General features: G+C 70.1%; 85 protein-coding genes and 1 pseudogene (1 of these 86 running past the window's edge). 42 read left to right on the top strand and 44 right to left on the bottom strand.

The window, feature by feature from the left end:
* Positions 1-290: 290 nt before the first annotated feature.
* From TsocGM_RS10305 to TsocGM_RS10315, 3 genes are all read right to left on the bottom strand, one after another.
* Entirely contained in the window at positions 291-1,244 is a 954-nt protein-coding gene (locus TsocGM_RS10305) for an SCO family protein (RefSeq protein ID WP_126725235.1), read from the bottom strand.
* A 260-nt stretch (positions 1,245-1,504) separates the two neighbouring features.
* On the bottom strand, positions 1,505-2,272 hold the full coding sequence (locus TsocGM_RS10310) for a creatininase family protein (RefSeq protein WP_126725236.1): 768 nt from the start codon (positions 2,270-2,272) through the stop codon (positions 1,505-1,507).
* 278 nt (positions 2,273-2,550) lie between these two features.
* Entirely contained in the window at positions 2,551-4,194 is a 1,644-nt protein-coding gene (locus tag TsocGM_RS10315) for a hypothetical protein (protein ID WP_126725237.1), read from the bottom strand.
* 199 nt (positions 4,195-4,393) lie between these two features.
* On the opposite strand from TsocGM_RS10315, the gene TsocGM_RS10320 reads away from it, so the two are divergent.
* The 4 genes from TsocGM_RS10320 (at position 4,394) to TsocGM_RS10335 (ending at position 10,488) form a co-directional block, all read left to right on the top strand.
* Positions 4,394-5,800: a cytochrome P450 gene (locus TsocGM_RS10320; protein ID WP_126725238.1), complete on the top strand. Its 1,407-nt coding sequence runs from the start codon at positions 4,394-4,396 to the stop codon at positions 5,798-5,800.
* A 1,134-nt stretch (positions 5,801-6,934) separates the two neighbouring features.
* Positions 6,935-7,771: a thymidylate synthase gene (locus tag TsocGM_RS10325; RefSeq protein ID WP_126725239.1), complete on the top strand. Its 837-nt coding sequence runs from the start codon at positions 6,935-6,937 to the stop codon at positions 7,769-7,771.
* A gap of 34 nt (positions 7,772-7,805) precedes the next feature.
* Complete coding sequence (locus TsocGM_RS10330; protein ID WP_126725240.1) at positions 7,806-8,312, top strand: dihydrofolate reductase; 507 nt, start codon at positions 7,806-7,808, stop codon at positions 8,310-8,312.
* A 148-nt stretch (positions 8,313-8,460) separates the two neighbouring features.
* Positions 8,461-10,488 (top strand): ATP-dependent helicase, encoded by a 2,028-nt coding sequence (locus TsocGM_RS10335; protein ID WP_126725241.1) that lies wholly within the window; start codon positions 8,461-8,463, stop codon positions 10,486-10,488.
* A gap of 182 nt (positions 10,489-10,670) precedes the next feature.
* Here the strand turns inward: TsocGM_RS10335 and TsocGM_RS10340 are convergent, their stop codons facing one another.
* Positions 10,671-11,558: a ferredoxin reductase domain-containing protein gene (locus TsocGM_RS10340; protein WP_126725242.1), complete on the bottom strand. Its 888-nt coding sequence runs from the start codon at positions 11,556-11,558 to the stop codon at positions 10,671-10,673.
* 615 nt (positions 11,559-12,173) lie between these two features.
* Between TsocGM_RS10340 and TsocGM_RS10345 the strand changes: the two genes are divergently transcribed.
* From TsocGM_RS10345 to TsocGM_RS10365, 5 genes are all read left to right on the top strand, one after another.
* On the top strand, positions 12,174-13,187 hold the full coding sequence (locus TsocGM_RS10345; protein ID WP_126725243.1) for a DUF3500 domain-containing protein: 1,014 nt from the start codon (positions 12,174-12,176) through the stop codon (positions 13,185-13,187).
* Positions 13,188-13,417: 230 nt separating this feature from the next.
* A complete protein-coding gene (locus TsocGM_RS10350) occupies positions 13,418-14,080 on the top strand; it encodes a TVP38/TMEM64 family protein (RefSeq protein ID WP_233578720.1) in 663 nt (220 codons plus the stop codon).
* A gap of 82 nt (positions 14,081-14,162) precedes the next feature.
* Positions 14,163-14,522 (top strand): rhodanese-like domain-containing protein, encoded by a 360-nt coding sequence (locus tag TsocGM_RS10355; RefSeq protein WP_126725245.1) that lies wholly within the window; start codon positions 14,163-14,165, stop codon positions 14,520-14,522.
* Between the two features lie 177 nt (positions 14,523-14,699).
* The gene (locus tag TsocGM_RS10360) at positions 14,700-16,154 is read left to right on the top strand and encodes a hypothetical protein (RefSeq protein ID WP_126725246.1); all 1,455 of its coding nucleotides are present in this window, start codon (positions 14,700-14,702) and stop codon (positions 16,152-16,154) included.
* Positions 16,155-16,302: 148 nt separating this feature from the next.
* Positions 16,303-18,012, top strand: coding sequence for a M20/M25/M40 family metallo-hydrolase (locus tag TsocGM_RS10365; RefSeq protein ID WP_126725247.1), 1,710 nt, complete (start codon positions 16,303-16,305; stop codon positions 18,010-18,012).
* A 225-nt stretch (positions 18,013-18,237) separates the two neighbouring features.
* On the opposite strand, the gene TsocGM_RS10370 is transcribed toward TsocGM_RS10365, so the two are convergent.
* The 4 genes from TsocGM_RS10370 to TsocGM_RS10385 form a co-directional block, all read right to left on the bottom strand.
* On the bottom strand, positions 18,238-19,251 hold the full coding sequence (locus tag TsocGM_RS10370) for a hypothetical protein (protein WP_126725248.1): 1,014 nt from the start codon (positions 19,249-19,251) through the stop codon (positions 18,238-18,240).
* Positions 19,252-19,611: 360 nt separating this feature from the next.
* Entirely contained in the window at positions 19,612-22,203 is a 2,592-nt protein-coding gene (locus TsocGM_RS10375) for a bifunctional YncE family protein/alkaline phosphatase family protein (protein WP_233578722.1), read from the bottom strand.
* Positions 22,204-22,361: 158 nt separating this feature from the next.
* On the bottom strand, positions 22,362-23,381 hold the full coding sequence (locus tag TsocGM_RS10380; protein ID WP_233578723.1) for a cation diffusion facilitator family transporter: 1,020 nt from the start codon (positions 23,379-23,381) through the stop codon (positions 22,362-22,364).
* 275 nt (positions 23,382-23,656) lie between these two features.
* Positions 23,657-24,280, bottom strand: a complete 624-nt coding sequence (locus TsocGM_RS10385; RefSeq protein ID WP_126725253.1) for a BON domain-containing protein — start codon at positions 24,278-24,280, stop codon at positions 23,657-23,659.
* Positions 24,281-24,828: 548 nt separating this feature from the next.
* On the opposite strand from TsocGM_RS10385, the gene TsocGM_RS10390 reads away from it, so the two are divergent.
* Complete coding sequence (locus TsocGM_RS10390) at positions 24,829-25,305, top strand: sirohydrochlorin chelatase (RefSeq protein WP_126725254.1); 477 nt, start codon at positions 24,829-24,831, stop codon at positions 25,303-25,305.
* Between the two features lie 153 nt (positions 25,306-25,458).
* Here the strand turns inward: TsocGM_RS10390 and TsocGM_RS10395 are convergent, their stop codons facing one another.
* From TsocGM_RS10395 to TsocGM_RS10405, 3 genes are all read right to left on the bottom strand, one after another.
* Entirely contained in the window at positions 25,459-26,820 is a 1,362-nt protein-coding gene (locus TsocGM_RS10395; RefSeq protein WP_126725256.1) for a Gfo/Idh/MocA family protein, read from the bottom strand.
* Between the two features lie 150 nt (positions 26,821-26,970).
* Complete coding sequence (locus tag TsocGM_RS10400; protein WP_126725258.1) at positions 26,971-27,306, bottom strand: hypothetical protein; 336 nt, start codon at positions 27,304-27,306, stop codon at positions 26,971-26,973.
* Between the two features lie 40 nt (positions 27,307-27,346).
* Positions 27,347-28,429 (bottom strand): DUF1559 domain-containing protein, encoded by a 1,083-nt coding sequence (locus TsocGM_RS10405; protein ID WP_126725259.1) that lies wholly within the window; start codon positions 28,427-28,429, stop codon positions 27,347-27,349.
* 264 nt (positions 28,430-28,693) lie between these two features.
* Between TsocGM_RS10405 and fdhD the strand changes: the two genes are divergently transcribed.
* From fdhD to thiO, 6 genes are all read left to right on the top strand, one after another.
* Positions 28,694-29,587: a formate dehydrogenase accessory sulfurtransferase FdhD gene (fdhD, locus tag TsocGM_RS10410; RefSeq protein WP_126725260.1), complete on the top strand. Its 894-nt coding sequence runs from the start codon at positions 28,694-28,696 to the stop codon at positions 29,585-29,587.
* Positions 29,588-29,631: 44 nt separating this feature from the next.
* Positions 29,632-32,046, top strand: a complete 2,415-nt coding sequence (locus TsocGM_RS10415) for an FdhF/YdeP family oxidoreductase (protein WP_126725261.1) — start codon at positions 29,632-29,634, stop codon at positions 32,044-32,046.
* 407 nt (positions 32,047-32,453) lie between these two features.
* A complete protein-coding gene (locus TsocGM_RS10420) occupies positions 32,454-33,563 on the top strand; it encodes a glycosyltransferase family 4 protein (protein ID WP_126725263.1) in 1,110 nt (369 codons plus the stop codon).
* Between the two features lie 254 nt (positions 33,564-33,817).
* Positions 33,818-36,073, top strand: a complete 2,256-nt coding sequence (locus tag TsocGM_RS10425; protein ID WP_126725265.1) for an amylo-alpha-1,6-glucosidase — start codon at positions 33,818-33,820, stop codon at positions 36,071-36,073.
* A 118-nt stretch (positions 36,074-36,191) separates the two neighbouring features.
* Positions 36,192-38,144: a glycoside hydrolase family 32 protein gene (locus tag TsocGM_RS10430; RefSeq protein WP_126725267.1), complete on the top strand. Its 1,953-nt coding sequence runs from the start codon at positions 36,192-36,194 to the stop codon at positions 38,142-38,144.
* A complete protein-coding gene (thiO, locus tag TsocGM_RS10435; RefSeq protein ID WP_391732114.1) occupies positions 38,131-39,384 on the top strand; it encodes a glycine oxidase ThiO in 1,254 nt (417 codons plus the stop codon). The genes TsocGM_RS10430 and thiO overlap by 14 nt, the downstream gene beginning before the upstream one ends.
* A gap of 318 nt (positions 39,385-39,702) precedes the next feature.
* Here thiO and TsocGM_RS27910 read toward each other — a convergent pair whose 3' ends face one another.
* The 5 genes from TsocGM_RS27910 to TsocGM_RS10460 form a co-directional block, all read right to left on the bottom strand.
* Positions 39,703-40,743 (bottom strand): DUF1559 family PulG-like putative transporter, encoded by a 1,041-nt coding sequence (locus tag TsocGM_RS27910; protein ID WP_126725270.1) that lies wholly within the window; start codon positions 40,741-40,743, stop codon positions 39,703-39,705.
* A 90-nt stretch (positions 40,744-40,833) separates the two neighbouring features.
* Positions 40,834-41,835: a DUF1573 domain-containing protein gene (locus TsocGM_RS10445; RefSeq protein WP_233578724.1), complete on the bottom strand. Its 1,002-nt coding sequence runs from the start codon at positions 41,833-41,835 to the stop codon at positions 40,834-40,836.
* 22 nt (positions 41,836-41,857) lie between these two features.
* Positions 41,858-42,448, bottom strand: a complete 591-nt coding sequence (locus TsocGM_RS27915) for a cysteine peptidase family C39 domain-containing protein (protein ID WP_126725274.1) — start codon at positions 42,446-42,448, stop codon at positions 41,858-41,860.
* Between the two features lie 13 nt (positions 42,449-42,461).
* Positions 42,462-43,472, bottom strand: coding sequence for an IS630 family transposase (locus TsocGM_RS10455; RefSeq protein WP_126725275.1), 1,011 nt, complete (start codon positions 43,470-43,472; stop codon positions 42,462-42,464).
* Between the two features lie 43 nt (positions 43,473-43,515).
* Positions 43,516-44,487 carry a hypothetical protein gene (locus TsocGM_RS10460; RefSeq protein WP_126725277.1) on the bottom strand — a complete coding sequence of 324 codons (972 nt, stop codon included), beginning with the start codon at positions 44,485-44,487 and terminating at the stop codon, positions 43,516-43,518.
* Positions 44,488-45,643: 1,156 nt separating this feature from the next.
* Between TsocGM_RS10460 and TsocGM_RS25975 the strand changes: the two genes are divergently transcribed.
* A complete protein-coding gene (locus TsocGM_RS25975; RefSeq protein WP_158633480.1) occupies positions 45,644-45,805 on the top strand; it encodes a hypothetical protein in 162 nt (53 codons plus the stop codon).
* 41 nt (positions 45,806-45,846) lie between these two features.
* Here TsocGM_RS25975 and TsocGM_RS10465 read toward each other — a convergent pair whose 3' ends face one another.
* The 4 genes from TsocGM_RS10465 to TsocGM_RS10480 form a co-directional block, all read right to left on the bottom strand.
* Positions 45,847-46,077, bottom strand: a complete 231-nt coding sequence (locus TsocGM_RS10465; protein WP_126725279.1) for a hypothetical protein — start codon at positions 46,075-46,077, stop codon at positions 45,847-45,849.
* Between the two features lie 102 nt (positions 46,078-46,179).
* Complete coding sequence (locus TsocGM_RS10470; RefSeq protein WP_126725281.1) at positions 46,180-46,641, bottom strand: RidA family protein; 462 nt, start codon at positions 46,639-46,641, stop codon at positions 46,180-46,182.
* Positions 46,642-46,946: 305 nt separating this feature from the next.
* Positions 46,947-48,230 carry an MFS transporter gene (locus TsocGM_RS10475; RefSeq protein WP_126725283.1) on the bottom strand — a complete coding sequence of 428 codons (1,284 nt, stop codon included), beginning with the start codon at positions 48,228-48,230 and terminating at the stop codon, positions 46,947-46,949.
* 153 nt (positions 48,231-48,383) lie between these two features.
* A complete protein-coding gene (locus tag TsocGM_RS10480) occupies positions 48,384-48,887 on the bottom strand; it encodes a hypothetical protein (protein ID WP_126725285.1) in 504 nt (167 codons plus the stop codon).
* Positions 48,888-49,122: 235 nt separating this feature from the next.
* Between TsocGM_RS10480 and TsocGM_RS10485 the strand changes: the two genes are divergently transcribed.
* Positions 49,123-49,329, top strand: a complete 207-nt coding sequence (locus tag TsocGM_RS10485) for a histidine kinase dimerization/phospho-acceptor domain-containing protein (protein ID WP_126725286.1) — start codon at positions 49,123-49,125, stop codon at positions 49,327-49,329.
* A 109-nt stretch (positions 49,330-49,438) separates the two neighbouring features.
* On the opposite strand, the gene TsocGM_RS10490 is transcribed toward TsocGM_RS10485, so the two are convergent.
* The 3 genes from TsocGM_RS10490 to TsocGM_RS10500 form a co-directional block, all read right to left on the bottom strand.
* Positions 49,439-50,575 carry an SWIM zinc finger family protein gene (locus tag TsocGM_RS10490; RefSeq protein WP_126725288.1) on the bottom strand — a complete coding sequence of 379 codons (1,137 nt, stop codon included), beginning with the start codon at positions 50,573-50,575 and terminating at the stop codon, positions 49,439-49,441.
* A 112-nt stretch (positions 50,576-50,687) separates the two neighbouring features.
* Positions 50,688-51,278, bottom strand: coding sequence for a hypothetical protein (locus tag TsocGM_RS10495; RefSeq protein ID WP_126725291.1), 591 nt, complete (start codon positions 51,276-51,278; stop codon positions 50,688-50,690).
* Between the two features lie 255 nt (positions 51,279-51,533).
* On the bottom strand, positions 51,534-53,132 hold the full coding sequence (locus TsocGM_RS10500) for an extracellular solute-binding protein (RefSeq protein WP_261341635.1): 1,599 nt from the start codon (positions 53,130-53,132) through the stop codon (positions 51,534-51,536).
* Between the two features lie 347 nt (positions 53,133-53,479).
* Here TsocGM_RS10500 and TsocGM_RS10505 point away from each other — a divergent pair, with 347 nt between their 5' ends.
* The 3 genes from TsocGM_RS10505 (at position 53,480) to TsocGM_RS10515 (ending at position 60,206) form a co-directional block, all read left to right on the top strand.
* Positions 53,480-55,264, top strand: a complete 1,785-nt coding sequence (locus TsocGM_RS10505) for a trypsin-like peptidase domain-containing protein (protein WP_126725292.1) — start codon at positions 53,480-53,482, stop codon at positions 55,262-55,264.
* Positions 55,265-55,644: 380 nt separating this feature from the next.
* The gene (locus tag TsocGM_RS10510; protein WP_126725294.1) at positions 55,645-57,837 is read left to right on the top strand and encodes a PPC domain-containing protein; all 2,193 of its coding nucleotides are present in this window, start codon (positions 55,645-55,647) and stop codon (positions 57,835-57,837) included.
* 29 nt (positions 57,838-57,866) lie between these two features.
* Positions 57,867-60,206 (top strand): WD40 domain-containing protein, encoded by a 2,340-nt coding sequence (locus tag TsocGM_RS10515; protein ID WP_158633482.1) that lies wholly within the window; start codon positions 57,867-57,869, stop codon positions 60,204-60,206.
* A 190-nt stretch (positions 60,207-60,396) separates the two neighbouring features.
* Here TsocGM_RS10515 and TsocGM_RS10520 read toward each other — a convergent pair whose 3' ends face one another.
* Positions 60,397-61,287 carry a ThuA domain-containing protein gene (locus TsocGM_RS10520; RefSeq protein WP_126725297.1) on the bottom strand — a complete coding sequence of 297 codons (891 nt, stop codon included), beginning with the start codon at positions 61,285-61,287 and terminating at the stop codon, positions 60,397-60,399.
* 333 nt (positions 61,288-61,620) lie between these two features.
* Here TsocGM_RS10520 and TsocGM_RS10525 point away from each other — a divergent pair, with 333 nt between their 5' ends.
* Together TsocGM_RS10525 and TsocGM_RS10530 are read left to right on the top strand one after the other, a co-directional pair.
* Positions 61,621-61,941 carry a hypothetical protein gene (locus TsocGM_RS10525; protein ID WP_126725299.1) on the top strand — a complete coding sequence of 107 codons (321 nt, stop codon included), beginning with the start codon at positions 61,621-61,623 and terminating at the stop codon, positions 61,939-61,941.
* The gene (locus TsocGM_RS10530; protein ID WP_126725301.1) at positions 61,938-62,318 is read left to right on the top strand and encodes a hypothetical protein; all 381 of its coding nucleotides are present in this window, start codon (positions 61,938-61,940) and stop codon (positions 62,316-62,318) included. The genes TsocGM_RS10525 and TsocGM_RS10530 overlap by 4 nt, the downstream gene beginning before the upstream one ends.
* A gap of 510 nt (positions 62,319-62,828) precedes the next feature.
* Here TsocGM_RS10530 and TsocGM_RS10535 read toward each other — a convergent pair.
* The 6 genes from TsocGM_RS10535 to TsocGM_RS10560 form a co-directional block, all read right to left on the bottom strand.
* A complete protein-coding gene (locus TsocGM_RS10535; protein ID WP_126725302.1) occupies positions 62,829-64,679 on the bottom strand; it encodes a hypothetical protein in 1,851 nt (616 codons plus the stop codon).
* A 298-nt stretch (positions 64,680-64,977) separates the two neighbouring features.
* Entirely contained in the window at positions 64,978-65,865 is an 888-nt protein-coding gene (locus TsocGM_RS10540; protein ID WP_233578730.1) for a polyprenol monophosphomannose synthase, read from the bottom strand.
* Positions 65,866-66,284: 419 nt separating this feature from the next.
* Positions 66,285-67,619, bottom strand: coding sequence for an ATP-binding protein (locus TsocGM_RS10545; protein ID WP_126725304.1), 1,335 nt, complete (start codon positions 67,617-67,619; stop codon positions 66,285-66,287).
* A 466-nt stretch (positions 67,620-68,085) separates the two neighbouring features.
* Positions 68,086-71,613 carry an efflux RND transporter permease subunit gene (locus TsocGM_RS10550; RefSeq protein ID WP_126725306.1) on the bottom strand — a complete coding sequence of 1,176 codons (3,528 nt, stop codon included), beginning with the start codon at positions 71,611-71,613 and terminating at the stop codon, positions 68,086-68,088.
* Between the two features lie 203 nt (positions 71,614-71,816).
* Positions 71,817-73,187, bottom strand: a complete 1,371-nt coding sequence (locus TsocGM_RS10555; protein ID WP_126725307.1) for an efflux RND transporter periplasmic adaptor subunit — start codon at positions 73,185-73,187, stop codon at positions 71,817-71,819.
* Positions 73,184-73,747: a MarR family winged helix-turn-helix transcriptional regulator gene (locus tag TsocGM_RS10560; RefSeq protein ID WP_158633483.1), complete on the bottom strand. Its 564-nt coding sequence runs from the start codon at positions 73,745-73,747 to the stop codon at positions 73,184-73,186. Before TsocGM_RS10560 ends, TsocGM_RS10555 begins: the two co-directional genes overlap by 4 nt.
* A 448-nt stretch (positions 73,748-74,195) precedes the next feature.
* On the opposite strand from TsocGM_RS10560, the gene TsocGM_RS10565 reads away from it, so the two are divergent.
* Positions 74,196-74,993, top strand: a complete 798-nt coding sequence (locus tag TsocGM_RS10565) for a 6-phosphogluconolactonase (protein ID WP_126725311.1) — start codon at positions 74,196-74,198, stop codon at positions 74,991-74,993.
* 127 nt (positions 74,994-75,120) lie between these two features.
* Positions 75,121-76,464, top strand: coding sequence for a VanZ family protein (locus TsocGM_RS10570; protein WP_158633484.1), 1,344 nt, complete (start codon positions 75,121-75,123; stop codon positions 76,462-76,464).
* 183 nt (positions 76,465-76,647) lie between these two features.
* Here TsocGM_RS10570 and TsocGM_RS10575 read toward each other — a convergent pair whose 3' ends face one another.
* From TsocGM_RS10575 to TsocGM_RS10600, 5 genes are all read right to left on the bottom strand, one after another.
* Positions 76,648-77,172: an RDD family protein gene (locus tag TsocGM_RS10575; RefSeq protein ID WP_126725314.1), complete on the bottom strand. Its 525-nt coding sequence runs from the start codon at positions 77,170-77,172 to the stop codon at positions 76,648-76,650.
* 114 nt (positions 77,173-77,286) lie between these two features.
* The gene (locus TsocGM_RS26970) at positions 77,287-78,906 is read right to left on the bottom strand and encodes an MFS transporter (RefSeq protein WP_391732145.1); all 1,620 of its coding nucleotides are present in this window, start codon (positions 78,904-78,906) and stop codon (positions 77,287-77,289) included.
* Positions 78,907-79,363: 457 nt separating this feature from the next.
* Complete coding sequence (locus tag TsocGM_RS10590; RefSeq protein WP_158633485.1) at positions 79,364-81,097, bottom strand: porin; 1,734 nt, start codon at positions 81,095-81,097, stop codon at positions 79,364-79,366.
* Between the two features lie 185 nt (positions 81,098-81,282).
* Positions 81,283-81,588 carry a hypothetical protein gene (locus TsocGM_RS10595; protein ID WP_126725319.1) on the bottom strand — a complete coding sequence of 102 codons (306 nt, stop codon included), beginning with the start codon at positions 81,586-81,588 and terminating at the stop codon, positions 81,283-81,285.
* Positions 81,589-81,699: 111 nt separating this feature from the next.
* Positions 81,700-81,912 (bottom strand): hypothetical protein, encoded by a 213-nt coding sequence (locus TsocGM_RS10600; protein WP_126725321.1) that lies wholly within the window; start codon positions 81,910-81,912, stop codon positions 81,700-81,702.
* A gap of 325 nt (positions 81,913-82,237) precedes the next feature.
* On the opposite strand from TsocGM_RS10600, the gene TsocGM_RS10605 reads away from it, so the two are divergent.
* Entirely contained in the window at positions 82,238-83,011 is a 774-nt protein-coding gene (locus TsocGM_RS10605) for a cytidylate kinase-like family protein (protein WP_126725322.1), read from the top strand.
* Positions 83,012-83,071: 60 nt separating this feature from the next.
* Here the strand turns inward: TsocGM_RS10605 and TsocGM_RS10610 are convergent, their stop codons facing one another.
* From TsocGM_RS10610 to TsocGM_RS10630, 5 genes are all read right to left on the bottom strand, one after another.
* Positions 83,072-83,800, bottom strand: coding sequence for a PepSY-associated TM helix domain-containing protein (locus TsocGM_RS10610; protein ID WP_126725324.1), 729 nt, complete (start codon positions 83,798-83,800; stop codon positions 83,072-83,074).
* Positions 83,748-85,334 carry a DUF2271 domain-containing protein gene (locus tag TsocGM_RS10615; protein WP_126725326.1) on the bottom strand — a complete coding sequence of 529 codons (1,587 nt, stop codon included), beginning with the start codon at positions 85,332-85,334 and terminating at the stop codon, positions 83,748-83,750. Before TsocGM_RS10615 ends, TsocGM_RS10610 begins: the two co-directional genes overlap by 53 nt.
* A 355-nt stretch (positions 85,335-85,689) precedes the next feature.
* Positions 85,690-85,848 (bottom strand): YqaE/Pmp3 family membrane protein, encoded by a 159-nt coding sequence (locus TsocGM_RS10620; RefSeq protein WP_126725327.1) that lies wholly within the window; start codon positions 85,846-85,848, stop codon positions 85,690-85,692.
* Positions 85,849-85,893: 45 nt separating this feature from the next.
* Complete coding sequence (locus tag TsocGM_RS10625) at positions 85,894-86,835, bottom strand: DUF2188 domain-containing protein (RefSeq protein WP_126725329.1); 942 nt, start codon at positions 86,833-86,835, stop codon at positions 85,894-85,896.
* Positions 86,836-86,961: 126 nt separating this feature from the next.
* Positions 86,962-87,132 carry a DUF1328 domain-containing protein gene (locus tag TsocGM_RS10630; RefSeq protein ID WP_126725330.1) on the bottom strand — a complete coding sequence of 57 codons (171 nt, stop codon included), beginning with the start codon at positions 87,130-87,132 and terminating at the stop codon, positions 86,962-86,964.
* Between the two features lie 455 nt (positions 87,133-87,587).
* On the opposite strand from TsocGM_RS10630, the gene TsocGM_RS10635 reads away from it, so the two are divergent.
* The 4 genes from TsocGM_RS10635 to TsocGM_RS10650 all read left to right on the top strand — a co-directional run bounded on the left by TsocGM_RS10635 (position 87,588) and on the right by TsocGM_RS10650 (position 93,497).
* Complete coding sequence (locus TsocGM_RS10635) at positions 87,588-88,247, top strand: PH domain-containing protein (RefSeq protein WP_126725332.1); 660 nt, start codon at positions 87,588-87,590, stop codon at positions 88,245-88,247.
* Between the two features lie 50 nt (positions 88,248-88,297).
* The gene (locus TsocGM_RS10640) at positions 88,298-89,809 is read left to right on the top strand and encodes a DUF2254 domain-containing protein (RefSeq protein ID WP_126725333.1); all 1,512 of its coding nucleotides are present in this window, start codon (positions 88,298-88,300) and stop codon (positions 89,807-89,809) included.
* Between the two features lie 71 nt (positions 89,810-89,880).
* The gene (locus TsocGM_RS10645) at positions 89,881-92,736 is read left to right on the top strand and encodes a response regulator (protein WP_158633486.1); all 2,856 of its coding nucleotides are present in this window, start codon (positions 89,881-89,883) and stop codon (positions 92,734-92,736) included.
* 56 nt (positions 92,737-92,792) lie between these two features.
* Positions 92,793-93,497, top strand: a complete 705-nt coding sequence (locus tag TsocGM_RS10650) for an SDR family oxidoreductase (RefSeq protein ID WP_233578733.1) — start codon at positions 92,793-92,795, stop codon at positions 93,495-93,497.
* 113 nt (positions 93,498-93,610) lie between these two features.
* Here TsocGM_RS10650 and TsocGM_RS10655 read toward each other — a convergent pair whose 3' ends face one another.
* Positions 93,611-94,288 (bottom strand): fused DSP-PTPase phosphatase/NAD kinase-like protein, encoded by a 678-nt coding sequence (locus TsocGM_RS10655; RefSeq protein ID WP_126725337.1) that lies wholly within the window; start codon positions 94,286-94,288, stop codon positions 93,611-93,613.
* A gap of 479 nt (positions 94,289-94,767) precedes the next feature.
* Here TsocGM_RS10655 and TsocGM_RS10660 point away from each other — a divergent pair, with 479 nt between their 5' ends.
* From TsocGM_RS10660 to TsocGM_RS10675, 4 genes are all read left to right on the top strand, one after another.
* A complete protein-coding gene (locus TsocGM_RS10660; protein ID WP_233578735.1) occupies positions 94,768-96,315 on the top strand; it encodes an ArnT family glycosyltransferase in 1,548 nt (515 codons plus the stop codon).
* Between the two features lie 117 nt (positions 96,316-96,432).
* Positions 96,433-97,404, top strand: coding sequence for a hypothetical protein (locus tag TsocGM_RS10665; RefSeq protein ID WP_126725340.1), 972 nt, complete (start codon positions 96,433-96,435; stop codon positions 97,402-97,404).
* A complete protein-coding gene (locus tag TsocGM_RS10670) occupies positions 97,401-98,705 on the top strand; it encodes a FliM/FliN family flagellar motor switch protein (RefSeq protein WP_126725342.1) in 1,305 nt (434 codons plus the stop codon). Before TsocGM_RS10665 ends, TsocGM_RS10670 begins: the two co-directional genes overlap by 4 nt.
* Before the next feature lie 339 nt (positions 98,706-99,044).
* Positions 99,045-100,673, top strand: a complete 1,629-nt coding sequence (locus tag TsocGM_RS10675) for an arylsulfatase (RefSeq protein WP_126725344.1) — start codon at positions 99,045-99,047, stop codon at positions 100,671-100,673.
* Between the two features lie 72 nt (positions 100,674-100,745).
* On the opposite strand, the gene TsocGM_RS10680 is transcribed toward TsocGM_RS10675, so the two are convergent.
* Positions 100,746-101,108 carry a hypothetical protein gene (locus TsocGM_RS10680; RefSeq protein WP_126725346.1) on the bottom strand — a complete coding sequence of 121 codons (363 nt, stop codon included), beginning with the start codon at positions 101,106-101,108 and terminating at the stop codon, positions 100,746-100,748.
* Between the two features lie 748 nt (positions 101,109-101,856).
* Positions 101,857-104,712 (bottom strand): 2-oxoglutarate dehydrogenase E1 component, encoded by a 2,856-nt coding sequence (locus TsocGM_RS10690; RefSeq protein WP_126725347.1) that lies wholly within the window; start codon positions 104,710-104,712, stop codon positions 101,857-101,859.
* A gap of 527 nt (positions 104,713-105,239) precedes the next feature.
* On the opposite strand from TsocGM_RS10690, the gene rplU reads away from it, so the two are divergent.
* From rplU to TsocGM_RS26980, 4 genes and pseudogenes are all read left to right on the top strand, one after another.
* Positions 105,240-105,557 (top strand): 50S ribosomal protein L21, encoded by a 318-nt coding sequence (gene rplU, locus TsocGM_RS10695; protein WP_126725349.1) that lies wholly within the window; start codon positions 105,240-105,242, stop codon positions 105,555-105,557.
* Positions 105,558-106,088: 531 nt separating this feature from the next.
* Positions 106,089-109,100: pseudogene (locus TsocGM_RS10700) on the top strand (vitamin B12-dependent ribonucleotide reductase); the annotation flags it as partial.
* A gap of 300 nt (positions 109,101-109,400) precedes the next feature.
* Positions 109,401-110,009, top strand: coding sequence for a hypothetical protein (locus tag TsocGM_RS26975; RefSeq protein WP_126725353.1), 609 nt, complete (start codon positions 109,401-109,403; stop codon positions 110,007-110,009).
* A 119-nt stretch (positions 110,010-110,128) separates the two neighbouring features.
* Positions 110,129-110,458 (top strand): hypothetical protein, encoded by a 330-nt coding sequence (locus TsocGM_RS26980; protein WP_126725355.1) that lies wholly within the window; start codon positions 110,129-110,131, stop codon positions 110,456-110,458.
* Positions 110,459-110,705: 247 nt separating this feature from the next.
* Here the strand turns inward: TsocGM_RS26980 and TsocGM_RS25985 are convergent, their stop codons facing one another.
* Complete coding sequence (locus TsocGM_RS25985) at positions 110,706-110,843, bottom strand: hypothetical protein (protein WP_158633489.1); 138 nt, start codon at positions 110,841-110,843, stop codon at positions 110,706-110,708.
* Positions 110,844-111,507: 664 nt separating this feature from the next.
* Between TsocGM_RS25985 and TsocGM_RS10715 the strand changes: the two genes are divergently transcribed.
* From TsocGM_RS10715 to TsocGM_RS10730, 4 genes are all read left to right on the top strand, one after another.
* Positions 111,508-112,479 carry a sugar phosphate isomerase/epimerase family protein gene (locus TsocGM_RS10715; RefSeq protein ID WP_126725356.1) on the top strand — a complete coding sequence of 324 codons (972 nt, stop codon included), beginning with the start codon at positions 111,508-111,510 and terminating at the stop codon, positions 112,477-112,479.
* A gap of 10 nt (positions 112,480-112,489) precedes the next feature.
* On the top strand, positions 112,490-113,353 hold the full coding sequence (locus TsocGM_RS10720; RefSeq protein ID WP_126725358.1) for a polysaccharide deacetylase family protein: 864 nt from the start codon (positions 112,490-112,492) through the stop codon (positions 113,351-113,353).
* 177 nt (positions 113,354-113,530) lie between these two features.
* Positions 113,531-114,190 carry a (2Fe-2S)-binding protein gene (locus TsocGM_RS10725; RefSeq protein WP_126725359.1) on the top strand — a complete coding sequence of 220 codons (660 nt, stop codon included), beginning with the start codon at positions 113,531-113,533 and terminating at the stop codon, positions 114,188-114,190.
* Positions 114,191-114,193: 3 nt separating this feature from the next.
* Positions 114,194-115,343: the 5' portion of a xanthine dehydrogenase family protein molybdopterin-binding subunit gene (locus tag TsocGM_RS10730; protein ID WP_126725360.1), read on the top strand. 1,007 nt of this gene lie beyond the right edge of the window; 1,150 of the gene's 2,157 nt are visible here — the first part of the coding sequence; its start codon is at positions 114,194-114,196; its stop codon lies off the right edge, out of view.

A 115,343-nucleotide genomic window follows, 5' to 3' on the forward strand; every position in this document is an offset into this window, starting at 1 on the left:
GGGGGGCCAGTGGGGTTGGTCGCCGCCGCGGGCGGAGCGGACGGCGCACGTACATGATCGATTATATCACGGGCCAGTCAAGAAACAACATCAGAGCACGCTTCGGGCGCCTCCGGGCCCGGAATCGTGACGCCGGACCGCCGCCCGCCGGGTCCGGCACGGCCCTCGCGGCGGCCATCGCCGCGATCCAGCACCGGAAGCATATCGAATCGTACTTGTTTTGCAAGTCATTATTCGCTCGGATTTGTGAACGCGCCGGGGCGGCCGAGGCCCGCCCCGGCCGCCGCCGGTCAGCGGTCGAGCAGGCGTCGGATCTCACCGTCGAGATCCGCGGGGGTCCAGGAGTTCCCCTCCTCCAGCCGGGCGAGCGTCCCGTCCGGGGCGATGACGGCGGTGCTCAGCGTGTGTCGGATGGCGGCGCCGTCGGGCCCGTAGGACAGCCCAAGCGGCCAGGAAACCTTCGCCAGTTCCTCGTGCGAGGCGACCGCGTAGGTCCACAGGGGAGGGTCGGCGCCGACCCGGCGGGCGTGGCTGGCGAGCACTTCGGGAGTGTCGTGCTCGGGATCGAAGCTGACCGACAGCAGCCGCACCCGCTCGGTCCGTTCCGGAGAGCGGGCGACCCGATCCGCCAGCTGGGCGAACTTGGCGTCCATCAGTGGGCAGAAGTTCGGGTCCGGGCAGCGGGTGAACACGAAGGTCAGGACGACGACCTTGCCCCGCAGGTCGGACAGCCGGAGCGGTTCCCCCTGTTGCGTGGTCACCTCGAAGTCGGGGACAAGCTGGCCGGGTTCGAGCCTCGGCGGCAGCCCGGGGGGTGAGACTGAGCCCGGTTCGGCCCCCGGGGGCCGGGGAGGGGCGGGGCGGGAGACGACCAGGTCGACCAGGTCGAGCGCCGTCACCTCGCCGCGATCCCCATACTCGACGCGAAGCGTGCCGACCACCTCGTCATCGACAACCGTGTCCTCGAGCAGGGCCCGGTCCTCGGGGTGGAAGTCCATAAGCATCGCCGGCATGAGGCCGGGGATGTCCTCGTGGTCGATGGAGACGACTCCCGAGTCGGGGTCGACGTGGCGGACAACGCCCTCGAACGAGAAGGTGGCAACCTCCCCGGGCTCGGGTGTTTCCGGGGTCGGGGAGGCCGCCTCGGGCGGCCGGGGAGCCGTCGCGTCGCAGCCCGTCGCGAGAGGAAGGGCCGCCAGGGCGAGGCGAGTCAGCGTTCGGATCGAGCCATTCGGGGAGGGCATATCAGCTGCGGGTCGCGGGGGGGAAGGCAGTCGGGGAGGATTTCTTATGGTTATTCTATAATCTCAATGCGCGAAATCGAGATTCCACCGCCTCGATTCGTTCCGCTTCGGGGCCCCCAGACCGGCCTTGGGCGCCGGACTGGGGATGGTCGCTTGCATTACATCCTGATCATTCGTCTACGGGCCCGAGCCAGCCAGCCGGCCGACCGCCCCGGCAAGGTCTGCCGGTGATCGCGGTCGATCGGGCCCGACGGGTGAGATCAGTAGGGGAAGCGATCGTCGACGGGGCTCTCGGACAGTTCGGTGAGGAACGAGGCGAGGCGGTCGACGACGATCTCGGTGACGGCCCGGCCCTTCTCGGCCGAGGCGGGGTGGGGGTTGCCAGCCCCGGAGTTCGTGGTCAGCAGGTGCCAGGGGCGGGTGATCCCGACCCAGCCGCGGTTGACCGCCTCGAATCGTGTCTTGGCCATCGAGCCGTCGTCGGCCCGCTCCATCCGGACCAGTTGGGGAAAGTAGGCCAGTCCCATGCTCGTTTCCAGTTCCCCGGCGTGGTCGCCGGCGTCCTCGAAGAGTTCACCGAAGCGATCCTTCGCCACGTTATACCAGTCGCAGAGGAAGAGGTGAACCTTCGTCTTGCCGAATGATTCGCGCATATACCACTTCAGGGAGTTCCCGCCGTGGCCATTGAGCAACACGCACTTGAGGATCCCGTGGGTTTCCAGCGATGAGACGAGGTCGGTCAGGACCCGGGCGACGGTGCTCGGGTTGAGGTTCATCGCCAGGGGAAAGCGCATCTGGTTGGTTTCGGTGCCGTAGGGTAGGGCGGGCAGCAGGACCACCCGGGCTCCGCGCTCGGCGGCCCGAGCGCAGGCGAGCCGGCCGATCACCTCGACCTGGATCGTATCGGTGCCGTAGGGCAGGTGCAGGTTATGCGGCTCGGTCGCGCCGAGGGGAATCACGGCCACCTCGAAGGGGGGCATCGAGCGGACGTCGTCGTAGGTCAGCTCGGCGAGGTTCCAGCGTTCCATGGTCGTGGTGGTCTCCCAGGAGGGCGGCCCGGATGCCTCCCGTCGCATCGGCCGAACCGACCCGAAGCCCATTCTAGCGCCCGGGCCCGCGTGATGCGCGGGTTCCTCGCTCCCCCATGATGCCCGAAGCCGGGGGCCGGCGAGGCGGTCGGGCGAAGGGCGGGGCAGAGCGGCGCCCAGAGGGCATCAAGACGATCGCCGTCCCGTCTGGCCCCGCGCCACCGACGGCTGGCCTCCGGCTCCGTCATGCTCCTCCATCCTCGACGCGACGAGGCCGATCAGCCGGGCAGGTCCCCGGCCTCCATCCGGGCTCGGGCGGCGGGGTCGCGCAGGTCGAGGCCAAGGCGGAGGCCGTTCTGGGCAGCGAGGAGGCTGCGGGTGGCCAGCGCGGAGGCGAAGGGGTGGGAGGGGACGACGTGCTGGGGGTCGGACAGTTGCTCGGCCAGGGCCAGCGACGACCGGGCCAGCTCGGGGGCGCCGGCGGCTTGCCAGAGCCATCCCATCCAGAAGAGCATGCGTCGATAGAGTTCCAACTGATCTCGGAGGCGATGCTCAAACAGGAAGCGATAGGCTCCGGCGTCGCGACGGGGGTCGGGCGGGGCGCCTCCCCAGCGGAGCAGCAGCTCCTCGGCCAGCTCGAAGGTGAGGTCGGAGTCGTCGATCCAGCCGGGGCAGGCGTCGAGCACGTCGTCGACCCGGGAGGCCATCTCCTCGAACGGGGGGGGATCGAGCAGCGGGGACCGTTCGGCCGGGTCGAGGGCCAGGCCGGAGAACGGGCGGGGGCCGAGGGCCGGCCCGGCGGTGCGCTCGAGCCAGAAGCGGAGGGCGGGGGTCGTGCCGGGGCCGCAGAGCAGCAGCGCGCCGGCCAGCAGGCCGAGGGCCAGCTCGGGGGCCCCCTCGACCTCGTCTCGGCCGGGATGGCCGCGCAGCTCGGCCAGCAGGGCCGCTCCGGGCTCGGGGTCGGCGATCGGGGCGATCCGGCCGACGACCGCGACCACGCCGGCCATCACGTCGCAGCCGAATGCCGAGCAGACCCGGAGGCCGGCCCCGGGATCGTCGGCCACCAGGGCGACCTGGCCTCGTCCCCGGCCGTCGAGCCCGGTGACCAGGCTCGCGACGATCCTCGGCGCCGGCCGAGCCGCCGGCAGGCCCGGGCCCGAGGGGCCCCGGTTCCCGAGCCGCCTGCTCGCCCGGGAAGAGACGTTGGGATCGGGGTGGTGGGCCGCCAGGTCGAGCCAGGCCCGCGACACCGGGTCGTCCCCGGCCGGGCCGCCCGGCTCGGCGGGGCTGGCGGCCTCCAGGGCGTCGAGGGCCGATCGGCGAAGGGCCGGGTCGTGGGCGTAGCAGAGCAGCCGGAGCAGCTCGGCGGTGCCCGGGCCGATCGGGCCGCCGGCTCCCAGCTCGGCGACGATCTCGGCGCGAACGTCGGGCTCGATCTCGGCCAGCCCTTGCAGCGGGATCCAAACGTCTTCCGGCTCCTCCTCGATCTGCTCGATCAGCCCGTCGAGGGTGGCGTCGTCGCCGTCGAGGGCCTCGATCAGCTCCTCCCGAAGTGCGAACAGCTCGGGCCGGGCCTCGATGCGGCCCGAGCCCTCCAGGACCTGGAGGGCCCGGTAGAGGAGGTCGACCGGCAGGTCCGGCTGGTCGAGCAGGGCGTCGGCCAGGGCGTCGAAGAGGTCGGGGTCCCCCATCGCCTCGACGACTCGGACGGCGGCCAGGCCTCGGGGACCGCCGAGGTCGGCCAGAGCGGAGCGGACGGAGGCCGAGAGGAGGTCGGGGTCGATGGAGTCCAGCGCCGGGTGATCGAGGGGCTCCCCCTCGGTGTCGGGGAGCAGGGCCGCCTCGTCGAGCAGCAGATCGGCCTCGTTGGGCCGGGAGTCGTCGCCGGGGTCGGACTCCGGGGCGATCGGGTGCCGGGGCATCGGGGGCGGCTCCTCGGTCCGGGGGACGCATCGGGATCCTTCCCCGCGATCTCGGGCGTCCCGGTCGCGGGCATTCTACGCACCGGCCCCGCGGGCGGTCCATCGGGCCGGCGGCTCGACGAGGGGAGGGGTTGCCGGTAAGGTCGAGGGGCGATCATGCGAGCCGACGACGCCGACGACCTCCCCGAGGGCCCTCGCCATGACCGTCGCCCCCCCGCCCTCGTTCCCGCCGCCGACCCCCGCCCGGGGAAACCGCCCCCCGGGACCGAAGGGGCACTGGCTCAAGGGGCACCTCCGGGAGTTCCGGCAGGATCGCCTGCGGTTTTTGACCGACTGCTCCCGATCCTTCGGCGACGTGGTGGCGATCCGGCTGGGGCCGAGGCGAATCTGGGCCCTGAACCACCCGGAGCTGGTCGAAGAGGTGCTCGTCCACCAGAACCGGAAGTTCACTAAGCACTTCGCCCTGAAGTCGGCCAAGCCGACACTCGGCGAGGGGCTCCTGACCAGCGAGCACGACTTTTGGCGTCGCCAGCGCCGGCTCTCGCAGCCGGCCTTCCACCGCGACCGGATCGCCGGGTACGGCGCCGTCATGGTCGAGGCCGCCGAGCGGATGCTCCGGGGCTGGGCCGACGGCCAGCGTCGCGACGCCCAGGCCGACATGATGCGGCTGACCCTGGAGATCGTCACCAAGACGCTCTTCGACGCCGAGATCGCTCGGGGAGCCGACCGGGTGGCCGACGCGATGGAGATCCTCATGGTGAACTTCACCCGGAGGGTCAACCGAATCGTTCCTCTACCCCGTTGGCTGCCGGTGCCGGAGAACGTCCGGTTCCGGAAGGCGATGGCCGTCGTCGACCGCACGATCGAGGAGATCATCGCCGGCCGACGCCGGGAGAAGGCCGACCGGGGAGACCTGCTCTCGATGCTCCTGCTGGCCACCGACTCCGAGGGGGACGGCGGGGGGATGTCCGACCGGCAGCTCCGAGACGAGGTCGTCACCCTGTTCCTGGCCGGGCACGAGACGACGGCGAACACGATGGCCTGGATCTGGCTGCTGCTGTCCCGGCATCCCGAGGTCGAGGCCCGGCTGCACGACGAGCTGGACGAGGTGCTCGACGGCGGCCGACGGCCCCCCGAGGCGGCCGACCTGCCCCGGCTGCGCTACACCGACGCGGTCGTGACCGAGGCGCTCCGCGTCCTGCCGACGGTCTGGCTGCTGGGCCGGGAGGCGATCGAGCCGGTCGAGATCGGCGGCTACCGGGCCCCGGCGGGCACGACCATGTGGATGAGCCAGTGGGTCATCCATCGCGACCCCCGCTGGTTCGACGCCCCGGAGTCGTTCGTCCCTGATCGCTGGCTCGACGGCCTGGCCCACCGCCTCCCCCGCTACGCCTACTTCCCGTTCGGCGGCGGGCCGAGGGTCTGCATCGGCAACCACTTCGCCCAGATGGAAGCCGTGCTCCTGCTGGCCGCCATCGCCCGTCGCTTCCGGCCCCTGGTCCCTGAAGGCGTCTCCCCCCGGCCGATCCCGACGATGACCCTCCGCCCCGAGGGGGGCCTCCCGGTCATCCTCCAGGAACGCCGGCCGGCGGCCCGAGGGACGTGATCGCCAGAGCCGGTGCGCGGATCGGTGCGCTCCGGCCCGCCGGGCCGACTGGCGGGAGCGAGGGGAGAGAAAAGAACACAAAACATTTCAGAACAAGACTTTACGACAATCACTCCGGCATCGTGATGGCCCCCCTGACCGCGATTCGTTGGGTTCGTTCCGCCAGTCGTCGGCGCTCCGACCGCCTGAGCGTCGACGACCACGCCGCCTGGTGATCCGATGGGTTCGCTCCGCCAGGAGCCGCGGCCCCCGGGCGCTTCTCCCGACCGGGCTCCGGAGCGGCCGGAGCCCCAGGCCCGGCCCCCCATCAAGCCCTCCCTCCGGAGGAGCCGAGCCCCGCCTCGCCAGCGAGCCGGAGCCCAGGCCGCCGAGCCGCCATCACCCCCCCGATGGGGAGTCGGTGCGCTCCGGTGCGCCGATCGGTGCGCTTCGGTACGCCAACCGGCCTCGCCAACAGAATCGCGAGCACAACCAACGTTAACCGTTTCAATCATTCGACTTACAACACACGCTGCGACGCGGTCCCGGGCGATCGGACGGCGTTGCTTGGGTTCGTTCCGTCACGGGCGCGCCGCGGATGGGAGGGGTTGGGAACGGTCGATCGGAGGACGTCCGGATTGTCAACGAGCGCGGTCCGGCCGGGATCGAGCGCACGGCCTCACACCGGAGATCATCTGGAATGAATGGCCTGGGAGTGATCCGAACGGAATGACGGCGTTTCTCCCCCGGCTCTCGTAAAGCGCAACAGGCGGCAGCGGGAACAGCTTGCTGTAATCGCCACAAAGCGAGTGGCCTTCAGATCACGGAGCGGACCTCGTCCCACCTCGCTATCATTCCTCCACGGAGAAGATCGACAACCTCTCGTCGAGCGTGCGGCGGATAACACATAATCGTGCACGTCGCGAGATCGACTCCGAGTCTGGTTAAAACCCCCGAGCGCAACGACTCGATCAAAAAGATGGCTACCAAGTGCTAGGTCGTTCGGATGGATGGAATCTCCCCTCGGACAGGGAACGAACGAAGCGAGGCGGAGTCGGGGCCCAAGGAGGGGACGATGATCTCGGAGCATTCTCCAACCGGAGGGGTCCGATTCGAGGTCGGCCGGAGGCTTCGCGATCAGCCATGGAGGCCGGCATGGAACAGGGGTATCTGAATTTATTACGCAAGGTCCGGCAGAATGGGGTCCGGAAGCCGACCCGCGCTTTGCTTCGATCAACCGGAGAAAAAATCGACGCCCTCAGCCTCTTCGGCGCACAGGTCCGCTACGACTTGAGTTGTGGTTTCCCCGCGATCACGACAAAGCGACTGGCTTTTGGTGCGGTCGTTCACGAACTGATCTGGTTTCTGAAGGGCTCGCCTGACATCTCCTACCTCCATGAACACGGGGTCAGAATCTGGGACGCTTGGGCCGACGAGCAGGGGAACCTCGGGCCGGTTTACGGTAAGCAGTGGCGGTCCTGGGCCGCACCGGACGGGAGGACGATCGACCAGATCGCGGCCGTGGTGCGGGGGATCGAGCGGCTGAAGGAGGACCCGACCGACCCGGTTGGACGGCGGCTGATCGTCTCGGCGTGGAACCCGGCGGACATCGAGGCGATGGCGTTACCGCCGTGCCACACGATGTTCCAGTTCTCCCTGACCGAGGGGAGGCTGTCGTGCCAACTCTACCAGCGGTCGGGGGATCTGTTCCTCGGGGTGCCCTTCAACATCGCCAGCTACGCGCTGCTGACGCACCTGGTGGCCCATGTGACCGGGGTTCAGGTCGGCGAGTTCATCCACACGATCGGCGACGCCCACATCTACTCGAACCACCTGGAGCAGGTGGACGAACAGCTCTCCCGATCGCCCTTCCCGCCGCCCACCCTGCGGATCGATCCGGCGGTGTCGAGCCTGGATGAGGTCCGGAGGGAGCAGATCGTGCTGGAGAACTACCGGCACCATCCGACCCTCAAGGGCGAGGTGGCAGTCTGAGCGTCGGGGCGGTCGGGGACACTGAGGTTTACCGATGAGGGTGGCGCTGGTGGTGGCGACGAGCCCGGACGGGATCATCGGAAAACACGGGGAGATCCCCTGGCACCTGCCGAGGGACCTGAAGCGGTTCCGGGCGATCACGATGGGACACCCGATCGTGATGGGTCGGCGCACCCACGAATCGATCGGGAGGGCGTTGCCCGGACGGCTGAACATCGTCGTCTCGTCGCGAACCGGCTGGAAGCCCGAGGGATGCGTCGTGGCTCACTCTCCGGACGAGGCGTTGCGGATCGCGGCCGAGTCCGGCGCCGAGGAGGCGATGGTGGTCGGCGGGGAACAGCTCTACCGGTATGTCCTGCCGATCTGCGACACAATCCACCTGACCGTGGTCGAGGGCCGGTTCGACGGCGACGCGAGGTTCCCGATCGAGGCCATCCGGCCGGAGCAATGGGCGGTCGAGCGATCGGAGCAGTGGCCGAGCGACGATCGGAACCCCGATCCGCACCGTTACGAAGTGCTGCGCCGCCTCGCTCCGGGATGAGCAACGACGGGCTGGCCCGGAGACTGGCGGGCGATCAGAATGGGTGGAAACGCCTCCGGCCCCGGATCCGTTCTCCTCGCCCTCAGACGCCCCGATCGATCGACCGATCGGTTGATTGATTGATTGATCGGCCGACCGAGCCCGCCCCATGACCCGCAAGATCCGACTGCAGAAGCCCGGCAACGACCGCCTGCGCGATCGCTTCGAGCGCGAGCTGAACCCGGCCCAGCTCGCGGCGGCCACGGCGCCGGACGGGTTCAACCTGATCCTGGCCGGGCCGGGGTCGGGCAAGACCCGGGTGATCACGTACCGGGTCGCCTACCTGATCGCCCGGGGGGTGAAACCCGAGGCGATCATGCTCGTGACCTTCACCCGGAGGGCGGCCCGGGAGATGGTGTCTCGGCTGGAGGGGCTGATCGGGCCGAAGGCGGTGAAGGTTTGGGCGGGGACGTTCCACCACATCGGCAACCGGATCCTGAGGAAGTCGGCGAAGGCGGTGGGGTACGACCCGAACTTCACGATCCTCGACGGGGAGGACCAGCGCGACCTGGTGAGGCTGGCGATGGAGGACGCCGGCCTGGTGGGCACCGGCCGCTTCGCGCCGAAACCAGCGGCGGTGCAGCACCTGATCAGCTTCGCCTTCAACGTGAAGCGCCCCCTGGCCGAGCTGGTCGCCGAGCGCCACCCCGACTGGTTCGACTGGACCGAGCAGGTTGTGGCCGCCGCGGCCTGCTACGCGAGGCGCAAGCGGGCCAGCAATTGCATGGACTATGACGATTTGCTCGGGCTGTGGAAGACGCTGGTGGAGGAGCACCCCGAGCATCGGTCGGCGATGGGGAGGATGTTCCGGCACCTGCTCGTCGACGAGATGCAGGACACGAACATCGTGCAGGTGGAGCTGGTCGAGGCGATCGCCCGGGCCGGCGCGGGGAACCTGACCGCGGTGGGGGACGACGCGCAGTCGATCTACCGGTTCCGGGGAGCCCATTACGACAACATCCTGAGGTTCCCCGACCGGAACCCGGGAGCCCGGGTCTTCCGCCTGGAGACGAACTACCGATCGACGCCGGAGATCGTGGCGTTCACGAACGCGTCGATCGCGAGGAATTCGGCCGGGTTCCCCAAGACGCTCGTCTCGGCCCGGGAGGGAGGCCCGAGGCCGGTGGTCGTCGCCACGGCCGACGCCTTCGAGGAAGCGGACCTGATCTGCCAGCAGGTGCTGGAGTGGCGGGAAGCGGGGATCGGCCTGTCCCGGATGGCGGTGCTGTACCGGAACCACCACGACTCGATCCTGCTGCAAGGGGAGCTGACCCAGCGGGGGATCCCCTACACGGTGCGCAGCGGGGTGCGGTTCTTCGAGCAGGCCCACATCAAGGATGTGCTCGCCTACCTGCGCGTGCAGGCGAACCCGAGAGACGAGCCGGCGTGGGCCCGGCTGCTGCCGCTGCTGCCGGGGATCGGCCCGGCGAAGTCGGCGAGCCTCCGGGCGTTCTTGCTGGCGTCGGACAGCCCGATGGCGGCGTTGGAGACGTCCGAGGCGATGAAGCTCGTGCCGGCCAAGAGCCGGGGGGAGTTCGCGGCGTTGGTGGCCGACCTGCGGTCGATTCGAGCGGCGGATCCGGAGTCGAACCCGTCGGAGGCGATCCTGGCGGTGCTTCGGGGGGGCTACCCGGCCATCGCCAAGGCGAAGTACGAGAACCCGGACCAGCGGCTGGCCGACGTGGAGCAACTCTCGGTGCTGGCGGCGCGGTACGACAGCCTGGACAAGTTCGTGGCCGACCTGCTGCTGGCCGGAGACGTGTACGGGATGGACTCGCTCGGCGAGGAGGCGGAGCCGGACGGTGAGCAACTGGTGCTGAGCACGATCCACCAGGCGAAGGGGCTGGAGTGGTCCCGGGTGATCGTCCCCCGGCTGGTCGAGCACGGCTTCCCGGGGGACCGGGCCCTGGCCGAGCCGGGGGGAGAGGACGAGGAGCGCCGGGTCTTCTACGTGGCCGTCACCCGGGCGATGGACGAACTGTGGCTGACGTATCCGCTGATGGTTTCCCGGCCAGGCCAGGGGAGCATCCTGACGACGCCGAGCCGGTTCATCACCGAGGTCGACCCGGACCTGTACGAGGTGGCGGACATCGAGAGCGAAAACGACCTGGCCTGGACCGAGGGGCCCAGGCCCTGAGCCGGCTCCCCGGCCGGCTCGGCCGTCCCGCCGAGCCGGGGTCGCAATCGCGGGAGGGAGACCCGCCGCTCGGCCCGGTTTCGGGAGGAAACCTCCGGGAGCGCTGCCGGATCGACCGGATCGCGGGGCCCGAGGCCGGCTGATCGGGGCCCGGCCCGAGTCGCGTCGGCCCGGACGGACGGTCAGTAGGTCTCGATCAGCAGGCGGCCGGAGTCCAGGAGCACTCGGCGGAAGGCGGGCCAGGAGATTCCGTCGCGGTCGGCCCGACGGCGCAGGACCGCCTCGATCTGGTCTTCCATCCCCTTCTTGCCGCAGATGAACAGCAGGGTTTCCTCGCGATCGAGGAGGTCCCAGAGCTCCTCGATCCGCTCTTCCATCCGATGGTGGACGTGCATGCGTTGGCCGTCGGCCGTCTGCTGCTCGCCGCTGAGGGCGTAGGAGACCCGGAAATTCGGACGGTCCCGGTACGAGGCGAACTCGTCGGCATACAGGCACTCGGCGGCCGATCGGGCGCCGAAGAAGAGGCGGACCTGGCCGGTCCAGCCGGGGTGCTCGACAAAGACCCGCCTCAGGAAGCCGCGGAAGGGGGAGACGCCGGTCCCGGTGGCGGCGAGGATGAGGTTGGATCGGGGGTCGTCGGGCAGCAGGAAGGACGTCCCGACGGGCCCGGTGACGAGGATCTCGTCGCCGGGCCGGGCGTCGCAGAGGAAATTGGAGGCGGCGCCGGGCAGGATGGCGCCGGTCTGGGGATCGCGGCGGACGACTCGCTTGACGCAAATGGCGGCCAGCCGGCCGGATCCGTCCTCCCCCTGTCGTCCGGAGGCGATCGAGTAGAGACGAAGTCGGCTGGCGTGGCCTCGGTCGTCGACGCCGGGGGTGAGGACGCCGAGGCTCTGGCCTTCGAGGAAGGGGTAGTCCAGGCCGCCGAGGTCGAGGACGACGTGGCGCACCTCGGGGGCGTGATCCGGGGTCAGCCGGGTGCTGGAGACAACCCGGGCGAGGCCGGGGGCCTCGGGCTTGTAGCGGCTCTGGGGGACGGGGCGGTCGGCATCGGGGGGCGATGGGGGCATGATGGATCCGGTCGCGAGGAGGCGTCGAGATCGAGGGGCGTGCCCCCGAGGGAATGGTCGGCGGTCGCCCCCCGTTATCTTGGGCCCGGGAGCGGGGGGGGTCAACGCGGGGGGACGGATCGTCCGGCGCCCGAGGCCGGAGCGACGGGGCTCGCCCCCCCCTCGACGCCCCCCGGGGGCTCATCCTCCTCCCGCCTCGGCCTCCTCGGGGTTGGGGGAAGGGCCAGCGCCAGAAGGAGGAAGCGGGGCACAGGAGAACAGAGACACAAGAGAACAGGAGAACAGGGGCACAAGAGAATCGAGAGAATCGAGAACACAGGAGCACAGAGGAACAGAAACACAGAGGCACAGAGGAACAGAAACACAGAGGCACAGAGGAACAGAAACACAGAGGCACAGAGGCACAAAGAAACAGAGGCACAGAAGTCAATCGTCCGGTTGAGCAAGTGGGAGATCGGCGGCGGTGCTGGGTGGCAGTCGGTTGAACAATCGGTAGGATGGCGGGGCGGGTCGGGGCGGGCGGCCGCTCCGACCAGGGGGAGGCGACAGCGGGGCGCTGGGATCGCGTCTCGGTCGGGTCGAGCCGGCCCCCGCAGCCAAACGGGAGCACGCCCCATGCGCGGATTGAAGCCGAGCCTGGCCCTGGGCACGATCGGGATCATCAGCCTCGCCCTCTGGGCCGGCGCCGCGGCGGATCGGCCCGGTGCCGCCATGGCCACCGCGGCCGGACGCTTCCTCGACGCCCTGGACGACCAGAAACGCGAGACGGCCACCTTCGCCTTCGACGACCCCGAGCGGCTGAACTGGCACTTCATCCCCCGAGAGCGCGAGGGGCTGCCGATCAAGCGGATGACCCCCGAGGAACGAAGCCTGGCCCTGGGCCTGCTGGCCACCGGCCTCAGCGCCGAGGGGACGGTCAAGGCCACGACCATCATGAGCCTGGAGCAGATCCTCCACGAGCTGGAGAACAACGCCCCGCACCGGGATCCCGAGCTGTATTACTTCAGCGTCTTCGGCGAGCCCTCGAACCGGGGCCGCTGGGGATGGCGGGTGGAGGGGCACCACCTGAGCCTGAACTTCACGATCGAGGACGGCGAGGTCGTCTCGGCCACCCCCGCCTTCTTCGGGGCCAACCCGGCGGAGGTCCGACAGGGAGACCGCGAGGGGTTGCGAACGCTGGCGGAGATCGAGGACCGGGCCCTGCGGCTGGTGCAGGCGCTGGACGAGAACCAGCGGCGGAAGGCCGTGGTCGCCGAGGAGGCCCCGAGCGACGTCCGGGCGGCCAACGCCCCCCAGCCGCCGACCGAGGAGGCCGTCGGCCTGACCTTCGACGACATGACCGACGCCCAGCGCACCATGCTCCGGGCCCTGATCGAGGCCTACGCGATGGACATGCCGGCCCGAGTGGCCGAGGCCTGGCTGACCGAGATCCGGGACGCCGGGCCGGAGACGATCGCCTTCGCCTGGTTCGGGCCGGCCGACCGGAACCAGCCGCACGCCTACCGGGTGCAGGGGCCGACCTTCCTGATCGAGTTCAACAACACGCAGAACAACGCCAACCACATCCACAGCGTCTGGCGGAGCATGCTCGGCGACTTCGGCCAGCCGATCGCCGCCGAGGCCGAGTGATCTCGGGGCCGGGGCGAGGCGAGGCGAGGTGAGGTGAGGCGTGCCTTGCCTCGCCCGGCGATGGCGCCACGCCTCCATCGCCGCCGTCACGGATCAACGCACGTTGATTCTCAGGAACACCCGTCCCGCCGGCCTCCTGGAGGCGTAAGTCGACTGCCATGAGCGCGGAAGACGCGTCCGGGGGCGCCGGCCGTGGGATCGGCCGCCCGGCGATCCGGGGGATCGCGGCGATGCTCGCCCTGCTGGGCCTGGCCCTGCTGTGGCGGGCGCTGCCGGCCTCGGAGTGGGCCGACGCGGTGCTGTTCCCCCGGATCGAACGCGCCGGTGCCTGGGGCTATCTTGGCTTCGCGGCCGTTTACGCGGTGGCGGTGGTGCTGATGGCCCCGGGGTCGGTTCTGACCGCGGCGAGCGGCTACCTGTTCGGCCCGGTCGCCGGCGCGGCGCTGGCGGCGGGGTCGGCCACGGTCGGCGCGTCGGCCGCCTTCCTGATCGCACGTCGGCTGGCCCGAGAGGCGATCCGGCGTCGGGTGGCGGGAGATCGCCGATTCCAGGCGATCGACCGGGCCCTGGCCGAGCGGGGAGGGTGGGTCGTCTTGCTGCTGCGGCTGACTCCGGCGGTGCCGTTCAACGTGGCCAACTACGCGCTGGGGCTGACGGGGATCCGGTTCAGGAGCTACGCGGTCGCGAGTTTCGTGGGAATGCTGCCGGGATCGGCCGCCTACGCCCTGCTCGGCGCCTCGGCCGGAGGCCGACAGCCCGAGGGGATCGGCCCGGTCGGGTGGATCGCCCTGGTCTGCTCGACGCTGGTGGCCGTGGTCGTGCTCTCCCGGATCGCCCGCCGCGCCCTGGCCGAAGCCGGGGCGGAACTCGACGCCGAGCCCGCACCGCGATGACCGCCGCCCCCCGGGTGCGACTCCCCCCCGACCGCCCTCCCCCGATCACCGCAACTCCGATCCGATCCGAGAGGACCCCTCGATGATCCCGACCACCGACGTCCGCCGCTGGCCGCCTGAAGAGCTGCGACGGCGGCTCGACGCCAGCGAGCCGCTGGTCGTGCTGGACGTTCGAGAGCCCGAGGAGCGGCTGCTCTCCGCCATCCCCCTGCCGCCCTCCGTGCTCGACCTGCACGTGCCGATCGGCCATGTCCCCGAGCGCCTCGACGCGCTGCGGGAGGTCGTCGCCGGCCGACCGCTGGTGATCTACTGCCACCACGGCGTCCGGTCGCTCGCCACGGCTCGGTGGCTGGCCGATCGGGGAATGGCGGACGTGGTGAACCTGGAGGGGGGAATCGATGCGTGGTCGACCGCCGTGGATCCGGGGGTGCCGCGGTACTGATCGGAGCGGGAAGGCTGCTGGCCGATGATGATGGCCGGATGCGAGAGCCGGCTTCCCATCGGTGACGTTCCCGATCAGAGTGATCTCGGAGGAGGCCGAGCGATGCCCCCGGGCGATCGGGCGATCGGCCGACCCGCCTCCGGCCTCCGGCCTCCGACCTCCCCCGGACTCCCATCGATGCGACCCAGGACCGCACCGATCCTCGTGCTGATCGCCTCGGCAGGGCTGGTGGCGGGCCTGGCGGGGATGCTCCGGAACCGGGAGATCCCGCTCGGGGTGCCGGGGGAGTGGACGTGGTCGAGGCTGGGGCCGGGGATCCGGCCGGTGGCGGCCGACGTGGGCCTGGCGCTGGCGGGCCTGGCGCTGTACGCCGGGTTCGCCGCGATCGGCCGCCGCGACCTGGGCCGGGAGCGGCCGGGACGGGGCAGGGAAGCGGCCTGGGTGGCGGCCCTGGTGGGCCTCGGAGCCGCCGCTCAGGTGGCGGCCATGGGGGCGGCGCCGCCGGGATACGGGATCGCCAAGGCGGTCACGCTGGCCATGAGCGGCTCAAGCGGCTATTTCCACGTCGCCCGGGAGGAGATGGCGGACCCGTCGGCGTTCCTGGCCTCGTATCCGGAGTGGATCCAGGAGCAGGATGTCTATCATATCGGCACCCATCCGCCGGGATTGTTCGTCCTCTCCCGGGCGGCGCTGGGGCTGATGGACTCGTCGCCGGGGCTGGCAAGGGCGGTCGACGACGCGATGCCCGACCAACTGGACAACGCCTTCCGGCAGATCATCGGCCCGATGCCGAGGGCGGACCGCTCGGCGCTGGTGCTCGTGGCGGTGCTGACGCTACTGGCCAGCGCGTCGGCCTCGGCGCCGCTCTACCTGATGCTGAGAGGGTCGGGGGCGAGCCCGGCGGTCTCGTGGTCGTCGGCGGCGCTCTGGCCGCTGGTCCCGTCGGCGGTGCTGTTCCAGCCGACGGCGGATGCGGCCTTCCCGCTGCTGTCGGCCTCGGCCGTGGCGCTGGCGACCCGGAGGGGGCCGGCGGCGTCGGTGCTGGCGGGAGCGGTGCTGGCGGCGGGCATGGCCTGCTCGCTCGTCTTCCTCGCCGTCGGGCTGATTGTCGGCCTGACGATGGCGACGTCCCCCGGCGAGCCGGCCCGTCGGCGAGTCTCCCGCTTCGTGCTGACGGGAGTGGGGTTCCTGGTGCCGACGCTGCTGGGCTGGGCGGCCACCGGGGCGAACCCGTTCGCGATCTGGTGGTGGAACCAGCGGAACCATGCCGGGTTCTACGTGGAGCATCCCAGGAGCTACCTGGCGTGGCTGGCGGCCAATCCGGTCGAGCTGGCGGTCGGGCTCGGCCTGCCGGCGACGGCGTGGGGACTGGTGGCGATGGCCGGAGGACGGGCTCCGAGGGTGTCGTGGCTGTCGCTGGCGGTGCTGGCGGTGCTGACGCTCTCGGGAAGGAACCTGAGCGAGGTCGGCCGGCTCTGGCTCCCCTTCTTCCCGATGCTGCTGGCCGCCGCCGGGCCGGGACAGGACCGGATGGGGGGAGGAGCGGCGACCCTGGGAGGGACGGCGGCCCTGATGGCCGTTCAGGTCGTGGCGATGGAGCTGACGATCCAGGTCGTCTACCCGGTGTCATAGCGATCCGGATGGGACGGTGACGCGGCGATCGTCGCCGATTCGACTCGGGGCGCCGCCGCCGCGTCATCGCGGCGCTCTCCTCGCCCAAGTCCGGCGACCGGACGCTCACATCGATCATCCGAACGACCACCGAGGAGGCTTCGACCCGATGCTCGACCACGCGCGCCGACTCGTTCCGCTGGCGGGGCTCGCCCTGGCGATCACCCTGCCGACGATGCCGGGCTTCTCCCCGGCGCTGCTTGCCCAGGAGCGTCCCGAGGAGCGGGACGGAGGGCCGGAGGCGGCGATCGCCGAGGCGATCGAGAAGCTCAAGGACGAGGGGCTGAATCGTTCGCAGGTGATGGAGACGCTCAGCTACCTGACCGACGTCATCGGCCCTCGCCTGACGAACTCGCCGGGAATGAGGCACGCGAACGCCTGGACGAGGGACACGCTCGCCTCGTGGGGCCTGGAGAACGCGGCGGTCGAGCCGTGGGGAACGTTCGGCCGGGGCTGGTCGCTGGACCGGTTCTCGATGCAGGTGGTCGAGCCGCAGTGCATCCCGATCATCGCCATGCCCAAGGCGTGGTCCCCGGGAACGGGGGGGCCGATCACCGGGAAGGTGGTCCTCCTGGAACTCGAATCGGAGGAGGACTATGCGACGTATGAGGGCAAGCTCCAGGGGGCGATCGTCCTGGTGAGCGACGAGCGCGAGGTCGAGGCCCACTTCGAGCCGGAGGCGACCCGGCTCGGCGACGACCGCCTGCTCTCCCTGGCCAACGCCCCCGACCCGGCCGATCGCCGCCGGCAGGGCCCGCCCTCGGGAGAGCGGCGACGGCCGACCGAGGAGCAGATGGCCGCCTTCCGCGCCCGGGCCGCCGTGCTGGCGAAGCGGGACAAATTCCTGATGGATGAAGGGGCCGCCCTGGTCGTCGATTGCAGCCCGAGAGGAGACGGCGGCACGATCTTCGTCCAGTCGGCCTCCGTCCCCCGCGACCCCGACGCCGAGCCCCAGGGCGGCGGCAGCCCCTTCGGCGGCAACCGCGTCCGCCCCTGGGACCCCGAGGCCCCGGCGATGCTCCCCCAGGTGACGATGGCCGTGGAACACTACAACCGGCTCGTCCGGATGATCAAGCAGGGCGTCGAGCCGACGATCGAGGTCGACCTGCGCGTGACCTTCCACGACGAGGACCTGACCGCCGCGAACACGGTGGCCGAGATCCCGGGGTCGGACCCGGAGCTGGCCGAGCAGGTGGTGATGGTGGGCGGGCACCTCGACTCCTGGCACGGCGCCGGCTGCGCCACCGACAACGCCGCCGGCTGCGCCGTGGCGATGGAGGCCGTCCGCCTGATCAAGACCCTCGACCTGAAGCCAAGGAGGACCATCCGGATCGCCCTCTGGTCGGGCGAGGAGCAAGGGCTCCACGGCTCCCGGAACTACGTCTCGCAGCACTTCGGGGCTCGGAACGACGACGGCGAGCTGAAGACGACCGAGGAGTACGACCGCTTCGCCGCCTACTACAACTTCGACAACGGCACCGGCAAGATCCGGGGCGTCTACCTCCAGGGGAACGAGGCCGTGCGGCCGATCTTCCGGCGCTGGCTCCAGCCGTTCGACGACCTGGGCGCCTCGACCCTCTCCTCCTCGAACACCGGGGGGACCGACCACCTGCCGTTCGACGCGATCGGCCTGCCCGGATTCCAGTTCATCCAGGACCCGATCGAGTACAACACAAGGACGCACCACTCGACGATGGATAGCTTCGAGCGGGCCCAGGCCGACGACCTGAAGCAGGCCGCCGTGATCATGGCCGCCTTCGCGTACCGGACCGCGATGATGGACGAGCTACTGCCCCGCAAGCCCGCCCCGGGGCGCTGATCCCGCCTCCCCGTCGTCATCGGCCGCTTCCCCCGCCTCGGGAACCGGATCCTCCCGGGGCGAAGCCGATCGATCGTCCAGCTCCAAGTCGGTACCGTTCCACTGGCGAGGCGAGTGGGACTTCGGCCCCGGGGGTGCTTGGCAACGGGATCGGCGGAAGGCTGGGGTCGGGTCGGCCCCGGCCTCCCTCGATCGTCGATCCTCTGTCTTCGGTGAGCCTCGGGATCACTCGGGCAGGATGCCCCCCGGACCGCCGAGACCGGGGACGATCGGCGGGGGAGGAGCGGAGTCGGGCGTGCTGGCCGACGGGAGGGAGGGGAACGGCGAGGCGGCGGCACCTCCCCCGGCACCGGTCTCGCCGACGGGGCCGGCACCGAGCATGGAGCGGCGGCCGGCGACCCCTTCCGGCCGGGCGGAGACGAGCACGAGACGCTCGACCACGACCGGGCGGCCCCACTTCTCGGCGGTGGTCCGGGCGCCGAGGCTGACCAGCAGCAACTCTCCGGGCTTCAGGGGCCAGGCCCCCTCGACGTGGGACCGGACGACCTCGGGGACCTGGAAGGACGCCTGGAGCTTCATGGCGCCGGCTCGGGAGACGTTGGGGTCCTCCTCTGCTCGGCGGCGGAAGAGGCCGAGGATCGGGCGGTCCTCGGCGGGAGAGGGGCCGTCAACGGCGTCCTCGAACGATCCGGTGTGGATCCCCTGGATGGTCGACTCGTCGAGGTTCAGGCCGACGACGAGGCCATCGGCGTCGGGGGTGGCCGAGAGGCTCAGATCGACGCCGTTGTGCATCTGCTCCAGGATCGGCAGGTAGGCGATTCCCGATTCCTGCCCGGGGGGGCCGTCGGCCCGGCGCTCGAGGTCGACGACAAGCTGAACGGTCGAGCCGGTCAAGGTCCGGGCGGCCTGGCCGGCCTCGGCGACGGCGGGGGGAGCCTGCAGGACGACGGTGCGGGGGGACTTCTGGACGTGCTCGATCAGGGAGCGGGCGGTGCGCTCGTCGATCGCCCAGATCGAGACGCCGGCCTGCCAGCCGAGCCGGCGGGTCTTCCCCTTGAGGACCCCTCGCCAGTCGAGCCCCTCGACCTGGATGTCGCGTACCTCGAACGCGAAGCGAGGGCCGCCCGCCGCGCCTCCGGACTCCGGCGCCGAGGCCGAGGCCGGGGCGGTGGGATCGACGGCCGGCGGCGGAGGCAACTGCGTCGGGATCGAGGCCGCCAGAATGATGGCGCCGAGCATCGGGAGTCCCTCCCCTTCCGATCGGTTCCGATCGAGCGGGCGTCGCGTTCGTTCCTTCGTACGGTCTCCCCCGGCCGGCTCAGGCCGACCCGGGGCGGGTTGGATCATAGGCCCTCCCGCCTGGCCGGTCAACCGCGGCCGGCTCACGCCGGCCCCGATCCGATCGAGGCACGAGGCGAGTCGCCGAGCGGCCTGACCTCGGCGAGCCAGGCCGCTCGGATCGAGTGGACGTCGGCGCCGGTCGCCTTCGCCTCGGCCCTGTCGAGGAGTGCGAGCCATCGACCCTCTTTCGCCCGGCGCCTGGTCGTGACGCGATCGATTCGCCGGGAGGGAAGCGATCGACCTGCCGGCGGTGGCGGGTCACTCGTCGTCGTCGGCTGCCGCGTCGTCCTCATCCTCCTCGACCTGGAGGACGAAGGCGGAGCGGACGGGGGCGGGCATGGGGGAGTCGGCTCCCTTGACGGATCGCCAGATGATCTCGTTGAAGAGGAGGTCGTCGGCGGCGTCCTCCCGGGAGAGGTCGAGGCGGTTGGACAGCTCGGCGCCCCAGGCGGTGGCGAGGTTCGTCTCTTCGAGGTCGATCCGGGCGGGGCGAAGCTCGTAGGGGGTGGCGTCGGGCTCGGCATGGAAGCAGTGGTACATGGGCCGGGCGGCGGCGTCGAACTGGCTCATGGGCTCCAGGCCGAGGATCAGCTCCATGGTGCGGAGCATCGACGAGGTGGAATACATTGTCGAGTCCGTGCCCGATCCCCGGGTGTAGGGGCTGACGCAGAGGGCGACGGTGCGGTGGGCGTCGACGTGGTCGGGGCCGTTCTGGGCGTCGTCCTCGACGACGAAGATCGCTGTCTGGGGCCAGAATCGGGACTTGCTCAGGCCCTCGACGATCATCCCCAAGGCCAGGTCATTGTCGGCGACCATCGCTCGGGGGGTGAGGGCGCCGGGGCGGGTGCCGGAGGTGTGGTCGTTGCCGATCCGGACGATCTGCAACCGCGGCATCTCTCCCTCGCGCTCGAATCGGGAGAGTGCTTCGAGGAACCGCTCGGCGCGCTTGACGTCGGGATAGTTAAGGTCGTAGCCGCGGTAGAAGGGATCGATATGCCCTTCGAGGGCCTCGGCCCGAGCGACGCCGGGGTCGCCGGGGTTGGGGCCGTTCTGGACCCACTCGCCGTAGGATCGGTAGCTGATACCGGCGGCCTTCGCGCGGTCCCAGAGGTAGCCTCCGGCGGGGGTGGCGATGGCGAACGCCCCCTCGGCCGGGTACGGAACGCGGCGGTCGCCGCGGTAGCCGAGCGGCCAGGTGCGCTCGACGAAGTCGGTGGCGTAGGCGGCCATGGTCCACTCGTGGCCGTCGGCGGAAACCTCGCTCTCGACGTAGAAGTTGTCGAGCAGGACGTACTCGCGCGCCAGGGCGTGATGGTTCGGCGTCACCTCCTCGGGAAAGAGGCAGAGGGCGGGCTCGCCGTTCCCCTCGGGCATGTCGCCGAAGACCTGGTCATAAGTACGATTTTCTTTGATGACATAGATGCAGTAGCGGATCGGAGAGGGGTCGCCGACCTTGGCCGGAATCGGGTTCCCCTCGGGGCGGGCGGCGGTCACGGCGGCCGGGTCGTCTCGTCGGAGGGGGCTGCACTGGTAGACGGTCTGGGTGAGGGTGCCCATGCCCTGGGGGTCGGGCATGGGGATGACCGAGAGGGTGCCCTCGAACAGGCCGGCGATGTACTCGACCGTGGGCGGCCGGCCGCCGGGGGTGGGCTGGGGACCGTTGCGGTTGGCCCGGGACATCGCTCCCTTGCCGTTGGTCACGTAGATGGTCTTGCCGTCGTCGGAGAGGCGGACGCAGGTGGGATACCAGCCAACGGGGATGAAGCCCATCGCCTTGCTGCGGCCGGGCTCCTCGACGTTGACCACGGCGAGGTTGTTCGTGTTGGCGTTGGAGACGAACAGGACCGTCTCGTCGGGGGAGAGGGCCAGGGCGTTGGGGGTCGAGCCGCTGGGGGCGTCGGGGGCGATGGCGGTGCCGATCGTCTCCAGGGCGCGGCCGGCGTCGGTGTCGAAGAGGGTGACCGTGTTGCGGTTGGCGTTGGCGACGTAGAGCAAGGCGCCGTCTCGGGCCAGGAGCAGCTCGTTGGGGTGCTCCTCGGTGGGCCAGCGGCCGACGACCTCGGCGGTCTTCAGGTCGATCAGCGAGACGCTCATCGCTCCCCAGAGGCTCGCATAGACGCGGCCCCGGGCCTCGTCGATGGCCAGGCCGTACGGATAGGAGCCGGCTCCGGTGTCGGTCTCGCCGAGGAACGCGCCGGTCTCGGCGTCGAACCGGGAGACGGTGTGCCCCCAGGTGTTGGCGACCCAGAGGGTCGAGCCGTCTCCCGAGAGGGCCAGGCCGCCGGGAACGCGCTGGGTGGTGCGGCGGACGTCCTGCTCGTCATCGGGAGGCGGAGCGGCGGGGACGAGGGGACCGGGGTAGCGGAAGGTGGTTCGGTTGGAGAGCAGCCCGGCGCGGTGGTCGAAGCGGTAGATCACGTCGTCGAAGCCGCCGCCGGCGAAGAGGCGGGAGCCGTCGGCCGACCAGAGCAGGCCGGAGAAGCTGGCCGGCAGCGAAACGCGGCTGAGGATCTGGTTCGACTCGGCGTCGAGCGTCACGACCTCGTGAGAGCGGTAGCCGGCGAACAGCAGGGCGAGGATCGGCTCGCTCGGGTGCCGGGCGATGAGCACGGGGAAGTCTCCCGCCAGCGCGATCTGCCGACCGGCCGGCCGGAGGGTCCAGCCGTTGGGCAGCAGCACACCGCCGTCCGGTTCGATGCCCGGCCAGATCGTCTTCACGGCCTCCGGGACCTCGGCGGCCGGCTCCTGCGCCGGCACGGTTGCCGGGATCATCGCCAGCATCGCGACCACGGCGATCGTCGCCGCGACGAACCCTCGGCGTCGGTGTGGGAATCGGGGGAGGACGGACATGGGAAGGGGGTCCTTGCGGGGAGGAATCCAGGGGGCACGCCGGCCCCTACCCTAACCCGGGTCCGGGCCTCCGGCCAGGATCTCGGCCGAAGCCGGGCGATTCTTCTCGGACCCGTCACCGGCCCTTTTCGGGGCCTTCCGCCACCCGTCCTGAGCCCTCAGTCCTCAGGGATCGGACACCCGCCCGGCTCCTCATGCCCATGCCCATGAGGGCACGGCTCGAGGTGCACGAGCACGTCGCGGAGGGTGGGGAAGGCGAGGAGGAGGCGGTCCTTCACGCGGTGGCCGATGCGGTGCCCCTCGGCGATGGTGAGGGAGGGGTCGAGCTCGAGGTGGATGTCGGCGAAGTATTCCAGGCCGGACTTGCGCACCCAGAGCGTCTCGACGCCGAGCACCTGGGGGTCGGCCAGGGCCTCGGCCTCGATCAGGGAGACGAAAGCGCCTTCGGCCTGGGCGTCCATCAGCTCCTGGGCGCTCTCCCAGACGAGCGAGGCGGCCGATCGGACGATGATGGCCACGACGACCAGCGCCGCCAGCTCGTCGGCGAAGAGGTAGCTCGGGCCTCCCCAGCGGACCATCCCCAGGCCGATCAGGACGGCCAGGGCGCTGAAGGCGTCGGCGCGGTGGTCCCAGGCGTTGGCGACCAGGGCGCTGGAGCCGGTCCGCCGCCCGATCCGGATCTTGTACCGGAAGAGGACCTCCTTGATGACGACGTTCGCCCCGGCGATCGCAAGCGTCCAGCCGGGAGGCACCTCGTGAGCCAGCGGCAGGCGACGGAAGGCCTCGACCCCGACCAGCAGCGCCGAGCCGAGCACCAGCAGCGACACCGCCAGGCCGGCGATCGCTTCGGCCCGGGTGTGGCCGTAAGGGTGCTCCCGGTCGGGAGGCCGCTGAGCGAGGCGGAGGGCGAACAGGACGGCCAGCGACGTGACCACGTCGCCGAGCGAGTTCACCGCGTCGGAGACCAGCGCGAACGAGTGGCCGATCAGCCCTCCCGCGAGCTTGGCGGCCCCCAGCCCGGCATTCACCGCCAGGCCAAGCAGCGCCGCGGCGACCACCTCGCGGTACAGCGCCGCCCTCGACTGCTCCCGGCCCCGAGTCGCGTCCCGAGTCATCCGCCCCCCGCCGATCAGCTCGCCCCGGCCCCGATCCGCCACCACCTTCGCCCGAGGGCGCATTGTCTCGCGTCCCTCCCCGGCGGGGAATGGCGATTCCGAGCCGAAGCGGGCCCGAATGTCGAGACAGGCCCGGCCCGAGTTGGCCGGCCCCTGGACGTCTCGCCCCAAGCAGCGAGCGACGGGGAAGACCGGCGAGCGTCGAGGAGCCTCGGGGCAGGAGACCGGATCGACGCCGACGCAGGGGCAGGAAGGCGAGCATTCGCGCCGGGGCGGCTCGCCTTCCCGCACTTGCCAGGTCCCGCCCCTGGTCGGAGCGTTTCGAGGCGGAGTCGGAATCAGGGGAGAGGAGGCTGGACGGAGAGGGAGGGCTCGGGAGAGGAATCAGGAGCCGGAGTCGATTGGAGGCCCGGCGGAGGAGCGGGGCGAGGGAGCGGAGCCGGCAGGGGAGCGGGCCGCTCAATCTCGGCGCCGGGGCCAACTTCGGGTAAGGGCTCGGGCCCGGGGACCGCGCTGGAGGACCGAGGCGGGCCAACCGCCGGCTCGGGAGCCACCAGCTCGCTGATGACTCGGGAGACGCCCACGGTCGAGGCCGCCAGCTCCACGGCCCGGTCGGCTTGCGCTTGCGAGAGGACCGAGCCGCGGAGGACGATCACGCCGCCGGGATGGGCATCGACGGCGAGGCGGGCCCCGGCCAGTTCCTTATCCCAGAGCAGTCGGCTATAGACCCGAGGGGTGAGTTCCATCGCCTCGACGGCGCCCCGGGTCCGAGCGAAGGCGGTGCGCAGGGCCCCCTCGACGGCTCGACCGGCGGTGTCGAGGGCGCCTCCAACGACCTCTCCCACCTGTTCGGCCGGGCCGACGGGTCGAACCACCTGGCCGAGCGCGCCGGCCGGGCCGAAGAGCCCGACAACGGCCAGGGCCGCCAGGGGGGTGAGCCGGAGTGTCACGTGGTTGGTCATCTGACATCGCCTCCTCGTGATTGCGAACCTCGTTCCCAGCGTGCCGACCGCCTCGACCCCGGAGAAGGGCCGGGCCCCAGAGCACCCAGGATCCCGATCAGCGGGATGATGTCGAGCCGAATCGTCTCGAAGAGGTCGGTTCTTCCGCGATGGAATCGGGCCCGACTCTCAGAACAGAGCTAGCATACCCCGTGCCGACTCGGAGCATCGGGGAGATCAGCCAACCGATCCGATTCGGTGTCGGGAGAAGACGCGGGCGAAATGGGCAGGCATGGCGTCGGCCTTGCGGTTCCCATCGGATCGCTCGACAGGGGGGCTTTGCCGGGGTGTTCGGCTCTGGAGGAGGCCGGGATCAAGCGCAGGGCGAGCGGGCCCTGGCGGCTTCGATGCGATCGAGGTGCTTAAGTCGAGGCCCTGGATCGCCTCGCAGGAGAGCAGCGCGTGGGCAGGCAGACGAGCGAGCCGGGCATTTTTTTGGTAGAAACGATCATTGGGGGAGACGATTCGAGGACCGCCCGACGCCCGCCGACGACCGGCCGAGCCCCGCGATGACTCAAGACCGAGACGAGGGACCTGTGACCGCCGTCCTGCTCATCGCCCACGGCAGCCGCCACGAACCGGCCAACGCCGACCTCCGGCGCCTGGCCGACCGCCTGGCGGCCGGGGGGAGCTATCCGATTGTCGAGCCGGCCTTCCTCGAACTGACGGCTCCCCTGATTACCGAGGGGGGAGACCGCTGCGTGGCCCGGGGAGCGACCCGGGTGCTGATGGTCCCCTACTTCCTCTCCATGGGCGTGCACCTGCTGCGCGACCTGACCGCCGCCCGGGAGGAGCTGGCGGCAAGGCACCCCGGGGTCGCCTTCATCCTCGGGCCCCCCCTGGGCCCCGACCCGGCGCTCGACCGGCTGGTGGCCGACCGGATCGCCCGGCTCGACTCGGGGAACCTCGAGCCGATCGACACCCCCTCGGCCGAGGCCGCCGCCCGCTTCGCCCCGATGGGAAGAGACGGGCCGGGGAACGACTGACCTGTCCAGAACTCAACCGACTCACACGGATCGCAATTCCGGGGAGTCCGGGGCCGCTCCGACCCCGGATTCCCCGGCCCGACGATCCGCCATCGCAGCATTCCGGGATCGCTCGGAGCGCCGGTCGCGCTCGGGAGCTGGCACGGCGTCGGCTCAGACCTCGGGCAGCTCGTAGCCGGTGCGGTAGGGGCGGGAGAGGAGGCGGTTGGCCTCGTCGTCGCCGGGGAAGGTTTCGGTCTCGGCGTCCCAGGTGAGCTTGCGGCCCAGCAGGTAGGAGATGTTGCCGAGGTGGGTGGTGTTGGTGGAGTAGTGGGTGACCTCGACGTCGCAGACGGGGCGTTCCCGGGTCTTGAGGCAGGAGAGGAAGTTGTCGATGTGATCGGGCAGGCCGTCGTTCTCGGCCTTGAACTGCTCGGCCTGGGTGGTGATCGGGCGCGAGGGGACCTCTCCCTTGATGAGCTTGATGCCGTAGGGCTCGGCCATGCGGTCGGGGATGATCTCGTGGCCGGAGCGGTCGATGAACAGCGAGCCGTCGGTGCCGCAGAAGAGGATGCCGTAGCCGTGGCCGTTCATCGGCATGCCGTTGCCCTTGCGCATGCTGTAGGTGAGCACGCAGTCGCCGGGGAACTCGTAGACGACCTGCATGGTGTCGGGGGTGTCGCGGTCGTCCTTCACGCACCAGATGCCGCCGGTGGTGTTCACCGTGGTCGGGCCCTTCTGGTCGATGGCCCAGAGGGCGATGTCGTTGAGGTGGACGCCCCAGTCGCTCATCATGCCGCCGGCGTAGTCGAAGAACCAGCGGAAGAGCAGGTGGAAGCGGTTGATGTTGAACGGCCGGGCGGGAGCAGGCCCGAGCCAGGCGTCGTAGTCGACGTGGGGGGGAGCCTCGCTGTCGGGAGCGACGCCCATGCCGAAGGGGCTGATGTTCTCGAAGTTCCAGGTCTGAATCCAGTGGACGCGGCCGATCTTCCCCTCTCGGATCGACGCGACGGCCTTGCGGAAGTTCTCGCTGGAACGCTGCTGGGTGCCGACGGCGACGACGCGGTCATACTTGCGCGCCGCCTTGACCATCGCGCGGCCCTCGGCCACGTTGTGCGCCAGGGGCTTCTCGACGTAGACGTCCTTGCCGGCCTGGCAGGCGTGGATCGTGGGGTGGGCGTGCCAGTGGTCGGGGGTGGCGATGACGACGGCGTCGAGGTCGTCGCGGTCGAGCATCTTGCGATAGTCGCGCATCGTCTCGGGCCGGTCGCCGCCCTTGTCCTTGGCGATGCGGTCGGCCGTCTCGTTGGCGTGGTTGTCGTCCACGTCGGCGACGGCGACGAACTCGACCTCGGGCCTGGGCAGGAAGGCGCCGAGCAACTGGTTGCCACGGCTGCCGGCGCCGATCAGGCCGAGCCGGACGCGATCCTGAGCCGGCGCGGCGCCGGAGGACCGGATGCCGAAGGTGGCCGCCCCGGCGGCGACGCCGACCGAGCCGACGAAGGTACGGCGGGAGAGTCCCTTCTTGGGGGTCATGGCTTGCCTCTGATTCCGATGCGATGAGATGCCCGGGGGCCGAGGCCCGGGGTCGAGCAGACGTCTCCCGATCGTACTGCCGGCCCGAGCCGACCGCCAGCGATCGGCGGGCCCTGGGGCCGAGCCTCCCGGGGCCGGAGCCGGGCCGGCTCAGCGGCGCTGATCGAGCATGAAGTCGCGGAGGCGGGAGCGGGCGGCCTCCCAGTCCCCCTGCTCCGCCCGATCGACGATCCGGCCCAGGGCCCGGTGCGCGGCATCGGGCAGGCGGCCCTCTCGGTGGAGCCGGTCGATCGCCTCGGCATTCCGGGAAAGCTGGCCGACGTCCCTCAGGCTGACCGCCGTGTACATCGCATCGACCGTGCGGAACACCTCCTCGTCCGCCCCCATCTCCGGGGATCGGCCGCAGCCGATCCCTCCCGCCGCCACGGCGATCAGCCCCGCCGCCAGGGCCGCGACCACGCCCCGGCCGGCCGATCGAATGCCCATCGCCCCCCTCCCCCGCGATCTCGCCGGAGCCCCAAACCAATCAATCTTCACTGATCACCTCGCCCCGGTCCCGGGTCGAGAGCGCAACCCACGTCCACGGGTGGATCGATTCCTTGACGAACCGCACCGAGCCGTCGCCGAGCAGGACGTTGGCCCCGCCGGGATGCTCGGCGAACATCTCGTCGGTGTGGCCGAACGGGTGGTTCGGCGCGTGGATGATCACGTCTGGATGATCTCGCACGTCGGGTCCGCTGTGCGCCCCCACCAGGTTCCCGCCGCTGTTCGGGTCCGACGGCCATCCCGGTTTTGGCGGCGTGCAGGAGAAGGGAACAACCCCCACCCAGGTGGAGTCACAAAGAACCGAGGACTTCTCCCCGAGGAAGATCGTGTTCGACAGGCCGTCACGCACCGAGGCCACCCGGGTCCTCGAATTCCGGTAGAACGGCCCGTCGATCCTGTGCGGCTCGGGCACCCCGGGGATCGGCTCGGGCACGTCGAAGTCGGCCGAATAGGCCGGGCTCCTCCCCCAGGGCTGGTTGATCCCGGCGTTGGTGACGTAGTGGCTCCGGGAGAAGACGATCTCCGGCGCGAACGGGCCGCCGTCGTTCGGCGCCATCGCGTCGCCGTTGCTGTAGCGATGCAGCGCGAACGGGTCATCGCCCCCCGTCGCCGAGGGGCAGAGAAACAGCGAGAGCGTCGTCCGGGCGCCGGTCGAGTTGTCCGGCGCCCAGCAGGGGAGGTCGACGTTCACGCTCGCGAAGAGCGTCGCCTGCTCCGCGAACGGCAGCAGCAGCATCCCCCAGGCGAACCCCGGCAGCGTGTTCCGGTTCTCGTCCGGGAAGCCAACCCCGAACGCCGTCCCCGACGCCCCCGGGTCCCCCACATACGACGGCGGGAAGACCCCCAGGGCCGATTCGTAGTGGTGCATCGCCAGGCCCAGCTGCTTCAGGTTGTTGGTGCACTGCGCCCTACGGGCCGCCTCCCGGGCCGATTGCACCGCCGGCAGCAGCAGGGCGATCAGCACGCCGATGATCGCGATCACCACCAGCAGCTCCATCAGCGAGAAGCCCCGCCTCCCCGCCGGAGCCGCTCCGGACGTCGACCCCAACTCGGTGTTCATCATCGAGATCCCCTCGTCGCTCGCTCAGCGATCTTGCTCCCGAAACACGATTTTCGAAGACCATACACCAACCATCTCGGTGCGCCAAGAACCGAGTTTTTGGAAGACAAAAATCCGGGTTCGGCGGCCCGCTCCGGGGGGAAGAGAAGCGTGGCCCTCCCCTGTCGCGTCCCCGATTGTGCCGGGCGATGGAGCGGGTAAGATGGATCGAGGGTCGTAAGGTCCGCGCTGCTCCGAGTCCGATCGACCGATCGGGGCGATTCCTGCATGACCGATCCGGGGGCCGTTCGCAGCCGGGTTCAGCGCATCGTCGCCGACGGGGGCGGGGCGGAGATCGTCTGGGATCTGCTCGCGGCCGAGGAGCCGATGGAGATCCGGGTCGGCTTCGGGCCCGAGGGCCGACGGTCGGTGAGGACGATCGGCGTCACGATGCGCACGCCGGGTCACGATGACGAGCTGGCCGTTGGCTTCCTGCTGGGGGAGCGGCTGATCTGCTCGGCCGACGAGGTCGAGGAGGTGGGCCGGGAGGAGCCGGAGGACGCCGGCCGGTCGATCGACCGGATCATCCGGGTGGATCTGAAGCCGGGGGTGGAGGTGGACCTGGACCGCTTCGCCCGCAACGTGCTCACCAATTCGAGCTGCGGCGTCTGCGGCTCGGCGACACTGCGCGCCCTGAACCTTGACGGCTGTCGGCCGGGGCCCGGCCGAGGGCCGGTCATCGACGCGGAGGTCGTCCACCGCCTGCCCGAGGCGCTGCGCGGTCGGCAGCTCGTCTTCGCTCGCACCGGGGGGCTGCACGCGGCGGCGATGGTCGACGAGGAGGGGGGGCTGATCGCCGTCCGGGAGGATATCGGCCGGCACAACGCGGTGGACAAGCTCGTCGGCGCCCGGGCGTTGGGGACGCTCGACGGGCCGTCGCCGGGAGGGTCGGCGGCGATCTTGCTGGTCAGCGGCCGGGCGGGGTTCGAGATCGTGCAGAAGGCCGTGACGGCGGGGATTCCGGTCGTCGCGGCGGTCGGGGCGCCGTCGAGCCTGGCGGTGGAGGTGGCCGAGGCGTTCGGCCTGACGCTGCTCGGCTTCGTCGGCCCGGAGCGATTCAACGTCTACAGCGGCCCGAGGCGGATCCGGGTCGAGCCGAGGGCCTCGGCCCCGCTCGACTGACCGGACCGGACCGGACTCGCCTCCCTCCCGGAAGGGGTGCCTCGATGCCTCCCGATCGCGACGACTCGCCGACGAGGACGCCTCCCCCGGCCTCGGGACCGGGACCGGAACCGGCGCCGGAGGGTCCGTCCCCGGCCGATCCGTTCGACGACGAGCACGGCCACCCGGCCGACGAGCCCCCGGCCGAGTTCTCCGGCCTGCACCTTGGCCGCCCCGAGCACAAGGCCGCCGGGCCCGAGGCCGTGTATCATGCCATGAAGAAGGTTTCGCGAGAGGCCGGCCTCGTGCGCGGGCTGACCATCCTCACCCGGGTCAACCAGGACGGCGGCTTCGACTGCCCGAGCTGCGCCTGGCCCGACCCCGACCCCGCCGAGCGCACCCGCTTCGAGTTCTGCGAGAACGGCGCGAAGGCCGTCGCCTCCGAGACGACCACCCGTCGCGTCGACCGCTCCTTCTTCGCCCGGCACTCCGTTGCCGAGCTGGCCGCCCACGACGACGCCTGGCTCGACGCCCAGGGCCGCCTGACCGAGCCGATGGCCCTCCTCCCCGGCGCCGACCACTACCAGCCGATCTCCTGGGAAGAGGCCTTCCGCCTGATCGCCGGCGAGTTGAACGCGCTGGCGACTCCGGACGAGGCCGTCTTCTACACCTCCGGCCGCACGAGCAACGAGGCGGCGTTCCTCTATCAACTGTTCGTCCGCCAGTATGGGACGAACAACCTGCCGGACTGCTCGAACCTCTGCCACGAATCCAGCGGCGCCGCCCTGGGGATGACCCTGGGGGTGGGCAAGGGGTCGGTGCGGCTCGACGACTTCAAGCAGGCCGAGCTGATCCTGCTCGTCGGCCAGAACCCGGGGACCAACCACCCGAGGATGCTGACCACGCTGGAAGGGGCCGTCCGTCGCGGCGCGAAGCTCGTCGCCATCAACCCGCTGAAGGAGGCGGGCCTGCTGGCGTTCGCCCACCCGCAGCACGTCCGGGGGATGCTCGGCATCCCCACGGCCCTGGCCGACACGTATCTCCAGGTGAAGATCAACGGCGACCAGGCCCTCTTCCGAGGCCTCGCTCGCGCCCTGTTCGAGGAGGACCGCCGCCGAGGAGGAGGGGTGATCGACCTCGCCTTCATCGAGCAGTACACCGCCGGCTTCGACGCCTTCCGGGACGCCGTCTTCGCCTCCCCCTGGGCCGAGATCGAGCGCCGCGGCGGCATCGACCGCGCCCGGATCGAGGCCCTCGCCCGACGGCTGGCCGACACCGATCGGATCATCGCTTGCTGGGCCATGGGCCTGACGCAGCACCGGAACGCGGTGGCCACCATCCAGGAGATCGTCAACGTCCTGCTGCTCCGGGGAGCGATCGGCAAGCCCGGCGCCGGGGTCTGCCCGGTGCGGGGGCACAGCAACGTGCAGGGGGACCGCACGATGGGCATCTGGGAGCGGATGCCCGACCCCTGGCTCGACCGCCTCGGCGCCGAGTTCGGCTTCGAGCCTCCCCGGCGCCACGGGTTCGACGTCGTGCAGGCGATCCGGGCCATGCACGAGGGGAGAGCCCACGTGTTCTTCGGCCTCGGCGGCAACTTCCTCTCGGCCAGCCCCGACACGCACTACACGGCCGAGGCCCTGCGCCGATGCCGACTGACGGCCCAGGTGTCGACCAAGCTCAACCGCTCCCACCTCGTCACCGGCAAGACGGCCGTGATCCTCCCGTGCCTGGGCCGAAGCGAGCGAGACATCCAGGCCGGGGGAGAGCAGTTCGTCTCGGTCGAGAACTCGATGGGGATCGTCCACCCGTCACACGGTCCCTTCCCGCCGGCCTCGCCGCACCTGCTGAGCGAGCCGGTGATCATCGCCCGGCTGGCCCGAGCCGTGCTCGGCGATCGGACGACGGTGGCCTGGGAATGGCTTGTCGAGGACTACGACCGGATCCGGGAGGCGATCGAGCGGGTCGTCCCCGGGTTCCTCGACTACAACGCCCGGGTCCGCCTCCCCGGCGGCTTTCCGCTCGATCACCCCGTCCGGGACCGGAGGTTCCCCACCCGGGACGGCAAGGCCCACTTCACCGCCTCCCCCCTCGGGGGCGTCGAGCCGGGGCCTGGTCAATTGCTGCTGATGACCATCCGCAGCCACGACCAGTTTAACACGACCGTCTACGGCCGAGACGACCGCTACCGAGGCATCCACAACGAGCGCCGGGTCGTCTTCCTCAACCCCGACGACATGACCGCCCTCGGACTGTCCGAGCGTCAGGCCGTGGACCTGACCGGCACCTCCCCCGACGGCCTCGGCCGCCCCCGAGTGGCCCGCCGGTTTTTGGCGATCCCCTACGACATCCCCCGGGGCTGCGCCGCCGCGTACTTCCCCGAGGCGAACGTGCTGGTGCCCATCGACGAGACGGCCGAGATCAGCAACACCCCGGCCTCGAAGTCGATCACGATTACCGTCTCCCCCTCGGCCGAGTAGGGCGGCGGCGGCGGCGCGATCGTCGGGATCGGGGGAGAGCGCGGGGCGCTGGGGATCGGTCGAGGAGCGATCGAGCGGGACGGCTCCCGAGCGTGACTGCCGAAATGGCAGCCAGATCCAGTCGACGGGGCCGTCGGGAGAGCCGGCCCCCAACCCGGATCGGCCGGGAAAGCGAGGGGAAAGCAGGGACACGGCGAGCCGAAGTGGCCGATCGGGATTCGGCTTGGGGAAGGGCCTTCGGGGGCGGTCGATCGGCTCGGGCCGGTGGGGGAGCGAGGCCCGGGGTGCGGCACGAGACTTGCCGGGACCGCACCGATCGCGGGGCCGGCGACGAGCCGAGGTGCGGTCTCGGGACCGGGCCCGCCTGGGATCTCGGTCCGAGGAGGCTCATCCATCGAGCGCCACCCATGAGGATTGCACAGGTCGCTCCGCTCTACGAGCGGGTGCCGCCCCAGTCGTACGGCGGCACGGAACGCGTGGTTTCGTACCTCACCGAGGAACTGGTCCGCCAGGGACACGACGTCACGCTGTTCGCCAGCGGCGATTCGCTGACCGCCGCCCGGCTTGTCCCCTGCTGCGACCGGGCCCTCCGCCTCGGAGGGCGCTGCGTCGATCCGATCGCCCGGCACGTTTATCAGATCGAGCGCGTGCTGTCGCTGGCCGACGAGTTCGACGTGATCCACTGGCACACCGATTACCTCCACTTCCCGCTCTCCAGGCGGCTGGGAGTCCCCCACGTCACCACGCTGCACGGCCGGCTCGACCTGCCGGACCTGCCCGACCTGTACGCCGAGTTCGACGACATGCCCGTCGTCTCGATCTCCGACGCCCAGCGCTCCCCCCTGCCCCTGGCCCGCTGGGCGGGGACGGTCTACCACGGCCTGCCGGAGTCGCTCTACGAGCTTCGCGAGGCCGATGGCGGCTACCTCGCCTTCCTTGGCCGGATCTCCCCCGAGAAGCGGCCGGATCGCGCCATCGAGATCGCCCGACGCGTCGGCCTGCCGCTGAAGATCGCCGCCAAGGTGGACAAGGCCGACCGCGAGTACTACGAGACGACCATCCGGCCGCTGATGGATCACCCCCTGGTCGAGTTCATCGGCGAGATCGGCGACGCCGACAAGCAGGACTTCCTGGGCAACGCCCTCGCCCTGCTCTTCCCGATCGACTGGCCCGAGCCGTTCGGCATGGTCATGATCGAGGCGATGGCCTGCGGGACGCCGGTGGTCGCCTTCCGGTGCGGGTCGGTGCCGGAGGTGATCGACGATGGCGTGACCGGGTTCATCGTCGACGACCTGGCCGGCGCGTGCCGGGCCGTCGAGCACGCCGGCCGGATCGACCGCCGCCGCGTCCGCTCCGTCTTCGAGCAGCGCTTCAGCGCTCGACGAATGGCCCTCGATTACGTCGCCATCTACGAGCGGCTCGTCTCCGAGGCGTCTGAACTGAGGCTTTCGGTCTCGGAACCGGAGAACCCGTTTTCCCAAGTGAGCAGGCCGGAATCTCTAGTGAATATCGCCTGAACCCTCGATCCGACCCAGTCGCCCCTCGCCCCCGGCGCCTCCCGGATCCCGGGAAGGCTCCCGGGAGCGATTCCGATCTCCGCTTGTCGGGGCGGAGGACGGAACGCGGCTGATGGTTGGGTCAGCATGGCCGGGGAGGCCGCGGTTGTCTCGACTCTGGCCTTCCCGGAAAACGAGTTCTCCGTAATCTGAGAACTCCGGGATCCGCCCCCCTCCCTCTGAAACCCGCCCTCCGCCTCCGAGGACCCATCGCGATGAGGGAACCCTGCTCCCGGCCGGACGGCCCCAGCGACGATGAGGTTGCCACACATGCGGTCGATGGCATCATCCGGTTCAAGAACCGCTACTACATCCAGGCGTCCTCCGCTCTGGCCGACGACCGTAACCGTGTGCTCAAACAGGGCGAAACCTTCGCCGTCTTCGATCAGTACGGCGACATCAAGCCGATCGGCCTGCATGAGGAGGGAATCTATCATGAGGGGACGCGGCACCTCTCCGCGCTGATTTTACGCTTGGGCCGCTGCCGGCCGATGCTGCTTAGCTCGACAATCAAAGAAGACAACGCGGTGCTGGAAGTCGACCTGACCAACCCCGACATCGTCAGCACGGAAGACACGAACAGGAACGGAGACGACCAGGGGGTTGAGGTTACGCGAGGGTCGCTGCACGTCTTCAGGAGAACACTGCTCTGGGAGGGGGTTTGTTATCAGCGGATCTCGGTGCGCAACTACGGGTTGATGACCGTGGAAACCTCGCTCGCCCTGGACTTCTCGGCCGACTTCGTCGACATCTTCGAGGTTCGGGGAACCCGGCGCTCGAGACGGGGAACGCTGCTGGATCCGGTCGTCGAGGGCGGCCTCGCCCGGCTGGGCTACCGGGGCCTCGACGGCGTGACCCGATGGACGACGATCGCCGTCCGGCCGGCGCCGGCCCACATCGACGGCGGGCATCTCGAGCTTCAGGTGAAGCTCTCCCCGGGAGAGGAGACGACCTTCGACCTGACCATCTCCTGCTCCTCCGGCGACCCGTCCCCTCCCCTGCTCCGCTTCGAGGACGCCCTCGGCGAGGCCGACCGGGCGATCGACCGCCTGAGGCGAGACGCGGCCCGCGTCGACTCGTCGAACGAGGCGTTCAATCACTGGATCAATCGCAGCTACGCCGATATCTTCATGATGGTCTCGCCGCTGCCCGGCGGCCCGTACCCGTATGCCGGCGTCCCCTGGTTCAGCACCACCTTCGGCCGAGACGGGATCATCACGGCGCTGGAGTGCCTCTGGCTCTACCCGGAGCTGGCCCGAGGGGTGCTCGCCTTCCTCGCCTCCACTCAGGCCGATGCCGAGATCCCCGAGCAGGACGCCGAACCCGGCAAGATCCTCCACGAAGCCCGAGGAGGGGAGATGGCGGCCCTCGGCGAGATCCCCTTCGGCCGCTACTACGGCAGCATCGACTCGACCCCCCTGTTCGTCTGGCTGGCCGCCGCCTACCTCGAACGCACCGGGGACCTGCCCTTCCTTCAGAGCCTCTGGCCGAACATCGATCGGGCCCTGCGCTGGATCGACGACTTCGGCGACCGCGACGGCGACGGCTTCGTCGAGTATCAGCGGCGGACACCCAACGGCCTGGAGCAGCAGGGCTGGAAGGACTCCCACGACTCGGTCTTCCACGCCGACGGCTCGGCCGCCGAACCTCCGATCGCGCTCTGCGAGGTCCAGGGGTACGTCTACGCCGCCAAGTTCGGCGCCTCGGGGATCGCCCAGCAGCTCGGCCTCTCCGGCCGGGCCGTCGAGCTGGCCGAGCAGGCGAAGGCTCTGCGCGACCGGTTCGAGCGCGCCTTCTGGCTCGACGACCTGGGAACGTATGCCCTGGCGCTCGATGGCCGCAAGCGCCCCTGCCGCGTCCGATCCTCGAACGCCGGGCACTGCCTGGCGACCGGCATCGCGGCCGAGGCCCACGCTCCGATCGTGGCCGAGACGCTCCTCTCCGATCGCAGCTTCTCCGGCTGGGGGATCCGCACCCTGGACGCGGCCGAGGTGCGCTACAACCCGATGTCGTATCACAACGGCTCGATCTGGCCGCACGACAACGCGATGATCGCCCAGGGCTTCGCCCGATACGGCCTGAGGGACGCGGCGCTCCGCGTGCTGACCGGCCTGTTCGACGCGAGCATGTTCGTCGACCTCCAGCGCCTGCCGGAGCTGTTCTGCGGCTTCCCCCGCCGCCCCGGAACCGGGCCGACGCTCTACCCGGTGGCCTGCGCTCCTCAGGCGTGGGCCGCCGCCTCGGTCTTCGCCCTGCTCCAGGCGGCGTTGGGCCTCCGCGTGAAGGGGCATCGCAACCAGGTGCGGTTCCGCTATCCGATCCTGCCCGAGTTTCTCAGCCAGGTCCGCATCCGAGACCTCCGGGTCGGCCAGGGGCGCGTCGACCTGATCCTCCGCCGCCACCACGATCAGGACGTGGGGGTCGACATCGTCCGCAAGGACGGCCCGGTCGAGATCGCGATCGTCAAGTGACCCGGGAAGGGCAAGGCAGGGCGAGCCGAGACAAGGCGAAGCGGGGAGGCCAGCCCTCCGGTACAATGGCCCCGGCCCGGGCCCGCCCCGACGGCCGCCCGATCCTGGAGGGACCGCCATGCCCCGCCCGCACCGCACCGCCCCCGCCGTCCTGCTCGCCGCTCTGCTGATCGCCCCGCCGACGATCGCCGACGAGCCCGTCGTCCTCGCCGACTTCGAGGGGCCCGACTACGGCCCCTGGACCTCCTCTGGAGCGGCCTTCGGCCCCGGCCCGGCGCGGGGGGCCCTGCCGGGGCAGATGTCGGTGTCCGGCTTTCTCGGCGAGGGGCTGGTCAATTCCTTCCATCGCGGAGACGGCACGACCGGCACGCTGTCCTCTCCCGAATTCACGATCGACCGCGACCTGATCTGGTTCCTCATCGGCGGCGGCGGGTTCGAGGGGACGACCTGCATCGAGCTGATCGTCGACGGCCGGGTCGTCCGCTCCGCGACCGGCCCGAACACCGAGCCGGGGGGCTCGGAGCTGCTCCTCCCGAGGCAATGGGATGTCCGCGACCTGCTCGGCAAGGTCGCTCGGATCCGGATCGTCGACGAGGAGACCGGGGGATGGGGACACATCAACGTCGACCACATCGTCCTGTGCGATGAGCCTCCCGAGCTTCCCGACGAGCGCGACGAGCTGCTTGCCCGGGCCCAGAAGGCCGTGGCCGAGGCGGCCGACCGCCTCGGGGCCGATCCCACCCGCCCTGCCTTCCACTTCCGGCCGCCGGCCCAGTGGATGAACGACCCGAACGGGACCATCCACGTCGACGGCTCATACCACCTCTTCTACCAGCACAACCCTTACGGCGACCGCTGGGGCCACATGCACTGGGGACACTCCCGGAGCACCGACCTGGTGCACTGGGAGCACCTGCCGATCGCCCTCTGGCCGTCGCAGAGGGAGGGGGAGGAGCACGTCTTCTCGGGCTGCTCGGCGGTGAACGGCGACGGCGAGCTGATGCTCTTCTACACGAGCGTCGGTCCCGGCCGCCCGAACGAGCAGTGGGCGGCGCTCCCGACCGACGCCTCTCGGCTCCACTGGGAGAAGCATCCCGGCAACCCGCTCCTCACCACCCGGATGCCCGACGGCACCACCTTTGGCAACGGCATGCGCGACCCGTTCATCTTCCGATCCTCGGGCCGCACCTTCATGGTCGTCGGCGCCGACTCGGAGACGGAGGCCGTCATCCCGATCTTCGAGGCCGCCGACCGCTCCCTCTCGAACTGGGAGTACAAGGGCATCCTCTGGCGATCGCCCAAGAGCGAGATGGAGTTCCCCGAGTGCCCGAACTTCTTCCCGCTGGGCGGGAAGTTCGTGCTACTGAACTCCCCGTACCGGCCGGTCGAGTACCGGGTCGGGACGCTGGACCTGGACACCCTGACCTTCTCTCCCGAGACCGAAGGCCGGATCGACCAGAGCGGCCAGTTCTACGCGAGCAACATCGCCACCGCCCCGGACGGCCGCTGCATCCTCTTCGGCTGGGTCCGAGGCTTCCCGGAGGGGAGGGGCTGGAACGGCTGCCTCGCCCTGCCCCGGGAGCTGTCCCTGGGCCCCGACAACCGCCCGAGGCAGGCCCCCGTTCGGGAACTGGAGGCGCTGCGGGGCCGTCGCTCCGCCCTCGACGGCCCGATCCACCTCTCGGCCGGCGAGGAGCGGCCGATCGGCCCGCCGTCCGACCGGCTGGAGCTTCGCGTGCGGCTCGGCGCCCCCGGACCGGGAAGGCTCGGCCTCCGGCTGCTCGGGGAGGACGGGCAGGCGATCGCCGAGATCGTCCGAGAGGGAAGGTCGCTTACCGTCGCCGGGGAGACGGTCCCGATCGGCCATGACGGGCCGATCGACCTGACCGTGTTCGTCGACCGGACGGTGCTGGAGGTCTTCGCCGACGGCGGCAGGTTCGCGGCCACCCGGGTCATCCCCTTCCCGGGGGGCACCCTCCGGCCGTCGGCCTTCGCCGAGGGGGGGGAGGCCGACCTGCTGGCCGCCGAGGCGTGGGAGCTGGCGGCGATCTGGCCGGATGCCGCCGAGTGAGCCGCTCCTGATCGGCTCCTCCGCCGCCCCCTCCCGATCGGCGCGCCCCGGCCGATTCTGGTACGATCGGACGGCGGAGGAAGTCCGAATGCCCGAGCATCGAGCGCACCCGGATGTCGTCGTCGTGGGCGGCGGCGTGATCGGCCTGTCGATCGCCTATCAGCTCGCCCGGGAGGGGAGTCGCGTCTCGGTGCTCGACCGCCGGGAGCTGGGCCGGGAGGCGAGCTGGGCCGGGGCCGGAATCATCGCGCCGGGATCGGAAATCCCCCAGGCCCTGCCGATGGCCCGCCTGCGGACCCGGAGCGCCCAGCTCTATCCGGTGTGGTCGGAGCAACTCCGCGAGGAGACGGGCATCGACAACGGCTACCGCCGATGCGGGTCGGTCGACGTGGCCTTCGACGCCAAGGAGGACCACGACCTGAGGGCCAACGCCGGCCGGTGGCGGGCCGAGGGGATCGCCTTCGAGCGGCTGGAGCCGGGGGACTTCTCCCGGGTCGAGCCGGCCCTGAACCCCGAGCTTCGCGCCGCCTACTTCGTGCCGGATCGGGCCCAGGTGCGCAACCCGAGGCACCTGAAGGCGCTGGCCGTCGCCTGCGACCGCCGGGGCGTCCGCCTGCGGCCCGGCGTACCGTGCCTCGGCTTCGAGGTCTCGGGCGGCCGGGTCCTCGCGGTGAGGACCCCGGAAGGGCCCATTCCCTGCGGCGCGGCGGTCGTCTCGGCCGGCCCGTGGACCGAGACGCTGCTCGGTCCGATCGGCGTCCGGGTGCCGACTCCTCCGGTGAAGGGGCAGATTGTCCTGCTCCGGAGCGACCGGCCCGCGTTGCGTCGGATCGTCGAATGGGGGCACCACTACCTCGTCCCCCGGGACGACGGCCGGGTGCTCGTCGGCGCCACGGAGGAGGACGCCGGCTTCGACACCCGCCCCACGGCCTCGGGGGCCCGGGACCTCCTGGATCTGGCCCTCCGGCTCTGCCCGGTGCTGGCCGAGGCCGCGCTCGAGGCCTCCTGGGCCGGGCTTCGGCCAGGGAGCGTCGACTCCCGTCCGGTGATCGGCCCCGCCCCCGGGATCGAGAACCTGCTGATCGCCACCGGCCACCGCCGCTCCGGCCTGCAACTCTCCCCGGCCACCGCCGAGGTGATCGCCGACCTCCTGCTCGATCGCCGCCCTGCGGTCGACCTGGCCGACTTCCGCCCCGACCGCCCCTCCTCCCCCACCGAGGAAGAGACGTTCCGGTCGTGAGCCCCGAATCCCCCTCGGACCGACCCGGAGGCCGTCGATGCACCACAAGGATGATGACATCATCGACGTCTCCTGTCTGGGATCGGCCGATCGAGCGCAAGTCGCCTTGGTTTCATGCGTTCCGGAGGATCATCACCCGACGGGTGAAGAGCCCTGATGGACTCCCGGTTTCAGCGACGCAAGGCGCAGGTGCTCGCCGATGGTCCGGTCCCGCCGTCCCTCGTCCGCGGGGCCGTCCGCCGGCTGGTGTTCTTCGCCCAGCCGTTCATCGCCGCGCTGCCAGATCCCCCGGGACCGCACCCCCCCGGCAGAATCCGCCTAATCACTGAACGTCTCGCCACCCGACCGCGTTCCCATGCCTCTCCATACTTGCAAATCAATGCCATTTCTCACAAACCGAACGGACCCGTCCATCATCAGACAATGAACGCCACCATGATGCAAACTGCGTGCGGCGATCGAGCACGTGTGGCAATAGTATGGATCGGAAGAATTCCCATGACCCGTGGAACAGTCGGCCGACTTCTCGTTCGGCGGAGCAACGTGGTTGTACCAAGTATAGACAGCACCTCCCATCATCCACGAATTTCCCATTTCTGAAATATGATCTTTTGGATCATGTCGCATTGATCTGCAGACGCTCAATGTGTTGTCGTCAACCGATATGTCAATCAAATCGACAGCCCCGGCGCACCAGTAATCACGACGACGGTCAAAATGTCCCCCGTGTGATTGCTCACTGAGAAGACGCTCACTCATTCCAACTGTCAGCGACACGCCGTCGCGGTAATCCGAAGGGGCCAAGGATCGGGTGGGTTCAAAAGCCCCCGCCTTTGGAGATCGAGCGAATCGAACGGGGTCAGAGAGTCCAACATTGAATCGGAACGAACTCGGACCGTTCACCGAAGACGAGTTGATGTTGTCGGAAGGACAAACGAAGTGCGAGATCATCGTGCCGTATGCGGATCGATTTGCGGGGTGCAAGGCAGAGAATTCCGTACGCCCTTCAGTATTTTCATATCCAGTATTTATCGAGTTATACAAAGACACCAAGTCAAGGAATGGCAACATCTCATAATATCCGGATATTGAGTCATAAGAAGCAAAGGAATTGCCCCGCCGAATCGATCGTGCCGGCATCGGGGCTGGAAACCGATTATACATCGATTGGTGTGAATGAAGCGCAATCCCCAACTGCTTTAATCTAATCGAGCATTCAGCCTTGCTCGCGGCTTCTCTGGCGAACATGACGGCGGGCACAAGGAGAGCCACGAGGATACCGACAACCGAGATTACCACAAGGGCTTCGATAAGCGTGAAGCCAGCCCGCGATCTCGCATTCCGTGCGACCCGTGTCATGGCATCCTCGCGAACCAAGAGGCAACCCCGCTCTCACCGGTGCAGATGAAAGGCGTCACAAGCCAACTCGCATTACATGCGATTTCCATTTTATCTTATCACCAATGTAACAGGAACGTCTATTATGCCGTCAGGACCGTCTCCAATGGCTAAGCGGACCAGGTGCTCTTTGATGCCTGCTGTCGGATCGGCCTGAAGGCTGAAGGTAACGATCCAATCTGCATTGGCCGATTGGCCTAAAGATTCAGCCTCGTATTCCAATGATTGACCATCATATTCGATATTGCGCACGACAATCGAGCTCTCGTCAGCGGCTCGAACCAATAACCGACACTCAAAGAAGGAGCCAGGTCCTATATCCGATCGGAAGATTGCTTTGGGGGTGACATCGACGGGCGGACCGGTTCTCCAACTGATCGGAAGTCTAGCAGTGTATTGTTTATCGGAGCTGACAACCTGCAACTCCGTTGCCTGATGACCATTTTCTGATCCAACCTTCAATTCCAAACAAACCCTTTTCAGAGTACCACTTCTTTCATTACTAGCTCTTATAACGACATCTCTGTCTTGTACAATTTTTAGACCCGGATAATTGCTTTCAATATGAAGTCCGCGCGGATCGATCTGATCAGCCAATTGCAATGTGACGTCCACCTCAATTGTTTCGTCCGACTTGACCCATCCGAAATCGAGGTGATTCGGGACGAAAGTAATTGCACTTTGTTCAATCCATTTGACCAGGACAGTAACTAAAGGATGAGCAGGATCATTCGTCTGTATGACGATTTCCGAAGAATGCGAACCTGACTCATTTCGAGGGTCGATGTGAACCTTGACCACCTCCTCATCGCCCGGGCCAATTTCCATTGAAGGCAGCTGGGGGACAGTACATCCGCATGACGACTTCATGCCAAGGATTTTCAGAATCTCTGATCCACGATTCATGATTCGAAATTCACCCTTCCCCATGTGACCGCTCTGCGTCCCAATTAGCCCTAAATCAATAACGGACGGCTCAATCCGCACGTGTGCTATTGCTGGCGCAGAGCCACCGGAACAGCCGGAACAACCGAGCATTGCAACGATGATCAATTGGGGCAAATTCCGCATTGCATCACCTTGGAATTCGTTGCCGACACCGGAAGATTTGCACCGCAATTAGCGGCACTGCGATTATAGACAGAAGAGTAATCCATAGTGAATACCGAGAGTGCGATACTTCGGTTAATGGATGGTCAGCAATGAGCAACGCATTCCCTGACCAAACATTCTTGAATGCGTTGCGATCGACCGCGTAGCTGCGAGGCGGATCCGCCACGTAGACGCTTTTATCGTCAATATCATATATGCAAACAAAATGATTTCTTTCTGGCAAATGAGCGATACAGGCGAATCGGTCTGTTCGCCTAGACAGATTTCCGAGCGTGGTTTTTAGCGCGATGACATGACCGCCAAACGAGGTCGCGGTTTCTGCGAGTTGTTGCATGGAATATCCCATTGTTCCAGGCTGCCCCAATCTAGCCTCAAGCTCCTCGTATCGTTCTAATGGGATCCCAATGCTCTTCATGCTAATGTATAAACAATAAGCTCCGCACCGCAGATCCACCTCGGGTGCCGAGCGATCGAGGCTTGCTTGATTCTGGTGACCAATGCTCGTCAAGAGCAGAATAAGTACCATCGTGACCTCGTTTACTGAGCGTTGCATAGAGAAGTAAACTTTACAGCTCCAGGCCGGCCCCCTCGAAGAAGGAACGGGCGAGATTCCGTCGCTGCCGAACGCGGCCGAGGGCCAGATGGAGCTCCATATGGAGTTGCTCCAGGTCGAGGCACGTCAGGTTTCGCAACTCGACCTTCTTCAGGTGCTTCCAGAGCCACTCCACCGGGTTCCGGTCCGGCGCGTAGGCCGGCAGCGGCTCCAGATGGATCCTCCCGGCGGCCTCTGCCACGAACGCCTTGAGCTCGGCCCGCCGGTGGATCGGTGAGCCGTCCCAGATCACCAGCAGCCGCTCGCCGACCATGCGGCCCAAGTGGACGAGGAACTCGATGCTGTGCAGCCCGCTGAGCGACGTCGGGCGCACCAACGAGTCCACCTTGCTAGCGGCCGTCAGGCCGCCCATGACCGACAGGTGGTCGCGGGTCTGCCACTCGTCCACGATCGGCGTCCGCCCCTTCGGGGCGTAGGTCTTGACCACCCCCGGCAGAAGGGAGAAGCCCGACTCGTCCACGAAGACCAGGTGCCGCCGCTCCCGCCGGGCCTTCGCCTTTAGCGCGGGCCACGACTCGACGCACCAGCGCGCGATCGCCTCCTCGTCCCGCTGGATGGCGCGGGTGATCGGCACCTGCGGGGTCCATCCCAGCCGCTTCAGCAGGCGCGACACCTGGCTCCGGCTGTACGAGACGCCGAGCTCCTCGGCCAGGACGCCGGCGACCCGCACGCAGGTCCAGACGTCCCCGCGAAAGCCGTAGGCCTCGGCGCCATGCCAGAGGAAGTCGGGGATCAGGCGGAATTGCTCGGGAGTGATCCTGGCGGCGGCGCCCGGGGCGGGGTGGGAGCGGAGGGCATCCGGTCCGCCCCGGCGTGCGATGGCCACCCAGCGGCTGACGGCGCCCTTCGACACGCCGAGGGCGGCCGCGATGTCGCACTGCTTCCACCCCTGACGCGTGAGTTCCAGGGCCCGCATCCGCCGCCACTCCCTCCAGTCATGAGGTCGAGAGCTTGAGGACCGCATGCCCTATCGTAGGGCTGGAGTGGTTTACTTCTCTATGCAACGCTCAGTAACTCGATCTGTCTGTGGCAAATCCGCGGGATTGCATTTCTTCAATCAAAAGCTCCAGTCGATCCAGAACGCTTTCGACGGTGGCATCCCCGACTCTCCAATTTCGTCCCGTCAATTCGTCATTGACCGTAACATCACGAGGAAGGTTCAACGAGGCCAGAGTAAATCTCTCTGCTCTCGGAGAATGGCCGAGATCAATCGAATCTATACGACAATCTTTGTATTTTACTATTTTTGTTTTAGTGTCCTCGCTTTCCATTCGATGCCTGGCCATGTACACCCTGCCTTCCCCATCCCGCTTCCATTCGCATGTTCCCCTTGCGAGATAGTCGGACATCGGCTCGCCGATCTCGTACTCAACCACATTTCCTTCCATAGAGAGCGAGCAAACCATAATGAAATATCCTCTTGTGATGATATCCTCTCTGCGCACTTCAATGAGATCGTCGGTCAGTGGTTTCGCCGATATTGTGAATCTCGAAGGATCCGCGTTGATACTGTTGTTAAGATTCAACACATCGTACCATGTCATACCTATGAGATCGAGGGGACCATACCAGCATCGAGACGGAGTCAACTGGGACACCAGAGGGGCCTCATACTCCGTCATTGGCGATATGACCACACGCTTGCCTTTTGGGTGATACATCGTTATCTTTACTCCATCCACGATCCACTGTTCTTCGACGCCTGTCTTCGAATCGGGTGTCACCACGTGGTCGTGCCCGTCCCAACGCGTGATCGCCGCCCAACTCTTGCGGCCCGACCACTCGATGTTACAAATTGCATAATCATGCAGAGCAATTTCCCCGATTTGCCCCGACGCCAAATGGGCAACGATTTTTCCATTTTGATATTTGCTAATATTCGATCTTTGTGCATTTTTGAGTATTCTAATGTAGTCATCAGACGACATTGCATCATCGGCGATCTGCATAGCCATGCACGACAATAAGATGGCTGCCATACCGATTGTCCTTATCGTCAAGGCCGTTTGTGGGGGGGGGGGGGGGGGGGGTCGTTGCAGGCTCATATCGACGGACCCGATTCGATGCCGACCGGGCCCGCGCAACGAACAGGCCCTGACAATATCCGAGTGCCCGCTTACCTTTCCCAGCTTCTCCAGAGGTTTTTTCCAAGATCGGTTAGGTGCTGCACTTTCCGGAACTTTGTCCCGCGCGATTTCGCGGTTTTCCCAGGGTTTCGGAGGGGGGGGGATATCGTGTTTTTCTGTGGCCCTGCAAGGCCCCCCTGGAAGGGCATTAATGTCAGACAGCCCCGGATTTCCCGGCATTTCCGACGATCAGCCGTAACAAAGTTCCGGAAAGTGCAGTTAGGTGGATAGCGAGCAGCAATGCTTGGCGTTACGCCAGAGAAGTCGCATCCTGCTCTCTACCCTATAGACAGTTATCTCCGCAAGAAAAGTGCCCTTGGACACCTGTTCCAGTATAAACATCTGGCTGGCATGACTGATTAATAATTTTGCATTTTACATATCTAATACAATAATATTTAGTACCACTTGAATCAAGCAACCAATCTGAGCAGTCGCAGGTTGGACAGGCTGGATCCTTTACAGCGCATTTCCAAGCATATGCCGGATAGATTCGAGGGTGTGGCGTCTGGACGCATCTCTGGAGATTTGTGTCGTCTGAACAGACTGGCGTCAAGTCTTGACAATTTGTGTCGACGGTGCAGCATTGTCCGTTCGCCGTCGCCTGCCCGCCGTATATCGACGCCGTCTGACTTGGGCTGAGCACGACGTCATCAGAGCCCATGTCCAAATAGGCGGTTGCGGCCACGAGGGTCGTCACCAGCGTCCAAGTCCCAATGTGCCTGACCACGGCGACCTCCTCTCCAGTTGAAGGCTCTGGAAACCTGGCGATCCTAGAGGGAGCTACCATCCCGCCTAAGAACACGGATTTTTCCAATATCACACTGGACGCACCTCGTCAACAATAATCCCGGGTTCACTCCCGGTTTTTTCTGAGTTCGTTCTGTTTCTGCTGCCTGGGATCGGCCGACCGAGCGCAAGCCGCCTTGGTTTCATGCGTTCCGGAGGATCATCACCCGACGGATGAAGAGCCCTGTCGGACTCCCGGTTTCAGCGACGCAAGGCGCAGGTGCTCGCCGATGGTCCGGTCCCGCCGTCCCTCGTCCGCGGGGCCGTCCGCCGGCTGGTGTTCTTCGCCCAGCCGTTCATCGCCGCGCTGCCCAGCCCCGAGAGCCGCAGACATGCTCACACCGATCTCGCCGGGCTGCTCTCCAATGTCGAGCGCAACTGAGCGGAGAAGGAGATCGCCCCGAGGGGGGCGATCGGAGAGGGTCAGGCGAAGCCGAAGTCGCCGCCGCGTCCCTTGCCATCGCGCTCGAGCAGGATCAGCACTGTCGGCGTCGTCCCTTGCGCGGCGTTGAAGGGCGTCTCTCGGACGGGACGCCAGCCGTCGGCCAGCAGCGAGGGCAGCCCCTCAGCCCGCTCGGTGGCCTGGTCTCGGACGATCCGGCAGAGGCCGCTGTCGTCGAGGATGACGTAGAGCAGTTCGCTCTTGCGGTCCAAGGCGTGGCTCCTCGATCGCTCGGGGGAACGGTCGGGATCCGGGGAGCCGGCGGCGGCCCTCCCCCCGGATCCTCGTCCAGAGGAGGCGGCGATCGCCCCGGGTCAGTCGGCGACCTGGAAGATCGCCTCGATCTCGACGGCGATGTTCCCCGGCAGCGCGTTCGTGCCGACGGCGCTGCGGGCGCCGACGCCGGCGTCGCCGAAGACGTCCTTCATCAGGTCGGAGTAGCCGTTGATCACCTGGGGCTGCTGGGCGAACTCGGCGGTGCAGTTGACCAGGCCGAGGGTCTTGACCAGCCGGGTGACCTTGTCGAGCGAGCCCAGGTGGGCTCGGAGCGTCGCGAGGATCGCGAGGCCGACCTGGCGGGCGGCGGCCTGCCCGGCGGCCAGGTCGAGCTCGGCGCCGAGCTTGCCGGTGAACATCGAGCCATCGGGCTTCAGCGGGCCGTGGCCGGAGACGTAGAGCAGGTCGCCCTGCCGAAGCGCCGTCACGTAGGTGGCGACCGGCTTGGGGGCGGGGGGAAGCTCTAGCTTCAGCTCCTGGATGCGGGCGTCGGCTCCCATCGTCGTCTCGTCCTGGTTGGTGCGAGGTGTCGGTGCTCGGGGGATGCCCGGGTCCGGGAGGGGCCGGTCGGGCGTCGTCCTCGGTTCGGTGGATTCGGCCGTCGAGGCTACCGGCGAGGCCCCCGGGAATCAACCGGAGCGGCCGGCTCGGCGCCGAGTCGACCGCTCCGACCGCTCTGTTCCGCGATCGATCCGCCCGCGCCGGCCGGTCGGGCGAGGACCTCCCGGCTCCTCCGAATCGCCGACGAGGGGGGGACGCCGGACGAGTCGAGCGGCCGGGGGGCCTCCCCCCTTCGGGCCGGGCGTCAGGAGCCCCGGGCGCCTCGGTCGGCCGCGGTCTCGGCGAGGCGGGAACCGGCCTCGGGGAGCTCCTCGGGAGCGGACGATCGCCGGATCGCCCAGCGCGACAAGACCAGCGCCAGCGCGGCGATCCCGGCGCCGAGCCAGTACGGCGCCGACGGGCCGAGGCCCCCGAGCAGCTCGTTCGACGCCTGGTAGTTGACCAGCCTCGCCAGCGTCTGGGCCGACAGCAAGGCGCCGAAGATCGTCCCCTGACGGTCGGGGGGAACGCTGCGAGAAAGCAGCCCCGAGATCGTCGGCGCCGACATCCCCTGGCCGAACCCGACCAGCACAACCGCGAAGGCCAGGCCGACCGACTCCTCCGAGATCGCCAGCGTCGCCAGTCCTCCGGAGAGCATCACCAGGCCGGCGGGGATCATCCTCGCCTCGCCGAAGCGGGGGACGAGGCGGCGGATCAGCCCGCCTTGCATCAGCGCGCTGACGAATCCCAGGGCCGCGAACCAGTAGGCCGCGGTCCCGGCCGACCATCCCATCCGACGCTCCAGGAAGAGGCTGAACGTCCCCTCCAGGCTGGCGAACGACAGCACCAGCAGCGCTCCGAGCAGCACCAGCGGCCCGGCCCGACGGTCGCCGACGGCTCGGGCGACTCCGACCCAGCTCGGCGCCCGTGCGGCGGCCAGAGCCGGAGGCGGGCCGTCGGCTCCTCGCCCGGCCTCCCCCGCGAGGCCAACCGGGCGGGACTCAGGCAGCCAGACGAGGGTCAGCAGCCAGGCGATCGTCGAGAAGCCGGCGGCGACCAGGAAGGGGAGCCGGAGCTGCCAGACCGGGCCGATCGGCAGCGAGACGAGCACCCCTCCCAGCAGCGGGCCGAGCACGAAGCCCACGCCGAAGGCGGCGCCGATCAGGCCGAGCCCCCGGGAACGCTCCTCCGGCTTCGTCACGTCGGCGATGTACGCCTGGGCGACCAGGATATTGCCGCCGGAGATGCCGTCGAGCACCCGGCCCAGCAGCATCAGGAGGAAGGAGTCGCTCAGGCCGATCATCAGGAACGAGGCCGTCGTGCCGACCTGGCTGAGCAGCAGGATCGGGCGTCGGCCGAAGCGGTCGCTCAGGCGGCCGAGCACCGGGCCGGCGACGAGCTGGCAGAGCGGGAAGGCGGCCAGCAGGGCGCCGATCATCCGCTCGTCAAAGCCGTACTGCTCCGCGTAGCGGGGCAACAGCGGCATGACCAGCGAGAAGCCGAGCAGGTCCACCAGGACGATCGAGACAACGACCAGCAAGGGCGACATCGGCGGGGGGCGCTCCGTTGCGAGCGGTGGGAGGGAGCCGGGCCGGGTCAGACCGGGATGGGCCAGGTCGGATCGGGCCGGGCCGCGGGTCGGGGCCCGTCGGGCGATCGGGTCGGCGGGAGGAGCGTCGGTCGAAGCCGGCGGGTTCGGCGCTCAGGAGGCCTCGGGGAGGGGGACGTCGGGGGGAGGGTCGGCCCGAGACTCGGCCTCGGCGGCACCCAGCAGGGCCCGCTGGCCGGCGACCGAGGCAGCCGAAACCGCCAGCGCCGCCAGGTGGTAGCCGACGGCGGCCGAGATCGCCCCGACCCGGGCGATCTCCCATCCCGCCCCCGATCCTCCCCCCCAGGCCACGACCCAGGCCAAGGCCACCGGCAGGAGGCCCGCCACCGGGATCGGCGCGGATCGCCTCAGGTTGCGGGCCGACCGGGCGCGGAACCGACCGGAGGGGGAGGGGTCGAGCCGACGGATCCGGCCGTCGGCCAGGATCATCCGGAGTCCCCCCTCGAGGTGGACAACCAGGCAGGCCAGCGTCGCGGCCAGACCGATCAGGGAGAGCGGGCCGGGGAGGCTGGGATCCGGGGCCAGCACCGCCGCGACGGCCGTCGCCACCAGAAGCACCCCGGCGATCGCCGCCAGGCCAAGCTCGATCCGATGCACCTTCCCGGCCCCGGCAGGAGGAACGCCCTCCCCGGCCGGCCCCCTTGGCCGATCGAGGACGGCCTCCGGATGTCCCAGGGTACGCCCCCGGGGCCCAATCGGCAACGCTCACCCGCCGCTCGGAGCCCCGGCCCGGTATTTGCTCCTGGCCCACCGCGGCTTTCCCTTCGGGAATCGGAACTGCGCTGCGGTGATGTTGCCGCCTGCCCCCGTTGGCCCATCCATCGAGGACGCCATGACTGGACCCAACCACGTCCGAGAGATGGTCCACGACCTCCGGAACCGGCTCACCGCCATCGCCTCCGCGGCGATCGCGATCCGCAAGTCCAATTTCGACCCAGAGTTGAGCGAAGAGATGGTCGAGATCATCCGCAACACCATCGACCGAGCCACCGAGACACTCAACGGCCTGTCCCAGGAGTATCCCGGCGAGGAGCGCTGACCTTCCGGCCGACGATCGAGCGGATCGCCCCGGGAACCCGGAGTCCCGGCACCGAAGGCCCCGATCGCGAGCGGGCCCAGTCGGGTCGGGTCGGGGAAGGCTTCCAGCGTCAGCGGCGAGCTCGGGCCGAGCGGACGATCGGCGTCTCCTCCAGGCGGTCGAGCTGCTCCATGAATCGGGGGCGGTTGCGGTAGGAGGCCCGGATCGAGGAGAGCAGGTCCTCCCACTCGCTTGGCCGGCCGACCTCCCGGTAGAGCGGCCGGAGCTTCTTCAGGTAGCCGGCGGCCGACTCGTAAGCCGACACCTGGGCGTGAGGGAGCTGGGCATCGAGCGCGGCCCGGTAAATCTCGATCGCGCGCTCCGGGTAGGCCTCGGCCACCGCCCCGGCGACCTGGCTGGCATAAGCCAGCGCCCCTCCCCACCCGAACCCGGATCCGGACTGCTCCCGAAGGCGGTCGAACCAGCGGAGCCCCTCGTCGGGCTGCCGGGCGGCAATCGCCATCAGCAATAGGACATCCAGGCGGGGCCTCGGCCTGGGGTCGAAGCGACGGGACGCCGCGAAGGCCGGCAGCAGGGAATCGGGCACCGGGAGCTCCCGCTCCGACTTCGACCGGATATGCCGCTCGATCTTCGCGTCCCACTCGGACCGGCTCCCGAGCGGCCGGGAGGAGGCCGATCGGCGTCGAGGGGCCGGGGCGGACTCGTCGTCTTCGTCGTCAGGAGCCTCGTCGTCTTCATCCCAGGGGAAGATGCCGCCCTCGTCGTCGAGCTCGTCCCAGCGGGGGTCGTCTTCGGAAACGAGCGGCACTTCCCGGCCGTCGGCGACCGCCTCCAGGTACTCGGCGATGACCGCGACGGCGTGCTTGCAAGCGACGCCGACCGGACAGGAGCAGTCCGAGGTCAGGAGAGGACGGGACCTCGTCCCGTCGAGGGAGACGGTCGTGACGTCGTCCTGGGTGCCCCGGACCGAGGCGAGCAGCTCCGCCTCGCTGGAGATCCCCAGGTCCCGGACCCTCCCCCCGCGCTGGTACGACCGGCCGCGCTGGACCGACCGGCTGCCGGCCCAGCGGTCGAGATGCTCCCAGGTCAGGTCGGTCCACGAGGCCGCCGATCCCTTCCCGAGGGGCTTCGTCGGCTTCTCCTCGGTCGTCGCCGCCGTCTTGCTCGCGTTGTTCGAAGGCGGCGTCCCGCCGGATCGCGATGCCCTGGCCAAGGCGTCCTCCTCGCGACGCCGGGGCCAATCCATGCCGGCGCCTTCGGGATCGGATGCGAACCGAGCGTCCCGTCTCGGCCCGGGGCTCCCGCTCCGATTCTGACCGATCCGGACCCGGAGGGACAGAGCGTCGGCGGGCCGATCGTCAGCGGAGCAGCCTCGGCGCCGGCAGCGGCGGGTGGCGATCCAGCAGCAGATCGGCCGAGAGCGGGTCGTAGGGCTGGAAGAATCGGGTCGCCAGGCGGTGCGACCCGAGAGCGCATTCCTTTTCGAGGATGTAATAGCGGTTGTACGCCTCGATCCTCCGGTTCACCGGCCCGAGGTCCAGCCCCCGCACGAACCGGGACCACCGCCGGTTGAACCGCTCGACGCTCGCCGCCAGGTCGCGAGCCACGGCCCTCCTCCTCCGGCCCGGCGCCGGGGAGTCGGCCCAGGACGGATCGGGGGCGCCGGCGATCGGCCAGAGCGGGGCGACCGGCCCCTCCAAGACATCGTCCCAGTCGTCGGGGCCGGTCGCCACCGAGGCCCATTGCCGGAGGCGAAGGACGACCATCTCCAGCATCCCCGACCGAGCCCGGGCGCATCGGCCGTGCAGGCGTGTGATCGCGTCCTCCAGGTCCTGCCCGCGTCGGGAGAACGAGGGGGCATCGAACAGGCCGAGCATTTGCTGGATCTCGGCCTCCACGGAGCCGAGCGGGCCGGTCGCATCTTCGGGTTCGGGGCCGGTGTCGGACATGGGAGGCTCGAGGGAGGGGTGATCGGCCGGTGGAGGACCAGGGCGGCCCGATGGTCGAGGTCGTCGAGCGAACTCCTCGGAGGGGACCGGAGCGTCGCCGATCTCGCGTCGGGTCCCGGGGAGGAGGCCCTGGGGGAAGTCAGCCATCGCCCCCGGGCCCGGGCTCGACCCGGAGCTCATCCCAGCGGGCAAGCCAGGCGAAGCGGGCGCCAAGCGCGATGGCCGCGAGCAGGGCGGCGTCGATCGTCCGTCGGATCAGGGCTCCCGGCCTCCAGGCCCCCGGGGGGGCGGCGTCGGGGAGGTGGTCAGCGCGTTGAGGCTGCGGCGGTAGTGCCAGGTCTGCCACTGCCGGCCGAACTGATCGGTGCGCTGCTCCCAGGCCTCGGCCGCGGCCTTCAGGGCGTCGGCGGGAGTCGCCTCGCCGGCCGAGGCCGAGGCGACGGCGCGGTCGAGGTCGGCAAGGTAGTCGGACGCCCCGGGGATGCGGAGCCCGACCACGACGCGATCGGCCAGGAAGGTCTTCGCCACCGCGTCGGACCAGTCCCGGCGGCTGAGCCCCGGCAGCTCGGCCCCTTGTGCGCTCCCCTGCCCGATCAGGGGGGACCGCACGGGGACTCCCGGGACTCGGGGGTCGATGCGGAGTCGGGCAGCGGTGTCGGGCTCGATCAGGTACCGGGCGAAGTCCTCGGCGGCGGCCGGCTCGGCCGAGTCGGCGGAGACGCCCACCAGCCAGCCGCCGCCGTCGGGCAGGTAGCCGGGCCGGTTGGGCGGGTCGGCCGCGTCGTAGGCCCCGCGCAGGGGCTCGAACATCCGAGGGGAGCCGGGCAGCCGGGCCACGCCCACCTCGGCCTCGTCCCCTGGTTCCAGCCAGGAGCCGGCGTGGTCGGCCCGGTCGATCAGCAGGGCCGCCTCGCCGGCTCGGAACGCGGCTCGGGCCGCCTCCGCGTCGAACCCGGCCATCCCCTCGGGGCCGGCGTCGCGGAGGGCGACCAGCGCCTCCATCGCCTCCTCGAAGGGAGGAGACGAGAGCCGGGGAGCCATCGAGTCGGGGTCGAACAGGAACGAGTAGTTGTCTCGGTGCAGCCCCAGGGCCGCCGCCCGGGCCAGGAACGTCTCGGCCCCGAGCCGCTCGGCCTCGTCGGCGCCGAGGGCCAGCGCGATCCCCGCCTCGGGCTCGCCGTCGCCGTCCCAGTCGCGGCCGTGCAGGAACCGGGCGAGGGCATCGAGGTGTTCCCAGGTCTCGGGGGCCTCCAGCGCGACGCCCGCCGCCTCGGCCTCGGCCCCAAGGCGATCGGTCTGGAACGCCGAGGCCCGGTAGGCCAGCACCAGGGCCGAGCCGGCGATCGGCAGCGCCACGCGATCCCCCCCGTAGCGGGAGACGGCCTGCCGGTACGGCTCGACGATCTGGTCGAACGCCAGGCCGTCCTCGGGGGGGGCGTCGGCCGTCGGGTCGTCCTCACCCTCCTGCCCTCCCGAGGAGGGGGGCGGGGGGGAAACCAGGGCCTCCGGCAGGGTCCGGAGGCCCTCGGCGACCATCTCGCCGAGGAGGTCCCCGGGGAAGACGAGGACGTCATACCCCGAACGAGCGCCGGGGTCGGCCTCGGAGGCGCTGTCGGCCGAGGTGATCGAGACGGATCCTCCCCGGCGGCGTTCCCATTCTCCCCGGCGGTCGTCCAGGGCCTCGGCCAGTTCGGGGGCCCCGAGCACAAGGACCGACAGCGCGACCCCCGCGTAGGGCTCGACCGGCTCGGCCGGCACCCCGCCCCGTCCCCCGCAGCCCGACACCGTGATCGCCCCGGCCGCCAGCGCGACCATCGCCGAGTTGACCCATCCCCGACCGCTTCCGATCGCCATGCGTCGCGCCCGCCCCGTCTCCCCGAGCCCCGCCGCGCCGCCCCTCGCGACCGCCGGCCGGGCCCCGGGCCTCAGACCGATCCGTTCCGATCCGACCATCGTATGCCGGCGCCCGGAGCCGGTCAAACCGACGCGCCCCGTCGTCTCGACGCCACAAGGGTTTTGACACCGCCCGACCAATTCCGAATAAAGGAATGGGTGAGCCGGCCCGTTGGACATCGTTCCCCGTCCGCGGCGGAGGTCGCGGGAGAGGGAACGGCGATCGGGGGCCGCTCGCGAGTCGGAGGCGGGCCTCGACGATCCCCGACGCGTCTCGAACCGCTCCCCGAGGAGCAAGGATCCCGGTCATGGCGATCCGAGTCGTCTGCCCGTCGTGCGGCCGGCGCGGCAAGGTGCCCGACGCCGCCCGAGGGGCCGCCATCCGGTGCCCGGCCTGCGGCGTCTCCTCCCCCTTCGGCTCCCTCTCCCCCGTCGACCTGCCCGAGCCGGCCCCGGTCCCCCTCGTCGAGCCCCCCCCCTGGCAGTCGAAACGGGGAGTCGAGGACAGCGGCCTCGTGGTCGTCCCGCCGCCGAGAGCGGCATCGGGTCCGCTGCACATCGCCCTGGGCATCTGCGGGTTGGTGATGCTGGGGATGCTCGGGATCATCATCGACCTGACCCGGGATCGCGACCGCACGCCCGACGGCTCCTCGGTGGCCTCGGTCGCCGAGGAGCCCCGGCCGGCCGACCCGGCCCCCGCCTTCCTGCCGGGAGAGCCGCTCGGGGGGCCCGGCGGCGGCGGGCCGGAGGGGATCGCCCCCGTGGCGGGGGAAGCCATCGAGCCGGATCGGGCCGACGCCGACCGGCCAGCGCCGGTCCCCGCCGCCCCGGTCCAGCCGCCGGCCGAGGTCGCTCCGGTCGACCTGCCCGGCCGGGCGCTCTCGACGGCCGAGATCGTCGAGCGTTGCGAGCCCTCGGTGGCGCTGATCGAGGGGGCGATGTCCAGCGGCACCGGCTTCCTCGTCGGGCCGGGCCTGCTGGCGACCAACGCTCACGTCATCGAGTCGGAGCTGATCGCCTCCCTCCAGGTCCGCTTCCCCTCCGCTCCCGGGGGCCAGGCCGGGCCGATGCCCGCCGAGCTGCTGTTCGAGGACCGGGAGCGCGACCTGGCCTTGCTCCGGGTGCCGTCGAGCCTGCCGCCGCTGGTCGTGGCGGCCGAGCACCGCTACATCAAGGGGGAGGACGTGACGGTGATCGGCAACCCGGGCGTCGGCGGCGAGCTGATCCTGGAGAACGCCATCAGCAAGGGGGTGATGAGCAGCCGGGCCGTCATCGACGGCCAGGAGTACATCCAGCTCGGCATCGCCATCAACCCGGGCAACTCCGGAGGCCCGGTCTTCGACGCGAGAGGGGAGGTCATCGGCGTGGCCACGCTGAAGACCGCCGAGGAGGAAGCGCTCGGCTTCTGCATCCCCGTGGCGGACCTCAACCGCGCCCTCGATCGGGTCCGCCACCAGGGCGAGGTGGACGCCCGGCTCGCCGCCGCCCGGCACCGCCCGGGGGCGCTGTTCCACCTGCTGGTGACCGCCGGCGCCATCCACGCCGTGGGGCTCGACCGCCATGTCATCGCCTGGAACGACGCCCGGGGCGGGTCGATCCGCCAGCTCATCGCGGCCGACCCCGAGCTGGCCAAGCTCCGCGAAGGGCTCGACGCCTTCCACAGCACCGTCGAGGAGCCCCTGGAAGACGAGGGCCGCCGCCTCCGCCTCGACCCCGACGTGCCCGACGACGTGAAGGATGGCGTCACCCGTCTGGCCGCCAGCTACGCCCAGTTCCGCCAGATCCTCTCCCGCCCCCCCGACGACTTCGGCACGCTGCTCCGCCGCGTCTCCTCGGCCGAATCGACCCACCTGGACCTGACCCGGGCCCTCGGCCGGAGGCTCGACATCGAGGTCGACGAGAACCTGCTTGCCGCCCTCGCCCCGCTCCAGGTCGAGTCCAGCGGCGGGGGCCGAGCCTTGCAGGACATCCCCAACAGTTTCCCCGAGGTTCCCCCCGGCTTCGGCTCCTTCCGCGAGCGCTTCGGCGTCCCGAACATCCCCCGGTCGCCCCGCATGAGTCCCCACGGCCAGTTCGTCCCCAACTTCCCGTGAGAGCCCCCCGGCCGGGCGAACGGGAGCTGGATCCGGGCCGAGCACCGTTCGGGACCATCCGGACGGCCCCCACCACCCGACGGGGACCGCGGCGGAATCCCCCCCGCTCGGCCGAGCCTCCAGAGCTTCAGGTCGGCGATCCCCCGCCCGATCGTTCCCCCAGAACACACCGGCCGACCGGGTGAGGAACACCGCGAGACCGCCGTTCCTCGGGGCACGACGCGCGGGTCCTCGACCACCCGGCAACCCGGCTCGGGGCTGCCATCGCCCGGATGTTGGAATTATGATGAACAGCACCGGCCCGGACCCGATCCCGGGCCGGACGACCGCCGAGCCCGCCCCCGCCCCCCCCCCGATCGACCCCCGCCGGAGCCTCCCCGATGAGCCCACCATGCCCGAACGGGCCCGAGCGCCGGGCCGGAGCCCGAGCGATCGCAGCGATGATGTTCCTGGTCGTCTTGCCGGCATCGACCCGGGCCGACTGGCCTCGGCACCGGCTCGACGGCGCCTTCCCTCCCGGCGGCAGGGCGGGCGAGTCGGTCGAGATCCGGCTCATCGGCGGCGACCTGGACGCGGTTGAGGGGCTCTGGTTCGACCACCCCGGCATCGAGGCCGACCGGATCGAGGGGGACGAGAAGCCGCCGAGGTTCCGGGTGACGATCGCGCCGGACGCCCCGATCGGCCTGCACGACGTCCGGGCCGTCGGCCCGCTCGGCGTGAGCAACCCCCGGGCGTTCGTCATCGGCGATCGGCCCGAGGCGGTCGAGGCCGAGCCGAACAACAACCCGGGGGAGGCGGGGCCAATCGCGATCGGCTCGGTCGTCAATGGCCAGATCAACGGCGCGACGGATGTCGACTGGTTCACCTTCAACGGCCGGGCCGGCCAGCGGGTGCTCATCCGCCTCGATGCCTTCCGCCTGGACGGCACCCTCGACGGCGAGGTCCGCCTCTTCGACGCCAGCGGCCGAGAGCTGGCCTACGGCCACGACGACCTCGGCCAGGATCCCTTCGTCGACGCCACCCTGCCGGCCGACGGCACCTATCGCATCGAGGTTCGCGACGTTGTCTATTCCGGAGCCCCCGCTCACCTCTACCGCCTGACCCTGCACGACGGGCCGCATGTCGACGCGGTTGTGCCCCGGGCCATCGCGCCGGGAGAGACGGCGACGGTTTCGCTGCTCGGCCGGAACCTGGGCGGCGAGCCGACCGGGACGCTGCTGCCGGACGGGCTCCCCCTTGAACGCCTGGAGGTGACGATCACCGCCCCTCCCGAGGCCGCTTTCGACCCCGACCGGCCGGGCGTCGGCCACCAGAGCAGCGCCGGCGGCGGCGTCGCCGGGTTCTGGTATACCTTCGAGAATGATCGAGGAACCGCCGAGCCCGTCTTCATCTCCCAGGCACTCGCCCCGGTCGTCGTCGAGCAGGAACGCGGGACCGGCGGCGCCCCCCCGCGGCTGGAGCCGCCTTGCGACGTCTCGGGAGACTTCCTCGAGGTCGGCGACGCCGACTCCTATCGCTTCGAGGCGAAGAAAGGCCAGGTCTGGATCATCGAGGTCTTCGCCGATCGGATCGGCTCCCCTGTCGATGCGAGCCTGCTCGTGCAACAGATCCGGGAGGACGGCAGCGTCGTCCGAGACATCGGCGAGGCCGACGACCTGGGAGACCCCGGCACTGGTCCCCGGTTCGGCACCGGCACGGTCGACCCGATCCTCCGGTTTCAGGCGCCGGAAGACGGGCTCTATCAGGTCTTCGTCGGCGACCTGTTCAACGCCACGGTCCCGGCGCCGGGAGCCGTCTACCGGCTGGTCATCCGCCCCGAGCGGCCGGACTTCCTCCTCTTCACCGCCCCCAGCGATCCCGGAAGCCCCGAGGGGGTCACGCTCCATGCCGGCGGCCGGGCGACGGCCTCCGTGCTGGCCCACCGGCTCGACGGCTTCGCTCGGCCGATCCGGGTCGAGGCCGAGGGCCTGCCGGCGGGCGTCTCGGCCGAGCCGGTGGTGATCGCCGCCAACCAGGCCGTCGCGCCGATCGTCTTCGCCGCCTCCGACGGGGCACCGCCCAAGCTCGGCACCGTCCGCCTGGTCGGCCGGCCGCTGGCCGAGGACGGCTCCCCCGCCGACGGGCCGGCCCGGGTCGCCGTCGCCGGCTCGATCACCCGAGGCCCGGCCCCCGTCGCCCCGGCCCGGGTCACCCGAGGCCTGGTGCTCGCCGTCCGCCCCGACGCTCCGATCCTGCTCTCGGCCTCCCCCTCGGAGGTGGTCGTCTCCCAGGGCGAGCAGGTCGAGCTAACGGCCCGGGTCGCCCGACGCCCGGGCGTCGAGGCCGAGATCCAGGTGTCGGCCGACGCCCTCCCCAACAACGTCGGCGCCGACACCCCCAAGATCGAGAAGGACAAGGACGAGGCGACGCTCACGCTCACCGTCCCCGGCAACGCCGAGCCCGGCATCTACACCGTGCTGCTCCGAGGCACCGGCAAGGTCTCCGTCCCCGACCCAGTCAACCCGGGACAGGCCCGCGAGGTGGACCTGAATGAGCCGTCGAACCCGATCACGCTGACGATCACGAAGAAGTAACCCCCGATCGCATGAACAGGACTCGCATCATGAGACTGCGTCCGACGCTGGCCGCGCTGCTCGCCACCACGATGGCCGCCGGCCTCGCCCGGTCCCAGGACGGCCCGATCGAGCCGCTCGTGCCCGATCGGGAGGAGCCGGTGAGCTACATCACCGAGGTGATCGACGTGCTCGACGCCCGCTGCTCCGGCTGCCACAACTCCGCCCTGGCCGAGAACGGGCTGAACCTGGAGGAGGTCGCCCTGATGCTCGAGGGGGGCGACTCCGGCCCGGCGATCGTGCCCGGAAACGCGGACGAGAGCCTGCTGTTCCAGATGGCCGCGCACCGGGTCAAGCCGTTCATGCCTCCGGTCGAGGATAGCCTGGACCCGATGACCCCCGAGGAGCTGGGCCTGCTGAAGCTCTGGATCGACCAGGGGGCGAAGGACGACACGGCCGAGATGCTCGCCGCGATGGACTCGGACGCCGAGGCGATCACGCTCGGCGAGCTGCCGCCGGGGGTCAACCCGGTGCTGGCGGTCGACCTGACCGCCGACGGCGGCGCGGTCGCCGTCGGACGGGCGAACGTGGTCCAGGTGTTCGACCCGAGGTCGGGCCTGGAGGTCGTCCGCCTCGGCGGCCACCAGGACCTGATCCAGTCGGTTCGCTACAGCCCCGACGGCTCGAAGCTGGCCGCGGGCAGCTACCGGATCGCCACCGTCTGGGAGGCTCCCGTCGGCTCCCTGGCGAAGGCGTTCGAGGGCCACTCGGCGAAGGTCAACGCCGTGGTCGCGTCGTCGGACGGGAAGACGATCGTCTCCGGCTCCGAGGACGGCTCGATCCGGATCTGGGACGCCGCCGAGGGGGCCCAGACCCGGCAGATCGACCAGCCGGGCAAGGCGCCGGTGCTGGCCCTCGCCCTGGCTCCCGACGCCTCGGTCGTCTCGGCGACCGCGCCGGACGGGATGGTCCGGCTCTGGAACGTGAATGATGGCGCGATGATCGGCGAATGGAAGGCGCACGAGGGCCCGGCCCGCGCCGTCTCGTTCGTCGGGCCGGGCGGGGAGCGGCTGGCCTCGGCCGGCGAGGACGGGATCACCCGGATCTGGTCGCTCCCCGGCGGCCCCTCCTCGGCCCCGGCCGAGGGGGCGACGCCGGTTGAGCTGGCCGGGCACGAGGGGGCGGTGCTCGCCTTGGCCAGCTCGCCGGGCGGGTCGCTGCTCGTCACCGGGGGAGCCGACGGCTCGGTGCGGCTCTGGAACCCCGAGTATGGCTGGGAGGTCCGGTCCATCGAGGCGCACGACGGGCCGGTCCGGGCGCTGGCGATGGCGCCGGACGGCGAGGCGCTGCTCAGCGGCTCGGACGACGGCACCGTCCGGCTCTGGTCAGTGCGAGACGGCTCCCCCGGGTCCGGGCTGACGGGCCTGGACGGTGGCGTCCGAGCCGTCGCCTTCTCCCCGGGAGGAGATCGCGTGGCCGCATCGGGCTCAACGGGCCTGAAGGTCTGGGAGGCGGGCACGGGGGTCGGCGTGGTGGCCTTCGGGCACGTCTCGGCCGACAAGCCGGGCCAGGCGTCTCCGGTCAACGCGCTGGCGTTTGCTGGAGACGGGACGATCGCCTCCGGCGCCGACGACTCGACGCTGAAGCTCTGGACCTTCTCCGGCCGCTGGGCCCCCTCGGCCACCCTCGGGCCGCACACCTTCCGCGTGCTGGCGATCGACTTCAGCCCGGACGGCACGCTCATCGCCACCGGCGGCGGCGCGCCGGCCGGCTCCGGTGAGGTGAAGCTCTGGGACGCGGCCTCCGGCTCGCTCCTGCTCGACCTGCCGGAGCTGCACTCCGACACCGTCTTCGGCCTCCGCTTCCGCCCCGACGGCTCCTTCCTGGCCAGCGGCGCGGCCGACAAGTTCGTGCGCGTGGTCGCCGTCCCCTCGGGAGAGTTGACGAAAACCTTCGAGGGGCACACCCACCACGTCATGTCCGTCGACTGGAACGCCGACGGCACCCAGCTCGTCAGCGGAGGGGCCGACAAGGTGCTGAAGTTCTGGGACTTCGAGAAGGGAGAGCAGCTCCGCACCGCGCAGGAGGCCGGCAACCAGGTGACCTCCGTCCGCTGGATTCCCGGCAAGGACGAGGTGCTCGGCGCCTCGGGAGACAAGACCGTCCGCGTCTGGAACGCCGGCAACGGCCGCATCCAGCGCTCGCTCAACGGCCCGACCGATTACGTCCACGGCGTCGACTGCTCGGCCGACGGCACGATCGTCGTCGCCGGCGACGACACCGGCGCCGTCTTCTTCTGGCGGAGCGACACCGCCCAGCCCTTCCGCACGATCGCCCCTCCCGAGGGCGATCGGCCGGAGCCGGAGTTGACCGCCGGGACGCAGGAGTAAGACCGGCCCGGCGGAGCGGCCCGTCATCGATCGGGTCGCCCCTGGCCGATGGCTGAATGGCGCCGGGCGACGGGCCGGCCCGGATCGAGATCCTCGCATCCGATCCGGGCCGGCCCGTCGCCTGTTGGTGTCATCCGGCCGCTTGGCGACCGGACGATCACAACACCCTCCGCGATGATCCGTCGTCAGCTCAGCCCGGCAGCTTCTGATAGCCGGGCGTGACCTCGGAGACATTCGGCGAGAAGTCGGCCTCGGCCCGGCCGGTGACGACGTTCAGGCCGCCGATGAGCAGGCCCTGGTACTTGGGGTTGGTCCAGACGTCCTCTCGGTGGCCCATCGAGGTGTAGAAGACTCGGCCGTCGCCGAAGCGCTTGACCCAGGTATTGGGGTAGTCGGGGCGCTCGTAGTCGTTGGCTCGGCCGCTCCGCATGCCCTCGGTGAGCTGGACCATGATCGCGTGGATCTGATCGGACATGTTGCGGAAGGCATACCATTCGTCGTTGATCTCGAACTCCGAGCCGAAGGCCCCGGCGCCGGGGAAGCCCTCATCGACGACGCGGAGCCTGGCGACTTGTTGCGGCCCGTGGGAGATGAACTCGCCGCCGATCATCTCGATGTAGGGCGTGGGGCCCTCACCCGGGGGGCTGTGGAAGGTGTCGGTGGCGCAGTGGATGCCAACGAACCCCTTGCGGCCGGACCGGATCGCCTCGAGCAGGGCGTCTCGGCCCTCGGGGGACATCGGCGGCATGGTGTCGGTGCCGGGCTGGGTGAGGTCGCCGGTGGTGTAGAAGACGAAGGCGTCCCACTCGTCCAGGCGGTCGGGCTGGAACAGGCGGCCGTCCTTGGAGGCGGTCACGTCGAAGCCGTGCTCCTTGCCGATCTCGATGAGGATCGTCTCGGCGTGGGCCAGCTCGTCGCCCGCCCGGGTGATGACCGAGTGCTGGAAGCCGGCGCTCTTGGTGAAGAAGAGCACCTTCTTGCGGTCGCCGTCCTGGGCGCCGAGCAGCGTTCGCGAGAAGGCGGAGGCGCCCAGGGCGGCGGCCCCGGAAGCCATCAGCATGCGGCGACGGTTCAGGATCATGGTCGTTGCTCCCGGTCGATGTCGCGCCGATTAACGAGGGGAGGGAGGAGCCGGCGGCCGGCCGAGGGGCCGGCCTTCGGTCGCATGATACCCCGGCTCGGGGGCGTCGCCAGGGGGGAGCGGCGGCGGCCGGGGGGAAAATCGCTTGTCCCCCTGGGACGATCCGGGTAACCTCCAGTGCTCCATCACGGAACGCCGACACGTCGCCGGCCCGTCCCGGCGGGAGCCGGCGGCCCGGAGGGCCAACTGCGATCGGATCGATCGGGACGATCCTCCGGATAGACCCCTCTCGTCGAGTCGAGCAACCGACCGCCCGCGGTCGGGGAGATACGGATGTCGCTACCTGCTTCGACCCTGCCGCCCTCCGTCGACCTCGGCCAGTTGGACCGGCTCTGCACCTCGATCCGCGGCAAGCTCCAGTTCATGGACTACCTCGTCCGAGCCGCCGTGGCCGACGTCGAGCGTTTCGAGGGCGAGTCCGATCCGGGCACCCGGATCTTTCTCCGCCAGCTGATCGAGATGCACGCCTCGAACCTGGCCGTCGAGTGCGAGAACATGCGGCTGGTGGGCGAGCTCTGCGGCGCGCTCGAGTCGCTCGTCAACGCCGACCACGGGCACTCCCCCAACGGCTTCGGATCGGAGGACGCGGCATGAGTTCCCGCACCGTCGAGTCCCCCGGCCCGGCCAACGGCGTCCGCCCCGCCGGCTCCGGACCCGGCTCCGGGCCGCGCGAGGCCGATTCCCGAGGCGCCGACCGCCTCGCCCCGGCTGGCGGTTCCCCCGAGTTGCACCGCGCCCTCGCCGAGGTCAAGGGGCAGGCCCAGTTCCTCCTCTACCTCGCCGACCAGATCGAGGAATCCCTCCAGCAATTCGCCGAGGACCAGTCCGACGCCTCGCACGCCGCCTTCCTCTGCAAGGTGCTCAGCATGTACTCCAGCCAGCTCGAGCTGAAGTACCAGAGCCTCGGCGAGCGCGTCGCCGAAACCTGCCAGGAAGTCTACCTCACCGTCCGAGAACGCGACGCCGGCTGACTCCCTCCGACCGAAGCCCGGCCCGAGCCGGTTCCTCAACCGCCTCGCCTCGGCGGGTCCGATCGATTCCCGGCCCGGCCCAGAGCGGGGCGAGGGCCGGCGCCTCCGCTCCGGAATCAGCCCCGTCCACCCGGTGATTTCCCCGCGCTCCGGCACGCATCCTGGTCGCCCCGGCCGGGACGCCGGGGACGCCTTCCCACCACTGAGGTCCCGGAAGGGCCCGGCCAGCAAGGCCCCTCATCGCAGGATGCCCGAGGTTCGTCGCGTCCCTGACCTTGCCGATCGGGACCGCCTCGGCGCCGAGCACCACCTCCCCCGGATCCCGCCGGATTCCTCACCGGACGGCCTTCGAGGGCACGATCCCTCCCGAAGGGGCCGGGAGGCCGGGACTGAATCGAGCCCCGCATCGAGATCGAGATCGAGATCGAGATCGAGCGTCTGTCGGGGCTGGGGGCGAGACACCCCCATCCTCCCCAGCCCCACCTCGTGCGTCGGTCCGATCGGGATGGATCAGTAGGGTGTATAGATGTAGGGTCGATCCGGGTAGGCCTCCCGGAGTTGATCGCTCAGCTCGGCGACCTCGGAAGGCTCGATCGGGCGCGTCTTCTTGAACAGGTAGACTTCGATCCCCTGCTCGATGGTGAACGTCTCGGGGAGCCGCTCGAAGGCCCGGGCGATCCCCGTCCCTTCCAGGAAATGCCTGGCCGGGATGCCGACGATCCGCTGGTCGGACGGGTCGAGGTGGTACTGGATCGGCGACGCGACGACGACCAGGTCCGCCTGGAGGAGTTCCCTGGGGAAGCTGTTCGTCTTGTCGACGATGCACCACCGGCCAATCACCCGGTTGGCGGAGGGGAACGGCATCCGCAGAGAAGGCCCGGCGTGGATCAGGTGATCGGCCGAGATGGAGATCGAGGAGGCCAGGACGTAGACCTTGCCGTCCGTCCCGGCGAGATGCTCCTCGATCGCCGAGTTCAGCCGGATGAACGCGTCCAGGTCGTGCCGAACCAGGGGTTGGCAGCGCTCGGGCAGGAGGCCGGCGATCGGTTCGATCAACGGCCGGGCGGCGCCGCAGTACGTTGGCACCGAGACAGTGAGCCCGATCGCCAGCAGCCCGCCCAGCCAGCCGGCCCGGAGCGTCCGGTTCGGCAGCAGGCCGGCGATCCTCGTCGCGGCGACGCAGCAAACCAGCAGGTAGCCCGGAAGGAGCATGTACAATTGATGCATCATCAGGAACTGGATCCGGAAGAACAGGGCGACGATGAGGACCGCCTGCGCCCCCACGAACAGGCTCATCCGGCGGGTCGATCGGCCCGCCGCGAGGTACAGGAGCGAGGCCACCCCGAGGAGCGTCGGCAGCCACCCGAACGGCCGGAACGAGAGCGTCAGGTTGCCGATCAGCCCTCCTCCTCGGTTGTAGGCGGAATAGATGTCGGCGAAATCGGTTTCCAGGACCCGTCGGACCATCGGCATCGCGAGGCCCGCCAGGACCGCGAACGCGACCAGCCCCATGACCGGCACCGGCAGGGTCAGCCGGGCGAGGCGACGCCAGTCGAAGCCGTTCCTCCGCAGGTCCATCACGGCGAGCACGGCCCGATCCAGCGCCGAGATGGCCAGGAACGCGACCACCCAGTACGCATACCATCTCCGGAAGATGAAGAGCCCCGCCAGCAACACCCCGATCGCGAAATAGGCCGGATGATAAGAGCGCCGATCCGTCGAGGAGAAGTAGAGCCAGAGCACGACCAGGGCCATCGCCATCCCACCGGCCTCGGGATACCCGCGCAGGATGGGAACCCAGAACGCCGGCAGCAGCAGCAAGGCCGCGGCGGGCACCAGCTCGAGCCACCACCCCGCCCGGGCCGACTCCCGCTCGCTCCAGAAGCCGCGGACGAGGATCATCAGCCCGAGCAGGCAGGCTCCCCCGTAGATGTTGGTCACCGCCAGTTCGTAAGACAGCCGGCTTTCCCCCGCCAGCCGCATCCAGGTCCCCAGAGGGACGGCGGCCAGGAGGTTCTGGTCCTTCGTCCGGATCGTCTCGAAGACCTCGCCGATGGACCGCCAGAACGACTGGGACTGGAGCGACATGTACTGTCTCGACCACTCCCACCAGCCGGCGCCGTCGTAGTAGTAGAGGAACTGCTCATTGTTGACGAAGAGCGCGACGCCCAGGTTGGCGACGAACAGGAACCCGAGCACCCCGACGACCGACATCACCCCCAGCGGCCGGATCGCCGGGGCGGCTCTCCCCGACGGGCGGGTGGAGGGATCGGCGCCGGGCTCGCCGAGGAGCGGGCGCTCGCCGACGAATCGGTCATGGGGGAAGACCGCCGACCGCTGGCGTCCGGTTCTGGAGATCATCGCGTCCGTCCTTGGAGGATCGAGGCGCTCGCGTCGCGGATCCGGTGCGACGCCGCCGACCCGAAAAGGAATCGGCGATCAAGGAGCGGCAGGCGCTCCCGTGCATAAGTATACGCCGGCTGATCATCTTGAGAATCGGGCGACCGGTCAAGAGGAACCGGCCGGCCGGCAACGCGAGCCGAGGAGGCCAGGGCGGGTGGGAATTCCTCCCCAATTCCGCCGGCCTCCGGCGAAGGAGACTGGAGGACGGGAGCCGTTGACCGGGCGGGCGGGAGGGAGGGAGGATGGGAGGACCGGGTCAGGACCGGTGGGCGGCGCGTCCAGCGGTCGCCGGGCGGGGCCGGCGCCGGAACGGCCGGGAGAGGCCGAGGCGGAGGATCACCTCCAGCGCCCGGATCACCTCCAGCGTGTTGATCTTCGACTGGCCGGCGCGGCGGTCCTCGAAGATGATCGGCGTCTCGCCGATCCGGCAGCCGACGAGCCGGCACCAGTAGAGGATCTCTTCCATGAACGAATAGCCGCGCGACTGGACCTGGTCGAGGTCCAGCTCGGCCAGCTTCGAGACGCGGTAGCAGCGGTAGGACCCGCTGTTGTCCTTCGAGGGGAGCCCCAGCAGCAGCCGGGCGTAGGTGTTGATCCCCCAGCTCATCAGCCGTCGCCGGGCGTTGAACATGCCGCTGTCAACCCCTCCGCCGGGGACGTAGCGAGAGCCGATCATCACGTCATAGCGGTCCATCCCGGCCAGCAGATCGGGGATGAACCGGGGCGGGTGGCTGAAGTCGGCGTCGAGGTTGATCAGCTGGTCGTAGCCTCCCCGGATGGCGAAGCGCATCGCCTCGAGGATCGCCGTGCCGAGCCCCTGCTTGCCGGAACGGTGGAGGACATGAACATCGGGCAGTTCCTCGGCCAGCGCGTCGGCGACTCGGCCGGTGCCGTCCGGGGAGTTATCGTCGATGACGAGGAGGTCGGCGTGAGGGGCATAATGGCGGATCGCTCGGACCAGGGGGACGAGGTTCCCGGCCTCGTTGTAGGTGCAGAGCGACACGACCAGGCGCGGAGGCCGGCTCTCCCCGGGGCTCGATGGTGATGGTGAGACGGTCATGTCGGGTCCGGGACGGCTCGGGGCCGACCGGTGCGTCCTCGCCGCCGATCGGGTCGGAACGCGGACGGGGGCAAGTCCGGCCATGAGACACTTCCTCTCCTGGGGCACCCTAGCATAATCCGAGGCGATCGAATCGCGGAACCCAGTCGCCCGGACGAGCCGGCCCGGTCGATCGTCGGGACGAGGATGGGGGAAGGACAGGTGCCGCCCACCGGGGCCCGGGCCTGGGATCCGGAGGATTGGTCCGGATCGCCCGCCGAGGCCACTTGCGCGAGGTCCCCCCGCGGGATCGAGGGGCACGGGAGCATCATTTGGCAACGCGCGACGGCACCTGCCCTCCCGAGCGATCCCGCCCCCCGCGAGGGGCGGGAGGTCGCGTCTCCTTGGTACTCGTTATTCGGCGAACGGTCCAGCCACGTTGAGCCATTCCGGTACGGGCGGCCGGAGACGCCCTCGGGGTGCTCCTCCCCCGGTCGCCCCCGGCCGGCCCGGCCCCGGTTGGTTCATTCCGCGTCGCTGGACGAGCCGAGGTGCGAGAAGAGGCGGCTATAGGGGGCGAACTCCTGGCCCGACTCGGCCCGGACCTGCGCGGGGCGCCGGCCTCCCCCCCCTCCCTCTCCCCCGGCTCCGGCGACCGCATTGTCCCCGAGGACGTCCAGGCCGCATTCCGGGGCGGCGTCGCTTCCGGGATCGGCGGCCCAGGACACCTCCCGGATCGCTCGGGACCACTCGGATCGGGCCTGGATCGCCGCGTAGGGATCCGAGATCGCCTCGGTCGTCGGCTCGGCCGGTTCCTCCTCCACCGAGACTTCCCGGAGAGCCGGGCCGGAGGAGCCGGACCGCCGGGCCTCGGCCGGAATCGCTCCCGGCTCCGAGGTCGGCTCGGGGGAGGGCTCATCCCCCTCGGCCCAGCCGACTTCGATCAGGCCGTCCTCGAACCGGAGGGGAGGCCTCACCTCCCCCAGGCTCGGTGAAGGGACCGCCTCGATCCGGGGCGATCGGAGTGACTCGGGAGCCTTCGGGGACGAGCGGGCCGGGGAGGAGTCCTCGGAGCGATCCGGGGAGGGCCGCCAGACCGGGGAGGGCACCGGGGAGATTGGAGCGGCCGGCTCGATCGGCGACGACAGCCGATCCGACAGCCGGATCAGCCTTCCGGGGTTGCCCAGAGACCGGGCGTGCAGCGCCTCGATCTCGGATCGGGACCACTCCCGACCGGGAGCCGCCGCTCGGAGCAAGCTGCCGGCCTCCTCCGCGTCGATAGGGCCGAGCCGGACGTGACCGGCCAGCCGGGCGTCGAGCGACTCCCAGGCCCGCTCCCGGATCCGGAACGCCAGGCCCGTCCGGCCGACCAGCACCATGCCGGCCGGGCCGTCCGGGCGGCCGAGGCGGTTGGAGAGCAGGCGGAACTCCTCCAGGGCGGCGTCGGAGGCGTTCTGGGCCTCGTCGAGCACGAGGACCCAGCGGCGGCCCTCCTCGGCTTGCTCGGCCAGCTCCTCGGCGAGGGTCGAGCGCGGGTCGGGATCGGTCGCGGCGTCGGCCCGGCCCAGGGCCCGGAGCATTCGGCGAACCAGGGCGAGCCCGTCGTCGGACGGCGCGGCGTCGATCCCCAGCCACCGGCCCAGGCCGTTCGGCTGCGCGGCGAGGCACCGCCAGGTCCAGGTCTTGCCCGAGCCGGCCTCCCCGGTCAGCAGCACCGGGCCGAGGCCCTGGGCCAGGGCTCGGCGGCAATCGGCGATCGCGACGGCCCGACTCGGCAGCGCGAGCTGGGAGAGGACGCCGGGGGGGCCGAGCCGGTCGCGTTCCGTCGCGGCCCGGTCGGGGACGAATCGTGGGTCCATCGCCGCCACTCTCCTGCTCCTCGAGCCGGCGGGCTCGCCGGTCGCCCGATCCCGGGCCGGATCGTCCCGATCGCTCGGTCCCCGGCGCCGACATCAGACGTCCTCGTCGTCGCCCGGTCAGTCATCCTCCCCTCATATCGGAGAGCGCCGCCCCGGGCCTTGACCCCGTTCATCGCCTCCGGCCGCCTCCCGCCGCCGTCGCGGCGGGGGAACCGGATCGGGCAAAATCCCGAGATGACGCAAAAGAAATCGCTGGCGCAGGCCGTCCTGGCGATTCGAGGTTTCGGCGGCCGACCGGCGACGGGAACGCGGCCGGGGCCCGGCCGTGGACCGTCGGCCCTCGTCTTGAGGAACCTCGGGGACCGGGGGCGTCATGACCTCAGGCCCGAGAGCCCCCGGGCCTGAGAGTTGCCGGGACCTCCCGAGAGCCCCTCGACGATCCGCCTCCCGGCAGGGGAGAGGACGATCAGGCCCCGCCGGAGCGGACGGGGTGGTCGGGAGCGGCGTGCACCGGCTCCCTTGTCGGGGCGGGAGCGTGATGGCCGGGAGCCCCGGCCCGATCTCGGCCGGTGTCGGCGTCGAGGCCGGAGTGCCGGTCGCGCTCGTAGGGCTCGCTCAACGGGATCTCGTCCTCGATGTGGTGGTCGGCCGTCACCGGCCGGCCGAAGGCGTCGAGGACGTCGGCGTAGATGGCGTACAGGCAGGGAACCAGGAAGAGCACGAGGAGCGTGCCGAAGCTCAGCCCGAAGGCCAGGCTCGTGGCCATCGGGATGAGCACCTGCACTTGCAGGCTCTTCTCCAGCAACAGCGGGATGAGCGCGGCCACCGTCGTCAACGAGGTCAGCAGCACCGGCCGGAACCGCTGCTTGCCGGCCTCTCGGAGGGCGAGACGGACCGCCTTGCCCTCGGCGACGTTCGAGTTGATGAAGTCGATCAGCACGATCGAGTCGTTCACGATCACGCCCGCCAGCGCCACCAGGCCGAAGACGCTGAAGAGCGTCAGCGGCAGACCCATCAGCAGGTGGCCCCAGATGGCCCCCACCAGGCCGAAGGGGACGATGATCAGGATGAACAGCGGCTGCAAGTAGGAGCGGAACTGCGCCGTCAGCAGCACGAACATGGCGAACAGCGCCACCACGAAGCCGACCACCAGGCTGCCGAAGGATTCCTGCGTCTCCCGCTCCTGGCCCTCCCACCGGACTCGGATCCCCGGAAACTCCTCGAGCAGCGCGGGGAGGAAGGCGGTCTGGAGGTCCTGGGTGATCTCTCGGGCGTTGGCGACGGCCTCGTCGACGTCGGCGGTGACGGTGATCGAACGCTGCTGGTCGATCCGGTTGATCGCCGAGTAGCCGCGACGCACCTCGACGGCGGCGAGTTCCTCGATCGGCACCTCGCCGGCCTCGGGGGTGCGGATGCGGATCTCGCGGAGGTTGGCCAGGCTGCCGCGCTGCTCGGGGGGGTAGCGGACCATCAGCTTGACCTCGTGCCGGCCGCGCTGCAGCCGCATCACCTCCTCGCCGTAGAAGGTGGAGCGCACCGTCTGGGCCAGCTCGTTGGTGTCGATCCCCAGCGCCTCGGCCGAGGGCTTGACGCGGAGCTGGATCTCCGGCTTGCCCGGCTTGCTGTTGTCGGCGATGTCGAAGACCCCCTCATACTCCGAGAGCCGGGCCTTGCACCGCTCGACGACCTCCTCCAGGTCGTCCATGTCCTTGCCGGTGAGCTGGAACTCAATCGGCTTGCCGCCGGGGCCGGTGTTGCCGGCGCCGAACTTCAGCTCGTCGAAGCCCTGGACCAGCGGCAGACAGCGCTCTCGCCAGCGGTTGACCAGCTCGAAGCTGCTGATCGGGCGGTCCTGGCCGCCGACCATCTCGGCGAAGACCATGCCGATGTTCGAGCCGGTGGTGGACATCGACGCCCCCGGGCCGCCGCCGGCCGTCTCGGCGTAGCCAATCGACCGGGAGATCGTCCGCACCGGGGGCCGGCCGGTCCGCTCGGCGATCTCGGCGTGCAGCGCCTCGATCTGGTCGGCGATCCGACGGGTCGCTTCCTCGGTCACGCTGGCCGGCGTGCCGGCCGGAAAGGTGACGTTCGCGGTGATGTAGTTCGAGTCGAAGTCGGGGAAAACCACGAACGGCACCAGCCCGCTGGCCACCAGGCCGAACGAGCCGATCAGCACCGCCAGCATCGCCGAGACCAAGGCCACCGGCGCCCGCAGTGCGGTCTTCAGGGCCGGCTCGTAGACGCTCTCGATGACCCAGCGCAGGCCGCCGTCGACGCCGCTCCGGAGCCCGTGATACGCCGTCACCACCGGGTTGCCCCGCCACTTCGAGCGGGCCTCGGCCCGGCGGTCACGCAGCGCCCGCACCACCCAGACCCAAAGAAAGAGCGGTGTCAGGAGCCAGCAGAGAAGCCGGCCAACGAGCGAAAGGATCGGCGCCCGGCGGTGCGACAGGTGGTTCGGCAGGATCAGGATGCTCTCCCCCAGCGACGACAGCAGCATCGAGCAGACGACGATCGGCATGATGTAGATCACCTTGCCGAGGGTCCCCGAGACGAAGAACATCGGCAGGAAGGCGAAGATCGTCGTCGTCACCGACGCCAGCACCGGCCCGGAGACTTCCGTCGCCCCGTCGATCGCCGCCCGCACCGGGGACTTGCCCATCTCCCGGTGCCGGTAGATGTTCTCGCCGACGACGATGGCGTCGTCGACCACGATGCCCAGCGCCAGCAGGAAGGCGAAGGTCGAAACCATGTTCAGCGTCACGTCCGCCGTCCCCATGACGATGAACGAGCCGCCGATGGCCACCGGAATGCCCATCGCCACCCAGAAGGCCAGCCTCAGGTCGAGGAACAGGGCCAGCACGACGAACACCAGCGCCAGCCCTTGCAGGGCGTTGAGGGTGAGTGTCTCCAGCCGCTCCCGCACCAGGATCGACTGGTCGTCGAAGACCTCAGCCCGGTAGCCGGGGGGCAGCTCCAGCCCCTTCACAAAGTCGCGGACCTCGCCAACGATCTCGATCAGGTCCTCGGCCCTGGTCTTCTGGACCATCAGCACGATGGCCGACTGCTCCCCCTGCCCCGTCGCGGGGCCGACCTCCGGATCGGCCAGCGGCTCGGGGAAGCGGACCCAACTGCGGCGGGCGTCGTCGGTGAAGCCGTCGTGCACCGTGCCCAGGTCTTCCACCCGAAGCACGGCGCCATCGGGGCGGGTCAGAAGCGGGAGCAGAGCGATCTCGTCGCCGGTCAGCCGCTTGTTCTTCCCCCGGACGAGGTACTCGCTGGAACGGGCTTTGATCTCGCCCGCGGGCAGCTCGATGTTCTCGCGACGAATCACGGCGCCGACCTGCTGGAGGCTCAGGTTGTGCCGCCGGAGCGTCTCCTCCGGGATCTCCACGTCGATCTGGTAGTCGCGCACCGCCAGCATCTCGACGAGGGAGACGCTGGGCAGCTCCAGCAGGTCGTCTCGAACGCGCTCGGCCAGGTCCCTGAGCTGCAGGTCCTCGCGAAGCTGCCACTCGCGACGGGCGGTGTCGTCCAGCCCCTCGGGCATCCGGCCGCCGCCGATGACGGCCACTCGGATGGCCGGCTCGCGGAAGCTGAGCAGCTTGACGTCGGGGTCCTCGGCCAGCAGCGGGAAGCTGGGGATCTGGTCGACCTCCGACCGGATCTCGTTGAGCACCTTCTGCGGATCGCCGACGTTGCTCCGCAGCTCGATGGTGACGCTCCCCATCCCCTCGGAGGCCACCGAGGTGATCTTCTTGATCCCGTCAACGGCCCGGACCGCCTCCTCGATCTTCTGGCAGATCCCCTCCTCCACCTCCGCCGGACTAGCGCCGGGGTACGGCACCGAGACCGTGACGATCTCCAACTGGAACTCCGGGAACAGCTCCTTCTTCAGCCCCAGCAGCGACACCACGCCGACCAGGACCACGGCGACCATCAGCGTGTTGACGGCCGGGCCGTTGCGCACAACCCACTGGACGATCGATCTCACCGCGGGGCTCCTTCGGATAAGGGGAGGGGACAGGATAGGTCGGAGGGACGGGGAACGGTCGGGGCGACACGAGCCAGAGCCGCGATCCAGCCCCGCTCCCCGCGATCGATCCGGCCGAGGGGCTCAGCGAGGAGTCGGACAGAGGCGGCCGGACGCCCTCCCCGCCCGCTCCCCCCCGAAGCGGGAGGACAACGGGGTCGGGCCTACTGGCGATCCCACACGTCGGGGTCCTCCCCCGCTTCCGAGGCGAGCGGGCCGAGGTCGTTTGCCGTCCCGGGGGACGAGGCGACCTCCACCTCCATCCCGTTGACCGGCGCCTCCAGCGGCGAGACGACCAGCGGAGCGCCGACCGGGATCGGGTCGCCGGGGCCGTCGGCCCGGATCAGGACCGAATCCTCCAGCACGCGGACCGGCTCGACGCGGTGGATCGCCAGGCGGCCATCCTCGACCAGCCAGATCTCGTCGTTGGGCCGGAAGGCGGCCCGGGGGATCGACCGCAGGGGGATGTCCGGGTCGACTCCCAGAAAGGTGACGGTCACGAACATCCCCCGGCGCAGGCCCTCGGGGGCGGGCACTTCGACCCGGCAGGGGATGGTCCGGGTCCGCTCGTCGAGGCCGGCCCCCTCGAACCGGGCAAGCACCCCCTCCCAGGTCGCCCGCTGGCCGGCGATGGCGTGGGAGATCTCCGCCTGGGCGTGCGGGATCGAGTACGGGTCGTCCTCCACATCGGCCAGCGGGGCGTCGCCGCCGGCCAGCCAGTACAGGTCCTCGAGCCGGAGGCTGCAGCGGACCTCCATCGTCCCCGTGTCCTCGATCGTCACCAGGCGGTCCCCCGGCCGGGCGTAGCCGTCCTGCTCGATGTTCACCTCGTGGATTCGCCCGGCGACCGGAGAGGAGATCACCGTCCGCTCCAGGTCGTAGGCCACCTGGTCCAACTGCGCCAGGATCCGACGCCGCTGGGCCTCGAGCCGGGCGCGGCGGCTGGCGAACATCCGGCGATCGTTCTGCAGCCGCTGGAGGTTCTGGCGGGCGGTGAGCACCTGGGCGTCGGCGGCGTCGCGATCGGAAACCGACGAGGCGTTGCGGGCGATCAACTGCTCGACCCGGACCTGCTCTCGGCGGCGGAGGTCGACCTCCTGCTCGGCCAGGGCGATCAGCTCCTCGGTGTTGCCGATCTCCGTGTCGAGCTGCTCCAGGTCGGCCTCGACCTGGGCCAGCTCGGCCTGGAAGGTCTCCCTCTGGATCTCCAGCGGCCGGGGATCGAGCCGAAGCAGCAGGTCGCCCCGCTTGACCGTCCGGCCGGCCCAGCAGGCGTCGGTGCGCTCGACGACTCGGCCGTCGACCTCGGCCGAGAGCGTCACCTCGCGCTTGGGCACCACCGTGCCGTTGACCTCGATGCTGAACCCCCCCTCCGGCGCCAGGGCCACCGGGACGACCTCGACCCGAGGCACCTGCCGAGCGCGCTCGACGCGCTGGGGAGGCTCCTTCGAGGCGACCAGCCCGGCGAAGACGGCCACTCCCCCAGCCAGGATCACCCCGGGGAGGATCACGTTACGGAACAGCCGACCGATCATCGCGCTCGCCCCCCGCCGCCCGGCTCGGCCGCGCCGGCCCGGCTGCTGACCTTGATATTGATGTGCTCAAACCCGGACCACGAGCCCGGATCCACAATCCGCTGGAGCATCTCCTTCAACCGCCCCCGCTCCTCCCCCGAGAGCGGCCCGAGGCAGTCGTCCTCGGTCCTCTCCGCGATCCGGTTCGCCTGGCGGAGCAATTCCTGGCCCGAATCGGTCAGGTGCACCCGGTGCGCCCGGCGGTCGACCGGATCCGGCTGGCGGCGGACCAGGCCCAGCCCCTCCATCTCGTCGAGCACGCCGACCATCGACGCCCGATCAATGCAAACCGACTCGCCCAGCCGCTGCTGCCGAACCGGCCCGAAGTGGTCGATCGTGGCCAGGATCGCGACGTGCTTGAGCTGCACCCCCAGCGGCTCCAGCTCCTCCTCGAACCGGGCCCGGAAGCGGTGCGCCGCCATCGCCAGCAGGAACCCGAACCGCTCCCGGGCGGGGCTCCTCCTCGGATCGAGCGGCCCCTCGTCTCGCCGCTCCGGCTCCTCGGCGGGCGACTGTTCCATTCGATCTCGCATCCCGTCCCGGCCCCGCGGCGTGGTGGAGAGGATCGGCCAGCCGGCCTTTCCCCGACTCGCCAATCGGGCCCATCGCCCGGAAGCGCTCCGCTCCGGATCGTCCGGCCCCCAAACCGTTCGCAACGCTGACTATTTCTATGCCAGACGGATTGACCGACAAGACGGAGTCCGTGAATTTCCCGCAATCGTCTCAACTTCACACCGTTCTCCTTCACACCATTCTCCCTGGGGAGCCCGAGGACGGCAGGGAAGCGGTCGCCGGGAGGGCTCGCCGGGAGCGGGAGGGGGGGCACCGGGCCGGCGGTTGAGATCGCGGAGCGATCGGGGTATCCTGCGGCCAGTCGGGGAGGGCCCGGCCGGTCGAGACCGGCGGCGTCCTCGACCTTCCTCCGAATGCGCCCGGCCCTAATCCCCAGACCGACCGAGAGACCGCGCCATGGCTCCCCTCGACCCGCCGACGCCGATCGCCGAATGGACCGTCGACCGCCTCCGCGTCCGGGTCTTCGAGGACCGAGCCCGCCTGGGGAGGGCGGCGGCGGCCGACGTGGCCGGGGCGATCGCTTCCCGGCAGCGGCAGGCCGGCCGGGCCAACGTCATCTTCGCGGCGGCCCCCAGTCAGGATGAGTTCCTCACGGCTCTGGTCGGCATGGGCCAGGTCGACTGGTCCGGCGTCGTCGGCTTCCACATGGACGAGTACCTCGGCCTCGACGCCGACCATCCCGCCAGCTTCCGGCGCTACCTGCACGAGCACATCTTCCGCCTCGCCAACCTGCCTCCCGACCGCCTCCGCCTGATCCCTGGCGAGCAGACCGACCGCCCCTTGAAGACCTGCCTCGACTACGAGGATTTGCTCCGCGCCGAGCCTCCCGACGTCGTTTGCGCCGGCATCGGTGAGAACGGCCACCTCGCCTTCAACGATCCTCCCGTGGCCGACTTCCTCGACCCGGTGCTCATCAAGGTCGTCCGCCTCGACCACGCGTGCCGGGTCCAGCAGGTCAACGACGGCTGCTTCCCCAGCCTCGACGACGTGCCCACGCACGCCTATACGCTGACCGTCCCCGCCCTGCTCTCGGCCCCGGTCGTCTCAGTGGTGGTTCCCGGCCCGCGCAAGGCCGACGCCGTGCTCGCCACCCTCAATGGGCCGATCTCCGAGAGCTGCCCCGCCACCGCCCTCCGCCGCCACGAGGGGGCCGTGCTCTACCTCGACCGCGACTCGGCCCGCCTGGTGCTCTGAGCACGCCCTTCCAGGGCGGCTGACCCTGAACCGGAGGGGCCGGGGGCGGGCCGACCCTGGCGAGGGGCCTCCCGATTCCGGGGTCGACACGACCCCGGCCACCCTGTTTTCGCGAGGCGAGGCGCCCATGAGCGAGACCCGGGGGCACCGATCGGACTCCGTCCGCCCGGCGGGGCCGGCCCCGCTCCGACGACGGCGAAGGGCGCACCCGCTGACCTTCCTCGCGGGGCTCTGCGCGCTGTTCATCGTCTACGGCACGACGATTCCATTCCTCCCCGAGGACGACCCGATGGCTCTGGCCGAGGGCTGGCGCCTGGCCCTCGATGCCGCCTCCCTGCGCAGCTCCCGGACCGACCGGGTGGCCAACATCCTGCTGTTCCTCCCGCTCGGGGCCTCGATCGCCGCCCGGCTGGGGAGGGCCGGGATCGGGCCGATTGGGGCGGTCCTGGCCGCCTCGGCGGCCGGATCGGCGCTGAGCGTCGGCGTGGAGACCGCGCAGATCAACCTCCAGATGCGCGTCACCTCGGTTTCCGACGTCCTGCACAACACCGCTGGCTCGGCCTTCGGGGGGCTCCTCGGCTGGCTCGCCTCCCGGGCGGTCTGGCCGGTGATCCGGCCCCGGCTTCGGCTCCTGGCGAGGTCGAGGCCGATGGCGACCCTGGCGATTGTCGGTGCGGCGGGCTGGGCGTTCGTCGAGCTGGCGCCGTTCGTTCCCAGCGCCGACGTCGGCGACCTGAAGCAGGCCGTGAAGGCCAGCCGCCCCATCCCCTTCGGCCCTTCGGTCGACGGCCGGCGTCCGGACCCGGCCCCCGGGGGTCGCGCCGTCGAGGCGCTGACCTGGGCGCTGCTGGGAGGGGCCGTCGCGCTGGCGATGCGAGAGGCCGGCCTCTCGGGCGTTGGCCTGGTCCTCGGGACGGTGGCCGTGTCGGCGGCCGTCGTGGCGGGGGCCGAGGTCCTCCAGCTTGGCTTCCCCGGCCACGTGACCGACGCGACCTCGGTTCTCTTCGCCTCGGCCGGGGCGGCGGCGGCGGGCCTGGCGGTGGCGAGCCGGCCCCGGGAGCCCTCCGGGGCCTGGATTGGCCCGGCGCTGGCGGTCTGGGCCTTGGCGGTGCTGATCGACGGCGCCCGGCCGCTGGACACCCTCGGCCCTCCCCGGGGGCTCGACATTCGCATGGCCTTCCCCTTCTACTCCTACTTCTGGTCCCCGCCGACCGCCGCGCTGGCCACCGCCTCCGAGAAGGTCGCGACGATGGTGCCGCTCGGCCTGCTGCTGGCCGCGGGCTCTCGCCGGTGGACGCCGGCCCGATCGGCCCGTGTCGGCTTCGCGTCGGGGGTGGCGATCGAAGTGGTCCAGGTTTTCAACGCCTCCCGGACGCCGGACCTGACCGACGGCGTGCTCGCCGCCGCCGGCGCCTGGCTCGGCGCCTCGGCCTGGCGGGCGTGGGACTCCTCTCGGACCGATGGTCGCTGAACCCTCGGCGTCTTCGGCGCCATGATCCGGGACGGGTGGCGAATGATCGAGCGACGACCGGACGCCTCCCGTCCCGACCTCGGAGAGGACCCCCCGATGGCCGATCTTGATCCCCTCGCGCCTCCCGAGGCCCGCCCCGACGCGAGCCGACCGGAGAACCGCCCCCGGCGCGACGGGAGCGGGTCATCGGGTGCGCAGCACCAGGGTGCCGGCCATCTTGTCGTGCAGGGCCTGCCGGCGAGGGTCCCAGAGCACCATCAGGTAGCCGATGAGCAGCAGCAGCGCGGAGAGGATCTTCCCGAGCTCCCTCCCAAGCGCCCTGGGGAACGAGATCCGGCGGCCGTGCAGGTCGGTGACCTTCAGCCCGAGCGCGGCCTTGCCCAGCGTCGCTTGCATCGTCGAGCTGGTCAGGCCGGCGTAGTAGGTCACCCCGATCGCCAGCCCCAGCAGGTTCAAGAAGAACTGAGGACCTTGCTCCTGAGGGTCGATCCCCAGGGTGAGCATCACCAACCCCAGGCTGAGGCCGAGCACAAAGCCGATGATCCCGACCAGCAACTGGTCGATGACCATCGCCGCGAACCGGCGGAGGAAGTTCCCATAGCCGACGTACTGCCCGAAGGCGGCCCTCGCCTTCTCGGCCGGGTCGCTGACCTCCGGGGCGCGATACGGGTTGTCGAAATCGGCGTTGAACATCTCGTCCTTCGACATCGCAATGCTCCCCCTCGTCGTCACCACAGCGCAAGGCCGGCCCGGCGCCGGGGGCCTTCGAGGCCCGATTCCCGGCGGCCGGGCCGAGGAACGAACGGCCGGCCGCTCGCCCGATCACTCGGGCAGCGGCTGGTCCTTTGTCTCCGGAGCGAATGGCAGGGCGAGCAGCCCGATGACGAAGGCGGCGCACATGGTCACCCCAGCGTACCGCAGCGGCAGGGACGGGTCGATCGCCGTGTAGCCGTCGTAGAGCAGAACCAACATCCCCAGCGCCAGCGGCCCGGCGGCGGCCACCAGTCGGCCGACGTTGTAGCAGAACGACGTGCCGGTGCTGCGCAGCCGGGTGGGGAACAGCTCGGGGAAGTAGATCGCGTAGCCGCCGAACAGGGCGATCTGACAGAAGCCCATGATCGGGATCATCCAGTACACGTCCCAGAACCCGGCGATCCGGCCCAGGAACAGGAAGGTGAAGGCGGTGGCCGCCATCGCCAGCAGGAAGGTCAGGAAGAAGGTTGGCTTGCGGCCGATCCGGACGGTGACCAGCGCGAACGCGTAGATGCCGAAGAAGGCGCCGGCGTTTTGGACCAGCGAGACGTAGCCGGTCCACTGGGTCAGCTTGGCGTCGACGAACGGTTTGACGTCCGGGTGCCGGCGGAGGAAGGAGTTCAGCGCCAGTTCCTCGGAGGAGGCCACGACGTATTCGACCCCTTGCTCGGGCTCGGCGGGGATCTCGGCCTTGTCGGAGACCATTCGGACGGTGCCGTCGGCGAGCCGGCGGTGGAACTCGGCGGTTGGCGCCTCGGTGAGCCCCTGCTCGGCGGCCATGGCGACGGCCGTCTCGCTGAAGACGTCCCGGATCAGGTCGAAGCTGAAGAAGCCGATCCCCCACAGCCCGACCACGCCGGAGAAGGCCAGCAGCATGCCGACGATCGTGTTCCGACGCCATCGGCGGTCGCCGAACAGCTCCGACAACGAGCCGAGCTTCTGCGCCACCGGGGCCCCGGAGGAGTCGGCCGAGGCGGGCTCGCCCCCGTCCCCGTCCCCCGGCGCGAGGCCGGCGGTGGCCTGCCAGCGCTCAGGCTCCTTCAGCCGCATGCGGATGACGATGGCCAGCAGCGCCGGCAGCGTGCCGATGAGGAACATGATCCGCCACCGGCTGATCCCGGTGTCGGCAATCGAGCCCAGGCCGATGGCGATCATTGCCGCGGTCATGTTCCCCACCGCCGAGAGCGCCTGGAGCCATCCCAGGGCGCGGGCCCGGGCGTGGTCGGGCATCACCTCGGCCACCAGGGCGACGCCCACGGCGAACTCGCCTCCCACTCCCAGGCCGGTGAGGAAGCGATAGAAGGCGAAGTCCCAGACGCCGATCGAGAAGGCGCTCAGGCCGGTGAACAGCGAGTAGACGAGGATCGTCAGCAGCATCGTCTTCGCCCGGCCGATCTTGTCGCCGAGGATGCCGAAGAACAGGCCGCCGACGGCCCAGCCGACGATAAAGATCGAGGTCGCGATCGTCCCGACGGCGTTCACCTTGGCCGGGTCGCCGGTACCCAGCAGCTCCTCCATCGCCGGCTTGCGGGCGAGGTTGAAGAGCTGCTGGTCCATCGTGTCGAACAGCCAGCCCAGCGCGGCGACGGCGAGCACGAACCAGTGATACCCCGTCAGCCCGCGGTACCACGGGCCCTTGCCGACGTCGAGGGCGGCGTCGCCGGCCCCGGCGTTCGGTTCGGCGTGCATCATGACTTCCTCCGGACGATCGGATCGGATCAGATCGAATTCCTTCGCGTCGGGACGGGCCGCCCCCCGGGGTGACGCGCTTCTGGCCCGGCCCGGCCCGGCCCGGACCGGCCCGGTCCGGCCTGACCTGGCCGGGAGGGCCGACCGGACCGAACCGGACCGGACCGGACCGAATCGGACCGAACCGGGTCAGATCGGACCGAGGTCCCCGTCACGCACCGGACGACGGGCGCGCCGTCCCCTCGGTCGGCGCATCCGCCTTCGTTGTCGCACGATCCCACCATCTCCGACCCGCCGCCGCAACCTCCCGCCCCCGAAATCCCCCCCTGCCGGCCGCGCGACCGTTCCCGGTCGCCTCATCCCCCAAGGCGGATGGTGTCGGAGGGCAAGGCGCCGTCGTGTTGGGTTCAGGCAACCCGAGCCGAGGGCAGAGGGCAGCACGAGCCGGCCCCTCGGATCAGAAGGCGATCTGCAGCTGCGACCGGAACATGATTCCCGAGTCTCCGGCCTGGTAGTTGGGGCCGGAGTTCTGGGCGGGGATGGCGTCGAGCCAGTTGGCGTCGAAGGTGAACTTCAGGTAGTGAGAGCCGTTGATGAACCAATTGAAGCCAGCGGCATATTCGTAGCCGCTGCCGAAGGGGCCATTGACCTGCGAATGCCGGGCGATCAGCTCGACGCGCTTGCGCACCACGAAGTAGCCCCCCTGCACATAAAAACCGTAGTCGAACAGGTTCGTGCGTGCGATCGGTAGCGGGCCGTCGGCCTGGATGTCCTGAATCCATCGAAGGTAATATTCCGCGTTGATGCTCAGTCCTCGATACTTCAGGGCGCCGTCGATGGCGTAGAGCCAGAGGTCGAAGTCGTCAACCGTCACCCCCGGCGCCAACGCGCCGGGCTCGAGCAATGGGGTTCCGTCGGAGAGCCGGGCGAATTGCAACTCTCCGATGGGAGCGACGGCCACTCCCGCTGGCGAGCCGGGGGCGAACGTCAGGCTGTTGCCGAGCCGCACGGCCAGCGTCTCATGCCACTCCAGGTCGGAGTATCCCCGGCCGAAGTCGCCGATCACCTCCGACCAAACCGAGCCGGAATAGGCCAGTTGCCGGTTGATTTCTCGGAAGGTCAGGTCGCTGGTGTTGAAGCCGTTGGCCAGCATCACCCGGTAGAAGACCTTCTCGATCGGCTCCCCCAGCGCCCAGATCCCCACGCTGCGATCCGGGCGGAAAAACGTGGTCGCCATCGACCGGTCGGCGAACTGGGTCCGTGTCGAGCCCTCCAGCCACGACCGGCTGCCGGGGACAAACGCCTTGCCGATGTAAACATCCAGCGCATCGCTGAAGCGGTAGTTGATCCAAAAATCCTGGGCGACGGTCAGGTGCTCGTCATCGGTGTCGATATCAAGGTTAAGATAGAATTGCAAATCCGGGTCGTAGAAGAACCCTTCAAACGAGAGCCGGCCGCGCTCGATCTCGAAGTCGTTGCGGTCGAGGATCGGCCGCACGATGCCCGCCGAATCGATCCAGAAGGGCCGAGAGCGATGGAACCCGGTGTGCCGGAACTGCATGCGAACGTTCGTCTTCAGCAGATACGGCACCTTCTCTTCATCGTCGGAACCGAGGACGAAGCCCTCGTCGTAGAAGGCCTCGAGCGGGAACTCCCGGGCCTCGCCGGGCCCCTCGGCCAGGCCGCCTCGCTCGGTGCTCAAGGCCGCCGGCTCTCCCCGGTTGCCCAGGATGCCCGTGGAGTACTGCCGCAACGAGCCGCCGGGGACGGGCACGCCCGCCTCTTCCCCCGGCAGGAAGGGAGGCGGCGGGGCGGCCTCGGCCTGGGGAATCTCCCCCGGATCGATGGGGGTCGCGGGCTCTCCTCGGGAACCGATCGGGTTCGGCCCGGGGATCGGCGGCACGACCGGCTGTTGAGCGGGCGAGACGGCCGGGTCGGGCTTCGTCCCTTCTGGAGCCGGGGAGGCCGAGCCGACGACTCGCATAACCTCGTCGTACTTGGTCGACAGATCGTCGAGCCGCTGCAACAGCGCCTGGTTCTGCTCCAGCAGGCTCGCGTTCAATTCCTCCAGACGCCGAAGCCGCTCCTCGACCGTCCCCCCGCCCTCCGGCGCCGGCGCCGGCTCCTGCGCCTGGGCAAGCCCGGCGAGGAAGGTCGCAGCCGCCAACAACGCGGCCAATCGTGGTCGCACCGTGCCTGGGAGTCTCGGCATCATCCACCGCCCCGATCGGTTCCGTCGTACCCTTCCCGATCGAGGAGGCGAATCCGTCGGAGCGATGCCCCGGCAGGGGCGGAGGAGGAAGGGCTGAAGGGCCTGTTCTTACCGCCGATCGGCGGATCGGGCAAGCGGAAGTCACCCCCCTGCCCCGGCGAGGCTCAGCGCCGAGACGGGTCCCGGTCCCACGGCTGGGGGAGATTGGGCCGGTACCGGGAGGCGGCGTCGCGCTCGGGGAAGGTGGAGGCGACCGCGAGCAGGCGATCCCGGGCCGAGACCGCCTCGGGCTCGTCGAATTCGATCAGGTTCGGCTCCTCCCAGGGGTCGGCCTTCAGGTCGTCGAGGGCCGTCGGCGAACGGTCCGGGCCGAGCCACCGCTTGAAGCGGCGGTCTCGGATCACCCGCTCGTCGTCGGGCAAGACCGGCACCACCCGGCCGTCCCGGTCGGCCGCGTTGCCGCCCCCCATCGAGAGGATCCACTCCCGGGGAGAGTCGTCGGCCGCTCCCCGGAGCAGCGGGGCGATCGATCGGCCATCCTCGGCCGGAGGGGCCGACCTGGCCGGCGAGGCGGCCGGGGATCAGGCCGGGGTCGCTCGCAGGGAGGGCTCGGGGACGCGACGGGACCGGAGGCGTTCGCAGAGCGTGCGGCACTCGGTCAGGTCGACCAGGAGCGCCTCGGTCAGGAACGACTCGCTCGGGCCGTCGGAGGCCCACTGAAGCTGCTCCTGGCAGTGGCGCATGTGCTCGATGAGGTCCTTCATCCAGAGCAGCGTGTGGGTTCGATCGCTCATGCGGTGAGGTCCCGTAACGGTCCGTGTCGATCGGGAGCAGAGGGCGTGTCTGGACCCTCGATGCGATGTCCGAAGCCGGAAGCAAAGGCCGTACCGGCGGCCCCGAGCCGGGGGCGCCGGCCGCCCTTCGGGTGAAGACGCGCAGGGACTTGAGGAAAACGCGCCGGAATTCCCGGGGGCGGTTCTCGGGACCGCGCCGCTGTAACGGTTACAATGGCCCGAGCGAAGCGCCGGAGGGGGGAGGAGCGGGCCCCGATACGGCCCTGGCCCCCTTCGCTTCGGAAGCGGTTCGGAGCGGCCCGGAGGAAGGAGGGTGGTCGGCGGCATGGGCACCATCGGCGACGCACCCCGGCCCGAGGCGTCGGGCCCGGCCCGAGGGCTCCGACGGGCGATGGCGCGCTGGCTCTCGCGCCGGGCTCCGGCCGATCCCGGCGTCCCTGCCTCGGCCGAGCCCCGGGCGAGGTTTCGCGTCGTCTGCATCGCCCGGGAGGCCGGCGCCGGCGGCTCGCTTTTGGGCCGGATGGTCGCCGACCGGCTGGGCTGGACCGTCTACGACTCCCAGATCGTCGCCACGATCGCCCGGCGCATGGAGCGGCCGATCGAGGAGGTCGAGACGCTTGATGAGCTGTCTCCGAGCGTCGTGCAGGACTGGTTCCTGCCGCTCCGAGAGGAGCACTGGGCGCCACTGGAGGCCTACCTCGACCACCTGGCCAAGCTCGTCCTCTCGATCGGCCACGCCGGCGACGCCGTGGTGGTCGGCCGAGGAGCCGGGTTCATGATCCCCCGCCACGAGACGCTCTCGGTCCGGGTGATCGCCCCCCTGAAGGCCCGCTCCCGCCGCCTGGCCGACCGCCTCGGCGTCTCCCCCCGCACCGCCCGCCGCCTGGCCGTCGACCTCGACCGCCGCCGGCGCAAGTTCGCCCGCACCATGTTCCGCGTCGACGACGCCGACCCCCACCAGTACGACCTGGTGATCGACACCGAGAGCCTGGGCCTTCCGATCGCCTGCGAGCTGATCGCCCGGGCCGTCGAGGCCGGCCGTCCCGGCGCCCTGCCTACCCCCTCCCGAGCCCTGCCCCCACCGACTCGGATGGACTGAACGCGGCCCGGCCGGATCGCCGGAGGCGGCGGCCGGCCGTTTGCCCTCCCGCCGCGATGCTCAAGGCACCCCCATCAGCACCACCCCCACCACCACCGCTCCCCCCACCAGGGCCACCGCCAGTCCCGGAGACCGCCGCAGCTTCAGGTAGAGCAGCAGGACCAAGCCCGACAGCGAGATGACCGTCAGCACCACCGCCGACACATCAATCGCCAGCGACCAGACCGGCCCCGTGTCCCTCCCCTTGTGCAGGTCGTTGAGCACGGCGACCGGCCCGAGGGCCGTTTCGGTCAAGACGTACGAGCCGGTCTCGCGGTCGATCTGGGCGTCAGCGGAGTAACCGGGCCCCTTGAAGGTGACGAAGCACTCGTACTCGTCGACCGAGAACTCGGTCAGCGCCCCGCCGACCCCGTGCTCGGCCCTCAGGAACTCGACCACCCGGAGCCGGTCCACCCGATCCTCCTCCGGCGAGCCGTCGGGGACGTCCCGGTGCAGCCAGTCCAGGTCGATCCGCCCCTCGGCCTCCTCGATGCGCTCGGCGGTGCCGTAGAACCAGTCGGGGTGGTTCAGCGTCAGCCCGGTGACACTGAAGAACAGCACCGAGGCCAGGCCGAACATCGACAGGTAGATGTGCAGCCAGCGGAAGAACGCCGCGACCCGGATCCCCAGGGTCCTCCCCGGCCCCCGGCCTCGAGCTCGGGCTCGGGCCGGGGCCGGGGCGACGGAGGAGGCGGGCTCAATCGTCGGACGTTCGCCGGTATTCGACGGCGGCGGACTTGATCTCGACATTCCCCTCAAATTCCTCGCTGAACGGTTCGTCGCCGATCGTCACCGGCGCCCGGATCACCTGGTGGGTGCCGTGCTCCCGGGCCGCCTCGATGAAGATGGTGTACTTGCCCGCCGGAAGCGGTTCGCCCTGGTCGTCCTTGCCGTCCCAGCCGATGGCGTACGTGCCCGGCGGCCGGGTCGAGCGGCCGATGGCGTAGGCCTTGTTCCGGCGCTCGATCCGGGTCCGCCCCGCGTCGCTGCGATACCACCGCAGCAGGTCCGGCAGCCAGTTGTCCGGCCCCGAGCCCGACATCGACACCCACATCAGCAGGTGCCGCACCACGTGCCCCGACTCGTCCTCAATGTAGACCACCACATACGGCCGGCGGTAGCGCCGCTGCTCCACCTCCGGCCGGTTGATCTCGAAGCGGACCACCAGTTCATAGGCGTCAGCCCAGTGCCTCGCTTCCCCCGATTCTCCCCCATCCTCGTCGGGGCTTCCGGCAGCCCCCTCCCTCGGGTCGGCCAGGGCGAGGCCCGGAGGCGGGGGCCGCTCGAATCGTCGCCAGCCGGCGCTGCGGTGGACCTGGCCGTCGTCGGCCACGATCAGGCACTCGACGTCCGGGGTCGCGTCCACCAGTCGGATCCCCTCGGCGATCGGCAGCACATTCAGCGCCGTCGCCAGGGCGTCGGCGTCGATCCCGCTCGGGGCCACCACCGTCGCCGAGGCCACATGCCCGGCCGGCCGGCCGCTGCGAGGGTCGATGATGTGGGAGTACCACCTCCCGCCGATCTCCCATCCCCGGTGCGCCCCTCCGCTCGAGGCGACTGACCGATCCTTGACCTCCACGAACGCGAACGGCTCGCTCGCCTCGGTGTCCCCCTTCGGGGAAGCCAGGCCGACCGTGCCGAACCCCTCGCCGACGGCCCTCAGGTCGCCCCCGACGTTCAGCAGGATCCCCCGAACGCCGAGGCCCGGGTCCAGGGCCGAGGCGCAGGCCCGATCGACGATGTACCCCTTGGCGATCCCGTCCAGGCTGATCGGCCCGCCCCCCAGCCGCTCCGCCGATCCGGCAACCGGGTCGAGCCGCCAGGCCGGCCTCCTCGCCGCCTCCCGGGCGGCCTCCAGCTCGGCGAGCGTCGGCGTCCGGCCGCTCCGGGCCGCCTCCGACCAGAGCCCGCCGAAGGCGGCGGCCCTCGGGTCGAAGGCCCCTCCGGTGGCCTCCCGCCATCGATCGGCGGCCGACAGAACCTCGACCAGCTCCCTCGGAACGTCCGACGGCGACAGCTCGCCGGAGAGCCATCGGCTCAGCGCGCTGGTCGGGTCGTAACCGCTGAGGATCGCCGACAGCCGGTCGATCTCCGCCAGCACCCGGCCCTCGGCCCACCGGGCCGCCTCGATCCCCTCGGCCCGGACCCTCAGCTCCAGGGCCGTGCCCATCACCTCTTCGTGGAAGAAGGCGAATTCCTCGTCCGCCTCGCTGGCCGGGACGGCGACCATGAGCATGATCCCCGAGGCGAACAGCGTCGCGAGCAGGCGTCGATGGTGATTCATGAGGATCTCGACCGTTCTCCGGGGGCTCGGGGCCTGATCGCCCCCCCGGCCGGCCGGCCCCGGCGCGGGGGTCTCGAGATCCGAAATGGTAGTGGACGCCCCCCCCGCCGGGCAATCCGCCCGCCCGTCTCCCCGTCTCGCCCTTCCCCTCCCGGATCGATTGGTTCCTCATCCCGGCCGAGGCCCGCCCCCCTCGCGTCCCGGTCCTCCGAGGGCGAAGGCGGAGCGAGCCGGCCATCGGCCTCGGCCCTCCGCTCGGGACGAAAACGAGAAGACGGCCGCTCCCGCCACCGGAACTCCGGAGGGGGCGGCCGTCCTCGGTCGCTCCCGCTTCCCCGTCCGGGGAGGCGGGCGGTCACTCGCTGGCGATCACGTACACCGCGTGGATGACGCCCGGGATGTAGCCCAGCAGCGTCAGCAGGATGTTCAGCCAGAACTGCAAGCCGATGCCGACCTGGGTGAACACCCCCAGCGGGGGCAGCACAATGGCCAGCAGCAGTCGGATCAGATCCATGACGATGCTCCTCGACTCGTCTCGACTCGACTCGTCCGGGCCCGGTCAGGCCTGGGCCGCCCTCACCCGACCGATCCCCGCCTCGCGGCGCTGCCGGAGCAGCTCCAGCGAGAGCTGAGGCCCAGCGCCGACGAGCGCGCCGGCAATCGAGGCGATCATCGACGCGACCAGAATCGCGAAGGTCCACCAGGCGGCCGAGGTCGCCCGGATGTCTCCGCCGGCGGCCTGGGCCTGGCGGAGGTCGGCGATCTGCCCCTCGGTCAACCCCAGGTCGGCCAGTTGCGCGTCGGTCATCACCGAAGCGGTTCCCGGGCCGGCCACCTGCTGGATCATCCCCCCGACTCCCAGGTTGAGCCCCTGAGCCGTCAGGGCCACCACCGCCACGAAGATCGTGCCCCAGAGCAGCAGGCCGTAGATCATCGCCTCGTCTTTGCGCTCTCCCACGGTGCTCCGGCTGGTGACGAAGCCGCCCAGAAACAGCGCGATCAGCAGCGAGATCGCCGCCCAGATCGCCGCGCCCACGGCCAGCTCGCCCCCCTCCACGCCCCGGGCGCCGGCCGTCGAGAGGCCGACGGCGACCCCAAGCGTGCCGAGCGAGACGTCGATCGTCAGCGCCACCACCGCGCCGGCCAGCAGGGCGCTCCAGCTCACCCGGCTGCCCACCGAGGCCACGTCGTGGAGCCGAATCGGCTCACCGTCGATCGAACGGAGGCCGTCGGTCCCGGCGGTCCGGTTGCCGGCGCGCTCTCGGGACGAGGCGGCACCCCGACCCCGGCCGTTGCCGTCGGCCTCCTTGAAGTTCTCGACGTGATCGAAGGCCCCGTCCTCGCGGTGGACGATCAGGTTGACCTCGCGGTCGGCGGCCAGGCGCTCTGCCTTGGCCACCGCGTCGGCCTGCGAGGCGTGGACGGAAACCGCCTCGTCGTCGCCCTCTTGCTTGATCGCCCACCCATCCTCGTGGGGCACCACGTGCAGGTTCTTCGCCATCGTTGTCTCCTCTGTGGGGGCTCCTGCGTGTCGCCCCACCCAGCCCCACCCAGCCCGGCCCGGCCCGGCGCGGGGCGCGCCGGCGCCGGACGAAAGGCCGGGGCCGATCGCCTTGCCACGGCCTCATCAGGGCGACGGGGTCCGCGTCCGGCCGAAGATCAGCGACGCGAGGAACATCACCAGGAACACGACGAACAGCACCTGAGCGATCCAGGACGCCGTACCGGCGATCCCGCCGAACCCCAGGACGGCCGCGATCAGCGCGATGATCAGGAACGTGATGGCCCAGCCAAGCATGGTCGGATCCCCTCCCGGATTCCGGGAAAAACGTTGAGATTTGTTCGCACGAAGACGTGCTCAGCGTGATGAGCACCTGAAACTTCGCCCGACGCTCGAACCGCCGATGCAAGCCCCGTGCCGAAACCGATCGACGGCGGGGGTCGCGACGCCCCGCGCGTGTGATCGATCGGCAGAGCGCCTCGGAAGGCCCCCGTCCCCTGGGAACCTCCTGGCCGGTCGGATCGCGTCGTGGTCAGCCGGCGTCCATCGCGGTCGGGGAAACACCGGCCGGCTGGGGGGAAACCGCGGCATCGACGTCCCGGCACGGTGATTGCATATCCCCCCGGCCGAGCACGCCCGGTCGTCTTTGGAGGCGAGCCGGGGCCCGGCACGAGGGGCGGGAGAGGCGGCCGGTGGGAGCCGCCGGAGGCCAGCCGGGGAGCCCGTCGGGGACCGATCGGGGGAGAAGATCGATGAGCCAACAATCCACGCTTGTCTACAAGTGTCCGCACTGTGGCGCCAAGGCCGAGGTCGGCGACGACATGATCGGCGAGGTCGTCAACTGCCCGAGGTGCGAGCGGCCCTTCCGCGTCGAGGCGCCGCCGTCCTTCCCCATCAGCGACGACGAGGCCGGCTCGGTCCTCCGCAAGGGGGGCGCCCCGCTCGTCGGCGGGCCGATCGACCAGGAGCACGTGCTGCTGGTGCTCCACCCGGCGATCTTCCGCCGCCGCATCTTCCAGACCGCCGCCGCCGTCTTGCTGGTCGTCGGCGGCCTGGCCGCGGCGGTCTGGGGAGCCGGCGTGGCCAGTCCCTGGCTCGGCTTCGGCGGCCTGGCCGCCGCGGTCGTCGGCGGCCTGGACCTGGCCTACTGGTGGTTCAAGTCGCTGTTCGTCACCCTCACGGTGACCAACCGCCGCACGATCCTCCGCCGAGGCCTGGTGTCCAAGTCGACCAGCGAGGTCAACCACGAGGACGTGCGGAACATCCAGGTCGAGCAGTCGGTCATCCAGCGGTTGCTCAACATCGGCGACTTGTACGTCTCCAGCGCCGGACAGGATACGTTGGAGATCCGAGCCCGGGCCATCGTCGACCCCGAGGGCGTCGCCTCCATCATCCGAGAGCACCAGGATTGAGCCCCAGCGACGGCCCGGGAGGCCCCCCGGCCCCGGGCGGAGGCCCGCCGATGCCCCGCAACGCCCCCCGATCCGGCCGGCTCCGCTACCCGGCCGGCCCCGCCCGCATGCGCTACCACTGGGACTGGCTGCGCTCCGGCTACCTCTTCGTCCCCTCGGCCATGGTCGTCTTGGCGATCGTCCTGGCCCTGGGGGCGATCGAGTTCGACGCCTGGTCCTCCAGCGAAGCCTACGACGTCGGAACCTGGTACACCCGGGGAGGCCCCGACGAGGCCCGGACGATCCTGGGCATGATCGCCGGCTCGATGATCACCATCGTCGGCATCGTGTACTCCATCGCGATTGTCAACCTGACGCTCGCGTCGGACCAGTTCGGCCCGAGGCTGATCCGCACCTTCATGGCCGACGTCGGCACGCAGGTCGTGCTCGGCGCCTTCCTCGCCACGTTCGTCTACAGCGTCATCGTCCTGCTGGCGATCGAGAGCGGCTCCAACGCCCCTCCCCCCGAGGGGGACCCCACCGCCCTGACCGGCGAGCCCGGCGGGCCTCCCCCAATGGAGGGGCTGCCCCAGCAGACGAGCTTCGTCCCGGCCGCCTCCCTCTGGCTGGGGGTCTGGCTGTCGATGATCTGCCTGGCGCTGTTGATCTACTTCATCCACCACGTGGCCCACGCGATTCAGGCTCCCAACGTCATCGACTCGGTCGCCCGGGAGCTGGAGCGCTCCATCCGCCGGCATTTCCCCGAGGATCGCGGCCCGATCGACCCTCGCCCCTCCCCCGCCGACGGCAACGACCCGGCCCGGGAGCTGCCTCCCGGCTTCGACGACGAGGCGGTTCCGATCCTGGCGGCCTCCTCCGGCTATCTCCAGGTGATCGACCTCGACGCGCTGATCGACGCCTGCGCCGGTCTGGACCTCGTCGTCCGCCTGGAGCACCGCCCCGGCGATTTCATCATCGCGGACGGCCCCCTGGCCGCCGCCTGGCCCCCCGACCGGGTCGACGACGAGGCCGCCCGCCGGCTCCGGGGCGCCTTTGTGCTCGGCGTTCAGCGCACCCCTCCCGAGGACGTGGAGTTCTCCATCAGCCAGCTCGTCGAGGTCGCCGTCCGGGCGCTGGCCAACAACGACCCGTTCACGGCGATCAACTGCGTCGACCGCCTGGGGGCCGCCATGTGCCTGCTGGCCGGGAGGAAGATGCCCCCCCGGCGCCGGTACGACCGAGAGGGCCGGCTCCGGGTCGTCGTCCGCTCCACGAGATTCGGCGGGATCATCAACACCGCCTTCGACCAGATCCGGCAGTACGGTCTGGGCAACGCCGCCCTGACGATCCGACTGCTGGAGGTCATTGCCCTGATCGCGGCTCGAGTTGATAATCTTACCGACGGCGCCTCGCTGCTTCGCCAGGCGGTGATGATCGAGCGCGGCAGCCGCCGCGCGATCGAGGAGGAATACGACCGGCGCGACATCGCCGATCGGTTCCGCGACATCCTCCACCAACTCGGCCTCTCCGAGCTCGCCGAGGCGGCCGATCACACCGATCCGATCCGGGTCGGCGTCCGATGAGGGCGATCGGGCCGGCCCCCCGCCCAGGCCGATCGCCCTCCTCCCCGCGGCCTAGCTTCCTCCGGCCCATCATGCGCCTCGGCCCGAAGGTCCCCTCGTACGCGATCGCCCTGCTGAGCGTCGCCCTGGCGGTCGTCCTGAAGTGGGCGGTCGACCCGGTCGGCGAGCGCGATTACAGTCCCTTCGTCTTCTTCTCCGCCTCGGTGACCCTCACCGCCTGGTACGGCGGGCTGATGCCGGGGCTGGTGGCGCTGCTGCTCTCCTTGGCGGCCTCGGCCCACTCCTTCCTGCCGCCGGCCGGCGAGTTCCGCGTCGAGGACGGCTCCGCCTGGTATCGCTTGCTGGCATTCCTGTTCGAGGGGTTGATCATCTGCATGGTCTGCGAGGCCCTGCACCGCTCCCGGATCCGGGCCGAGCGCTCCGGCGCCGAGGCCCGGAAAGCCCTGCTCGCCTGGCGGTCGAGCGAGGCCCGCTTCCGACGCCTGGCCGAGTCCGACGTCATCGGCGTCGTCTCCGGCCGGGACGAGACGATCCTCGAGGCCAACGACGCCTTCCTCCGCATGCTCGGCTACGACCGCCAGCACCTCGAGGGCGGCGGCCTGAGCGTCGCCGCCATCACCCCCGAGTCGCTCCACTCCGAGGACGGCCGCCTCTTCGACCTCCTCTTCCGCACCGGCTCCCTCCCACCGTTCGAGAAGGAGTACCTGACGGCCGACGGCCGCCGCGTCCCCGTGCTCATCGGAGCCGCCCTGGTCGAGCCAGGCCAGGCCGACTGGGTCGCCTTCGTCCTGGACCTCAGCCGCCAGAAGCGCGTCGAGCGCGAGCTGGCCGACACCATCGGCCGCGCCGAGGCCGCCAGCCGGGCCAAGAGCGAGTTCCTCGCCGTGCTCAGCCACGAGCTGATCACCCCGATGAACGCCATCCTCGGCATGATCCAGCTCGTGCTCGCATCCGAACGCGACCCGACCCTGCGCGACTATCTCGGCACCGCGCGGGAGTCGGCCCAGGCGCTGCTGGTCCTGCTGAGCGACCTGCTCGACTACTCCTCGATCGAGGCCGGCGGCTTCGAGCTCGAGCCCGCCCCGTTCCACCTCCGCGCCGCCGTCGACCAGGCGATCCGCCCGCTGGCCGCCCGGGCCGCCCGCAAGGGGCTGGAGCTGGTGGCCGAGGTGGCCGACTCGGCCCCCGACCGCCTCGTCGGCGACTCCCGGCGCCTTCGCCAGGTGCTCGTCAACCTGCTGGACAACGCCATCAAGTTCACCCGACAGGGGGAGGTCACCGTGCTGGTCTCCCCCATCCTTGACGCCGGTGCGGACCCGGACCGTCGCGACGGCCAGGGCGTCTCCGACGGCGACGAGGTCGCCCTCCGCTTCGAGGTCGCCGACACCGGCATCGGCATCGCGCCGGAGGACCAGGAGCGGATCTTCTCCCCGTTCACCCAGATCGACGCCTCCAGCACCCGCCCCTACTCGGGCACCGGCCTGGGGCTGTCCATCTGCCGGCAGATTGTCGGCCTGATGGGGGGGACGATCGCCCTGGTCAGCCGTCCCGGTGCCGGCAGCCGATTCGTCTTCACCGCCCGCTTCCGACGCCTTCCCGAGGCCGCCGATGAGCCCCCCTCGGGGCCCGAGCTGGCCGGACTGCCCGTCCTCGTTGTGGACGACAACGCCGCCTCCCGACGGCAGCTCGAGACGACCCTGGCCGGCTGGTCGATGCGGCCGGCCGCCGCCCCCGACGGCCGGTCGGCGCTGGCGATGCTGGCCGAGGCCGCCGGTCGGGGAGACCCGTTCCCCCTCGTGCTGCTCGACGCCCAGATGCCCGGCCTGGACAGCGCCGCCGTGGCCGACCGCATCCGCCGAGAGCGCCTGGCCGGCGCGACGATCCTCATGCGATCCCCCGTCGACCCCCGCACCGGCTCCACTCCCCTCGACCACCGTTGGGGAGCCAGCGTCGCCGCCGTGGTGGAGAAGCCCGTCACCCCCTCCCGACTGCGCAACGCCCTCTGCTCGGCCCTCGGCGGCGTTTCCCCCCCCCTCGCGAAGGCCTCGGCGTCGCCGACCGCGACGCGGCCGGCCTCCCAGCCGCTGGAGATCCTCCTGGCCGAGGACACGCCGGCCAACCAGAAGCTCGCCCTGGCCGTCCTCCGCCGCCGGGGGCACCGCGTCGACTTGGCCGCCAACGGCCGGGAGGCGGTCGAGCTGGCCAGCCGACGCCGCTACGACCTGATCCTGATGGACATTCAGATGCCCGTGATGGACGGCCTCCAGGCCGCCGGCGCCATCCGGTCGCTCTCGGGAGGATCGGGCCCCGACGTGCCGATCGTCGCCCTGACCGCCCACGCCATGAAGACCGACCGGGACCGCTGCCTCCGCTCGGGCATGGACGGCTACATCGCCAAGCCAATCGAGATCGACTCCTTCCTCAGCGTCGTCGAGGCCTTCGGCCCCCGCCTCGGCGATCGGCGAGGGGCCCCCGGCGACCGGGACCGGTCCATCCCCCTCCCGCCGGCCTCTCCCATCGCCCCGTCCCCCGGCGGGGGCCAACCGAAGCAGCAGGAGGGACCGGTGGGCTCCCCGACCGAACCACCCTACGACCGCGACGCCACGCTCCAGCGCCTCGGCGGCGACGAGGAGCTGTTTCGCGACCTGATCGGCTACTACTTGGAGGATTACCCTCCCCTGCTGGAGCGCCTCCGCCTGGGCCTGCTCAACGACGACGCCAAGGCCGTCGAGCGCGCCGCCCACAGCCTCAAGGGCCTTTCGGCCAATTGCGGAGCCGGCCCGGCCGCCCAGGCCGCCGAGACGGTCGAGGAACTGGGCCGCGAGGGGAGGATGGCCGACGCCCCCGAGGCCGTCGAGCGCCTCGCCACCGAACTACGACGCCTCCGGGACGCCCTCATCGCCGATCGCGACCGCTCCTCCGGCTGACCCGGAATCGGGCGCCCCGGCCCTCCCCTTGCTTCCCCCCGATCAGGAGCCTCCCCGTGGCCGATTCCCCCTCGACCTCGAAGCTCATCGTCCTCACCGGAGCCACCCGGGGCCTCGGCCGGGCCATGGCCGAGGGCTTCGCCCGGCTCGGCCACACCGTCGCCGGCTGCGGCCGGTCGGCCGACCTCGTCGCCGGGCTGGCCGCCTCGCTCGGGGCTCCCCACACATTCGCCGCCGTCGACGTCGCCGACCACGACGCCGTCTCCCGGTGGGCCGCCGAGGTCCTCGACCGCCTCGGCCCCCCCGACCTGCTCGTCAACAACGCCGCGGTGATCAACCGCAACGCCCCGACCTGGGAGATCCTCGCCGACGAGTTCGACCGCCTGATCGACGTGAACATCAAGGGGGTCGCCAACGTCCTCCGCGCCTTCCTGCCGGCGATGGTCGCGCGGCGATCGGGCGTGGTGGTCAACTTCAGCTCCTACTGGGGCCGATCGACCGCCGCCGAGGTCGCCCCGTACTGCGCCTCGAAGTTCGCGATCGAGGGGCTCACCCAGGCGCTCGCCCAGGAGCTGCCCGACGGCATGGCCGCCGTCCCCTTCAACCCTGGCGTGATCGACACCGACATGCTCCGCTCCACCTTCGGAGCGTCCGCTTCCCACTACCTCTCTCCCCGCCAGTGGGCCGAATCGGCCGTCCCCTACCTCCTGGCCCTCGGCCCCCGGCAGAACGGCTCTCCCGTCACCGCCCCGGGCCAGTAGCGCCCCCCTTCGATCCCACCGTCAGCCTTCCTCGACAATCGGTCGGACGCCAGGGACGGTCCTCGGCCGGTTCCGGCTGTGGCCCCGGGGGATCGATCGCTGGGCGGTTCGGCTCAACGCCGGATGGGATCGTCCTCGGAGCGAGCGTCCCCGGATTCGCCCGGGGAGCCGGCGGCCCCTCCCGCCTCGGCGAGCGACGCAGAAGCGCGGCGGGGGAGGACGCGAGTCTCGTAGAAGCCGCGCATGTGGCGGTAGTCGGGCCCCTTGTCGACCTGCTTGAGCCCGAACTGGCGGGCGATCTCCTGCTCGGCCTCGTCCAGGGAGTAGCCGCAGTAGAGCATGCGGTAGGCCATGTGGACCATCGAGGCCCGGTTGATCCCGTGGTGGCAGTGGAAGTACACCGGCTGGTTGGCCGGGTCGGCCACCTCGGCGGCGGCGCGCTCGAGCAGGTCGTAGAGGACCTCGTCATCCTCGATCGAGCGGTCGTCGACGATCGGGATGTGCACCATGCGGAAGCCCATCTCGTCGGCGAGGTCCTTCTCCGCCTCCACCCAGGGGCTCTCCGGCGGGTGGGCCAGGGCGACGACCGTCTTGATGCCGTGCTGCCGGACGATCCGCTTCATCGGCCAGGTCATCTGCCAGGCGCCCCGGTAGATCTTCCCCTCGACCACCGTGGCGAACTTCTCCGGCAGGATGTAGTCGTAGGTGTGCCTCCACAGCTGCTCGAGGCCGACGATCGCCAGGACGGCGACCAGCGCGATGCGGAGACTACGGCGGGTTCGGGGAGTCATCGGTCGATCCTCTCCGTCCTGAGGGGCGGGGGCGGTTCCTTCCGTCGCGATCGTCGCGCGCACCATGGGCCCGCTCGGCACGAGGCGGGGGGATCGTAGCCGGACCTTCCCCCGGCGACAAGGGCGCTCGCCCCGCCCTCGATGGCGAAGGCCGATGGCCAACCGGGGACTTCTCTTCCTCGATCGGCCTCAGGGTGGAAGGAGCAACCCCATTAAGAGTTTTTTCGGCCCGATTCGCTCCCTTTCTTGAGCAATTCCCCGACGACCGCCGGCGCCGAGGGTCCTCGAGGGCGACTCCCCCGGCGAGGCGAGGCCGACCGCGGTCGTCTCCTGCGGCCGATCGCCCCCGGAGCCCGCCGCCGAAGGGTCATCGGGAGGGGAGGCCCGGGCAACTCGCCTTGGCAAGGAACGGGCCCGAGGGGATGCTGACCGGCCGGGGAGGGTCGATCGCCCGGCTCGAAAGGACGCTCATGGTTCGGATGCCCGGTCGGTGGGTGCTCGCCGTCGTCGTTGGGGGAACGCTGCTCCGGCTGGCGCTGGCCGAGGCGATCGGCCCGGGAAACGACGAGGCGTATTACTCGCTCTACCTGGACCACCCCGACTGGAGCTACTTCGACCACCCGCCGCTGCTGGCCCTCGTCGCCGCGGCGGGCCGGTGGCTGGCCGGAGGAGATCGTTCGATCGCCTGGCTCCGGCTGGGGTTCGTGCTGCTGTTCGCGGGCTCGACGCTGCTGGCCGCCCGGCTCTCCCGGAGGGCCTACGGCGATCGGGCGGCGGCCCCGGCGGCCCTGGCGCTGAATGCCTCGTGGTACTTCGGCGCGGCGGTCGGCACGTTCGTCTTGCCCGACGGCCCCCTGCTGTTCTTCTGGCTCCTGACGATCGACCGGCTGATGTCCGCCCTGGGGGACGACGCCCCCGACCGGCCAGCCGGCCTCGGCTGCTGGTCGAGCGTGGGACTCTCCTGGGGGCTCGCGATGCTGAGCAAGTACCACGCGGTCTTCCTCCCGGCCGGGTTGCTCGCTTTCGCCGCGGTCGACCCCAGAGCCCGACAAGCCCTGAGGACCCCCGGCCCGTACCTGGCCGGGGCGATCGGCCTGCTGCTGTTCGCCCCGGTGATCTTCTGGAACGCCCGCCACGGCTGGGTGTCGTTCGCCTTCCAGGGCGGGAGGGCCTCGGAGGGTCTCGGCCTCCACCCAGAGCGGATGCTCGGCGCCCTGGCGGGGCAGGCGTTCTATTTGCTGCCGTGGATGGCGGCGGCCCTCGCCCTGGCGGCCGTCCGGATCGCCCGGAGGCCGGACCCGGATCCAGGCCGGGCCCGGTGGGACCGCCTCTTCCTGGCGACGGCGGCCGTGCCCTTCGGGTTCTTCGCGGCGGTCAGCCTGGTCGCTCCGGTCTTGCCGCACTGGGGGCTGATCGGGGCGGCCTCCCTGACGCCTCCGCTGGGAGCGCGCTGGGCCGATCGGCTGGCGGAGCGCCCCCGGGAAATGCGTCGCCGCCTGGCGATCGTCGCGGCGGCGCCGGCGATCCTCACCGCCCTGGCCGCGCTGCATGCCCACACCGGACTGCTCCAGCGGGGGGGATCGGGCTCGATTCCCCTGATCCCGGGCTCCTCGGATCCGACCCGGGACCTCGTCGGCTGGGACCAGATCGCCGACGAGCTCCGCCGCCGGGGGCTGCTCGAGCGCCCCGGCACGTTCGTCTTTTCCGGCCACTGGCACGTCAGCGGGCAGCTCTCGGCGGCAATCGGCCCCGGCGTGCCGGTCCTCTGCTACCGAGAGGGGGACGCCCGGGGCTTCTCGCTCTGGAGCGCCCCGGACGACTGGGTCGGCTGGGATGGCGTGCTCGTGGCCGTCGACGACCGCTCGACCGAGCCGGGCTGCTTCGACCGCTGGTTCGAGCGGATCGAGCCGATCGCCCGTCTCGAACTCGTCCGGGGGGGAGTCCCGATCCGTCCCGTCCGCCTCTTCCTCTGCCGAAGGCAGACCCGCCCCTTCCCCTTCGACGCCCGCCCCGGGGGATCTCGGTAATCGCGAGCCGGCCCCGGCCGATCGCGGCCATCGCGAGCCAGCCTCCGGCTTGCCCTCCGACGGCCTCTACCTGGTAGGATAAGATCCGCCGCAAGAGGTCCGAGGGGAGAGCCGACCGTGCTGGCCAGCCAGAGCGCCCAACCGCCGAGCCTCGCCGAGCAGGCCCTGCTCGTCGCCTTCCGGGCCTTCGGCGCCTGGCCCGATGACCCGGCGTGGTCCCGCCTCGGGCCGAGCTGGCGGGCCCGACTGGAGCCGGAGCGGCGGGCCATCGGCGACCAGCTCGACGCCGGGGCGGCCCGCGCCCAGCTCTGCCGGGAGCACGCCGCCGAGGCGAGGGCCGATCCGGCCCGGATCCATCCGAGCTGGTACGTCCGGGCCCTGAAACGCGAGGCGACGGCCATCCGCCGCGCCGTGGCCGCCGCAGGCCCGCTTCCTCCGGGCGCGGGCCTGCGGCGAGGGCTCGGCTACGTCGACGAGGGGCCGAGCTTCTCCCACCCTCCTCATCCCGAGGCCCTGGCCTGGGCCCTGGTCCTCGCCGGTGAGCGCCTCGTCGGCGGGCCGATCCGAAGAGAGGACGACCCGACCCTGGTCCGGGCGATCTCCGCGCTCGACTCCCGGGGGCACTACCACCTGCTCTCCGCCCTGGGCCTGGCGAAGCTCGCCTTCGCCAACGAGGCCGGTCCCCTGCGCTCCCGGGCCCGGACCCGGACCCGGATCCGGGTGATCGAGCCGTCGCTGCCCGCCCCCCGGCTGGAGCTGGTCGACCTGGCCCTGGCCGACATCCGGGCCGCCCGCTCCGAGGGCGGCGGCCGGCACCTCCCCCCCCGGCTCGGCCTGGTCTCCGCCGGCCGGCTGCTGGCCGACGCCGATCCCCACCGGGCGCGCTGGACGCTGCAACACCTGCCCTACGACGTGGCCCGGCTCATCGGCGTCCACATGGCCTCCCCGGCGCCGTCTCCCGGCCGTCGGGCGGTCCTGGCCTGGGAAGAGGCGCTGCTCCGAGCCGCCATCGTGCTGCTGATCCGAGAAGGGCGCTTCGACCCCACGGCCCTGGCCGACCCGGGCCGAGGGACGGGAGGGCGGCCTTGAACCCCGATTCCCCCGCCTCCGGCCCCGATTCCGACCCCGAGGGGCTCAACCCCGCCCCCCGAGGCCCCTCGGCCAGCCTCCTCCCGTCGGCCGATCCCCCGGGGCCGTCCTCGTCATCGGCGCCGGCCGTCGACCCCCTTGGCGACCTCCCCCGCATCGCCCGCCGTCACGCCCGCCTGGCGATGCGGCTCGACCGGGCGGAGCCGTCCCTCCGCCCCCTGCTCGACGAGCTGGCCGCCCTGGTCGGCCAGGCCCCCCTGTTGAGCCGGGCCGACGTCATCCCCCGGGCCTCCGGCCTCCGACGCCCCGGCGCCATCGCCCAGTTCGGCTGGCCCCGGCTGGGGACCCGGATCGGCCTGGGGATCGAGCCAGCCCTGGCGCACGCGATCGTCGACCGCCTGCTCGGCTTCGAGCGATCGGCGCCCGAGCACCGGCTCCAGGTCTCCCCCGTCGAGTGGGGCGTGCTCGGCTTCGTCGTCGCCCGGCTGCTGGACCGCCTCGCTTGCCGGCCCGGTGTCCTCGGCCCCTGGGACCTGTACGTCGACCGGGTCGGTCCCGAGCCCTTCCCCCCCGACGGCCTCGGGCCGATCGTCACCCTCGCCTGGCCGCTCCGGGTGCCACCGGCCTCGGGGGTGATCCGGCTGTGGGTTCCCGAGGTGGTCGTCGCGCTGGCCCTGGTCGACGACCCGGAGCCGCCCCCTCCCCCCGGCGGCCCCGACGAGCTCTCCCGGCGCTTCGGCGTCTTGACCTGCCTCGGCCGGGCCGAGGCGGGCACGATCCCGCTGCCCGGCGGCCTGAAAACGCTCCGAGTCGGCCAGTCGCACCGGATCGCCGGCGGCCTGCTCCAGGGGATGCCCGCCTCCCCCCGGGGCGAGGTCGCCGTGATCCTCGGCGACGCCGCCCGCCGGTGGCTCCTCCCCGCCTCCCCGGTGCCCGACTCGGGCGCCTCCCGGCTCACCGTCACCGGCCCGATCTCCCGACGCCCCCGACCCCAGGAGGCCTCCCCCGTGCCCCCCTCCGTCGACTTCCACGGCAACGACACCGTCGCCCCTTCGGGCCCGCCCTCGCCGCCGGCCTCCCCCTCTCCGGCCGACGTCCCCGTCACCCTCGTCGTCGAGCTCGGCCGCCTCAGCCTGCCCGTCTCCCGCGTCGCCGACCTCAAGCCCGGCGACGTCCTCGACCTGGCTCGCTCCTCCAGCGACCCGATCGACCTCACCTCCGGCGGCACCCTCGTCGCCCGGGGCGAACTGGTCCGTCTCGACTCCGCCCTCGGCATCCGCATCACCCGGGTCTTCCTCTGATCCCGACCACCCCAACACGAGGAAAGGCCAGGATCGCGGTCGGCCCGCTCATCCTCGGGCCGACCGCCGCCGGACCGGGGCGGCCGGACGAAAACCAGGGTGGCCAGACGAGAACCTGGGTGGCCGGGGTCGTCCCGACCCCAGGTTCGAGCGGCTCCCGCAACCGAGGGCGCCATGACCGAGGCCTCCCCGACGGCAGCATCCGGGGCGTCCGGGAACTGCCGGGGCGGTTGCACTCGCTGGTCAGGCGGGCTCTACTCGGCGTTCCAGCGCCGACCGGCCCGTCGTCATCCGGCCGTCGGCGACGCCATCGGGAACCGAGCCTCCGGAGCGAGCGTCATGCCCCGTCGATCTGTCGCCCACCGCCTCCCCGGCCACCGGGTCCGGCCCCTGGCCCTGGCCTTCGCCCTCGCCCTGCTCGCCGCGCCCGAGATCGCCCGCCCCGAGCCGGCCGACGCCCCGGCCCCGGAGCGGCCGAACATCGTGATCATCATGGCCGACGACCTGGGCTTTTCCGACCTCGGCTGCTTCGGCGGAGAGATCGAGACGCCCAATCTCGACCGCCTCGCCGCCAACGGCCTCCGCCTCTCCCAGTTCTACAACACGGCCCGATGCTGCCCGACCCGAGCCTCCCTGCTCACCGGCCTGTACTCCCACCGGGCGGGGATCGGCCACATGGTCGGCGACTACGGCCTCCCCTCCTATCAGGGCTACCTCAACGACCGCTGCGTCACCATCGCCGAGGCCCTCCGCCCCGCCGGCTACGCCACCCTGATGGCCGGCAAGTGGCACGTCGGCTCCGACCCCGGCCGATGGCCGCTCGACCGCGGCTTCGACCGATACTTCGGCACCCCCACCGGCGGCGGCGTCTACTTCAAGGAGACGCTCCAGATCCGCAAGGAAGTCTTCTTCGTCGCGGACGACCGCCGCGTCGCGTTCCCCGACGACGCCTACGTCACCGATCTGTTCACCGACCACGCGATCCGATTCGTCCGCGACGCCTCCCAGGGGGACCGCCCCTTCTTCCTCTACCTCGCCCACATCGCCCCGCACTGGCCGCTCCAGGCGTTGCCCGAAGACATCGAGAAATACCGAGGCCGCTACGACGACCTCGGCTGGGACACCGTCCGCTCGACCCGGTACCGCCGGCAGATCGAGCTGGGCCTGATCGACCCGGCCTGGCCCCTCAGCCCCCGCGATCCCGAGGCCGTCGCCTGGCGGCTCCTGCCCGACGACCGCCGCGCCGAGCTAGCCTTCCGCATGGCCGTCTACGCCGCCCAGGTCGACCGCATCGACCAGTCCGTCGGCCGGCTCGTCTCGGCCCTGGAGGAGGCCGGGGAACTGGAGAACACCGTCATCCTCTTCCTCTCCGACAACGGCTGCTCCGCCGAGGGCGGCCCCGGCGGCTTCAGCCGGGGAGAGCCCGGCGCCCCGATCGGCACCGGCTCCTCCTACGCCAGCGTCGGCCTGGAGTGGGCCAACGCCAGCGACACCCCGTTCCGCAAGTTCAAGATGAGCGTGCACGAGGGGGGCATCGCCTCCCCCTTCATCGTCCACTGGCCCGCCGGGCTCTCCCGGGAAGGAGAGATCGAGCATCAGCCCGGCCACGTCATCGACCTGCTGCCCACCTGCCTCGAGCTGGCCGGCGCCTCGTATCCGGCCGAGCGGAACGGCCAACCCACGCTCCCGCTCGACGGCCGAAGCCTCGTCCCCGCCTTCGCCGGCGAGCCGATCGACCGCGGCCCCCTGTTCTGGGAGCACCAGGGCAATCGCGCCGTCCGCCTGGGAGAATGGAAACTCGTCGCCCCCCACGGAAAGCCCTGGGAGCTGTACGACCTCGAGTCCGACCGCACCGAGCTGGTCGACCTCTCCGACACGATGCCCGAGAAGGTCGCCGAGCTGTCGGCCCTCTGGCAGTCCTGGGCCAACCGCGCCGGCGTCGCGCCCTGGCCGGTTCGCCGCGATTGAACGACGAAGGGGGCGCCGGCTCGACACCGGCGCCCCCCTCGGGCCATTCGAGACGATCGGGCCGGCCCGGGATCAGGGCCGATGGACGCTGTGGCACGCCTTGCAGTTGTTCGCCTTCAGCAGCGCCTCGGCGGCCCCCTCCTTGCCGTCGACGACCCCCTGGGCGGCCTCGACGATCGCCTGGGTCCGCTTCTCCCACTCGTCGTGGGAGCCCTTGGGCTCCGTGTTCAGGGCCATCTCCTTATACAGCTCCAGGAGGTGCTCCTTCTCCTCGGCCGACGCCTGGCCCGAGACGACCTTCTTCAGCAGGCCGCCTTTGTTGGCCTCCTTCATCACCTGCTTAATGGTGTACTTCGGCTCCTCCTGCGCGGCGAAGCCAACGAACGCGAAGAGGGCGAACGCAGAGCAAACGGAAAGGACCAGCTTCCGCGTCATGGGCGTGTGTACCCCCGCTCTTGAGTGCGAACCGCCCCCGATCCCCGGCGACGTTGCCGGAGGCACGGCGGCCGGCTCGAGCAGCGGCGATTAGAACGGCCCCGCCGCCCCGCGTCAATCGACCGGCCTCCTATACGCAACGCATGCTCACATAACTCGCCGCCCCCCCCCCCCCCCCCCCGGGGCGGGGCGGAATCCGAGACTTCCGGCCCTCCGGCGTCTCGGTCGGAGCGGCAGGATCCGCACGCGGCCTCTGGTCTGCTCGACCATGACATGATGAGCGTCCCTGCCGCCAGCTCAGCCTCGTCGGTCCGGATCGTCGCGACGACCATCGGGCCAATCCAGGATCCGCTCCCTCGACTCCCCCGACGAGGTCAGCAGGCCCAAGATCATCCCCACGGTCACGCGCGCAGGCCCCGGACGCAGGGTTGGCCGCCCATCACATTCGGGTCATGAGTCATCCGGGTGAACTTCACGGCATCACCCCTTCCTCAATGAAGCGGGAGGATGGATCGCGCCCACGGATCAGCTAATTGCACACACAGGAATTGATTATCTCGTGTTGCGTTTCGCCAGATCACCCGTTGTGCCCTGGCGGGCGCAACACGACCAAGCCGTCTGACCTGCGTGCCCGACTGGCGAGCGGTGTCCGCCTCGGGCCGGACGAGTTCGATCGAGGAAGGGTGGCGCCAGTGCAATCCACCAGCGCCACGAGCCCAGGGATCGTTCGCTCTCCGGTCGGCCTCCGTCAGCGTTGCCCGTTGGAGGCGGCGACCGCCTTCCGGGCCGCCGAGGCGGTGACGAGGTGGGGCAGCGCGGAGGCCCCGAGCGCGGCCTCGACCAGTTCCTCTTGCTCGCGGTTGTGCACGGCGAGGGAGCCGGTGGCGGGGCTGGCGCTGGCGTCTCGGCCGACGTACTGGAAGCGGCGGCCGGTCAGTTCCTCCAGGCGAGGGGCGACGAAGGTCCAGCCGCCCATGTTCTGGGATTCCTCCTGAGCCCAGACCCACTCCGTCGCGTTCTCGAACCGGGCGAGGGCGGCCGAGAGGGCGTTGGCGGGGAAGGGGTAGAATTGCTCGAGGCGAACCAGGGCCACATCGTCCTTCTCGGAGGCCTCGCGGCGGGCGAGCAGGTCATAATAGACCTTGCCGGAACAAAGCACCACGCGGCGGACCTTCTCCGGGGCGGCGATCGCCCCGTCGTCGAGCACCTCGTTGAAGCCGCCGGCGGTGAACTCCTCGACCGAAGAGACGCAGCGCTTGTGCCGCAGCAGGCTCTTGGGGGTCATCACCACCAGGGGCTTGCGGAAGGTGCGGCGGACCTGGCGGCGGAGCAGGTGGAAGTACTGGGCGGGGGTCGTGCAGTTGACGACCTGCATGTTGTCTTCGGCGCAGAGTTGCAGGAACCGCTCCAGCCGGGCGCTGGAGTGTTCCGGCCCCTGTCCTTCATAGCCGTGCGGCAGCAGGAGGACAATGCCCGAGGCCCGCCCCCACTTGGACTCGCCGCTGGCGATGAACTGGTCGATGATCACCTGGGCGCCGTTGGCGAAGTCGCCGAACTGGGCCTCCCAGCAAATCAGCATGTGAGGAGAGTCGAGCGAGTAGCCGTAGTCGAAGCCGAGCACGGCGGCCTCGGAGAGCATGCTGTCGTAGACGCAGAACTCGGCCTGCTGCCCCGGAGCGATGTGGTTGAGGGGGTAGAACCGCTCGCCGGTCTGCACGTCGACGATCGAGGCGTGGCGCTGACTGAAGGTGCCGCGGCGGCTGTCCTGGCCGCTCAGGCGGACCGGGGTGCCTTCCAGCAGCAGGGAGCCGAAGGCCAGGCCCTCGGCGAAGGCCCAGTCGATCGGCCCGCCCTCCTGCAGGGCCTGCACGCGGGAGGAGAAGATGCGGTCGAGCTTCCGGTTGCGGGTGAAGCCCTCGGGCACGGCGGCCATGCGATCGGTGATCAGCGCCAGGCGGTCCCGGGGGACCCCGGTGTCGATCGGGGTCCAATCGTAGTTCGGCTGGAGCCCCTCCCACGGGCCCTTGAAGCCGGGCTGGATCGGCTCGGGGGCCTCGGTGGCGTCGTGCACCTCCTTGTAAATCGCCTCGAGCTTCTCGCGGAAGGTCTCCTCCAGGGTGTCGGCTTCCTCCTGGGTCAGCTCGCCGGAATCGATCAGGTGACGGGTGTAGAGCTCCAGAACCGGCTTCTTCCGGCGGATCGCCTCGTACATCACCGGTTGGGTGAAGGCCGGCTCATCGCTCTCATTGTGGCCGTGCCGACGGTAGCAGACCATGTCGATCACGACATCCTGGCCGAACGTCTCGCGGAACTCGGTGGCCAGCTCGCCGACGTAGACAACCGCCTCGGGGTCGTCGCCGTTGACGTGGAAGATGGGCACCTCGATCATCTTCGCCACGTCGGTGCAGTACCGGGTGGACCGCCCTTCCATCGGCGCCGTGGTGAAGCCGATCTGGTTGTTCACCACGATGTGGATCGTGCCGCCGGTCCGGTAGCCGGGCAGTTGCGACAGGTTCAGCGTCTCGGCCACCAGTCCCTGGCCGGCGAAGGCGGCGTCCCCGTGGATGAGGATCGGCAGGCCGAGCTTGCGGTCTCGATCCTTGAAGAGACGCTGCTTGGCACGCATCCTCCCCTCGACGACCGGATCGACCGCCTCCAGATGGCTCGGATTGGCCGTCAGCGACAGATGCACCGAGTGACCATTGGCCGCCACATGGTCGGCCGAGAAGCCAAGGTGGTACTTCACGTCGCCGTCTCCGGCGACGGTCTTGGGCATGTTCCCCTCGAACTCGTGGAAGATCATGCTGTACGGCTTGTTCAGGATGTTCGCCAGCACGTTCAGCCGACCGCGGTGCGGCATCCCCAGCACGATCTCCTTCACCCCGAAGGTCGCCGACCGTTCGACGATCGCGTCCAGCAGCGGGATGAGCATCTCCCCCCCTTCGAGCGAGAACCGCTTCTGCCCCACGTAACGCAGGTGCAGGAACGTCTCGAAGAGGCTGGCCGCGTTGAGCTTCCAGAGGATCCGGCGCTTCTTCTTCAGGTCGAAGCTCGGGTGGTTCCGCACCGGCTCCATCCGCTCCTGCAGCCAGGAGCGGATGCGCCGGTCGCGGATGTGCATGTACTCCACGCCGATGGTGCCGCAGTAGGTGCGCTTCAGGGCGTCGAGCAGCTCCCGCAGCGTCGCCTGCGGCGGCTCGAACATCCGGGTGAAGAACGGCCGGTCGAGGTGTTCCTCCCCCAGGCCGAACTCGGCCAGCTCCAGCGGGTCGTACGTCTCGCGCCGGCCGGCCAGGCGGAGGGGATCCAGGTCGGCCAGGTAGTGGCCCACCTCGCGGTAGGCATCGACCAGCCGCGTGACGGCCGCCTGGGCACGGGCGTTCTCCAGCGCCTCATCGTCGACGGCCGAGACCGAGGAGGACGGCGGCGCGGCCGCCCCCGGCGGCTGGGCCCCCGGCGGCGCGCCATCGATCCGGCCCAGCTCGAACCCCTCGAAGAAATGCCGCCACGACGCCTCCAGCGCGTCGGGGTCCCGCTGCCAGAGCAGGAAGTTTTCCTCGATCAGGTCCTGGTTCCAGCGATTGGCGACCGTCGAGCGATTCATCGCAGCTTGTCTCACCTTCGGGCGCGGCGGTCGCGGCGGCTCGCGACGCGGCCCGGCCCCGAGTTCCAGCCGAGGAGCCGGCGAAAAACGACGGATCGATCCCTCGCGCGACGACGCGGGGAAGTCGGGCCCGATCCTTCGGGTCGCTTCCATCCTACCCGAACAGTCGAACCACCCATATCCCGATCCGTCGTCAACACCCAACTCACCCCGGAGACGATCCTGCCCCCTTCCCTCCAGCTCAAGTATAGGAATTCCACCCCCGCAAGGCAGCCAACCTCCCTCCCAGCCCGGGTTTTTCCCGATCCCCCCCGGCCCGAGCCGGCCAGCCGGCCGCTCCCCTTCCCGACCCCGCCCGAAGGCGGTACAATACGCCCCTTCGCCAGGGAAACCGGATCGAAAGCACCGGGCACGTGGCCCGGTCCCGGCCACCGGCGGATCGTCCAGCCGAGCCGAGCCGACCTCCCCGACCGGCCCCCGCCGGCCCGGGAGCGATCGCTCCACCCGGCCGAGAGCCCGACCGAACCATGTACGCCATCTTCGAGGACGGCAGCCACCAGTTCCGCGCCCGAGAGGGGGACCTCATCACCGTCGACCGCCGCGACGGCGACGACGGCGACGAGATCGTCTTCGACAAGGTCCTCCTCCTGGCCGGCACCGACGGCGAGCCGACCATCGGCACCCCCCTGGTCGCCGGCGCCAAGGTTGTCGCCAAGGTCGTCCGCCAGTTCCGCGCGAAGAAGATCGTCATTCGCAAGTTCCGACGGCGCAAGGGCTACCGCCGCAAGCGCGGCCACCGGCAATCCTACACCACCGTCCAGATCACCCGCATCCAGCCCTCCTAAGCCCCCCTGGGGCTCCCGCATCGCCTATCTTGGCCGTCTTGAGCGGACCGATCCGCCCGAGACGGCTTTTTCATGCGCCTCAAGCCTGATCCAGGCCCCGGCCGATCACCGGGATAGGCCCGCCAAGGGCGCAGGCCACGCAATCGCGCCAGGTCGGTCCCGGCCATTCTCCACTTTTCGCAGAACCCCTGGCCGTCGAGAATTCGCGCGCAACAATTACCCTTCGGCGGCGCCCGAGTCGCTGCCAACCGGGCGTCCGCCGGGCCTCGGCGACGCCTCCAGACGTCGGCCTGGCGTTTCTACGGCCGGGCCCTCCCCCCACCGGGACGACACAACCGGCCGGTCCATCGCGTCGCCAAACGAACACGATGAACTTTTGTCACGGAATACGCTTGACCGGCCGAACCGTAAGCGGGTAAACCACCAATCGGGGCGATCGATCGAGATCATAGGCGGAGGCCGGCGATGGCGACCGTGGATCATCGGGATGCGACCGAGCAGGAGCGGGGCCGGGCGGGAGCGGGCCGGGGCATGGTCGTGCCGCGGGTCTTCAGCACGGAGGGCATCTCCCCCTTCGACCAGGTCGACTGGGAGGAGCGCACCGCCGCGATCAAGGACGAGCGCGGGCGGGTCATCTTCGAGCAGACCGGCTGCGAGGTCCCCCGGTCCTGGAGCCAGTTGGCCACCAACGTCGTCGTCAGCAAGTACTTCTACGGCGAGGTCAACACCCCCGAGCGCGAGACCAGCGTCCGCCAGCTGATCCACCGCGTCACCCGCACCATCACCGACTGGGGCAAGGCCGACGGCTACTTCGCCTCCGACGCCGATGCCGAGGCCTTCTACGACGAGCTCTCCGCCCTCTGCCTCAACCAGGTCGGCTCGTTCAACTCCCCGGTCTGGTTCAACGTCGGGCTGTACCACCAGCACGGCGTCACCGGAGCGGCCAACAACTACCGCTGGGACGAGGACACCCGCACCGTCGTCGAGGTCGACGACGCCTACAAGTACCCCCAGGGCTCGGCCTGCTTCATCCAGTCCGTGTCCGACGACATGGAAGGGATCATGCGCCTGGCCCACGCCGAGGCCATGCTCTTCAAGTTCGGCTCCGGCACCGGCACCGATCTGTCCACCCTCCGCTCCAGCCGAGAGAAGCTCTCCGGCGGCGGCAAGCCCTCCGGGCCGGTCAGCTTCATGAGGGTCTACGACGCGGTGGCCAGCGTCGTGAAGTCCGGCGGCAAGACCCGACGCGCCGCCAAGATGCAGACCCTCAAGTGCTGGCACCCCGACATCCTCGAGTTCATCACCGCCAAGACCAACGAGGAACGCAAGGCCCAGGCCCTCATCCGACAAGGCTACGACGCCAACTTCAACGGCGAAGCCTACTCCTCGGTCCTCTTCCAGAACGCGAACCTCTCGGTCCGAGTCACCGACGCCTTCCTCCGCGCCGCCGTCAACGACGAGGAGTGGACCACCCGCGCCGTCACCACCGGACGGCCCATGGACACCTACCGCGCCAAGGACCTCCTCGACAGCATCGCCGAGGGAACCTGGATCTGCGGCGACCCCGGCGTCCAGTACGAGGACACCATCCAGAAGTGGCACACCTGCCCGAACACGGCGCCGATCAACTCGTCGAACCCGTGCTCGGAATACATGTTCCTCGATGATAGCGCCTGCAACCTCGCCTCGATCAACCTGATGAAGTTCCGCCGAGACGACGGCTCCTTCGACACCGATCGCTTCCGGGCCGCCTGCCGGATCTTCATCACCGCCCAGGAGATCCTGGTCGACCACGTCAGCTACCCGACCCCCAAGATCGCCGAGAACAGCCACAAGTTCCGCCCCCTGGGCCTCGGCTACGCCAACCTCGGCGCCCTGATCATGTCCACCGGCCGGCCGTACGACTCGGCCGAGGGCCGCGCCCTGGCCGGGGCGATCACCGCCATCATGCACGGCGAGGCCTACCGCACCAGCGCTGAGCACGCCGGCCGCCTCGGCCCCTTCGAAGGGTTCCCGATCAACCGAGAGCCGATGCTCCGCGTCATGGAAATGCACCGAGACGCCGTCGAGGCCATCGACCCCAGCTGCCCCGACGCCCTGCTGGCCGAGGCCCGCACGGTCTGGGACGAATGCCTCGCCCTCGGCCGCCAGCACGGCTACCGCAACAGCCAGGTCACCGTGCTCGCCCCCACCGGCACCATCGCCTTCATGATGGACTGCGACACCACCGGCATCGAACCCGATATCGCCCTGGTCAAGTACAAGAGCCTCGCCGGCGGCGGCATGCTCAAGATCGTCAACCGCACCGTGCCGATGGCCCTGAAGACCCTCGGCTACGACGAGCCGGTCATCCGCGGCATCCTCGACTACATCGACGAGCACGACACGATCGAGGGCGCCCCCGGCCTCAACGATGACCACCTCCCCGTCTTCGACTGCGCCTTCCCCCCCCGCAACGGCCAGCGGGCGATCCCCTGGCAAGGGCACGTCCGCATGATGGCCGCCGCCCAGCCGTTCCTCTCCGGCGCCATCTCCAAGACGGTGAACATGCCCCGAGAGGCCACCGTCGCCGACATCCGAGAGGCCTACCTCGAAGGCTGGCGGCTCGGCCTGAAGGCCCTGGCCATCTACCGAGACGGCTCGAAGGAGTCGCAGCCGGTCAGCACCTCCAGCGAGGAGCAAAAGGCCGCCGCCGAGCTGGCCAAGGCCAAGTCGGACCTGGAGAAGGCCTGGAACGAGATCAACGCCGCCCGAGCCGCCCTGGACGCCGACCGCGATCGCCTCGAACGCGAGCGGGCCGGCGCCGCCCGCCCCGCCGCCGCCGCCACCACCCCGGCGAAGGTCGGCGGCCGTCCCGCCGAGATCGGCCCCCCCCGCCGCGAGCGCCTGCCCGACACCCGGCGCAGCATGACCCACAAGTTCGACATCCAGGGGCACGAGGGCTACATCAACGTCGGCTTCTACGACGACGGCCGCCCCGGCGAGCTGTTCATCACGATGGCCAAGGAAGGCTCGACCGTCGGCGGCCTGATGGACGTCATCGGCACGCTCGTCTCCATGGGCTTGCAGTACGGCGTGCCGCTGGAGGTCTTCGTCAACAAGTTCGCCCACAGCCGCTTCGAGCCGGCCGGGTTCACCAAGAACCCCGACATCCCGATCGCCAAGAGCGTCACAGACTACATCTTCCGCTGGCTCGGCATCCAGTTCATCCCCGGCTACCGAGAGGCCAACACCCCCCGCCGCGACGGCGTCGAGCCCACCTCCCCGATCACCGTCTCCCCCGCTCCCACCCCCGCGCTGGCCGCCCCCTCCCCGGCCCAGCCCGACCTCGACGACCCCACCACGCCCGCCGCTCCGCTCATCAAGACCAACGGCCACCGCACCGCCTCGATGCGCGACCTCGAGGAGGCCGAGGCCACCGGCCACGCCCTCCCCGGCACCGACGCCGCCGTCCCCTCCCACGAGGTCGGCCTCGGCATCCAGCAGCAGGAGTTCGCCCGCTTCCAGTCCGACGCCCCCTCCTGCGACAACTGCGGCGCCCTCACCGTCCGCTGCGGCACCTGCTACCGCTGCTTCAACTGCGGCAACTCGATGGGATGCTCCTGAGCCCCCTCATCGCCCGCTGCACCATGCAAGCCGACCCATGCTGACTCTCGCTGATCCCTGCTGACCCTCCGGGGGGCGACGCCGCCCCCCTCCCCGCAATGCGACCCGCGGGGCCCGCACTTCGCGTGCCCCGCACGCCACCCCTAGGACTCCGCCCACGCGCGCCCCGCGGGTCGACTTTCTCGTTCCAGTGTTCTACTGATTTACTGAGGAAGGTCGCTATCGGCCTAGCAAACGATGACGACTGGCACCCAGAACAGTTCCGACCACTCCAAGCCGAATGTCACGTTCATTGAGCAGAATGCGCCGGTTGATGAGTATGGCCGTGCTCTTTATGCCGTTGCGAGATCTGTATTGAGAGCACTTATTGATTCGCTTTCTGATGAAGATCTTGCGGATCTGAACACTCCGTTAGATCAAGTTCGGATGAGGCAACTCGCAAAGGTAGCCAGGCTCGAACGTGACAAGGGCATGAGAGGCGATGGGTTTGAGTGGGCAGTTCATGAGGCTATTTTGGGATTGGAGCCAAAGGTTGTCGATCCTATAGCGGTCGCATTGCGGCGCGCGTCAAAACAAGTTAAAGACGCCGCTCCGACGTCTGTGATGTTTGGCTACGAAAGAGCCGAGTATCTAGGTTTTTTGGATGCGGTTATCGACGAAGCTGGCACTGAGTCCTACTTGTTGCCTGAGGGACGCGGAAGACCCTTTCACTTTGCCCATGGGTCAGCAAAGCAGCGGAAGGGCACCTTGCCGAGCCCCATTTGCCAAATCGCATTCAAAAGATCTGGAAAACAGATTTGTTTCTGTCTACTCAAGAGGATCAACGATACTTTGCGGCCACGGTAAAGTCCAATTATTCGCAGCTAGAGGGAGGAAGGGGGCTTAGGATTGGTATTGTACCAGAGTCTACCGTGATAGGAAATCGCGCAGGCATAAAATACAACGACCAACACAAACTATGGGTCGTGACGCTCGACGATCCTAACGGATTTATGGGACTGTTCAATGACGCTTATCACGCGGTTGCCCGCGCCATATGCACTCTTGGAAAACAACAGCCTCCACCCTATTTCACCAAGCCCAGCGCCAAAGGGGAAAAAGTTCAAAAACAATTAGAGAAATATCCAGACGCGAAGGTGTTCGATATTGAATCTGCACTGGATGAAGCCGCCCAGCAAGATCTTGTTTCTTCCAATAAAAAACTTGTAAGCGTGAATGCGCCACATTGGCTTCATATTAAAGAAATGTCTCCAAAAATCATTTCTCCAAAACCAAAGTTTGTAAAACTGGATTAGATCATAGGCAAATGACAATGGAAGTCCTTCCTCGCCAGGTCTTGGCAAAATGGGCGGTGGGGTGGCTGGAGTCGTGGCGACCTCAGCACGGAACGCCTTCGCCAAAGCGGCGCACCAGGCAGAGCATCGGCCAGTCCCAGAGCGGAAGGCGTCGTCTGGTCAATTCGCCAGGCTTGGGAACCGCCATCTGATTGTCAGGCCTGCCTCGCTGGGGTCGACACGACCCCAGCCGTCCCGACGACTCGGATCAGCGGGAGCCGGCGGCCTCGAGTTCACGGGCCCGGTCGCGGAGGGTGGTCTCCAGCTCGGCGATCTGGTCGGCAGTGACGCGACGGGCGACCTGCCGCAGCAGGGAGACGAAGTGCCCGATCTCGCCGTCGGTCACCGGGTCGCCGACGGTTCCGGAGGGGCCGGTACGAGGTCACCAGCTCCTCGCCGTCGGCGTCGAGGACGACGAACCAGGGGATGCCGCCCGACCGGCCCTTGCGGTCGTGCTCCAGCGCGTCGTGGCCGCCGATCATGCGGTCGGTGTCGACCTTCACGGCGACGAACTCGAGGCCGAGGATCTCGGCCACCTCCTCTCGAGCGAGGACCTCCTCCGGCCGCCGTCCCGGAGGCCCGCCGGCCGCCCCAGCGACGATCGGGTCACCAGAGCTCGTCTCCCGCCCGATCTTCCTGGTATCGGGACGACGACTTCCGGCCGTCCCCCGTCCGCCCTTTCCTGCCGGCCGAAGGGCCGGGCGATGGTCCTTTGGCAATCCGACCGGACCCCGGCGCTTGCGGCCGGATCGCTCCCGAGGAGCGGGCGCTCCGTGACGAAACGAACCCATTTTGGCGACGCAACTTGTTCTCCGACAAGAAAATCGGCCATTCGCCCTCAGCGCACCGAGCGGCGCACCGTCGCGTCCTTGGGGCGTCCGATTCGGTGGTATCTTCCCGCCGATTCGTCCCGTAAGATACCGGGCGTCGCATTCCGACCCGGGCGGGCGAGGGGCCATCCGGCTCCTCGGCCGCCTCGACCCCGAGCACCCGCCGAGGAGGTTCGCCGCATGTCCGCCATCCACCGGAGAGGGTTCCTGGGCCGGGCCGGGCTGGCCGCCGGCGCGATCGGGCTGGCCGGCCCCGCCGCCTCGATCGGAGCCTCCCCGACCTCCCCGACGCCGGCCCCGAGAGCGAAGGCGTCGCGCCCCAACCCGATCGGCGTCTCGACCTACTCCTTCTGGCAGTTCCGGGGAGAGCGCCTGGGCATCCCCGAGTGCATCGACCGCGCCGCCGCGATGGGCTTCGACGGCGTCGAGCTGCTGCTGGTCCAGATGCGAGACACCTCCAACACCGCCCTGCAGGAGATCAAGCGACGCGCCCATTCGCAGGGGCTGGCCCTGATGGGCTTCTCCACCCACCAGGGGTTCGTCCACCCCGACGCCGACCGCCGCAAGTCGGAGGTGGAGAAGACGATCGGCCAGATCGAGCTGGCCTACGCGCTGGGCATCCCCACCATGAGGATCAACACCGGCCGCTGGGGCACCAGCGGCAGCTTCGACCAGTTGATGGCCAACAAGGGGATCGAGCCCCCGCTGGAGGGGCACACCGAGGACGAGGCCTTCGGCTGGGTGATCGAGGCGATCGAGGCGCTGCTGCCCAAGGCGGCCGAGTGCGGCGTGGTGCTCGGCCTGGAGAACCACTGGGGCCTGGGCCGCACGGCCGAGGGGGTACTCCGGATCGTCGAGACGATCAACGACCCCTGGCTCCAGATGACCCTCGACACGGGGAACTTCCTGGAGAACGGCTACGAGCAGATGGAAGCCATGGCCTCCAGCGAGGTTCCCCTCTGCCTCGTCCAGGCCAAGACCTATTACGGCGGAGGCCGCTGGTACGCCCTCGACCTGGACTACGCCCGCATCGCCTCCATTCTCCGGGGCGCCGGCTACTCTGGCTGGATCTCCCTCGAGTTCGAGGGGAACGACGACGCCGAGGAGGCCGTCCCCCGCAGCCTGGAGATGCTCCGAAGCCACTTTTCCTGAACGTTCAAACATGAGCGCATCACAAGTGATTCTGCTCGCCAGCCTCGGGCTCGCTCCGGCCGCCTCCCCGGCGCGGGAGGGGGGAGAGATCCGGCTGCTCGTGCGGGCCGACGACCTGGGGGTCGCCCAGGCGGTGAACGAGGCGAGTATCCGCTGCTGCACCGAGGGGATCGCTCGGTCGGTGGAGGTGATCGTCCCCGGCCCCTGGTTCCTCGACGCCGTGCGATTGCTCCAGGAGCATCCCGGCATCGACGTGGGGGTCCACCTGACGCTGACCAGCGAGTGGGAGCGCGTCAAGTGGCGGCCGATGACGCACGCCCCCAGCCTCGTCGACGCCGACGGCTACTTCCACCCCACCACCGCGCAGCGTCCCGGCTTCCCTCCCGGCACCGGCTTCCTCGAGGCCGGGCCGGACCCGGCCGAGGTGGAGCGGGAGCTCCGGGCCCAGATCGAAGCGGCCCGCCGCCACCTGGGAGACCGGGTCACCCACCTCTCGGCCCACATGGGGACCGCCGTGGCCGCTCCGGAGCTGCGCGCGGTGGTCGATCGGCTGGCCGACGAGTACGGCCTGCCGATCGCCTTCCCGGGGCTGCGCGACGCCGGGTCGTTCGGCCCGGTCGAGGCGACGGCCGAGCAGCGCGAGCGGAGGCTGGTCGAGCTGATCGAGGGCCTCGGCCCCGGCTCCTGGCTGCTGATCGAGCACCCGGCCCTGGACACCCCCGAGATGCGTCGGTTCGGCCACGTCGGCTACGAGAACGTGGCCGAGCACCGGGCAGCCGTCACCGCCGCCTTCACCAGCCCGGAGGTCCTCCGGGCGGTGGAGCGGGCCGGGGTCCGGCTGATCAGCTACGCGGAGCTGGTCGGCGGCGACTGAGCCAGCCGGCCGGGCCGAGGAGTCCGGAATCGGCCGCGGGGCCCTTGCCAACGGCTGATCTCCTGAGCATAGTGCACACTGCGCGGGCCCCGCCCTCGGGACCATCCCGGGCGCCGCGGGCCGCGCGTGTCGGCATCTTCCGCGACACGTCATCGCCCCCAGGGAGGTCCCCCCCCGATGCCACCCCAAGACCCCAAGGCACCGGCCGCCCCCGGGCGTCCGGGCCACAGCCGCCGCGACTTCCTGCGGGGCTCGGGCCTGGCCGCCGCCGGCGTCGCGCTGGCCGGCTCGGCCGAGTCGGCCCTGCACGAGGCCGGAGCCGACGTCGTCCAGACTGAAGGCGTCGCGATCTACTCCGGCTCCTGCCCGATCGAGCTGAAGGTCAACGGCGAGGCGATGAGCGTCACCGTCGAACCGCGCTCGACCCTGCTGGACACCCTGCGCAACCGCCTCGACGTGACCGGGCCGAAGCGCGTCTGCGACCGCGCCAGTTGCGGCGCCTGCACCGTCATCCTCGACGGCGAGGCGGTCTACTCCTGCACCACGCTGGCCATCTCCTGCACCGGCCACGAGGTCCGCACGCTGGAGTCGTTCGAGACCGGCGAGGGGAGCGTCCCCCACGCCTTCCACCAGAACGACGGCCTGATGTGCGGCTACTGCACCCCGGGCTTCGTCACCGCCTGCCAGGCCTGGCTGGAGCGGAACCCGGGCCAGGAACCGACCCTCGACGACATCAAGCAGGGGCTCGACGGCAACATCTGCCGCTGCGGCACGTACATCGGCGTCTTCCAGGCCGCCCTGGACGCCGCCAAGGCGATGAAGAACGGGAGGTCCTGACCCATGGCCAGCTGGCCCGACTCCACGCGGGTGATCGGCGCTGCGGTGCCCCGGCTCGACGGCCTGGCCAAGGCCTCCGGCCGGGCCAAGTACCCCTCGGACGAGCGCCCCGACGGCGTCCTCTTCGCCGCCATCCTGCATAGCCCGCACGCCCACGCCAAGATCACGAAGATCGACACCTCCAAGGCCGAGGCCATCCCCGGCGTCAAGGCCGTCCACCTGATCGCCGAAGAAGGGGCCACCGTCCGCTACCACGGCGAGGAGATCGCCGCCGTCGCCGCCGAGAGCGAGGAGATCGCCCGAGACGGCTGCCGCGCCATCGCCATCGAATTCGAGGTCCTCCCCCACGCCGTCACCGAGGAGCAGGCCCTCTCCGACAACGCCCCCCGCCTCACCCCCCGCGGCAACACCCAGGAAGGCCGCGCCCAGCAAGACGGCGACCCCGACGCCGCCCTGGCCGAGGCCGCCGCGACCGTCGAGGGGCACTACTCCCTGCCGGTCATCACCCACGTCTGCCTCGAAACCCACGGCCAGGTCGTCCGCTGGGACGGCCCCGACCGAATGACCGTCTGGGCCAGCACCCAGAACGTCGACGGCGTCGAGTCGGAAATGGCCGGCGCCTTCGAGATCCCGGCGACCAACGTCACCGTGCTCACCCCGGTCATGGGCGGCGGCTTCGGCTCGAAGTTCGGCGCCGACACCTGGGGAGTCGCCGCCGGCCAGCTCGCCAAGAAGACCGGCCGGCCCGTCTGGCTGTTCCTGGACCGCATCCAGGAACATCTGACCGCCGGCAACCGGCCCAGCGCCTCGGCCAAGATCAAGATCGGCGCCGACAAGTCCGGCAAGATCACCGCCATGATCGCCGAGACCCAAGGCACCGGCGGCATCTCCCGAGGCGCGGCCTTCCCCCTGCCGTACGTCTACGAGGTGCCCAACAGCCGCCGCCAGCACACCGACGTCCGCATCAACGGCGGCAACGCCCGGGCCATGCGGGCCCCCGGCCACCCCCAAGGGTGCGCCATGATGGAGTTCGCCGTCGACGACCTGGCCGAGGCCCTCGGCATGGACCCCCTGCAAGTCCGGCTCAACAGCCTGGCCGAGCAGGACACCGTCCCCAGCGGCGACGGCCAGCCCATCAACCGCTCGGAGATCT

Origin of the sequence: Tautonia sociabilis, assembly GCF_003977685.1 — a bacterium.
In the GTDB taxonomy this organism is placed as follows: domain Bacteria; phylum Planctomycetota; class Planctomycetia; order Isosphaerales; family Isosphaeraceae; genus Tautonia; species Tautonia sociabilis.

Coding starts and splice junctions, on each gene's coding strand:
- TsocGM_RS10475 (WP_126725283.1), bottom strand. CDS start 48,230: ATGTCGCCCTTGCTGGTCGTTGTCTCGATCGTCCTGGTGGACCTGCTC.
- TsocGM_RS10495 (WP_126725291.1), bottom strand. CDS start 51,278: ATGTCCGACACCGGCCCCGAACCCGAAGATGCGACCGGCCCGCTCGGC.
- TsocGM_RS10310 (WP_126725236.1), bottom strand. CDS start 2,272: ATGGAACGCTGGAACCTCGCCGAGCTGACCTACGACGACGTCCGCTCG.
- TsocGM_RS10330 (WP_126725240.1), top strand. CDS start 7,806: ATGAGGGTGGCGCTGGTGGTGGCGACGAGCCCGGACGGGATCATCGGA.
- TsocGM_RS10490 (WP_126725288.1), bottom strand. CDS start 50,575: ATGGATTGGCCCCGGCGTCGCGAGGAGGACGCCTTGGCCAGGGCATCG.
- TsocGM_RS10610 (WP_126725324.1), bottom strand. CDS start 83,800: ATGTCGAGATCAAGTCCGCCGCCGTCGAATACCGGCGAACGTCCGACG.
- TsocGM_RS10725 (WP_126725359.1), top strand. CDS start 113,531: ATGCCACCCCAAGACCCCAAGGCACCGGCCGCCCCCGGGCGTCCGGGC.
- TsocGM_RS10615 (WP_126725326.1), bottom strand. CDS start 85,334: ATGAATCACCATCGACGCCTGCTCGCGACGCTGTTCGCCTCGGGGATC.
- TsocGM_RS10360 (WP_126725246.1), top strand. CDS start 14,700: ATGCGACCCAGGACCGCACCGATCCTCGTGCTGATCGCCTCGGCAGGG.
- TsocGM_RS10720 (WP_126725358.1), top strand. CDS start 112,490: ATGAGCGCATCACAAGTGATTCTGCTCGCCAGCCTCGGGCTCGCTCCG.
- TsocGM_RS10515 (WP_158633482.1), top strand. CDS start 57,867: ATGAGACTGCGTCCGACGCTGGCCGCGCTGCTCGCCACCACGATGGCC.
- TsocGM_RS10655 (WP_126725337.1), bottom strand. CDS start 94,288: ATGACTCCCCGAACCCGCCGTAGTCTCCGCATCGCGCTGGTCGCCGTC.
- TsocGM_RS10420 (WP_126725263.1), top strand. CDS start 32,454: ATGAGGATTGCACAGGTCGCTCCGCTCTACGAGCGGGTGCCGCCCCAG.
- TsocGM_RS10385 (WP_126725253.1), bottom strand. CDS start 24,280: ATGACCAACCACGTGACACTCCGGCTCACCCCCCTGGCGGCCCTGGCC.
- TsocGM_RS10510 (WP_126725294.1), top strand. CDS start 55,645: ATGAGCCCACCATGCCCGAACGGGCCCGAGCGCCGGGCCGGAGCCCGA.
- TsocGM_RS26975 (WP_126725353.1), top strand. CDS start 109,401: ATGACGACTGGCACCCAGAACAGTTCCGACCACTCCAAGCCGAATGTC.
- TsocGM_RS10305 (WP_126725235.1), bottom strand. CDS start 1,244: ATGCCCTCCCCGAATGGCTCGATCCGAACGCTGACTCGCCTCGCCCTG.
- TsocGM_RS10315 (WP_126725237.1), bottom strand. CDS start 4,194: ATGCCCCGGCACCCGATCGCCCCGGAGTCCGACCCCGGCGACGACTCC.
- TsocGM_RS10320 (WP_126725238.1), top strand. CDS start 4,394: ATGACCGTCGCCCCCCCGCCCTCGTTCCCGCCGCCGACCCCCGCCCGG.
- TsocGM_RS10375 (WP_233578722.1), bottom strand. CDS start 22,203: ATGTCCGTCCTCCCCCGATTCCCACACCGACGCCGAGGGTTCGTCGCG.
- TsocGM_RS26970 (WP_391732145.1), bottom strand. CDS start 78,906: ATGCACGCCGAACCGAACGCCGGGGCCGGCGACGCCGCCCTCGACGTC.
- TsocGM_RS10535 (WP_126725302.1), bottom strand. CDS start 64,679: ATGATCTCCAGAACCGGACGCCAGCGGTCGGCGGTCTTCCCCCATGAC.
- TsocGM_RS10525 (WP_126725299.1), top strand. CDS start 61,621: ATGTCGCTACCTGCTTCGACCCTGCCGCCCTCCGTCGACCTCGGCCAG.
- TsocGM_RS10530 (WP_126725301.1), top strand. CDS start 61,938: ATGAGTTCCCGCACCGTCGAGTCCCCCGGCCCGGCCAACGGCGTCCGC.
- TsocGM_RS10625 (WP_126725329.1), bottom strand. CDS start 86,835: ATGGCGAAGAACCTGCACGTGGTGCCCCACGAGGATGGGTGGGCGATC.
- TsocGM_RS10355 (WP_126725245.1), top strand. CDS start 14,163: ATGATCCCGACCACCGACGTCCGCCGCTGGCCGCCTGAAGAGCTGCGA.
- TsocGM_RS10540 (WP_233578730.1), bottom strand. CDS start 65,865: ATGGCCGGACTTGCCCCCGTCCGCGTTCCGACCCGATCGGCGGCGAGG.
- TsocGM_RS27910 (WP_126725270.1), bottom strand. CDS start 40,743: ATGACACGGGTCGCACGGAATGCGAGATCGCGGGCTGGCTTCACGCTT.
- TsocGM_RS10595 (WP_126725319.1), bottom strand. CDS start 81,588: ATGGGGGGCGGCAACGCGGCCGACCGGGACGGCCGGGTGGTGCCGGTC.
- TsocGM_RS10370 (WP_126725248.1), bottom strand. CDS start 19,251: ATGCTCGGCGCCATCATTCTGGCGGCCTCGATCCCGACGCAGTTGCCT.
- fdhD (WP_126725260.1), top strand. CDS start 28,694: ATGACCGATCCGGGGGCCGTTCGCAGCCGGGTTCAGCGCATCGTCGCC.
- TsocGM_RS10460 (WP_126725277.1), bottom strand. CDS start 44,487: ATGGCAGCCATCTTATTGTCGTGCATGGCTATGCAGATCGCCGATGAT.
- TsocGM_RS10630 (WP_126725330.1), bottom strand. CDS start 87,132: ATGCTTGGCTGGGCCATCACGTTCCTGATCATCGCGCTGATCGCGGCC.
- TsocGM_RS10640 (WP_126725333.1), top strand. CDS start 88,298: ATGCCCCGCAACGCCCCCCGATCCGGCCGGCTCCGCTACCCGGCCGGC.
- TsocGM_RS10680 (WP_126725346.1), bottom strand. CDS start 101,108: ATGACGCGGAAGCTGGTCCTTTCCGTTTGCTCTGCGTTCGCCCTCTTC.
- TsocGM_RS10455 (WP_126725275.1), bottom strand. CDS start 43,472: ATGCGGTCCTCAAGCTCTCGACCTCATGACTGGAGGGAGTGGCGGCGG.
- TsocGM_RS10505 (WP_126725292.1), top strand. CDS start 53,480: ATGGCGATCCGAGTCGTCTGCCCGTCGTGCGGCCGGCGCGGCAAGGTG.
- TsocGM_RS10365 (WP_126725247.1), top strand. CDS start 16,303: ATGCTCGACCACGCGCGCCGACTCGTTCCGCTGGCGGGGCTCGCCCTG.
- TsocGM_RS10400 (WP_126725258.1), bottom strand. CDS start 27,306: ATGGGCATTCGATCGGCCGGCCGGGGCGTGGTCGCGGCCCTGGCGGCG.
- TsocGM_RS10645 (WP_158633486.1), top strand. CDS start 89,881: ATGCGCCTCGGCCCGAAGGTCCCCTCGTACGCGATCGCCCTGCTGAGC.
- TsocGM_RS10335 (WP_126725241.1), top strand. CDS start 8,461: ATGACCCGCAAGATCCGACTGCAGAAGCCCGGCAACGACCGCCTGCGC.
- TsocGM_RS10545 (WP_126725304.1), bottom strand. CDS start 67,619: ATGGACCCACGATTCGTCCCCGACCGGGCCGCGACGGAACGCGACCGG.
- TsocGM_RS10635 (WP_126725332.1), top strand. CDS start 87,588: ATGAGCCAACAATCCACGCTTGTCTACAAGTGTCCGCACTGTGGCGCC.
- TsocGM_RS10565 (WP_126725311.1), top strand. CDS start 74,196: ATGGCTCCCCTCGACCCGCCGACGCCGATCGCCGAATGGACCGTCGAC.
- TsocGM_RS10430 (WP_126725267.1), top strand. CDS start 36,192: ATGCCCCGCCCGCACCGCACCGCCCCCGCCGTCCTGCTCGCCGCTCTG.
- TsocGM_RS10415 (WP_126725261.1), top strand. CDS start 29,632: ATGCCTCCCGATCGCGACGACTCGCCGACGAGGACGCCTCCCCCGGCC.
- TsocGM_RS10675 (WP_126725344.1), top strand. CDS start 99,045: ATGCCCCGTCGATCTGTCGCCCACCGCCTCCCCGGCCACCGGGTCCGG.
- TsocGM_RS10470 (WP_126725281.1), bottom strand. CDS start 46,641: ATGGGAGCCGACGCCCGCATCCAGGAGCTGAAGCTAGAGCTTCCCCCC.
- TsocGM_RS10555 (WP_126725307.1), bottom strand. CDS start 73,187: ATGATCGGTCGGCTGTTCCGTAACGTGATCCTCCCCGGGGTGATCCTG.
- TsocGM_RS10600 (WP_126725321.1), bottom strand. CDS start 81,912: ATGAGCGATCGAACCCACACGCTGCTCTGGATGAAGGACCTCATCGAG.
- TsocGM_RS10325 (WP_126725239.1), top strand. CDS start 6,935: ATGGAACAGGGGTATCTGAATTTATTACGCAAGGTCCGGCAGAATGGG.
- TsocGM_RS10500 (WP_261341635.1), bottom strand. CDS start 53,132: ATGGCGATCGGAAGCGGTCGGGGATGGGTCAACTCGGCGATGGTCGCG.
- TsocGM_RS10390 (WP_126725254.1), top strand. CDS start 24,829: ATGACTCAAGACCGAGACGAGGGACCTGTGACCGCCGTCCTGCTCATC.
- TsocGM_RS10405 (WP_126725259.1), bottom strand. CDS start 28,429: ATGATGAACACCGAGTTGGGGTCGACGTCCGGAGCGGCTCCGGCGGGG.
- TsocGM_RS10340 (WP_126725242.1), bottom strand. CDS start 11,558: ATGCCCCCATCGCCCCCCGATGCCGACCGCCCCGTCCCCCAGAGCCGC.
- TsocGM_RS10660 (WP_233578735.1), top strand. CDS start 94,768: ATGCCCGGTCGGTGGGTGCTCGCCGTCGTCGTTGGGGGAACGCTGCTC.
- TsocGM_RS10425 (WP_126725265.1), top strand. CDS start 33,818: ATGAGGGAACCCTGCTCCCGGCCGGACGGCCCCAGCGACGATGAGGTT.
- TsocGM_RS10620 (WP_126725327.1), bottom strand. CDS start 85,848: ATGGATCTGATCCGACTGCTGCTGGCCATTGTGCTGCCCCCGCTGGGG.
- thiO (WP_391732114.1), top strand. CDS start 38,131: ATGCCGCCGAGTGAGCCGCTCCTGATCGGCTCCTCCGCCGCCCCCTCC.
- TsocGM_RS10715 (WP_126725356.1), top strand. CDS start 111,508: ATGTCCGCCATCCACCGGAGAGGGTTCCTGGGCCGGGCCGGGCTGGCC.
- TsocGM_RS10395 (WP_126725256.1), bottom strand. CDS start 26,820: ATGACCCCCAAGAAGGGACTCTCCCGCCGTACCTTCGTCGGCTCGGTC.
- TsocGM_RS27915 (WP_126725274.1), bottom strand. CDS start 42,448: ATGCAACGCTCAGTAAACGAGGTCACGATGGTACTTATTCTGCTCTTG.
- TsocGM_RS10690 (WP_126725347.1), bottom strand. CDS start 104,712: ATGAATCGCTCGACGGTCGCCAATCGCTGGAACCAGGACCTGATCGAG.
- TsocGM_RS10570 (WP_158633484.1), top strand. CDS start 75,121: ATGAGCGAGACCCGGGGGCACCGATCGGACTCCGTCCGCCCGGCGGGG.
- TsocGM_RS10560 (WP_158633483.1), bottom strand. CDS start 73,747: ATGGAACAGTCGCCCGCCGAGGAGCCGGAGCGGCGAGACGAGGGGCCG.
- TsocGM_RS10575 (WP_126725314.1), bottom strand. CDS start 77,172: ATGTCGAAGGACGAGATGTTCAACGCCGATTTCGACAACCCGTATCGC.
- TsocGM_RS10350 (WP_233578720.1), top strand. CDS start 13,418: ATGCTCGCCCTGCTGGGCCTGGCCCTGCTGTGGCGGGCGCTGCCGGCC.
- TsocGM_RS10345 (WP_126725243.1), top strand. CDS start 12,174: ATGCGCGGATTGAAGCCGAGCCTGGCCCTGGGCACGATCGGGATCATC.
- TsocGM_RS10485 (WP_126725286.1), top strand. CDS start 49,123: ATGACTGGACCCAACCACGTCCGAGAGATGGTCCACGACCTCCGGAAC.
- TsocGM_RS10605 (WP_126725322.1), top strand. CDS start 82,238: ATGGGCACCATCGGCGACGCACCCCGGCCCGAGGCGTCGGGCCCGGCC.
- rplU (WP_126725349.1), top strand. CDS start 105,240: ATGTACGCCATCTTCGAGGACGGCAGCCACCAGTTCCGCGCCCGAGAG.
- TsocGM_RS10520 (WP_126725297.1), bottom strand. CDS start 61,287: ATGATCCTGAACCGTCGCCGCATGCTGATGGCTTCCGGGGCCGCCGCC.
- TsocGM_RS10380 (WP_233578723.1), bottom strand. CDS start 23,381: ATGCGCCCTCGGGCGAAGGTGGTGGCGGATCGGGGCCGGGGCGAGCTG.